Genomic DNA, 111,563 nt, shown 5'->3' on the forward strand with positions numbered 1-111,563 from the left:
TCCTGGCTCAGCGGCTGCCGCCGCCTGCACCGCCGCTACGAACGCAAACCCGAGCACTTCCTGGCCTTCGTCGGCATCGCCGCCACCCTCATTTGCCACCGCCAACTCACCAAATGAGATGCCCTCTTAGTACCTCGCCACCTCGCCACCTCGCCACCTCGCCACCTCGTCGACGCCACGTTCCACTTTTAAGAGCCTCCGCAGGGGTACACCGGCTCGCCTCCGCACGTTCACCGGTGAGGGCTCCGGCAAACGACAGCGTGAGGGCCGCGGCTTCCCCTTCGCGCCGGCCTGGTCGTGGCCGGTCGATGGCCCATAGGCCATCCAGAAGGGGCTGCCGGCGGGAGACGGATGTCCCCTATGGACATGGAGCGGCCTGATCGATGCTGTTTGACGTTTGGGCGGCGGTACCAGGACCTGGTAGTTCTCCCGTGCAACGTCGTATTTGAGGCATCGGATGCGCGAACCTGGTCCTGCCTGGGGGCGTCCAACCAAGGGCACCGTTACAAACACGCAGGAGGACGTTGATGCATCCCATGTCTCGCGAGCGCTTTTACAATGGCTCCGTGCGCCCTTCCAGTATTACGCTCGCGTTCGGAGTCATGCTGGTGGCCGCCGGTCTGGCTGCGTTTAGTTTCTTTCTGAAATTTGTTGATCTGTACATTAGCGCCCCCGTCCAAGGATTCGAGTTCGTCGGCATGGCCTTTCTTCTGTTTGAGATCGGCCTGTGGTGCCTCATTGCCGCTCATACACGTCAAGGTCGACCCTATGTCCGCATCGCCGCCAGAATCCTGTTCGGTCTGTTCACCGTATGGACGGTCTTGGTCGTCATCACGATCGTCTCCAAAGCGGTGTCCAAGTACGACTATGGGACGAAGTTTTACATCGACCACAGCATCACCGTTCTCATCTGGGTCTGCGGTCTGATCGCCCTTATCTTGATGTGGAAGCGGGATTCGAGGGCATTTCTCACCGCCTCCATCGCACCGGACGAACCCAGAACCTCTTGACGCAGGACCCACTTATCCGAGGGCAAGCGGAATCGGAGCGCAGGGCCGGCCACGGCCCGCGCACCGGAAGCCGCGCTGCGTGCACCACCACCACCGTCCCCGGCGGTTCTTTGTATTCGATCCATGGGAGCGGGCTATGCGTTACATCGCCCATTCTTTTGCCCCAGACGCTGACGTCGGTGCTGACGACACGCTCGGATGATCCTGGAAAAGGGGGCGCGGGCTGTGCGGTGCTGATCAGGGGATCTGCGAGGGGACGGTCCTGGACGTCGCCGATCTTGCCGGAGATCGCCGGAGGCGTCAGCGGTCTCCGGGCTTCTTCCAGAGAACAAAGTAGAAGCGGACGTTACGCACCACCTTCGTCTTGTCGTCGCCGTACTTGATGCTCTGAGTGCGGAGGTAGCCATAGCGCTCTTCGCTGGAGCGCAGGCAGAAGCTGGTGGGCCGTTCGAACCGGACGGGTTCGATTGCGGGTACCCAGCGGTCCTCCCCGAGGCTCCGGCAATCCGCGAGGGTCGGAGCCTTCGTCCCCGGGATCAGAGAGAAGGTGGCTGTGTTCATACCGCCGATCCCGTCCGTATTCCGCCATGCAAGGTCGCCCTTATCGCTACCGAGGGGGAAGTGTCCATTCTTGAGGGCGTCAAGGTCGTATTCACGCTCGAAGTCGGAACTGCTCATCTCCACGCTGCCCGTCTCATGGATGGCACCGACGGGCTCGCCCGGCCAAGAAGGCCCAGGTGTGGAGACGCCGGGTGTGTCGGAGGCCGGGGACGGACTCGGGGCCGCGGCCGCAGGCGTGGTCGCCTGGACGTTGCCGGCCGTGGTTCGCGGAGTCTCTTCACCGCCCCCGCGGAGCAGCGCGACGCCGCCGACGATGACGCTGAGCGCCACTGCACCGGCGGCGATCGGGAGAAGCAGGGATCCAGGTCCGCGAGGTGCCCGCAGCGGGGTCGTGGGAACGGTCTCGTAGGCGGCCAGGCCGCTGGTGATCGCGGCCGGGACCGGCCCGGGGTCCGGCGCCCGGAGCTCCGCGACGATCGCGTGGAGTTCGGGCCGGCTCCGCGGGTCCTTGGCCAGGCATCGGGACACGAGCGTGCGGAGTTCCGCCGGGCAGCCGGTCAGGTCCGGCTCTTCGCGCGAGATCCGGAACAGCACAGCGGCGTCGGGGCCCTCGCCGAACGCGGGACGTCCGGTGGCGGCGAAGAACGCCAGGGAACCCAGGGCGAAGACGTCGATCGCAGGCGTCGGCGGACGGTCGAGCGCCTGCTCAGGGGACATGAAGTGCGGCGACCCGATCCGTACGCCCGTCCTGGTGAGCGGGGTGGCGTCGGCGGCCCGGGCAATGCCGAAGTCGATGACGCAGGGGCCGTCGGCGGTCATCAGCACGTTCGAGGGCTTGAGGTCCCGGTGGACGACCGCCGCCGCGTGTATCACCTGCAGCGCCTCGGCGACCCCGGCCATCACCGCGCGGACCGCCGGGAGCGGAAGCGCCCCGTGCTCGGCGACGACCCGGCTCAGCGGAGGACCGGGCACGTACGCCGTGGCCAGCCAGGGCCGGGGACCGTTCGGATCGGCGTCGATGAGCGGCGCGATGCGCGGCCCGAGGACGCGCTGCGCGACCGCGACCTCGTGTACGAAGCGGCGCCGGAACTCGGGGTCGTCGGCGAACTCCGGCCGGATCACCTTGATCGCCAGCCGCCGTCCGCTCTGCGTGGTCGCCAGGTAGACGCGGCCCATCCCGCCCGCACCGAGCCGGGCGATGATCTGGTAGCCGCCCAGTTCGCGCGGGTCGTCCGCCTCGAGGCGCTGGAACACCGGCTCGGACGGCGGGAAGTCATTCATCTTCGACCTCGGAAAGTTCGGCGATTCGCGTGCCATGGCTCGGCCTAGGCGTAGGACATGGCACCCGCCCAACAATAGGATGCCCCAAACACAAATGTACGGGACGTCACTGGGATCCCCGTGCACGGTGAGGCATGTGCAGGTGGTCTGTCTTAACGTCGGCTCCTGATTAGGCCCGTCCCGATCTGACCGCACAGCGCGTCGCCTTCCTCCAGAACGAGGGGAGTTGACAGCGGCGATGACGGCAATGGAGGTTTACGATCACTGGCACGGACGATCGAGCGCACACGGGTTCACCTGCGGTGCGATCACGGGACGCCGACCGTGTGCAATCAGCTGGCAACTCGTCCTCGGCGGCGTTCTAGGCCCGGTCTCGGTACGGAGGTCGGCTCGTGGATCATGATGGACCAGGTGGAGAGACGGTTTCGGGCAGGTGCCCGCCGGCTGTCATCACATGTTCCATGCCGGGTGCCGCTGGTCGCGGAATATGCGCGGAATGGAATCCGGAGCGTTTCCGCAGGTCCATCCGGGAACGGCGAAGCGATACCGGAATGCACCAGGGACCCCGCGAGATAGCCGAGCCCACCGGTGCTCGCGACGCCGTACCGGTCGCCTGGCTCCACCGGTCGGCGGTCTCGGGGGTACGTGCCGCCGTCGTCATGCCGTCCAGGTGAGCACGAAGTCGCCATCGTCGAAGCCCACCGCTACACCCCGCAGCCGCGTCGGCCAGGACCGCTCAGGCGCCAGGGCGCGAACCAGGTCGGCCGCGTACTCCAGCATCGCAGGGGCGCCGTTCCCAGATCGCGCGTCAAGACCAGGCATGTGGAGATAGCGGTTTCCGGCCACCACTCGGGGCCGCACGCCCAGCCAGGCGGCGGGCTACTCAGCTTGCCGGGCGCGGCGTCTCCGATGAACGGCCGCTCCGGCCCTAGGACCAGGATCCGGGATATATGCGGGATGGTCCGGAGCCGCCGACCCGGTCAGTGGCGTTCCTGCACAGGTCAGCGAGGGTGACGCGGGAATCGGCGGTGAGTTGCGTTCCGTCGGCTTCAGTACCTCGCCACCTCGTCGACGCCACGTTCCACCTCAGTGTCCGCGTCGGTGATCCCCAGGTCAGCACGCATTACCGCGCGCAGCTCCGCATTGCGGCTCCAGAATCGCTCGCTGTGGTCGAAGGCGGTGTTGAGGGCATCGCCGTCCGGTGCAGCGCTGCTCTCCAGCCGCTTGACCATCGAGAACCAGCTGCCAAGGTGCCCTCGTACGGCTCCGGCAGCCTCGAGCACATGGCCGGGGACAGTCATCTGCGCTTCGGCATGGCGCTCGGTGTACAGACGACGGGACTCTTCCAGTTCGCCCCGCACGCCATCGCTGACCTCTCCATCCCGGAGGGCGAACAGGAGATCGTTGATTGCTGCCCGGTACCGGCGGATGGCGATGTTCAACGCGACATAGCAAGCACGCCGCTGTTCGAGCTCAGCCTTGAGTCGAGCGAGTTCGTACTCCTCTTGCCGCTGGACCCTGGCCAACTCGAACTCTTGTTGTCTCGTTCGAAGCGCAGCTCGCTGGGAGTAAATCGACGCGACCACAGTCCCTATCACGGCGATGGCTGCGGCAAGCAGGGTCGTGACGTAGGCCATGGGCCGAGCTTAACCGTCCGGATGATATTGGACCGAGCCAATGAGGAGAGGATGGGGATCGAACTCGGTCCGTCAGCTTGAGAGTCAAACCGATCATGCCCGTTGGGGCCACTGGGCAGGCCTCTCGAGCAGTTGCGTCGCCTTGTCGCGCGGACTATCGCCCGATCATGCCGTCTGCCGAAGCCGGAAGAGATGCGACGGCACGAACAGCGATGCCCGTTCCCTGAAATCCAGCTCCTCCAAGCCCGTGGGGTCTACGCCGGCCTGTGCTCAGGTATCTGACGGCACACTCACGTTCACCGAGAAGAGAGCCTGGACGATGCACCGCACCAAGCCGCTCTTATGGGGACCGGTCGCGATAACGGTCATGATTGACTTCTTCGCAATGATCTCCGCGGGGATCTTCTCCAACACCGTTACCTCGAACGGCACCCTCGTGCCGCTCGTCTGGTGGGCTTGGTCGTTTCCATTCACGCTGTCGCTGGTGCTTGTCGGATGCCGGGTGGCCTACTGGCGCCGTCTCCCACACCTGGAAGACCATGAAGTGGCAGACCTGCGCAAACGTGTCACCAGGGGACGGCACCCTCGTCGTCGAAGAAGCCGCCGCGCGGCCCGTCAGCCGGCAGGGTGGCGAGCCGGATCGCGATCGCGGCACCCTGCTCTGGTGTCCGCGGCGCGTTGAAGCCGGTGAAGTCGGTGGCGACGTAGCCGGGGCAGGCGGCGTTCACGATGACGTTCGTGTCGGCGAGTCGGCGGGCGTACTGTGCCGTGACGCTGTTGAGCATCGACTTGGACGGTGCGTACGCGGCCATGATCGGGCCGGTCTGCAGCGTCAGCGAACCCATGTTGCTCGACATGTTGACGATGCGCGGTGAGCCTGAACGGCTGAGCAGCGGAAGCATCGCGTTCGTCACCCGGACCACCCCGAACACGTTCGTTTCGAGGACGGTACGGACGACGTCGAGGTCGAGCGTCGTCGGGTCTTGCGCGCCGCCGTCGGTCCGACCGGAGATGCCGGCGTTGTTGACGAGCACGTCGAGCCGTCCTGCCGTCCGCTGGATGGTCGCCGCTGCCGCGGTGACGCTGTCGTCGGAGGTGACGTCGAGGGCGACCCCGAACGCGTTGATATCCGCGGCACGCAGGCGCTCGACGGCCTCCTCGCGTCTGGCCTTGTCACGCGCGCCCACTGCGACGGTGAAGCCGATCGCTCCGAGACCTTGTGCGATGGCGAAGCCGATTCCCTTGTTGGCGCCGGTGACCAGCGCGATTCCTGTGTCTTTCACTCGCTCATGTTCGGCGCGTCGCGCACTCGTTGTCCAAGACAGATCGAGCACCTCGTGATACTCCCCGGGTATCAGGCGGTAGGGTCCGCCCGTGGACGATCTCGAGACCCGTGAGCTCCGCTACTTCGTCGCCGTCGCCGAGGAGTTGCACTTCGGACGTGCCGCCGTTCGGCTCGGGATCGCACAACCGCCGCTGTCACGCGCGATCCGCCTGCTGGAGCGGCGGCTCGGCGTTCGACTCCTCGACCGGGATCGCCGTGGAGCGGCACTCACCGATGCCGGCAGGGTCCTGCTCCACGAGGCCAGAGCGGTCCTCGACGCGGCCGCGGCCGCTGCGCGCCGGACGCGGCGTGCCGGAGATCCGAAGCGGCCGCTGGTGCTCGTGACGAAAGCCGGGGCATCCCACGAACTGCTGCAACGACTCCTCGACGCGCTTGCGCACGAACCCGATGCGGCACCGATCGACGTTCTCCTGTGCGAGGTCGGCGAGCAGGCGCGGCTGCTGCGCGACGGGAGCGCCGACGTGGCGCTCATGCACCGGCCGTTCGACGACCTCGCCGGGTTCGACACCGAGGACCTCTGTGTCGAAGGCCAGATCGCGCTCCTTCCTGCGGGACATCCGCTCGCGTCACGCGATCGGCTCACGCTGGCGGACGTCCGCGACGTGCCGGACCTTCCGATCGCTCGATGGCCCCGGCTCGACGGCTCGTACCCGGACGGGCCCGGACCGGAGGTACACACCCAGTCGCAGCTCGCTCAGCTCGTGGCGCTCGGCAAGACGCTGCTCGTCATCCCCGCTTCCAGCCGTGCCTGGCAGTGGCCCGATCACGTGGCGGTGCCCGTCGTCGACGCACCGGACGTCACCACGGTGATCGCATGGCCGCCGAGCAGTCATTCGCCGGCGATCGCATCACTCGTACGCTCGGTGGCCGGGCTCCGCGGCACCGCACTGCCCACACCCGCAGGCTGAGGCTCCTCGCTGTAAGCGGGCCTGGTGACGACCGTCAAACGCGGCCGCGCGCGAGCGTCCTTGGTTGTCGGTGGGCCCTCCTAGGGTGCCGGTCATGACGACACGGCCAATTCATGATCCACGTTCGCTCTTCGCCCTGGCGGTGGGGCAGGCCGAGCAGCAGATCGCGGCGGTACGTCCCGACGAGTTGAGCAGGAGGACTCCGTGCGCCGACTATGACGTTCGGGCGCTGGCCGGGCACATGGTCTCGGTGCTGCACAAGGTCGCTGGTGTGGGGGCGGGACGCGACGTCTCCGATGTTCCCGACGTGATCGACGATGTCGACGACACCGGCTGGGCCGACGCATTCGGCAAAGCTCGCGGCGAGGTCGAGCAGGTATGGAGCGACGATGCGATGCTCGACCGCATGGTCACCTTGCCGTGGGCCACGCTGCCAGGCCGCGTAGCCCTGGACGCCTACACACATGAGTTCACGGTGCACTCCTGGGACCTCGCCTACGCCACGGGACGGCTCGGCGACCTGGACCCGGACCTTGCGGTGCGGGCGCTCGACGCGTTTCCGAGGTTCGCCCCGCCTGAGGCCCGCGGCGAGGAGAGCCAGTTCGGGCCGGTTGTGGCGGTGCCCGACGATGCCGACGTTTACACCAGACTGGCCGCGTACCTGGGGCGTGACCCCTGGGCCTAGGGGCGCCATAGCTGGTGCGGGAAGCTGTCCGTCACACCGTCACACCGTCTCGCCGTTCGCGCGGGCGCACCCGCCGGGACGGGTGCGGGCAGGTGGGAAGCTGCGGGGCTGGTCACGGGGCACGTCTGATTTTGTTATGGACCAGGAGGCCGCCGCCCGCCGGATGCGAGGGGCTTTAGCATCTCAGGATGACGGAGGCTCTCAAGGATCTGGCCCTGCCCATCGCTCTGGCCCAAGTGGTCGACGTGGGCTTTGAGTGGGAGTGGGACGAAGAGACCGACGAGGCTCACGGTTGTGATTTCGAGCCGTACGAACGGTTCGAGGCGCCGGAGGAGACCGCGTGGTGGTTTCGCCTGTGGACCGGCAACGAAGAGGTCGATGGCAGCGAGTTCCGCTTCTTCGGTGCCACTGGGGCAGGCGACTATGCCGGTTTCTGGCTGGCCCGGCCAGGTGCGCCCATCGTCGAGCAGCCGGTCGTCTATCTCGCTTCCGAGGGGGAGTGCGGCGTGATAGCCCGTGATCTCGGTGACCTGCTCTGGTCGTTCGCGGCCGGCTCGGGCCCGTACGAGGCGTTCACGGACCCGGGTCGCAGGACGCAGCCGAACGAGGCGTTCCAGGCGATCGCGGAGCGGTACGCGCCCGGTAGGCGCCGTTCCACGGCGGAGATCGTGGCGGCGGCGCGGGCGGAGTTCCCGGGCTTCTCGGACCTGATCGACGCGATGTGCCGGTGAGCGGAGGGCGCATGCGGATGGGCTGTGCCCTGCACCGGAGGTGAGGCAGAGCGAGCCCCTGGCGTGGCGAAGGTCGTACGGCCTGTCATGGGGTACGCGCCGCCGCCCTACGGCGAGCGATGTCGCTCCGCTTGGCGGCGCACCTTCGCGGCCCATGCCGCTGGGTCGTCGTCGTACTCGCGGCACATCGCACGCCAGCGGGCCAGTTCCTTCACGATGTGGGCGTCTGGATGGACGTAACGTCCCGCGCCTCCATGCGTGATCCTGTTCGGCGTTTCAGGTAGTGCCGTCATGTCGAAGCCATGGAGTCGAACCAGGGCACTCCAGACCATTGGGTCTTCAATGGTGGCGTTCGTGTGCTCAACCCACCAGGCGGTCCATGTGTGCACTGCTTCCCGAGTGGTGCTTCCCTCCGCCAGCGCGACCCAATGAGTCTCCACCTCGGCCCGGGAAGGGACATGAGTGTCGTCTACTTCCACCACGTCAGCATCCCAGGCCCGGCTCACAGGCCTAGCCCGCACGTCCAGCAGATCGTCACGCCAGGGCGCGAACAGGGCCACTCCGGCTTCGGGAGGCGCGGCCAACGGTGACGGTAGCCGGGAGGAAGCTCTCGGTAGCGGTAGACAGGTCATTCGAGCTTCTCGGCTGCGGTAGATCATGCACAATGTTCTCGAGCCAGCTTCCGGACGCGTGTTCGGAACGTCGGCGGTGACACCCGCCCGAGGAGCTTTCCGTGACAGGTCCCGCTGGTCCGCCCCCGCCGCCCTGGCAGCAAGGCCCGCCTCCGCAGTACCCGCCTCCGCCTTATCCGCCCCGGCCGTACCCGCCGCGATACCCGCCTCCGCGGTACGCGCCGCCCCAGTATCGGCCGCCGCCGCAATGGCGGCCGGGGCCCCAGCCGCCCCCGCGTCCGCCGACGCGGGCGGGGCGGATCCTGCGGATGCTGAACCCGTTCCTGGCCGCGCGGGCGGTGTTCCGGCCTTCGCGGCCTGACCTGATCGTCGATTCGCGGGTACGAAGCCTCCAGGTCGCCCGTGCCTGGGCGGGCATCGTGGTGACGCTCGCCGTGGCCGTGCTCTACAAGGCCGCCGCTCCCCAGGAACTGGCGATGGATCGGTTCAACGACGCCTGGATCAACGTCCTGATCCTCACCTGCGCTCTGCCCCTGGTGGTGGGCGCCTTTGTCGTGGCCGCCCGGCCGCCGAACCGGGGTGTGTTCGCCCGCCGGATCCGCCACCCGCTGATCGCGGTCGGGGCGATGTTCGCCTCCATGTTCATGTTCGTGCTCGCGGCCGTGCCCGAGCTCAGCGGTCTGCGCGAAGCACTTGGGCCGGTGGTCCTGATCCCGGGTGGGATGGTCCTGTTTCTCTGGGTGCTCCCTTTCGCGGTGTACGGCATCGTCCTGTCGCTGACCCATGTGTTCAGGACGGCGGACATCCACGAGGTGGTGCCACCCCTGGTGAGCGTGTCGGCGTCCTGGGTGATGGCGCTGGTCAACGTGTTCACGGACGCCTACAAGGGAGTGCCGGGCGTCGTGGCGATGGCGCTGCTACTGGGGGCGCCCCTGACGGTGTCCGTGCTCGCCTACTACGAGCTGCGCAGGATGCGCCGGCTGCACGGCATCACGGTGCGCAACACACTGCTGCGCTGACTCCATGGCGCCGGGCGGCCCACCTGGAAGGGGCAAGCAGCGGGATGGGCTGCTGAAACGACTTCTCATCCGGTAAGCCGGCCGTGGCAGGTCGTCTCGCGCCGTATTCGGTCTGGACGGGGCGTGGCTGGGTACGGGGCGGGGCATGGCGGATGACGGCACCGTACGGGCGGTGGGTGAGCTCAGTAAGGCGCTGGAGACGATCGAGCGGGCCCGGGGGCACCTGTACTCGTTCCACCAGCTGGTGGGGACGGCGGACTTCGCGCTGGAAGACGCGATCGATCTGCTCGTACTGGCCGGGCATGCGGGCTGGGCCGAGGAGTTGAGGACGGAGCTGCTCGGACGGAACGTGTTGCGGGGCCGGTGGACCTTCCAGGTCGTGGAGGAATTCGAGGACATGTACTACGACTTGTTCCGCCAGATGGAGCGCCGCGTACGGGAGGACCTGGTCGGTGGGGAGCGGCACCCGTACGAGGCGTGGCTGAAGGAGCGGCGGCGTACCAAGGGGCGGCCCGGGCATGAGGCCTCGCCGGACGAATGAGCCGTTCGGGCCGCCTCCGACGCGAAGGCCCCCCGCCGCAGAACGAACCGCAGAACGGTCCACGGGACGAGGGGCCCCTGACGGTCAGGAGTGGTCGCGCATCCAGAGGTTGATGAGCTCGTCGCTCTCGGCGGTACGGGCGGCGACGCTCTTGTCCTCGTGGTTGACCTCGATGCCCACGGGGACCAGGCCCGGGACGAGGCCGCTGGAGAGCGCCTGCTGTTCGGGGAGCTGCTCGTACGCGCCGGCACGCCACCAGTAGACCTGCGAGGTGAGGGCCTTCTCGCCCTGCTCGACGTGCCTGCGGCTGATCCCCTGCATGGCCTCCATCGCCGCGAACAGGTGGGTGGAGCCGATCTCGTGGAAGATCAGGTACTCGGGGATGGGGAAGGAGACCAGGGCGCCGTACGGGGCGGGGCCGAGGTGGCGCCTGAGGGCGTGGACGTGGGAGCCGACGTAGCGGTGGGTCTCCCCGATGTGCGTGATCGGGACGTCCCAGATCTCGTCGGTCTTGATGTAGTGGGGCTCCTTCTCGATCGAGGCGCGCAGGGCGGCACCGAAGATCTCGTTCTCCGGCGTGCCGCCGATCGAGGAGCGGTTCAGCGGCATGATCGCGTCGGGGTAGTCGACGACGACCGACTGGAGCAGGCCGGGGGCCAGTGGGCGGGTCACGAGCGCCTCGCGCATGCCCGGTACGGCGCTGAGCTCCTCTTCGGTGTAGATCCTGACGCGGAGGACCTCCTCGGCCAGCATGCGGCCGATCTCGGAGTGCTCCTCGACGCGCTGGACGGCCTGGGCGCGCTGGGCGTCTTGGGCGCGCCTGGCCTCGTCGGCCTTGGCGAGGCCGTTGAGGAAGCCTTGGACGAAGTCCGCGGAGTGCCCGGGGAGCGCGGCGCGGGAGTCGCGGCCCGCGGACGAGCGCCAGGCGCTGATGTCCACGGGACCGCTGCCGCCGTCCGGGCGGGTCACGATCAGGGTCGCGGGACTCTCCAGGACGGCGCGGTATCCCCGTTCTGCGAAGGCCTGGATCAGCGCGTCTCCGATGATGTCGGGGGTCATCGTTCTCCTGTCTTGAACGGAATATCGGCCTTGATCGGGATATCGGTTTTGGACTCGGAGGGCCGCCGGAAGGTTCCGTTCGGGTAGACCCTGATGCGTGCTGGTGAGCTATGCGACAGAGGCGACGCCCGGTCTGGAGAACGAGGACCTGGTAGTGGCGGGAACGAACTGGGCGGTCGTCCTGGACGGGGCCACGGCGCGTCCCGGGGTCGACTGCGGGTGTACGCACGGGCCCAGGTGGCTCGTACAGCGACTCGGAGGGGAACTGGCGGGACGGCTGGCGTCCGAGAGCGGGGCATTGGCGGACCTCCTTGCCGAGTCCATCAAGGCGGTACGGGAGATGCACCCTGAGTGCGACCTGGGCAACCGGGACAGTCCCTCTACGACGGTGGCGATGCTGCGTTGGGAACGGGACGTGGAGTGGCTCGTACTTGCCGATTCACCCGTTCTCCTGGATACCGGTAGCGAAGTGCGCGTCATCCGGGACGACCGTGTGGATCGGTTGCCCAGCTACACGACGGAGGCCGTACGGGCCGCACGGAACAGTTCCGATGGGTTCTGGGTGGCGAGCACTAGGCCCGAGGCCGCGTACGAGGCGTTGACCGGCGAGGCGACCGGAATCACGCGTGCGGCACTGCTCAGTGATGGCGCCGCCAGGCTGGTGGAACGGTTCGGGCTCATGGAGTGGAACGCGTTGCTCGACCTCCTTGACCGGGAGGGTGCGGAAGCGGTGATTCGCCGTACAAGGGCGGCCGAGGCAGAGGCCCCGGAACTGCCCAGGGGGAAACGGTACGACGACGCTACGGCGGTCCTGGTGCACTTCTAGCTGCGGACCGGTGAGATGTGGGGCCACCAGCCGTTCAGGTCCTCGGGCAGGTGCATCCCGTTCAGATCCAGGGAGCCAGTCAGCAGCGGGTAGCGGCGTCCGGCCGGGAAGCTGCGCTCGTACGGGGGCGGGTCGAGGACGACGACGCGGGTGCCGTTGACGGCGGGGATGTCGGCCGGGACGCCCTCGTTGTAGATCCACTCGCCGTGCGCGTCCACCAGATTCCAGGGGCTGGTGATGATCGGCCGTCCGGGCGGCGTCTCGGCGTCCAGGAAGCAGGCGATGATCTCGGCCTCGGGTGGAGTACCGGGCAGCCCGCCCGGCCGCCCGAGCAGTGCGCCCGCGAGCAGGGTGTGCAGCTGGAAGTTGTCGCCGATGCCGCCGATCGTCACCGTCCAGCCGTGCCCGCTCTCCCGATCCAGGACCAGCAGCCGCTCGCCGTCCAGGACGCGCAGCAGGCCGGCCACCCACCCCATCTGCTCGCAGTGCTCGGCCAGCCCGCCGGTCAGTGCGGCCTTGCCCTCGCGGTCGCTGATGCCCGCGCGCAGGTCGGCCGACTTGGCGAGCATGGTGCCGGCGCTGAGCGCGAACCGTTCCATCGCGAACCATGCCAGCATCGCGGCCACCGGGTCGGGCAGGTGCGGGCCGAGGGTGTCGACGATCTCCTGGGACGGCCGGCCCTCGCTCGGACTCGGCGGGTCGCCCCCGGTCGCCTTCCGCCAGGCCTCGGCGAACGCGGCGGCCGTGCCGGCGACGTCGAGCGCCTTGTTCAGAACGGGCTCGTCCACCCCGAACGTGGTGGCGCCGTTCTCCACCCAGGCGCCCACCATGATCGCGAGCCAGCAGCCGAGATTGGGCGGCGCGGCGGTGATGCCCTCGCCCATCTTCAGCATCGCCGTGTTCAGCACGACCGGCGGCAGTCCCTGTGATTCCTTCATGACCTGGGGCATGAGGTCACTGAACGCCTGGTCCTCGGCCGTGGCGGCACGGACCATCGCGTGCACGCGCTGGAGGAAGTTCTCGTCCATGGATGATCACCTTGGCACAGCGCGGGGCGGCCGGGCACGTCCTCGAATTTGATTCTAGAATTGCCGGATGGACACACAGGACTTCGCCGATGTGCTGGCCGCCGTGCGCGACTTCGTCCGGGACCGCGTGATCCCGTGCGAGGACGAGATCGAGGAGACCGACGAGATCCCCGAGGAGATCCGCCAGGTCGCCCGCGAGATGGGACTGTTCGGATACGCCCTGCCCGAGGAGTACGGCGGACTCGGCCTCTCGCTCAGCGAGGAGGTGCGGCTGTGCTTCGAGATCGGCTACGCCAGCCCCGCGTTCCGCTCGATGTTCGGGACCAGCAACGGCATCGCCGGGCAGGTGCTGGTGAACGCGGGCACCAAGGAGCAGCGCGACGGCTGGCTGCCCCGGCTGGCCGCCGGCGAGATCATCGGGGCGTTCGCGCTGACCGAGGCCGAGGCCGGCTCCGACCCGAGCACGCTGACCACCACGGCGGTACGGGACGGCGGCGACTACGTCATCGACGGCGCCAAGCGGTTCATCACCAACGCCCCTGAGGCCGACGTGTTCATGGTCTTCGCCCGTACGGGCGGCACCGGATCGCGCGGCATCTCCACCTTCCTGGTCGAGCAGGGCACGCCCGGCCTCAAGATCGGCCCGGCCGACGAGAAGATGGGCCAGCGCGGCGCGCACACCGCCGAGGTCTTCTTCGACGGTGTCCGGGTCCCCGCGAGCGCGATGGTGGGGGACGAGGGCACCGGGTTCCGTACCGCCATGGCCTCCCTCGCGCACGGCCGGCTGAGTATCGCGGCCGTCTGCGTGGGCCTCGCGCAGCGCATCCTGGACGAGACCGTCGGGTACGCCCGCGAACGCTCCCAGGGCGGCAGCAAGATCGGCGAGTACCAGCTCGTCCAGGGCCTCATCGCCGACTCCCAGACCGAACTGTTCGCCGGCCGCTCGATGGTGCTGGAGGCCGCCCGCGCGTACGACTCGGGCGAGGACACCAAGCTCGGCCCGTCCTGCGCCAAGTACTTCTGCTCGGAGATGGTCGGCCGCGTCGCCGACCGGGCCGTCCAGGTGTACGGAGGCATGGGCTACATGCGCGGTGTCGCCGTGGAGCGCTTCTACCGCGACGTCCGGCTCTTCCGCATCTACGAGGGGACCAGCCAGATCCAGCAGCTCGTCATCGCCCGCCGCCTGCTGCGCTGACCAGGCCCGCAAGCCCCGTCCCGGTCCCCTCGCGAGCCCCGCGAGGGGACCGGGCCAATTGATTTCGCATGTGGTTACCGGAGCATGTATGGTTCAGATGCGCGAACGGCGCAGGCCCCTTTAGCTCAGTCGGCAGAGCGTCTCCATGGTAAGGAGAAGGTCTACGGTTCGATTCCGTAAAGGGGCTCCGCAGCGCGAAGGCCGTCCAGGGTGATCATCCCGGACGGCCTTCGATCGTTTCCGGCCCGGTGTCCGGGGCGCCCGGCCCGTACGGTCTTCGTACCGGTCCGATGGCCTCGCACGGTCGCGGCGGTGTCCGGATTCGCTCGGTCCTGGGGCTTGTGGTAACGTCCCAGCGGTTCCAGCGGACGATTCCCAGGTCATCGGCACAGCCGGTAACCTGGGCGGTGGTGCGTGCGGACCGGCCTCCGGCGCCCAGATCCCGATCGACCCGGATCTTCGCGTTCCCAGGCTCCGGTGAAGTTCCGGTATCCTTGCAATCCGGTCGTCACCGACCATCACGGCGGGGTAGCTCAGTCAGGCAGAGCAAGCGGCTCATAATCGCTGTGTCGCCGGTTCAAGTCCGGCCCTCGCTACTATCCGATCCTCTCCCCCTAGCGGGGCGAGAGGGCTGGGTAAGAAACGCCGGCCGCCCTTCACGGGCGGCGGAGCATGTCCAAGTCCCTAGCCAGAAAGGCACTCCATCGTGGCTGCCACCGACGTACGGCCGAAGATCACGCTGGCCTGCCAGGAGTGCAAGCACCGCAACTACATCACGCGGAAGAACCGGCGCAACGACCCGGACCGCCTGGAGATCAAGAAGTACTGCCCCAACTGCCGCACCCACCGCGCGCACCGCGAAACCCGCTAACTCCGGGTTCCGTACGGGGAAGTACTGCCCGCTGCGCTTCCACACGGGGCCGGCACCCACCGCGCGCACCGCGAAACCCGCTAACTCCGGGTTCCGTACGGGAAGTACTGCCCGCTGCGCTCTCGCACGGGGCCGGCACCCATTGCGTGCCGGCGTCGCGCGCACAGGGCGGCTCCCTTGGTCCCATGGTGGACGTGACTTCGTCCGCCTGTGGGTTCCGTAGTTGGTGATGTCGCCGCGCGGCGTTCCGCGCCGTCGGCCGCTCCTTCGCTTGCCACTCGACTCAGCCCGTTCTCGCACCGACCCGCGAGGACGGGCTGAACGTCGTTCTGTTACCGTCCGTCCAGAACTGGAACGACGAGCTCGGGCGCGGGCGGAGCGGCCCCATGCCACGGGCCCACGCCACGTTCGACCGTGGAGGGACGACTGCATGCCACTCAACCGTGATTTCATCGGGCGGAGCTTCCCGCCCAGCGACCCGTACGAGGTCAGCCGGGTGAAGATCCGGGAGTTCGCGGACGCGATCGGGGACCGCAACCCCATCTACCGCGACCCCGAGGCCGCCAAGGCCGCCGGGCACCCCGACGTGATCGCCCCGCCGACCTTCCCCATCGTGGTGTCGCTCGGCAACGCCGGCCTGGCCGACCCCGACCTCGGGCTCAACTACGCGATGGTGGTGCACGGCGAGCAGCGCTTCCAGTACACCCGCCCGCTGCGCGCCGGCGACGTGGTGACCTGCACCGCCACGATCACCGAGATCAAGTCGATCGGCAAGCACGAGAAGATGGTCGTCGAGACCGACGTCAAGACCGTCGAGGGCGAGCTCATCTGCAAGTCCATCAACGCGATCGTGGAACGGGGGGCCTGATGACCGCCAAGGTCAAGTACGCCGATGTCGAGGTCGGCACCGAGATCCCGGTGCGGTCCTTCCCGATCGACCGCGCCGACCTGGTGAAGTACGCGGGCGCCTCCGGCGACTTCAACCCGATCCACTGGCGGGAGCGGTTCGCCAAGTCGGTCGGGCTGCCGGACGTCATCGCGCACGGCATGTTCACGATGGCGGAGGGCGGCCGGTTCGTCACCGACTGGGTGGGCGACCCGGGCGCGGTCGTGGACTACGGGGTACGGTTCTCCTCGCCGGTCGTGGTGCCCGACGAGGGCGGCGCGACCCTGGAGATCAGCGGCAAGGTGGACGAGAAGCTCGACGACAACAAGGTCGTCGTCGCGCTGACCGCCCGGTCGGGCGAGCAGAAGGTCCTCGCGCAGGCCAAGGCCGTCGTCCGGCTCGCCTGAGGACCCACAGGACGGCAGGACCCGATCGCGTGGGCCGCGGGGGCGCGGAGCGAGCAGCGAGCGCGCCCCCGGCTCGCGCGGTCACGCGCGCACGGGAGGGGAAGACCAGGTGGCGGTGTTCGCTGAAGAGGTGAACCTGGCCGGGTACACCACGCTGCGGCTGGGCGGCCCCGCCCGGCGGTTCGTCGAGGCGACGACCGAGGCGGAGCTGGTCGCCGCGGTCCGCAAGGCGGACGGCGACGGCGAGCCCGTGCTGGTGCTCGGCGGCGGCAGCAACCTGGTGGTCTCCGACGACGGCTTCGCCGGCACGGTGGTACGCGTGGCCACCCGCGGTGTCGAGCGGACCGCCGGTGAGGGCGGCCGGATGTACGTCGGCGTCCAGGCCGGCGAGGAATGGGAGTCGTTCGTCGCGCGCTGCGTGGAGGACGGGCTGGCCGGGGTGGAGTGCCTGTCGGGCATTCCGGGCCGGGTCGGCGCGACCCCCATCCAGAACGTCGGCGCGTACGGGCAGGACGTCAGCGAGACGATCGTGAAGGTCCGCGCGTACGACCGCCAGGCCCGCAAGGTCGTCTCGCTCGACCGCGCGGCGTGCTCCTTCACGTACCGCAACAGCGCCTTCAAGGGCAGCGACCGGTACGTGGTGCTGGAGGTGACCTACGCGCTGCACGAGGCGGAGGACTCCCAGCCGATCGCGTACGCGGAGCTGGCCCGCAAGCTGGGCGTGCAGCCGGGCGCGCGGGTCGCGCTGAAGGAGGCCCGCGAGGCCGTCCTGGAGCTGCGCCGCGGCAAGGGGATGGTGCTCGACCCCGCCGATCCCGACTCGCGCAGCGCCGGATCGTTCTTCACCAACCCGATCCTGGACGCGGCGCGCCTCGCCGACCTGGAACGCCGGGTCGCCGAACGGCTCGGCCCCGACGTGTCGTTCCCCCGGTACGCCGAGAGCCCGGGTCCCGGCGGCGAGCCGCGGACCAAGACGTCGGCGGCCTGGCTGATCGACAAGGCCGGCTTCGCCAAGGGGCACGCGCGCGGGCCCGTCCGGATCTCCGGCAAGCACACGCTCGCGCTCACCAATCCGGATCGCGCGCGTACGGCCGATCTGCTCGCGCTGGCCCGGGAGGTACGGGACGGCGTCCGTGAGGCGTTCGGTGTCGAGCTGGTGAACGAGCCCGTGCTCGTCGGCGTGGAGCTGTAAGAGCCCTCCGGCCTGCGGTCGTTCCGCTGTATGAACTCATGCCGCATGAACTTATGCCGCCGGGCCGCCCGCGACGTCGGATGTTTTCGCCGGGACGGGACGCGTCCACTGCGTTCCCCCAAGGCGTTCCTGCGCGCATCATTGGGGCGAGGGGCCCTTTGCGCACGCGGCTCCTGCCGTGGGAGGGCCCTGGTGGAGCCGACCATGACCATGGCCGTACCGCGGCATCAGCGGGGTCTGGGACTGCGGCCGCAGCTGACCGACGAGGTCGCGTCGCGGATCAGGGAAATGATTCTGGAGGGCCGGGTGCGGCCGGGGGAGTACCTCCGGCTGGAGCGGCTGGCGATGGAGTTCGGGATCAGCGTCACGCCGGTCCGCGAGGCGCTGCAGTCGCTGCGCAGCGAGGGCTTCGTCCATCTCGAACCGCGCCGCGGGTTCGTGGTCTCGCCGCTGTCGAGGCAGGACGTCGAGGACCTCTTCTGGGTCCAGGCGGCGATCGGCGGCGAGCTGACCTCCCGCGCGGCCGGCCGGATGACGGCCGACCGGCTGGCCACGCTCGCCGGCGTCCAGTCCGATCTGGAGAGGGCGGCCGCCGCCGGCCGGGCCGATCTGGCCGAGGAGCGCAACCACGCGTTCCACCGCGCGATCAACCTGGCCGCCGGATCGGCCAAGCTCGCCTGGTCGCTGGCCTCGGTCGCCCGGTACGTCCCGCGCGGGCTGTACGGGCGCGTCCCCGACTGGCCCGCCGAGGCGGCCCGCGACCACCGGCTGATCCTGGACGCGCTGCGGACCGGTGACGCCGGAGCGGCCGGGAGCGAGATGCGCGGCCACATCGTCCGCTCGGGCGGGCTGCTGATCGCGTACCTGGAACGCCGCGGAATGTGGCCCCCCGACGATCAGCCCCCACAAGGTTGACTCGTGGCGTGTTCGCCCTTCGCCGCGCTGAATAAGGCGAACACGCCACGAGTCAACGAGGGGCGTGAGCCGGTGCGGCGTGCTCCCAGTCGTCGACGGCTGACAGCAGGCGCCGCCGGACGTCGTCCGGGGCGGCCGAGCCGCGGATCGACTGCCGGGCGAGCTCGGCCAGCTCCGCGTCGCTGAAGCCGTGCTCGGTACGGGCCAGCTCGTACTGCCGGACCAGCCGCGACCCGAACAGCAGCGGATCGTCGGCGCCGAGCGCCATCAGCGCCCCCGCCTCGTACAGGTCCCGGAGCGGGACGTCGGCCGCCGTGGCCGCGACGCCCAGGCTCACGTTCGAGGCCGGGCAGACCTCCAGCGTCACCTCCCGCTCGACGATCGCCGCCAGCAGCCGCGGATCCTCGATCGCCCGCACGCCGTGCCCGAGCCGGTCGGCCGACAGCGTCTCCAGGCACTCCCGTACGCTCGCCGCCCCGAGCAGCTCGCCGCCGTGCGGGACCGACAGCAGCCCGCCGCGCTGCGCGATCCGGAACGCGCCCTCGAAGTCGTAGGCCCGCCCCCGCCGCTCGTCGTTGGACAGCCCGAACCCGACCACCCCGTCATCGGCGTACCGGACGGCCAGCCGGGCCAGCGTCTTGGCGTCCAGCGGATGCCGGGTCCGGTTGGCCGCGATCACCACGCCGATCCCGACCCCGGTGGCCTCGGCGGCCTCCCCGGCCGCGTCCAGGACCAGCTCGACCGTCGGGGTCAGCCCGCCGAAGCGCGCCGCGTACCCGCTCGGGTCCACCTGGATCTCCAGCCACCCCGACCCCTCGGCGGCCTCGTCCTCGGCGGTCTCGTGGACGAGCCGGCGCAGATCGTCGGGGACGCGCAGCACCGAGCGCGCGATGTCGTACAGCCGCTGGAACCGGAACCAGCCGCGCTCGTCGGTCGCCCGCAGCTTCGGCGGCCAGTCCTCGACGAGCGCGTCGGGCAGGTGCACCCCGTGCCCGGCGGCCAGCTCCACCAGCGTGGAGTGGCGCATCGAACCGGTGAAGTGCAGATGCAGGTGCGCCTTGGGCAGTGCGGCCAGATCGCGCGACACGGCGAGGCCCTCGTGGTCCAGCCCGGGTGAGTGGTCCGGGCCGGGCGTGTGGTCCGGCCGGGGGGAGTGGTGCGGGCGGGCGGATTCGTGACGGGGTGACGCGAGACGGGCCTCCATGACCCAATGTTGCCGGATCGCGACGCAGCGCGGATGACCGGCGCACCAGGATGATCAGTCCGGACTAGGAACGATGGCACGCGGTGGCCATGCCGGTCCCGGGAGCCCGTCCTGAATGTCCCGTTCCACCTGGGCGTACGGGAAATCCGCAGAAACTTTGGAATCCCGTGCAACCACTCTGCGGGGTCACGCGTATACGAGGGGCGCAAGAGAGTTCAGTGGGCAGAAGGGAACACCAGAGATGATTTCGCTCAAGGCCGCTCTGATCACCGCCACCGCGGCCGGCGCCGTCGCCGCCGGTGGCGTCACGTGGGCGTCGGTCGCCCAGCCCGAGGCCGCCCCGGTCTCGGCCAACGACCGGCTGCCCGCCGCCGTCAAGAAGGCCGAGGGGGCCGCCCCCGTCGCCCCCGCGCCGACCTGCGTGCCCGCCTCCGAGCTGACCAAGAAGGGCAAGGAGGCCGTGGCCAAGGGCACCGGCTCCGTGCCGGACGTGCGGCAGCAGGCCCCCGGAGTCAAGGACAAGCTCCCCGCCAAGACCGACCCCCAGCTCCCCGCGAAGCCGGAGGCCCAGCTCCCCGCGAAGCCCGACGCCCAGCTGCCGGCCAAGCCGGACGTCAAGGTCCCCAACACCGAGCTCCCCGCCTGCCCGCCCGACGGTGACAACGTGCGCAAGCCGGACGCCAAGCTGCCGTCCGCGCCGAAGCCGGGAGTTCCCGCGGTCCCCGGCGTTCCCGCCGCGGACTGTGACAAGCTGGCCCCGGCCGTCGAGGTCGGCGGTCCGGTCGAGCGGGCGATCATGCTGCCCAAGGGCCTGAAGTACGCCTCCGCCGCCAAGACCCCCGCGGACCTGAAGGCGAAGCGGATCTGCTCGGTGACCCAGAAGTGGGTCTCCACGGCCGGTACCGCCGGCTGGGTCACCGTGGAGCGGCTCACCACCCCGGCCGGGATGAGCGAGCAGCGGCTGCGGCAGGCGATGAAGCTGCCCGAGGGCGGCCGTACCTCGACCGTCAACGGCACCGTCGTGTGGCAGGCGCCCGCCGGCCAGACCGGCGTGCTGATGTTCGACCCGAACGGCACGTCGATGTTCGTGAACGGCAGCCCGGTCTACTCCGGCGGCCTGCAGGACCTGGCGACCAGGCTCGCCAAGGCCACCGGCTGACACGACCGTGGCGGGGTGGCCTCCGCGCGGGAGGCCACCCGCCGCCGACCCCGGTCCAGCCGTAACCCCTCTCAGCCGGACGGAGCACAGTGGGGCGTCGAGACGAGAAGTCGTTCTCCGAGTTCGTTGCGGCACGCGGCACCGCCTTGTTGCGGACCGCGGCGCTGATGTGCGGTGCCCATCAGGACGCCGAGGACATCGTGCAGACGGCCCTGGAGAAGGCGTACCGGCATTGGGGGCGGCTGGATCCGGACTGCGATCCGGAGCCGTACGTCCGCCGGATCCTGGTCAATCTGGTGATCAGCAGATCCCGGCGGTGGAAGGTGCTGAGAGAGATCCACATGGCGAAGCCGCCGGAGCTGCCCGCCGCGTCGGCGACGCACGCGGTGGAGCTGCGCGGCACGCTCATGGACGAGCTGCGCAGGCTGGGGCCGCGGCAGCGGGCGGTGCTGGTGCTGCGCTTCTGGGAGGACCTCTCGGAGGCGGAGACCGCGCGGGTGCTCGGCTGCTCGGTCGGCACCGTCAAGAGCCAGGCGTCCCGGGGGCTCGCCAGACTCCGGGAGCGTCTCGACAGCAATCTGGCACCACTGGGGAGATGAGCGATGGATCTGGAGAGTGAACTGCGCTCGGCCATGGCCGAGCAGGTGGCCGAGTCGGCGGCTCCGCCCACGCTCGTCGAGGACGTGCGCCGACGGCACCGCCGCCGGGTCACCCGCATCCGGGTGACGGTGGGCGTCGCGGCCGCGGCCGTCGCGGTGGCGGTGGTGGCCCCGGGTTACCAGTCGTTTCGCGCGGAAACTGTGGGATCGAACGGGGAACCGGACGGTACGGGCGGCTCGCCCGCGCCGTCCGTACCCGCCCGGCCCTCCGTCTCGACCCTGCCGAAGTCGGCCTCGCCGGCGGACCCGGGCACGGGCGGCGGCGCGAAGCCGACGGAACGGGACGCTCCCGCGCCCGGCGACAAGCCGTCCGGAGGCGGGATCGGCGGGATCAAGGTCCCCGGCTGGGTGACCTTCCTGCCGTCCGGCCTGAAGGCGGAGGCGCCCTGCGCCACGGGCAGCGAGGGAGGCAACACGACCACGACCTGCCGCTGGCGCGGCCCGGACGGCTGGGTCGAGATCCGGCTGGTCCGCGGCTCGGGGCTCGGCGGGCCCGAGGACCTGATGCGCGCCCCCGCCGTACCGAGGCCGGCGTCGGTACGCGGCGCGCGCGCGATCAGCGCCGACCGGCCGGACTCCGGCCGCCAGATCGCCTGGATGGTCCGGCCGGGCGTGGGCGCCATCGTGGCGACCGGCGGCGGGATGCGCGACCAGCTGATGCGCGTCGCGGAGGGCGTCCGTCCCTGAGGCCCGGCCCGTCCGCTCGACCCGTTCATTCGATTGCCGCACTACCGGCTCCCGGGCCCGGCCGGCTCCCGCACCCGGCCTCGGCACCCGGCTCCCGCGCTGCCGGTGCGAAGCCGCCAGCGCGGGATCAGAACGGGGTCAGCGCGCCTCGGACAGGAGCTTGGCGACGCGGGAGACGCCCTCGACGAGGTCGTCGTCGCCCAGCGCGTACGACAGCCGGAAGTAGCCCGGGGTACCGAACGCCTCGCCCGGGACCAGCGCCACCTCGGCCTCTTCCAGGATCAGTGAGGCCAGCTCGACCGAGGTCTGCGGGCGCTTGCCGCGGATCTCCTTGCCGAGCAGCTCCTTGACCGAGGGGTAGACGTAGAACGCGCCCTCGGGCTCGGGGCACATCACGCCGGGGATCTCGTTGAGCATCCTGACCATCGTCTGCCGGCGCCGGTCGAACGCCTCGCGCATCTCGGCCACCGCCGCCAGGTCACCGGACACCGCGGCGAGCGCGGCGGCCTGCGACACGTTCGCCACGTTGGACGTGGCGTGCGACTGCATGTTGGCCGCCGCCTTGACCACGTCCTTCGGGCCGATCAGCCAGCCCACCCGCCAGCCAGTCATCGCGTAGGTCTTGGCGACGCCGTTCAGCACCAGCGTGCGGTCGGCCAGCTCCGGTACGACGACGGGCATCGAGTGGAACTCGGCGTCCCCGTAGACGAGGTGCTCGTAGATCTCGTCGGTGATCACCCAGAGGCCGTGCTCGTCCGCCCAGCGGCCGATCGCCTCGACCTGGTCGCGGGGGTAGACCGCCCCGGTCGGGTTGGAGGGGGAGACGAACAGCAGCACCTTCGTACGCTCGGTACGGGCCGCCTCCAGTTGCTCCACGCTCACCCGGTAGCCGGTGGTCTCGTCGGCCACCACGTCCACCGGGACCCCGCCGGCCAGCTTGATCGACTCGGGGTAGGTGGTCCAGTACGGCGTCGGCACCAGGACCTCGTCGCCCGGGTCCAGCAGCGCGGCGAACGCCTCGTACACCGCCTGCTTGCCGCCGTTGGTGACCAGCACCTGCGCGGCCTCGACCTGGTAGCCGGAGTCGCGGGCGGTCTTGTCGGCGATGGCCTGGCGCAGCTCGGGCAGCCCGCCGGCCGGGGTGTACTTGTGGAAGCGCGGCACGCCGCACGCCTCGACGGCGGCCTGCACGATGTAGCCGGGCGTCGGGAAGTCGGGCTCGCCCGCGCCGAAGCCGATGACCGGGCGGCCCGCAGCCTTCAGCGCCTTGGCCTTGGCGTCGACGGCCAGCGTGGCGGATTCGGAGATCGCGGCGATGCGCTTGGAGATGCGAGGACGGTCGATGCTCATGTCCCTATCGTTACAGACGCCGCGCGGTGACTTCAGCCGGATTCCCCCATGCCGGGCCGCGGCCGCGCGTCCGCTAAGCGCGCAGGTCGTACGGGTACGCGGGGATCGGCTCGCGGGCCGTTCGAGCCCCGCCGCGGGGGGCTCGCGACGCACCGGAGAGGTCTTCGTGGCTTCTGGTTCGACGTGGGGGCGTCCGGCAACGTAGACTCACCCACCTAGTGACGCGACACCGGCATACGGTCATGTCCACGAAAGGTCGTAAGCTGGGTCACGTCACGATCGAAGGGCAGTGGCTCAATTGGCAGAGCTCCGGTCTCCAAAACCGGCGGTTGGGGGTTCGAGTCCCTCCTGCCCTGCGAGGTGCGGTGCGTGCACCCGTACCGGTCACGCGTGTCAACGGCGTGGAGCACCAGGTACGCCGTCATGACGGGCGTCGGCGCGGGTTCGCGCGACAACCACAAGGTGGTTGAACACGACCTATGAGGTGAACGGCGGCACAATGGCGACTGAGACGCGCGGCGAGCCCGCGGCCAAGGACGAAGGCAAGGGGAAGCCCGCGCGCAAGCGGACCTCTCCGGTTCTCTTCGTGCGCCAGGTGGTCGCTGAGCTTCGCAAGGTCATCTGGCCATCCCGGCGAGAGCTGATCACCTACACCCTGGTCTCCCTGGTGTTCGTGCTGATCATGATCGCGATCGTCTCGGGGCTGGACTTCGGCCTGCAGAAGATCGTCTTCCTGGTCTTCGGCTGAGGCGACACCGCCCGGCCGCTTCGCACACCAGACGGCAACACCAGGGCGGCGTACGCCCTTCGTAGTCCTTCATCGCAGTCCGTACGAGAGAAAGAGTCACCGTGTCCGAGCCCTCACAGCCCAACGACGAGGCCGTCGACGAGGCCCAGTCCGCTGCGGCTGCTGCGGCCGAGCCCGCGGGCGACGCCGGTCCGGCCGAACAGGCCGGGACGGAGACCGTCGACACGGAGATCGTCGACACGGAGACGCTGGCCGCGGCCGAGGCCGACGGCGGCGAGATCGACGGCGCCGGCGACGGTGACGACACCGTGCCCGACGAGGAGACGGTCGAGAAGGCCGAAGAGGCCGAGGCGGACGGCGAGATCCTGACCGACGGCGAGACGGCCGAGGCCGGCGCGTCGGACGAGGGTTCCGAGGACGAGGGCTCCGAGAGCGACGAGGGTTCCGAGGACGAGGACGAGGAGGCGCCGGCCGCGCCCCCGGTCGACCCGTACGCGGAGTTCAAGATGCAGCTCCGGCTGCAGCCGGGCGACTGGTACGTCGTGCACTCCTACGCGGGGTACGAGAACCGGGTCAAGACCAACATCGAGACCCGGACCACGACCCTCAACATGGAGGACTACATCTTCCAGATCGAGGTCCCTCAGCACGAGGTGACCGAGATCAAGGGCGGCAAGCGGCAGAAGGTCAACGAGAAGGTCCTGCCGGGCTACATCCTGGTCCGGATGGAGCTCACCGACGAGTCGTGGGCCGCCGTCCGCAACACCCCCGGCGTCACCGGCTTCGTCGGCCTGCTCAACAAGCCGTCCCCGCTGAGCCTGGACGAGGTCGCCAACCTGCTGGCCCCCGAGCCGGAGGAGCAGGCCAAGACCAAGGAGCAGGCCAAGAGCTCGATCCCGGCGGTCGACTTCGAGGTCGGCGAGTCGGTCACCGTCATGGACGGCCCGTTCGCGACCCTCCCGGCCACCGTCAACGAGATCAACGCCGAGCAGCAGAAGCTGAAGGTGCTGGTCTCGATCTTCGGTCGCGAGACGCCGGTGGAGCTGTCCTTCAACCAGGTCTCCAAGATCTGACGCTCGCCACTCTGAGCAGCGCGTAGTCTCGAACCTGTTCCCCGCACGGCGGGGGTGGCCCGATCGCCGCCGTCGTGAGGGGCCGGCTTCACACTTCCCCACTCTGTGGGGGTCAAAGATCCCAACACCCGGCGTTCACGTTCCGACCCGTGGTGTGGCCCGCGAGGCGGGAGTCGGGATCACGAGCAACGGAACGGAAGGAAGGCGATCATGCCTCCGAAGAAGAAGAAGATCGCCGCGGTCGTCAAGGTGCAGTTGCAGGCCGGCCAGGCCACGCCCGCGCCGCCCGTCGGTACCGCGCTCGGTCCGCACGGCGTCAACATCATGGACTTCTGCAAGCAGTACAACGCTGCCACCGAAGCCCAGCGCGGCAACGTCATCCCCGTAGAGATCACCATCTTCGAGGACCGCTCGTTCAGCTTCGTCACCAAGACGCCGCCGGCCGCGCAGCTGATCCTCAAGGCCGCCGGGGTCGAGAAGGGCAGCGGCGAGCCGCACAAGACCAAGGTCGGCTCGGTCTCCCGCGACCAGATCCGGGAGATCGCCACCACCAAGATGCCCGACCTCAACGCCAAGGACCTGGACGCCGCCGAGAAGATCGTCGCCGGCACCGCGCGTTCGATGGGCATCGAGGTCAAGTAGCCCCGATCGGGTACATCCCGGTCAGAGGGTGACGCAAGGCCCCGCGCGGATCGTCCGCGCGGGGACGTGGCAGGGCCGGCGCGGCCCGTACCACAAGTTCCGTAGGAGGAACCGATATGAAGCGCAGCAAGGGCTACCGTGGCGCGGCCGAGCAGATCGACCGCGACAAGCTCTACAGCCCGGCCGAGGCCCTGAAGCTGGCCAAGGACACCACGGTCACCAAGTTCGACGCGACCGTCGAGGTCGCCCTGCGGCTGGGCGTCGACCCCCGCAAGGCCGACCAGATGGTCCGCGGCACCGTCCTGCTGCCCAACGGCACCGGTAAGACCGCCCGCGTGCTGGTCTTCGCCGGCGGCGCCAAGGCGGAGGAGGCCCGCGAGGCCGGTGCCGACCTGGTGGGCTCGGACGACATGATCGAGAAGATCCAGGGCGGCTTCCTGGACTTCGACGCGGTCGTGGCGACCCCCGACCAGATGGGCAAGGTCGGCCGGCTGGGCCGGGTGCTCGGCCCGCGCGGCTTGATGCCCAACCCCAAGACCGGCACCGTGACCATGGACGTGGCCAAGGCCGTCACCGACATCAAGGGCGGCAAGATCGAGTTCCGGGTCGACCGGCACGCGAACCTGCACTTCATCGTCGGCAAGGTGTCGTTCACCGAGCGCCAGCTGGTGGAGAACTACGCCGCCGCCGTCGAGGAGATCCAGCGCCTCAAGCCGTCGGCCGCCAAGGGCCGGTACGTCAAGAAGGCCGTCGTGACCACCTCGATGGGGCCGAGCATCCCGGTCGACCCCAATGCGGTCCGCAACCTCGTCGCGGAGCTCGACGAAGCCTGATCGAAGGCTGATCCAGGCCTGGTCGAGGCCGTGCGCGTAGTCGTACACGAAGGGGCGTCCCATCGCGGGGCGCCCCTTCGCGCGTTCCATGGCAGGCGGGCAGGCGGGCAGGCGGGCAGGACGGCCGGATCAGGCCATCGGGCTTGGCCGAGCCGGTGCGGTGTAGATGGGGCGAATGGTGTTAAATCTGCCAATACTCCCCCTCTCCCCGCCAGGAGGACCCGTTGGATCGTCGAACCGACCGGGCCGTCGCGATCGCGGCCGCCGTCACGGTCGTCCCCCTGGCGATCCTGGTCGTGATCAAGACGGGCGCCGATGGCCCCTCCGAGAAGGACCCGGGGACGATGCCGCCGAACGCGGCCGCCGCCCAGCACGACCCGTCCACGCAGCAGGGCAGGACACCGGGTGCCGGTGCTTCGCCCGCGGGTACGGCCTCGCCGGTCGGTGGTGCCGCCGGTACGGCCAAGGACGGCACGCGTGCCGGCGCCGCTCGTACCGGCAAGACGAGCGGTGGCGGCACCGCCAAGCTTCCGACGCTGCCGCCGGGGACGCCGAAGCTCGCCTCGTTCGTCCGCGTGACGGACGTGAGGCTGACCGGCGCCGCCAACGGCGACTACCAGCACCAGACGGAGACGGCGACGTTCACGCTGTCGCCGCGGTTCAGCCTGAACGCGACCGGCGTCCGCAAGATGATGAAGGACGGCGTGCTCAGCACGATCACCCAGAAGGTGGTCGTCAAGGACGGGAAGCTGTCCGGGTACGACGGGAAGGCCTGGACGCACTCGACGCTCACCCCGGCGCAGCTCGACACGATGCGCGCCGAGTCCGACCCTCGGCTGCTGACCGCTCTGCTGCGCGGCCTGCCCGGCGCGACGGAGGCGGGGCCGGACAAGCTCGGCTCGACCCACCACACGGCCAGGACCATGCTCGGGAACCTGTACGCGCTGATGCCCAAGGACGTGGTGGCACAGGTGAGCCCGGTGCTGCCCGGCTCCACCACCGTGGCCCTCGACCTGTGGGCCGACCGGAACACGCGGCCGTCGTGGATCGGCCTGAACGCCGCCGCTCCGGGGACGGCCCTCGCCGGATCGATGACCTTCCGCTCGTATCGCTGACCACGAGTCGCTGATCACAGGCCGCTGACGACGCGCAGCCGAGGACTGGTCGTTCAGTACGGAGTTGTCCGGGTACCCCTGGAGTCGTACTGGACACCGCCCTATTCGTACCACCGGGGGATGTGGCCGGGGCGAGGGCGCACGAGACTGGGGATCACCAGCAGGCGACAAGAGAGGCATCTACCTCATGAAGAGTCGATTCGTCGTGGCCGCCGGCGGCACCGCGATGGGCAGCGTCCTGCTCCTGTCCGCATGCTCGGGCTCCGGTACGGAGACCGCGACCGGCAACATGAAGCTCACCGCCGCCCAGGCACTGGTCAAGTCGTCGGAGAAGACCGGGCAGGCCGACACGTTCAAGGCCGATCTCACCGTGACCGGTACCGGCGAGGGCGAGGGCAGGATCAAGGCGAGCGGGCAGTTCCGGCTGAATCCGGCGCTCACGTTCAGCGCCCGGCTGGACGAGGTCGCCCGCGGCGGGCAGGTCGTGCCCGGCGCCAAGGGCCAGGCCATCTACACCGGTGATGTGCTGTACGCGAAGGTCCCGATGCTGGCGCAGTTCGTCAGCAACGGGAAGCCGTGGCTGAAGGTGGACGTCAACCAGGCCGGGCAGCAGTTCGGCTTCGACGTCAAGGACCTGATCGCGCAGGTCCAGAAGGTCAACCCGGCCGAGCAGACGAAGATGTTCACCGGCTCCAAGGACGTCCGCAAGGTCGGTACCGAGACCATCGACGGCGTCGAGACCACGCACTACACCGGGACCGTGACCGTTCAGGACGCGCTGAACCGGCTGGACGGGCAGGCGCGCGAGAAGGTCCGGCGCTGGTTCCCGCAGGGTGCCGCGAACGAGAAGATCGCCTTCGATCTGTGGACCGGCAAGGACCAGTTGCCGCGCAAGCTGGTGTCCAAGGGCGACGCGGCCGGCGGCCAGGACGGCACCGTCACGGTCGTCTACAGCGACTACGGAAAGGCGTTCAGCGTGAACCCGCCGCCCGCCGACCAGGTGGGCGAGCTGTCCCTGAGCGGCCTGCTCGGCGGCAACGTCCCCTCGCAGACCCCCGGCAACTAGGCAGTGTTTCAAAGCCCCGGCCCAGGCACTCGCCTGGCGGCTCGTACCTGACCGGTTCTTGGGCGAGCGCGACATCGCTCCGCGATCTGCCGGTGAGGCTCGCTCCGGCATCGCCTCACCGGCCAGGTGACGCGCTCGCGCCGTGGCTGAGGCCACTGTGAGACAGCCCCTAGGCGATTCCGGCCGAAGCAGGCAAACCAAAACGGTCGCTCATGCGTCAGACAACCGTCCGGCGAAGTGGTCCGGACGTTTGTCATGACGACAGGAGAGAACCCCTATGTTGCGTCGCTTCGTCACGGGGACGGCGATCGCCACCAGCCTCGCCCTCGCCCTCACCGGCTGCCTCGGAGACACCAAGGAGAAGGCGGGTGAGGCCCGTGACGCGATCAAGCTGACGGCGGCCCAGGTTCTCGGCAAGACCGCGCAGAAGACCGGCCAGATCGACACGTTCACGACCGACATCACCGTCGACAGCCAGTTGCAGGGCGCGGCGATGAAGATGCACATGGTCGCGCGGACCCGGTTGCGCCCCGAGGTCGCGATGAGCATGGAGACCGATGCCATGACCGTGGCGGGACAGACGATCCCCGCCTCTGAGATCCGTCTCATCGGTTCCGACATGTACATGAAGAACCCCGCCCTGGAGGCGTCCAACGGCGGCAAGCCCTGGGGCCGGATCTCGCTGTCGGGGCTGGGCGGCGCGGGCGGGTTGAACGTGGAGCAGATGCTCGAGCAGGCCAAGCAGCAGAGTCCGGCCGAGCAGACCAAGATGTTCACCGCCTCCAAGAACGTCCGTGAGGTCGGTATCGAGACCGTCGAGGGCGTGCGGACGCGCCACTTCACCGGAACGGTGCCCGTCCAGGAGGCCCTGGGCCAGTTGGACGCGGAGCAGCGGAAGGCGCTGGAGGAGACCTACCGGCAGATGGGCACCAGCGAGATCGGGTTCGATCTCTGGGTGGGCGACGACGACCTGCCGCGCAAGGTGCTCGCCAAGGTGCAGACCGGCCCCGGCACGGTCATCACGACCGCGATCTACCGCGACTACGGCAAGCCCGTCGATGTCGTGGCGCCGCCGGCCGCCGAGACCGGCGACCTCAAGATGCCCGGGATGAACTGACCCCCTCCGTCGGCGAACGGCCCGTGCGCGCCCCTGGCGCGGCGGGCCGTTGGCTTGTCGGGCATCGCCTGACCGGGGTACAGGCCTCCGATTTGGCCTAACCGGCGGCCACCACGTACTCTGTTGTCTGCCGAAGACCGCCGGTCGTCACCCGCGAGGGTGACCGAAGGACCCGAAGAGATGATTTCGGGCGGCCCGTGTAGGTGAGACGAGAGCTTCCGTACGACTCCGTTGTCGAGTGTCGTGCCACGCCCCGTGCGCCTGCGCCGGGGCGTTCGCTGTTTTTCTGGGCATTTTCGCCCCGGCGTCTTCCACCCCAGGGATTGGCGCTCGCCCGCGACGGGCGAGCGAGGATCGCAACCACCCAGGTAATCGGAAGGAGGCCCATGGCAAAGGCCGAAAAGGCTGCGGCGGTCGCCGAACTCAAGAACGAGTTCGAGAGCTCGAGCGGCGCCGTGCTGACCGAGTACCGCGGGCTCACGGTGGCCCAGCTCAAGGAGCTGCGCACCAACCTCGGCGAGAACGCCAGGTTCGCCGTGGTGAAGAACACGCTGACCAAGCGCGCCGCCGGTGAGGCCGGCGTCGACGAGCAGTTCCGCGAGCTGCTCGAGGGTCCGTCCGCGATCGCCTTCGTCAAGGGCGATGTGGTCGAGGCCGCCAAGGGACTGCGCGACTTCGCCAAGGCCAACCCGCACCTGGTGATCAAGGGCGGTTTCGTCGACGGTCAGTCGATGGACGCCGCCGAGATCGGCAAGCTCGCGGATCTCGAGTCCCGCGAGGTGCTCCTGGCCAAGCTGGCGGGCGCGATGAAGGGGTCGCTGTCCAACGCGGCCGCGCTGTTCATCGCGCTCCCGACGCAGGCCGCCCAGCTCGCCGAGGCGCTGCGCGCCAAGCGCGAGGCCGCGGGCGAGACGGCCGAGGCTCCGGCCCCGGCCGCCGACGAGGCACCTGCCGACGAGGCACCTGCTGACCAGGCACCGGCCGACGAGGCGCCCGCCACCGAGGCGACCGCCGCCGAGTAGTGAGCGGTCCGGGTCCGTCCGTGGACCGGGACCCCGCGGTTTCACCACACTTAAGACACACAGCCACGGAGGAACACAACATGGCGAAGCTCAGCACCGACGACCTGCTCGACGCCTTCAAGGAAATGACCCTTCTCGAGCTCTCCGAGTTCGTGAAGCAGTTCGAGGACGTCTTCGACGTCAAGGCCGCGGCCCCCGTCGCAGCCGCCGCGCCCGCGGGCCCGGCCACCGCCGCCGAGGCCCCCGAGGTCCAGGACGAGTTCGACGTCATCCTCGAGGGTGCCGGCGACAAGAAGATCCAGGTCATCAAGGAGGTGCGCTCCCTGACGAGCCTCGGCCTCAAGGAGGCCAAGGACCTCGTCGACGGCGCCCCCAAGGCCCTGCTGGAGAAGGTCAACAAGGAGACCGCCGACAAGGCCAAGGAGGCCCTGGAGAAGGCCGGCGCTTCGGTGACCGTCAAGTAGGACCCCTCAGCACGTCCCGCAGGACGTCTCGGAGCCGGTGCCCCGGTTCCGGCGCTCTGTGCGCAGGCGGCCACCTCACCACGGTGAGGTGGCCGCCTTCGTGTTTTGTCCGGTGGTGATAAACCGCGGTGGCAAACCGGGCGCGGGAGCCAGTTGTGCGGGTGCGCGGCGCCCGCGTACCGTCCTTCTCGGCAGCGCTCCCCATGCGTCCGCTCCGTACCGTCGGTGCACCTCAGCCCCATGGCGCGAGGTACGGGTTCACCCGCGGTGGTGGCTCTGGCAGCGTAAGTAACGATTGCCTTACAGCGGCACGGTTTTACTACTGATCCGGACCCCTCCCTCTTCCATTTTCGGAGGGGGCCGCTACGGTAGTGGCACCCGCCACAGCTACCGGACGGTAGCAACGGGTTGGACACAGGGCGTGATCGTGAAAAGCCGCCTGAGTGTGCTACTCGCTCATTGGTTCCGGAACCCCCCGGCCTGGACGAAAGGTGACGAGTGGGCGTCGAGATCAGGGTCGAAGGCCTGACCAAGTCCTTCGGCCGCCAGACCATCTGGCAGGACGTATCGCTAACGCTTCCCGCAGGAGAGATCAGCGTTCTCCTGGGGCCCTCCGGCACGGGCAAGTCGGTCTTCCTCAAGACCCTGGTCGGCCTGCTCAAGCCCGACAGCGGGCACATCTGGATCGGCGACCGCGACCTGCCGTACCTGCCCGAGTCGCAGCTGTACGACACCCGCAAGCTGTTCGGCGTCCTGTTCCAGGACGGCGCGCTCTTCGGGTCGATGAACATCTACGACAACATCGCCTTCCCGCTGCGCGAGCACACCAAGAAGGGCGAGTCCGAGGTCCGTCGCATCGTCATGGAGAAGATGGAGATGGTCGGGCTCGTCGGCGCGGAGAAGAAGCTGCCCGGCGAGATCTCCGGTGGGATGAAGAAGCGCGCCGGCCTGGCCCGCGCCCTCGTCCTGGACCCCGAGATCCTGCTGGTGGACGAGCCGGACTCCGGCCTGGACCCGGTCCGCACCGCCTACCTCAACCAGACGATCGTGGACCTGAACGCGCAGTACGGCGCGACGTTCCTGATCGTCACCCACGACATCAACACCGCCCGGACCGTCCCGGACAACATCGGCCTGCTGTTCCGCCGCGAGCTGGTGATGTTCGGCCCGCGCGAGATGCTGCTGTCCAGCGAGGAGCCGGTCGTCCGGCAGTTCCTCAACGCCCGCAAGGTCGGCCCGATCGGCATGTCGGAGGAGAAGGACGTCTCCGAGCTCGAGGCCGAGGCCAAGATGGGCAACGACCCCGGCAAGCTTCCCCCCATCCCGCCGCAGCAGCTGCCCAGTGACGGCCGGGTCCGGATGACCCAGCACGCTCCCGGCGCCTGGTGCGCCGCGCACGGCGTCGTCCCGCCGCCCGGCTCGTTCATCGACGACCTGGGCCGCAACTGGCTGGACGAGTGGCCGCGGTACGTGGCGGCGATGGGCCCGGTGGCGGGTGCCGCGGGTGGTGGTTACCAGGCCGGGGGCCATCCCGGGGCGGGTGCTACGACCTGATGTCCAAACCTGGTATCGGCGCGGACCAGGGAGAAGGCAAGGGCGGAAACGCCTCGGTCACGTTCCGCAAGTTCTCCGACGGTGCGGCCAATGTCGTCGTCAAGGAGCCGGGCCGGTTCTTCGCCATGTGCCTGGACACGTTCCGGGCGATGCTCGTCTGGCCGTTCCAGTGGCGCGAGTTCGTCCAGCAGGCCTGGTTCATCGTCAGCGTGACCGTGGTGCCCACCATGCTGGTCGCCATCCCGTTCGGCGGCATCCTGTCGCTGCAGGTCGGCGGGCTGATCCGGCAGCTGGGCGCGCAGTCCTACACCGGTGCGACCGCGGTGGTCGCGATCGTCCGCGAGGCCAGCCCGCTGGTCACCTCGCTGCTGGTCGCGGGCGCCGCGGGCTCGGCGATGTGCGCCGACATCGGCTCCCGCAAGATCCGTGAGGAGATCGACGCCATGGAGGTGCTGGGGATCAATCCCCTGCACCGCCTGGTGGTCCCGCGCATGCTGGCGTGCGCGTTCGTCGCGCTGTTCCTCAACGGACTGGTGTCGGTGGTCGGCCTGGCCGGCGGCTACGTGTTCAACGTGATGCTGCAGGACGGCACTCCGGGTGCCTATCTGGCCTCGTTCAACGCCATCGCGCAGCTGCCCGACCTGCTGCAGGCCGAGTTCAAGGCGTTCGTCTTCGGTATCACGGCGGGGCTGGTGGCGGCCTACAAGGGCCTGAACGCCAAGGGCGGCCCCAAGGGTGTGGGCGACGCGGTCAACCAGACCGTGGTCATCACGTTCATGCTGCTGTTCCTGGAGAACTTCGTGATCTCCGCGCTGTACTTCCAGTTCATTCCGCAGAAGGGCATGTGATGAGCACGTCCTTCAAAGGAACGCGAGGGTCGTTCTTCAGGTGGCTGGGCCTGCCGCTGAAGCGGCTGGAGGACTTCGGTCACCAGCTCTCCTTCTACGCGCGGGCCTTCGCCTGGGTGCTCCGGGTGCTGCGCCGCTACCGGACCGAGGTGCTGCGGCTGCTGGCCGAGGTCAGCCTCGGCACCGGCGGGCTGGCGGTGATCGGCGGCAGCGTCGTGATCGTCGGCTTCATGACCTTCTTCACCGGCAGCCAGGTCGGGCTGCAGGGCTACAACTCGCTGAACCAGATCGGCACCGCCGCGTTCACCGGGTTCGTCGCCTCGTACTTCAACACCCGCGAGATCGCCCCGCTGGTGTCGGCGCTGGCGCTGTCGGCCACGGTCGGCTGCGGCTTCACCGCCCAGCTGGGCGCGATGCGGATCTCCGACGAGATCGACGCGCTGGAGGTCATGGCGGTCCCGTCGATGCCGTTCCTGGTCACCACCCGGCTGATCGCCGGGATGATCGCGGTGATCCCGCTCTACATCGTGGGGCTGCTGGCCTCGTACGGTGCCACCCGGCTGATCGTGACGACGTTCTACGGGCAGTCGACCGGTACCTACGACCACTACTTCAATCTCTTCCTGCCGCCGTACGACATCTTGTGGTCGTTCGGCAAGGTGATCGTCTTCGCCATGCTGGTGATGCTGATCCACTGCTACTACGGCTACCACGCCAGCGGCGGCCCGGCCGGCGTCGGCGTCGCGGTCGGCCGCGCGGTGCGGACCAGCATCGTGGTCATCAACGTCGTGGACCTGCTGATGGGCATGGCGATCTGGGGGGCCACCACGACCGTACGGATTGCGGGGTGACGGCGCGATGACCCATGTCGCGAATCCGGGCGGGATGCCGCAGCGCTGGCGCTACCGGCTGCTGGGCATGTCGATGATCGTCGTGCTGGTGCTGCTGCTGGCACTGACCGTCGCTCTGTTCAACAAGGCCCTCACGCCGGTGACCAAGGTGACGGTCGACGCCGAGCGGGCCGGGCTGCAGCTGCTGCCGCGCTCGGACGTGAAGGTGCGCGGCCTGATCGTCGGCGAGGTACGGGACACCCGCGTCACCGCCGACGGCGCCGAGATCGACCTGGCGCTCGACCCCGACAAGGCCAAGCTGATCCCCGGCAACGTCCAGGCGCGGATGCTGCCCAAGACGCTGTTCGGCGAGAAGTACGTCGACCTGGAGATCCCGGCGCAGGCCGGCCCGCTCGGGCTGCGCGCCGGCCAGGTGATCCAGCAGGACCGGTCGCAGACCGCGGTCGAGATCGACCGGGTGCTCGGCAACCTGCTGCCGCTGCTGCAGGCGGTGCGGCCGGAGAAGCTGAACACCACGCTGAACGCCGTCGCCACCGCGCTGCAGGGTCGCGGCGACCAGATCGGCCGCAACCTGGAGCAGGCGGACGCGCTGCTCAAGAAGATCAACCCCGAGCTGCGGACGCTGGTGTACGACCTGCGCGCGCTGTCGGACGTGTCCGACATCTACAACGCCGCCGCCCCCGAACTGCTGAACACCCTGAAGAACATCAACGTGACCAGCAAGACGATCACCGACAAGCGCAAGAACATCGAGCAGATCATCCCGATGGTCACCGGCTTCGCCGACAAGGGCGACGTGTTCATGCGGAACAACGCCCCGAAGATCATCGGAATGAACGTGGCGAACCGCGACGGGCTCGCGCTGGTCGCCCGCTACTCGCCGACGCTGCCCTGCGTGCTGGACGGGATGATGAAGATCAAGCCGCGGGCCGAGGAGGCCGGCGGCGGCAAGGGCTCGACGTTCAACCTGACCATCGAGATCGTCAAGCCGCGGCCGCCGTACAAGTACCCCCTGGACGTGCCCGAGGCCAAGGACCAGCGCAACCCGCGCTGCTACAACCTGCCCAACCCGGAGATTCCGTTCCCGGACTGGATGGCCCTGGACGGCACCCAGGACGACCTGTGGTGGAAGAACCCGCACGACCCCAACGAGCAGAACCCGCACGGCGCCGCCGGCGGCCGCGGCCGGGCGACGTCGGGCGTGTTCGTGGACCCGGGGCAGGGGATGAGCGAGCGCGACAAGATCAAGAGCATCGTCGGCCCGATGACCCGTACCCCCGCCGATGAGGTGTCGGACGTCGCCCAGTTGCTGTTCGGGCCGCTGATGCAGGGATCGGTGGTGAACGTCCAGTGAAGACCACCGGCGCGGCCGTCAAGCTGCTCATCTTCGTCGTCGCCACCTCGCTGGCCACCGGCGTGCTGGCGATGACCATCGCGAACATCCGGTTCGTCGACACCCGCAGCTACAGCGCGATCTTCACCGATGTGGCCGGGCTGCTGGAGAACGACGACGTCCGGGTGGCCGGGGTCAGGGTCGGGCAGGTCGAGAAGATCGAACTGCACGGCGGCAAGCAGGCCGAGGTGCACTTCCGGGTCAACAAGGAAGGCGTCTTCCAGGCCGGGATCCCCACGTCCACGCAGGTCAACGTGCGCTATCGCAACCTCATGGGCCAGCGCTACCTGGCGCTGGTCGAGGGCGCGGGCGCGGCCAACGACTACCTGCGTCCCGGCGGCACCATCCCGGTCAGCCAGACCAAGCCGGCGCTCGACCTCACCGCGCTGTTCAACGGGTTCCGCCCGCTGTTCCACGCGCTGGAGCCCGACGACGTCAACAAGCTCGCGTTCCAGATCGTGCAGACGCTGCAGGGCGAGGCCGGGACGGTCAACAGCCTGCTGTCGCACGTCGCCTCGCTGACCAACACGCTGGCCAACCGCGACGAGGTCATCGGCCGGGTGATCGAGAACCTGAACAAGGTGCTGGGCACCATCGACGAGCGGCACGACGAGGTCAACCGGCTGATCGGCGACCTGCGCGGGTTCGTCGGCGGGGTCGCCGACGACCGGCAGGCGATCTTCGACTCGATCGCGGCGATCAACCAGCTGGAGGGCACCACCGCCGGGCTCCTCAAGGACGCCCGTCCCGCGCTGAAGAACGACATCGCGGGGCTGCGCAAGCTGGCCGGCACGCTGAACGAGAACGGCGCCGACGTCGACAAGGCGCTGCGCCGGACGCCGGACCGGCTGGAGGGGCTGGTCAACATCTCCTCGTACGGCTCGTGGTTCAACATGTACATCTGCGGCATGGACGCGCGGGTGCGGTTGCCCGGAGGTCCCGTCTACCAGACACCGGCGATCGTGAACGAGAACGCGAGGTGCAAGTAGATGAGGATCCCGTTCAGGGAACGCAATCCGGTCCCCATCGGCCTCGCCGGGTTCGCCGTCATCGTCGTCTCGCTGCTGCTGGCGATGAACCTGCAGAGCATCCCGTTCGTGGCCGGCGGCAAGGAGCACACCGCCGCGTTCGCCGAGGCCGCCGGGCTGAAGGCGGACGAGGAGGTGCGCATCGCCGGCGTCAAGGTCGGCCAGGTCACCGGGATGGAACTGGCCGGTGACCACGTCAAGGTCACCTTCCGGGTGGACGACGACGTCAAGCTGGGCGACCTGACCCGCGCCGAGATCAAGATCAAGACGGTGCTCGGCGCGCACTACGTGGCGCTGGACCCGCGCGGTACGGGACGGCTCAGCAAGCAGATCCCGGTCGAGCGGACCGCCGTCCCGTTCGAGGTCGTCCCGGCGATCAGCGAGCTCACCCAGCGGGTCGGCAAGATCGACCACAAGCAGGTGGCGCAGTCGTTCGACGTGCTGGCCGACACCTTCCGCAACTCCCCGGACGAGATCAGGGCGTCGCTGCAGGGGCTGCGCCGGCTCTCGAACACCGTCGCCTCCCGCGACAAGGAGCTGCACGAGCTCACCGGGCGCGCCAAGGACGTGTCGCAGCTGCTGGCCGACCGCAACCAGGACTTCGCCGCGCTGATCAAGGACGGCGACGAGATCCTGCGGGCGGTGCAGGCCAGGCGGCAGGTGATCCACCAGGTGCTGGTCAACACCGTGCTGCTGTCGCAGCAGGTCAACGCGCTGATCAAGGAGAACGAGGGACAGCTGCGCCCGATGCTGGACAACCTGGAGAAGGTCAACGGGATCCTGCTGAAGAACCAGAAGAACCTGGACCGGATCCTGGAGCTGTTCGCGCCGTTCACCCGGCAGTTCGCCGACGTCACCGGGACCGGGCGGTGGTTCGACAGCTACATCCAGAACCTGATCCCCATCCCCGCCTCGATCAAGGACGCGCCGACCCAGGGCAACGGGTCGGCCACCGGGACGCGGCAGGGCGGCCAGGGACAGCAGGGCGGACAGCCGGGCCAGCCGGGCACCCGGCCCACCAACCCGCAGCCCAACAACCCGCTCCCCTTCCTCCCGTGAGCGAGCAGGCAGGTCATCGTGCGTAACTCAGCAATGGTCCTCCGCCTCGGCGGCGCGATCCTCGCGGTCGCGCTGCTCGTGGCCGCGCTCATGCTGCTCCTGCGGGAGCCCGAGCACAACCGCATGACGGCGTACTTCAGCAAGACCGTCGGCCTCTACGCCGGCGCGGACGTCCGCATCCTCGGGATCCCGGTCGGCCAGGTCACCAAGGTGACGCCGGTCGGCGGCGCGGTCCGGGTCGAGCTGGAGTACGAGGCCAAGTACAAGGTGCCGGCGAACGCCCAGGCGGTGATCATCAACCAGACCCTGGTCGCCGACCGCTACATCCAGCTCACCCCCGTCTACAAGGGCGGCGCGGCGATGCGCGACGGCCAGACCCTGGCGCTCAACCGCACCGCGGTGCCGGTCGAGGTGGACGAGGTCGGCGCCGGCCTGAACGACCTGAGCAAGGCCCTCGGGCCCGAGGGCGCCAACGCCGAGGGCTCGCTGTCGCGGCTGCTCCAGGTCGGCGCGGACACCCTGCAGGGCCAGGGCACCGACATCCGGCACACGATCGCCGACACGTCCAAGATGCTCAGCACGCTGAGCGCCGACCGCGGCGACGTGGCCAAGACGATCGAGAACCTGCGCGTCATCACCGACACGATGAAGGCCAACGACCAGCAGATCCGGCAGTTCACCGGCCATCTCAACGGGGTGTCCGGGCAGCTGGCGGGGGAGAAGGAGGAGCTGAGCGCCGCGCTCAACACGCTCGCTCCCACGCTGCGCAACGTGCAGAAGTTCATCAAGGACAACCGGGGGCAGCTGTCGGACAACGTCCGCCAGTTGGCGCAGATCACCGGGATCCTGGTGAAGGAGAAGGACGCCTTCGCCGAGGCGCTGTCGACGGCGCCGCTGGGCGTCAACAACCTGGCGCGCGCGTACGACCCGATCAGCGGCACCATCCACAACCGGGCCGACCTGCGCCAGTTCCACGACCTGGCCGACTGGATCTGCTCGCTGGCCTACTCGGTGGGGACCCCGGCCAAGCAGTGCCTGGACTTCGTCACCCCGTACAACGGGATCGGCAAGGCGCTGACCGGGTTGAGCCTGGACCTGTCCTGGATCACCGCGCTGACCACGCACTACGACCCGAGGCCGATCCCGCCCGACGCTTACGGGCCCGGCGGCAAGAACGGCGACGGGGCCGGCAAGACGCAGACCGGGCAGGCCGGGACGCGGTCCAAGCCCGGCGACATCCGTGCGCTACTGCCCGGAGGTGGCGAATGAGGCTCCCCGTGAACCGGCCCGTGGTGAACAAGCCCGTGCTGGACAAGCCCGTGAACAAGCCCGTCGCCAAGCGGCAGGGGGTGGGGCGGCTCGGGCTGTTCGGGATCGCCGCGCTGGCCGGTGTGACGGCGCTGTCGGGCTGCTCGTTCCACGGGATCGACTCGCTCCCGCTGCCGGGCGGCGCCGACCTCGGCGACGACGCCAAGACCGTCCAGGTCGAGTTCTCCAACGTGCTCGACCTGGTGCCGCAGTCGATGGTCAAGGTCAACGACGTCTCGGTCGGCAAGGTGGACAAGATCGAGCTGGCCGGCAGCAGGCCCGGCCCGAACGGCTCCAAGAGCGGCTGGCACGCCCTGGTCACCCTCAAGGTCCGCGGCGACACCAAGCTGCCCGACAACGCCGTCGCCACCATCGGGCAGACCAGCCTGCTGGGCGAGAAGTTCGTGGCGCTGTCCAACCCGCCCACCGAGCGTCCCCAGGGCGAGCTGGCCAGCGGCGATCTGATCCCGCTGGCCCGGACGACCCGCAGCACCGAGATCGAAGAGGTGCTGTCGGCGATGTCGATGCTGCTCAACGGCGGCGGCATCGAGCAGATCTCCACCATCACCCGCGAGCTCAACACGGCGATGAACGGCCGTACCTCGACGATCAAGTCGGTGCTGCACCGGGTCGACACGTTCGTCGGCACGCTGGACCGCAACCGCGGTGAGATCACCCGCGCGCTCGACAGCATCGACCGGCTGACCGGCAAACTGTCGGCCGAGCGCGAGACGATCGCCGACACCATCGACAAGACCGGCCCGGCGCTGGCGGTCCTGAACCGCAACCGGGCCGACCTGACCAAGATGCTCAAGGCGCTGGACCGGCTGAGCCGCACCACCACCGGCGTGATCGACAAGTCCCAGGCCGACCTGGTGGCCAACCTCAAGGACCTGGACGTCATCCTGCGCAACCTCAACAAGGCCGGCACCGATCTGCCCAAGGCCCTGGAGGGGCTGCTGACCTGGCCGTTCCCGGCGACGTTCGACAACGTCATCAAGGGCGACTACGGCAACGTGCACCTCACCCTCGACCTGGACTTCGAGAGCATCGCGCAGAACCTGTTCGGCGGCACCGAGCTCGAAGGCCTCCTGGGCAGCGGCCAGAAGATGCGCAGCATGCTCACCGTCCCGAACGTGACGCTGCCGCAGACGCCACTGGGCGTGCTGCCGGAGATGCCCGGCGGAGGCAACGGCGGGCTGCCGGGCCTGCCCGGCGCGGGCGGCGCACCGGGCGTCGGCACCCAGAACGGCACGGGAACCCCGACCGGGACGCCGTCGCCGAGCGGGAGCCCCAAGCCCCGTTCGCTCGGCCCCGGCCAGAACGATCTCCAGACGCTGATGACGGGGGGCCTGTCGTGATCCTCAAGCGCGGCGTCAAGTTCCAGCTGGTCGCGTTCCTGATCATCACGATCCTGGGCGTGACGATCATTTCGGTCAACTACATCGGCCTGGGCCGCAACCTGCTGGGCCGCGAGTACGTGGCCTACGTGGACCTGAGCGACTCCGGCGGCGTGTTCACCAACGCCGAGGTCACCTACCGCGGCGTCGCGGTGGGCCGGGTCGGCCCGATCCAGCTCACCAAGGACGGGATCAAGGTCGAACTGCAGCTCGACCGGGGCAAGCGGATCCCGCGCGAGGGCACCTCGGCCGTGGTCGCCAACCGTTCCGCGGTCGGCGAGCAGTACATCGACCTGCAGCCCAGCAAGGCCGACGGCCCGTTCCTGGACGAGGGCGACCCGTACACGATCCCGCGCCGGCTCACCAAGCTGCCGGTGTCCACCGCCGAGCTGCTGCGCAACGTCGACAAGCTGGTCTCGTCGGTGAACCCGCAGCACCTGGGCACCATCGTGGACGAGCTGGACAAGGCGTTCTCGGGCTCGGCCTCGGACCTGCAGGCCATCCTGGACGACACCGACCGGCTGATCCAGACGTTCGACGAGGCCTACCCCGACACCAAGCGGCTGCTGGACAACAGCGCGACCGTACTGAACACCCAGCGGCAGCAGGGCGCCCACATCCGGGGCTTCGCGCGCAACCTGAACGAGCTGACCACCCAGCTGCGCCGCGACGACCCGGCGCTGCGCGGCGTCATCGACGCGACGCCCGGCGCGGTCGACCAGGCCGACAAGACCATCGACGCGCTGGAGCCCACGCTCCCGGTGCTGCTGGCCAACCTGACCACCACGGGGCAGATCATCGCCTCCCGCAAGGCCGGGCTGCGCTCGCTGTTCATCCTGTACCCGCTCACCGTGGGCGGCGCGTTCACCGTGACCCCCGGCGACGGCACCCAGCACCTGGGCCTGGCGCTCAACATCGACTCGCCCGCGCCCTGCACCAAGGGGTACGAGAAGGTCGAGAAGCGCTGGCCGCAGTTCACCGGGGACAAGAAGCCGCGCCTGGACGCCGGGTGCACCGACCCCAAGGACTCGGGCAAGGCCGTACGCGGCTCCCGGAACTTCCCCAAGGACGCGATCGTGCCGCCGCCGGCGGTGCCGCCGGGCGCGACCGACGGCGCCGGATTCCCCGAGGGCGGCGCGTACGGCGACACCAAGGGCAAGGACGCCAAGGGCGAGGACAAGGACCGTACGGGCGCCCAGGGCACCGGCGACCCGGGCAAGACCACGGCGCTGTCAGGGCAGCCGGCAACGCTGCAGGCCGGCAGCAGTTTGTACATCCCCTTCCCGTCCAAATCGGTGGAACTCGCCGGGTACGATCCGTCGACCGGAGTGGTCTACGGCCCGGACGGCAAGCGCTACCAGATGGGCGCCACCGGAAGCCAGCAGCGTCTGCTGGGAGACGCTTCCTGGAAGATGCTCCTACTCGACCCGCTGATGCGGTGAAGGGAACGGCGCGAAAGTGAACTCTGAGGCGAAGACCCGCGGCCGTTACGGCGTGTGGGCGCTGGGCGCCGTGATCGTCGCCCTGGCCATCGCCGCGGGGCTGCTGGGTTACCAGATCCTCAAGGCCCAGCGGGACGAGGACCGGCGGGCCGCCGCGCTGCAGTCGGCCAAGCAGACGGCGATCAACATGCAGACGCTCGACCACAAGAACCTGCAGAAGGACATCGACCGGGTCACCGGCGGGCTGACCGGCAGCGCCAAGGACCAGTGGGCCACCACGGCCAAGACGCTCAGCGAGACGGTCGGCAAGACCAAGACCGCCTCGTCCGTCCAGACGGCGCGCGCGGGCGTGGTGTCGATGGACCGCGACTCCGCCGAGGTCATCGTGTGGGTCTCGGCGATCTCGACCAATGCGAAGGTGCCGCAGGGCATGCCGTTGTCGGGTCGCTGGCTGTTCGAGCTGACCAAGGACGGCGACCGCTGGCTCGTTTCCAACATTGGGATGGTTCCGTGACGTTTCTCGGACGAGGAAAGGGTTCCGCGAAGGAACGTTCCGCCGTGGCCAAGGCCGAGGGCAAGGCCGGCAAGGACGCCGTGACCGAGGCCCCGCCGGCCGAGCCGAACGGCACGGCCGCCGGGCGGCGGGCCGCCGAGGCCAAGGAGAAGGCCCGCAGGGCCGCCGAGCTGGCGGAGCTCGCCGAGCAGGCCGCCAAGGAGGCCGCCGAGGCCGCCGCCGCCGTGGACGCGGACGAGCCCGAGGTGGACGATCCCGCGGCCGACGAACCTGAGGCCGACGAGCCCGACACGGCTGAGGCCGACACCGACACGGCCGAGATCGACTCGGACGACACGGACGCGGCCGACACAGACGACGCGGACACGGACGACACGGACACGGACGAGCCGGACGCGGATGCGACGGACGTAGCGAAGCTGGACGCCGAGAAGGCGGACGCCACCGGATCCGACGTGACGGACACCGTCGAGGACGAGCTCAAGACCGCGGACCCTGACGCCGGTGAAGAGGCGGCCGACGAAAAGGCGGAGGGCGAGGCGGAGGACGACGAGACGGCGGTCGTCTCCTCGTCCGCCAAGCCTTCCTTGGTCAAGACCAAGGAGAGCGACTCCGGCGAGGACGAGGCTTCGGACGAGGCCGACTCCGCCGAGGACACGAAGAAGGCGTCCGGCGGGCGCGGAAAGGCCCGCCGGCGGATCCGGATCCCGGCTTCCGGTGACGGGTCCCGCAAGATCGTTGTGCTGAGCCTGGTGGCCGTCCTGGGGGCGGTCGGTGTCGGCTGGCTGTTCATGAAGAGCCAGGAGATGGGCGCGACGCGGACCGCCTCGAAGCAGGCGGCCTACGCGGCGACGCAGGCGGCCCAGAGCATCTCGTCGTACGACTACCGGACCGTCGACTCCGACATGCGCAAGGCCACCGAGTACGCCACGGGCGGCTTCCGCAAGGACTTCGAGGCGCAGGCCGAGCGGGTCCGCACGCTGGCGCCGCAGCAGCAGGCGATGGTCACGAGCACGGCCGTGAAGACGGCGGTCGAGGACATCTCGCCCGACTCCGGAACGGTCCTGGTCTTCCTCAACCAGCAGACCGTCAAGGCCTCGCAGACCGACAAGGCGGGGCAGCCCCAGCGGCTGCCGAGCCAGTTCACGCTGCGGATGTCGATGACCAAGGTGGGCGACCGCTGGCTGGCGTCCAAGGTCGAGGTGCTCTGAGCCGTACCGGCGGCGCCGAAGGCGTACCGGAGGCACCGAACGACGTGGTCGGGGCGGCCACCCCGAGTTAGCGGGGGTGGCCGCCCCGGTGTTTTGGGCTCAGGAGGCTCCAGGAGGGTCTCAGGCGGCCTGGGAGGGCTCCCGGGCGCCTGGTCCGCCAGGCGCGCGGAGAGGCGCTCTCAGCGAGAATCCGCGCTTCTACCGGCGGGTAGCCGGGGGGATCCTAAACTATGGCCTTCCTCACTGCAGGTCAGAGCCCGAAAAGTCCAAGTCCGCTCTTGACTCGACGGCGTTGAGGGGCGATGCTCCATGGCAACTGTGATGCATACTGCGGCGGTAGAGTTGCGAGCGGTGTGGTTCTTGGCTACACTGCCCCTTTGCGCTGCCCTCTGACTATCCACGTGTGAGTGCACCCCTGTCCTGCCCCTTTGCGGGCCCATCCGGGACGGGATCTCGCACCTGGATCGTCTGGCGTGCGTGTCGTCAGTTACGCCGCGAGCCCTCGGAAGGACCACTCTTGGCAGCCTCGCGCAACGCCTCGAATACCGCAACCGGTCCGGACCGCGTCTCCTTCGCGCGCATCAAGGAGCCGCTCGAAGTTCCGGACCTCCTTGCGCTGCAGACCGACTCTTTTGACTGGCTGCTCGGCAACCAGAGGTGGAAGGCCCGGGTCGAGGCGGCCCAGAAGGCCGGAAGCAAGAGCGTCCCGACCCAGTCGGGCCTCGAAGAGATCTTTGAAGAGATCAGTCCCATCGAGGACTTCTCCGGGACCATGTCCCTGTCGTTCCGGGATCACCGGTTCGAGCCGCCCAAGTACTCCGTCGAGGAGTGCAAAGACAAGGACATGACCTTCTCCGCCCCGATGTTCGTCACGGCGGAGTTCATCAACAACACCACCGGTGAGATCAAGAGCCAGACGGTGTTCATGGGCGATTTCCCGCTCATGACCCCGAAGGGCACCTTCATCATCAACGGCACCGAGCGGGTCGTCGTCTCCCAGCTCGTCCGGTCGCCTGGTGTCTACTTCGACCGCGCCCTCGACAAGGCGTCGGACAAGGACATCTACGGCTGCAAGGTCATCCCGAGCCGCGGCGCCTGGCTCGAGTTCGAGATCGACAAGCGTGACAACGTCGGTGTCCGCATCGACCGCAAGCGCAAGCAGCCGGTCACCGTGCTGCTCAAGGCCCTCGGCTGGACCGAGGACCGGATCCGCGAGCGGTTCGGCAGCTACGAGTCGATCAACGTCACCCTGGAGAAGGACCACACCACCGGCCAGGACGACGCGCTGCTCGACATCTACCGCAAGCTGCGCCCGGGCGAGCCGCCGACCAAGGAGTCGGCGCAGACCCTGCTGGAGAACCTCTACTTCAACCCCAAGCGGTACGACCTCGCCAAGGTCGGGCGCTACAAGGTGAACAAGAAGCTCGGTCTCGACCTGGACATGAACCAGGGCACGATGACCGAGGACGACGTGGTCGCCACCATCGAGTACCTGGTGCGCCTGCACGCCGGCGAGGACGAGGCCACGCTGGGCGCCGTCTCGGTGCCGATCGAGGTCGATGACATCGACCACTTCGGCAACCGGCGGCTGCGCACGGTCGGCGAGCTGATCCAGAACCAGGTCCGGCTGGGCCTGGCCCGGATGGAGCGCGTGGTCCGCGAGCGGATGACCACCCAGGACGTCGAGGCGATCACGCCGCAGACCCTGATCAACATCCGCCCGGTCGTCGCCTCCATAAAGGAGTTCTTCGGCACCAGCCAGCTCTCGCAGTTCATGCAGCAGAGCAACCCGCTGGACGGCCTGACGCACAAGCGGCGGCTGTCGGCGCTGGGCCCGGGCGGCCTGTCGCGTGAGCGGGCGGGCATGGAGGTCCGTGACGTCCACCCCTCGCACTACGGCCGGATGTGCCCGATCGAGACCCCGGAAGGCCCGAACATCGGCCTGATCGGCTCGCTCGCGGCGTTCGGGCGGGTCAACCCGTTCGGGTTCGTCGAGACCCCGTACCGCAAGGTCATCGACGGCGTGGTCAGCGACCAGATCGACTACCTCACCGCCGACGAGGAGGACCGCTTCATCATCGCCCAGGCCAACTCCGGCCTGGCCGAGGACGGATCGTTCTCCGAGACGCGGGTGCTGATCCGCAAGAAGGGCGGCGAGGTCGAGCTGGTGCCGCCGGGCGAGGTCCAGTACATGGACGTCTCCGCGCGCCAGATGACCTCGGTCGCGACCGCGATGATCCCGTTCCTGGAGCACGACGACGCCAACCGGGCGCTGATGGGCTCCAACATGCAGCGCCAGTCGGTCCCGCTGCTGCGCAGCGAGGCTCCGCTGGTGGGCACCGGCATGGAGTACCGTGCCGCGGTCGACGCCGGCGACGTGATCATCGCCGACAAGGCCGGCGTGGTGGAGGAGGTCTCGGCCGACTACATCACCGTCATGAACGACGACGGCACCCGCACCACCTACCGGGTCGTCAAGTTCAAGCGGTCCAACCAGGGCACCTCCTACAACCAGAAGCCCATCGTGGACGAGGGGCAGCGGGTCGAGGCGGGCCAGGTCATGGCCGACGGGCCGTGCACCGACCAGGGCGAGATGGCGCTCGGCAAGAACCTGCTCGTGGCGTTCATGCCATGGGAAGGGCACAACTACGAGGACGCCATCATCCTCAGCCAGCGCCTGGTGCAGGACGACGTCCTCTCCTCGATCCACATCGAGGAGCACGAGGTCGACGCCCGCGACACCAAGCTGGGCCCCGAGGAGATCACCCGGGACATCCCGAACGTCTCCGAGGAGGTGCTGGCCGACCTCGACGAGCGCGGCATCATCCGGATCGGCGCCGACGTCGTTCCGGGCGACATCCTGGTCGGCAAGGTCACGCCCAAGGGCGAGACCGAGCTGACCCCCGAGGAGCGGCTGCTGCGCGCGATCTTCGGTGAGAAGGCGCGCGAGGTCCGCGACACCTCGCTGAAGGTGCCGCACGGCGAGCAGGGCAAGATCATCGGCGTCCGGGTGTTCTCCCGCGACGACGGTGACGAGCTGCCGCCCGGCGTGAACGAGCTCGTCCGGGTGTACGTCGCCCAGAAGCGCAAGATCACCGACGGCGACAAGCTGGCCGGCCGGCACGGCAACAAGGGCGTCATCTCCAAGGTGCTGCCGGTCGAGGACATGCCGTTCCTCGAGGACGGCACCGCGGTCGACATCGTGCTCAACCCGCTGGGCGTGCCCGGCCGGATGAACGTCGGCCAGGTCCTGGAGACCCACCTCGGGTGGGTGGCCAGCCGCGGCTGGAAGATCGAGGGCGACGACGCCGAGTGGAAGAAGGACCTGCGGGCGATCGGGGCCGAAGAGGCCGGACCGTGGACCAAGACCGCGACTCCGGTGTTCGACGGCGCGCGTGAGAACGACGTCATCGGCCTGGTCTCCAGCACCCTGCCCAACCGCGATGGGGAGCGCCTGGTCGACCCCACCGGTAAGGCCCGGCTGTTCGACGGCCGTACCGGGGAGCCGTACAGCGACCCGATCTCGGTCGGCTACATCTACATCCTGAAGCTGCTCCACCTGGTCGACGACAAGATCCACGCTCGTTCGACCGGCCCGTACTCCATGATCACGCAGCAGCCCCTGGGCGGTAAGGCCCAGTTCGGCGGCCAGCGGTTCGGCGAGATGGAGGTCTGGGCCCTTGAGGCGTACGGCGCGGCCTACGCGCTGCAGGAGCTGCTGACCATCAAGTCCGACGACGTTCTCGGCCGGGTGAAGGTCTACGAGGCCATCGTCAAGGGCGAGAACATCCCCGAGCCCGGCATTCCCGAGTCCTTCAAGGTGCTCATCAAGGAAATGCAGTCGCTCTGCCTCAATGTCGAGGTCCTGTCGAGCGATGGCATGTCCATCGAGATGCGCGACACCGACGAGGACGTCTTCCGGGCGGCGGAGGAGCTCGGCATCGACCTGTCCCGGCGTGAGCCGAGCAGTGTCGAAGAGGTCTGATCAACTCAAGGGGAAAACAGTTGCTTGACGTCAACTTCTTCGACGAGCTTCGCATCGGTCTGGCGACCGCCGACGATATCCGCCAGTGGTCGCACGGCGAGGTGAAGAAGCCGGAGACGATCAACTACCGGACCCTCAAGCCGGAGAAGGACGGGCTCTTCTGCGAGAAGATCTTCGGTCCGACCCGGGACTGGGAGTGCTACTGCGGTAAGTACAAGCGGGTCCGCTTCAAGGGCATCATCTGCGAGCGCTGCGGCGTCGAGGTGACCCGTGCCAAGGTGCGGCGTGAGCGGATGGGCCACATCGAGCTGGCCGCTCCGGTCACCCACATCTGGTACTTCAAGGGCGTGCCCAGCCGGCTGGGCTACCTCCTGGACCTGGCCCCGAAGGATCTCGAGAAGATCATCTACTTCGCGGCGTACATGATCACCAACGTGGACCTGGAGCGGCGCGACCGCGACCTGCCCACGCTGGAGGCGCACATCTCGGTGGAGCGCCAGCAGATCGAGCAGGCCCGCGACGCACAGGTCGAGGCCCGCCAGCAGAAGCTGGAGGGCGACCTGTCGGAGCTGGAGGAGGCCGGGGCCAAGGCCGACCAGAAGCGCAAGGTGCGCGACGGCGCCGAGCGGGAGATGAAGCAGCTGCGCGACCGCGCGCAGCGCGAGATCGACCGCCTCGACGAGGTCTGGAGCCGCTTCAAGGGTCTCAAGGTCCAGGACCTCGAGGGCGACGAGCTGCTCTACCGCGAGATGCGCGACCGGTTCGGCAAGTACTTCGAGGGCGGCATGGGCGCCGCGGCCATCCAGGCCCGGCTGCAGAACTTCGACCTCGAGGCCGAGGCCGAGAAGCTGCGCGACATCATCCGTACCGGCAAGGGCCAGAAGAAGGCCCGCGCCCTCAAGCGGCTGAAGGTCGTCTCGGCGTTCCTGAACACCCGCAACAGCCCGCTGGGCATGGTGCTCGACTGCATCCCGGTGATCCCGCCGGACCTGCGTCCGATGGTGCAGCTGGACGGTGGCCGGTTCGCCACCTCCGACCTGAACGACCTGTACCGCCGCGTGATCAACCGGAACAACCGGCTCAAGCGCCTGCTCGACCTGGGCGCGCCCGAGATCATCGTCAACAACGAGAAGCGGATGCTGCAGGAGGCCGTCGACGCGCTGTTCGACAACGGCCGCCGCGGCCGCCCGGTCACCGGGCCGGGCAACCGTCCGCTCAAGTCGCTGTCGGACATGCTCAAGGGCAAGCAGGGCCGGTTCCGGCAGAACCTGCTCGGCAAGCGCGTCGACTACTCGGGCCGTTCGGTCATCGTGGTCGGCCCGCAGCTGAAGCTGCACCAGTGCGGTCTGCCCAAGCAGATGGCGCTGGAGCTGTTCAAGCCGTTCGTGATGAAGCGGCTGGTCGACCTCAACCACGCGCAGAACATCAAGAGCGCCAAGCGCATGGTCGAGCGTGCCCGCCCTGTGGTGTGGGACGTGCTCGAAGAGGTCATCACCGAGCACCCGGTGCTGCTCAACCGCGCACCGACCCTGCACCGCCTGGGCATCCAGGCCTTCGAGCCGCAGCTGGTCGAGGGCAAGGCCATCCAGATCCACCCGCTGGTCTGCACCGCCTTCAACGCCGACTTCGACGGCGACCAGATGGCGGTCCACCTTCCGCTGTCCGCGGAGGCGCAGGCCGAGGCCCGGATCCTGATGCTGTCCACGAACAACATCCTGAAGCCGTCGGACGGCAAGCCCGTCACCATGCCCACCCAGGACATGGTGATCGGCCTCTACTGGCTGACGACCGAGAAGGAGAAGGGGCCGGGCGAGGGCCGCGCGTTCGGCTCGGTCGCCGAGGCGATCATGGCCTACGACCGGGACGAGCTGGACCTGCAGGCCATGGTCCAGATCCGGTTCAAGGACGTCCCGCCGCCGCGCGGCTGGCAGGCGCCCGAGGGCTACGAGCCCGGCCAGCCGTACCGGCTGGAGACCACGCTGGGCAGGGCGCTGTTCAACGAGACGCTGCCCGCCGACTTCCCGTTCGTGAACTACGAGGTCGGCAAGAAGCAGCTCTCGGTGATCGTCAACGAGCTGGCCGAGACCTACCCCAAGGTCGAGGTGGCCAACGCGCTGGACGCCCTCAAGAGCACCGGTTTCCACTGGGCCACCCGGTCCGGGGTCACCATCTCGATCGAGGACGTCATCGTGCCGCCCAACAAGGCGGCGATCCTCAGCGAGTACGAGAAGCAGGCCGACAAGGTCCAGCGCGAGTTCAACCGCGGTCTGATCACCGATGACGAGCGCAAGCAGGAGCTCATCGAGATCTGGAACAAGGCCACGGCCGAGGTCGCGGTGGACATGGAGAAGGCCTTCCCCCGGACCAACCCGGTCTGGATGATGGTCAACTCCGGTGCCCGCGGCAACCCGCTGCAGATCCGGCAGATCGCCGGCATGCGCGGGCTGGTCTCCAACCCCAAGGGCGAGACCATCCCGCGGCCGATCAAGTCCTCGTTCCGCGAGGGCCTGTCGGTGGTCGAGTACTTCATCTCGACCCACGGCGCCCGCAAGGGCCTGGCCGACACCGCGCTGCGTACCGCCGACTCGGGTTACCTGACCCGGCGCCTGGTGGACGTCGCGCAGGACGTCATCGTCCGCGAGGAGGACTGCGGCACCGACCGCACCATCCCCTTCCGGGTGGCCGACAAGCTGGCCGACGGCACGCTGGTCAAGCCGACCACGTCCGAGACCAGCCTGGTCGGGCGCACCATCGCGGAGGAGGTCGTGGTCGACGGGACGGTCATCTTCCCGGGCGACACCGACCTGTCCGACGTCGTGGTGTCCCGCCTGGTCGAGGCCGGGGTCGAGGAGGTCCGGACCCGCAGCGCGCTGGTCTGCGAGGCCAAGATCGGTGTCTGCGCCGCCTGCTACGGCCGCTCGCTGGCCACCGGCAAGCGGGTGGACGTCGGTGAGGCCGTCGGCATCATCGCCGCGCAGTCCATCGGCGAGCCCGGCACCCAGCTGACCATGCGGACGTTCCACACCGGTGGTGTTTCTCACGGTGGTGACATCACGCACGGTCTGCCGCGTGTCCAGGAGCTGTTCGAGGCCCGCGTCCCCAAGGGCGTGGCACCGATCAGCGAGGTCGCCGGCCGGGTCAAGATCGACGAGACGGAGAAGACCCGCAAGGTCGTCGTCGTCCCGGACGACGGCTCGGACGAGATCCCCTACCAGGTCCCGATGCGGTCCCGGCTGCTGGTCAAGGAGGGCGAGCGCGTCGCGGTGGGCCAGCAGCTCATCGCGGGTGCGATCAACCCGCACGAGGTGCTGCGCATCCTCGGCCCGCGCGCCGTCCAGCTGCACCTGGTCCACGAGGTCCAGGAGGTCTACCGGTCGCAGGGCGTGTCGATCCACGACAAGCACATCGAGATCATCGTCCGCCAGATGCTCAAGCGGGTGAACATCCTCGAGTCGGGTGACACCGATCTGCTGCCGGGCGACCTGGTCGAGCGGCCGCACTTCGAGTCGCGCAACCGCAACGTGGTCGCCGACGGAGGGGTGCCGGCCGCGGGCCGTCCCGTCCTGATGGGGATCACCAAGGCCTCGCTGGCGACCGAGTCGTGGCTGTCGGCGGCGTCCTTCCAGGAGACCACCCGGGTGCTCACCGAGGCTGCGATGCACGCCAAGAGCGACCCGCTGCTGGGCCTCAAGGAGAACGTCATCATCGGCAAGCTCATCCCGGCCGGTACCGGCATGCCGCAGTACCGCAACGTCCGGGTCGAGCCCACCGAGGAGGCCAAGGCGGCGGTCTACTCCGTCGGGTCCTACGACGACGGCGCCGAGTACGCCTTCGGGCAGGGCTCCGGCGAGGCCGTCCCGCTGGAGGAGTACGACTTCGGTCAGTACAACCGCTGATCCCGTCGCCGCCGCCTGATCGGGCGGCGGCACAGGGCAAGGCACACGCATGACCGAAAGGCCCCCGCCGGTACGCCGGCGGGGGCCTTTCGGCTGCCTGCGGCCCGTTCCGGTGGTCACACCGGCCGCTCACCGCCCCCGGTCACTCCTGGGTCACGGTGATGTGGACGGGTCGCGCGATGACTCGTGTGGGCAGATGATTTGCGATACCCCCGGCGATCGGGGCAGGCTTGGGGACGAAAGTCCCCAGCGTGGCGACCTCGCCACCCGGGGAAAGGGCATGAGCCCTGGAGACCGCGTTATGCGCCGCGGGTCTCCGGGCGTACGGGCACTGGCCTGGGAGTAAGAACACCCAGGACAACGGCGCTGAAGGAGCCCGACGATGACCGAGCAAGACGGCACGCAGGGCCCACAGTGGCCGTTGCCTGACGACAAGGAGACCCCTGCCGCGGAGCAGGGGTCGCAGCCGGACCAGAACGAGCCGCCCGCGCGGCCGCTGGGTGACCGCACGGTGGTCTTCGGGGCGCCCCAGCTGGGCGGCCAGGCCGGCGGCGGGCAGCCACCGTCCCCGCAGCAGCCCCCGCCGCCCTCCCAGCAGCAGGGGCCGCCTCAGCAGCCGCAGCAGGGATACGAGCAGCAGGGGTACGAGCAGCAGGGCCAGCCCGGGTACGGGCAGGGGTACGAGCAGCAAGGCCAGCCCGGGTACGGGCAGGACGAGCGTCCCTCACCGCCGGCCCCGCCGCCGACGATGATCGAGCCGATCCCGGTGCAGCAGCCCGGGCAGCAGCCCGAGGCACCGCAGCAGCCGTACGGGGCTCCGCAGGAGCCGCAGCAGCAGTACGGCCAGCAGCCTCCGGCGCCCGGCATCTACGACCCGCCCGCCTCCGGCGGATACGGGCAGCAGCAGCCGCAGCAGGGATACGGCCAGCCGCAGGACTTCAGCCAGGACTACGGCCAGCAGGGCCAGCAGGGCCAGCAGGGCCAGCAGGGCCAGCAGCAGGAGTTCGGCCAGCAGGGCCCGCCGCAGGCGCAGTACGGCCAGCAGCCGTTCGAGCAGCAGGCACCGTACGGCCAGCCCCCGCAGCACGCTCAGCAGCCGCAGGAGCCGCAGCAGGGCTTCGGCCCGCCGCCCGCCGCTCCGGGCTTCGAGCAGCCCCAGCAGCCGCCGGCCGAGACCGAGTCGGCCGCCGACCGGACGCTGATCGTTCCGGGGCCGGGCAGCGGCGTCCCCAGCGCGGAGCCGCCCAGGCCCGTCGTGGACGACCAGGCCACGCTGCACTGGTCGCCGGGCACCGACATCCCCGTCGCGACCGGTCCCGAGCGCAAGCACGGCGAGTCCCCGGCCGAGCCGTGGCAGGCGGGCGGTCCTGACCAGGGGCAGTCCGACAACGAGCGCACGATGATGGTGCCCCCGCCCGACTCCGGGTTCGGCGCACCCGCGCCGGCACCGGAGTCGTACGGTCAGGAGCCGCAGCGGTACGGCGCTCCGGCACCGGCCCCGCAGCAGGGGGAGGACGCCCAGTCGACGCAGGCGTTCGACGCCTCGTCGCACCAGGGCCAGGTGGGCGGTGACGCTCCGGCCAACCCCGACCAGACCCGGATGGACATGGGGCGGCAGCAGTGGGGCGCGCCGGAGGGCCAGCAGCCGCAGCAGGGGTACGGCCAGCAGCAGGACTTCGGCCAGCAGGGCCAGCAGTTCGGCCAGCAGGGCCAGCAGGGCCAGCAGGACTACGGCCAGCAGGGGCAGCAGCAGGCGTACGGCCAGCAGCAGGGTTACGGCCAGCAGCAGTTCGGCCAGCCGGGTGAGCAGCAGCCGCAGCAGTACGGTCAGCAGCCCCAGCAGTTCGGCCAGCAGGGTCAGCAGGGCCAGCAGGACTACGGCCAGCAGGGCCAGCAGGGGCAGCAGCAGTACGGGCAGCAGCAGTACGGCGGGCAGGCCGCCGGCCAGCCCGGCAGCCACCGGGGCAAGCCGGCCAAGGGCGGCAGCAAGAACCTGATGCTGATCATCGCCGGGGTGGTCGCCCTGATAGTGATCATCGCGGTGATCCTCTTCGGCTTCGTCCTCTAGCGACGGAGCCGGCCCGGCGGCCGGGGCGGGGAAGATCTAAGATTCGGTCAGATCTTCCCCATCCGGTGGCCGCCGGGTCACAATGCCGGTGTGCCGTCCGGCCGCGCGGCGGGAACTCCCGCTCGCGGCGGGCCGTTACGCCGGAGGGAGAACGGATCCGGACGGCGTATCGATCTTGCGCCGGAGGGCCCCGGCACGATAGTGCGCCGCTCACTTTGCACTTTGGCGCGCGGCTGGGTAATCTCTTTCTTCGTGCCCGCTCTATGCGGGCCACTCTGCGTGCGCGCGAGCCTGGAGCCATCTTTGATGGCGGCTTCGCGTCGCGGCAAAAACTCCCCGGCTTGATTCGGCCCTTCTGGGCCGGGCGGTGGTGTGCGGCTCTTCATGAGAGTGCGACACGCCCGACCGCGTGGGTCGGAGAGGTCGGGAAACCGGCAGGTCACAGCCGCGCAAGCGGTGGTGATGACGGGTCTCGTGCACTACGGGATTCATCCAGAGAAGACTTACCGGCTCGGTACGAGGGAAGACGGAGACGCGGTGCCCACGATCCAGCAGCTGGTCCGCAAGGGCCGCCAGGACAAGGTGACCAAGAACAAGACGCCTGCGCTCAAGGGCAGCCCCCAGCGCCGGGGTGTCTGCACGCGCGTCTACACGACGACGCCTAAGAAGCCGAACTCCGCGCTTCGCAAGGTCGCGCGTGTCCGGCTGTCGAGCGGGATCGAGGTCACGGCCTACATCCCCGGCGTCGGGCACAACCTGCAGGAGCACTCGATCGTGCTCGTGCGGGGCGGCCGGGTGAAGGACCTCCCGGGTGTCCGGTACAAGATCATTCGCGGCACGCTGGACACCCAGGGCGTTCGGAACCGCAAGCAGGGGCGCAGCCACTACGGCGCTAAGAAGGAGAAGAGCTAATGCCGCGTAAGGGCCCCGCTGGCAAGCGCCAGCTGATCGCTGACCCGGTGTACAACTCGCCGCTGGTCACCGCGCTTGTCAACAAGATTCTTCTGGACGGCAAGCGGTCCATCGCGCAGAACATCGTGTACGACGCTCTCGAGGGTGCCCGCGAGAAGACCGGCAACGACCCGGTCGTCACGCTCAAGCGCGCGCTCGACAACGTCAAGCCGACCCTGGAGGTCCGCAGCCGCCGTGTCGGTGGCGCGACCTACCAGGTCCCGGTGGAGGTGCGGCCCTCCCGCAGCACCACTCTCGCGCTCCGCTGGCTGGTGGTGTTCGCCCGCCAGCGCCGCGAGAAGACCATGACCGAGCGCCTCATGAACGAGCTGCTCGACGCCAGCAACGGGCTGGGCGCCGCGGTGAAGAAGCGTGAGGACACGCACAAGATGGCGGAGTCCAACAAGGCCTTCGCCCACTACCGCTGGTAGCCCCGGCGGGTAACGACGACGACGAGACGACGCGAGGACACAGTGGCTACCAAAACCGGTGTAGACCTGGCCAAGGTCCGCAACATCGGGATCATGGCCCATATCGACGCAGGCAAGACCACGACGACTGAGCGGATCCTGTACTACACGGGGATCAGCTACAAGATCGGCGAGGTTCACGACGGCGCCGCGACCATGGACTGGATGGAGCAGGAGCAGGAGCGGGGCATCACCATCACCTCCGCTGCCACCACCTGCGAGTGGCCCGTGGCCGACGTCAAGCACACGATCAACATCATCGACACCCCCGGGCACGTCGACTTCACCGTCGAGGTGGAGCGCAACCTGCGGGTGCTCGATGGCGCGGTCGCGGTGTTCGATGGTGTCGCCGGTGTGGAGCCCCAGTCGGAGACCGTGTGGCGCCAGGCCGACCGGTACGGCGTGCCGCGGATGTGCTTCGTCAACAAGCTCGACCGGGTCGGCGCGGAGTTCCACCGCTGCGTCGACATGATCGAGAACCGGCTCAGCGCGACCCCGCTGGTCCTGCAGCTGCCGATCGGTGCCGAGTCCGACTTCAAGGGCGTCATCGACCTGGTGACGATGCAGGCGCTCATCTGGAACGAAGAGGCCAAGCTCGGCGAGATGTACGACACCGTCGACATCCCCGAGTCGCACGCCGACGCGGCCCGCGAGTGGCACGACAAGCTGGTCGAGACGCTCGCCGAGAACGACGACGAGACCATGGAGCTGTACCTCGAGGGCACCGAGCCCACCGTGGAGCAGCTCTACGCCGGCATCCGCCGCGCCACCATCGCGGCCGCGCTGACTCCGGTCACCTGCGGTACCGCGTTCAAGAACAAGGGCGTGCAGCCGCTGCTGGACGCGATCGTCCGCTACCTGCCCTCCCCGATGGACGTCGAGGCCATCGAGGGCCACGCCGTCCGCGACGAGGACAAGGCGCTGACCCGCAGGCCGAGCGAGGACGAGCCGTTCTCCGCCCTGGCCTTCAAGATCGCCAGCGACCCGCACCTGGGCAAGCTGACCTTCCTGCGGATCTACTCCGGCGTGCTGGAGTCCGGCACGCAGGTCCTGAACTCCGTCAAGGAGCGCAAGGAGCGGATCGGCAAGATCTACCGGATGCACGCCAACAAGCGCACCGAGATCGAGCGCGCGGGCGCCGGCGACATCATCGCGGTGATGGGGCTCAAGCAGACCACCACCGGTGAGACGCTGGCCGACGACAAGGACCCGATCGTCCTGGAGTCGATGAACTTCCCGGCGCCGGTGATCCACGTCGCGATCGAGCCGAAGACCAAGGCCGACCAGCAGAAGCTGGGCACCGCGATCCAGCGGCTGGCCGAGGAGGACCCGTCCTTCACGGTTCGGACCGAGGAGGACACGGGCCAGACCGTGATCTCCGGGATGGGCGAGCTCCACCTGGAGATCCTGGTCGACCGGATGAAGCGCGAGTTCAAGGTCGAGGCGAACGTCGGCAAGCCGCAGGTGGCGTACCGCGAGACGATCACCAAGAAGGTCGAGAAGGTCGAGTACACCCACAAGAAGCAGACGGGTGGCTCGGGCCAGTTCGGCCGCGTGATCATCGACCTGGAGCCGATCGGCGGCGGGTCCGACGGTTACGAGTTCGTCAACAAGGTCACCGGTGGCCGCATCCCGCGGGAGTACATCCCGTCGGTGGACACCGGATGCCAGGAGGCCGCCGAGTTCGGCGTGCTGGCCAGCTACCCGATGGTGGGCGTCAAGGTCACCCTGCGGGACGGCGCCTACCACGAGGTTGACTCCTCGGAGATGGCGTTCAAGGTCGCCGGTTCCATGGCGTTCAAGGAGGCCGCCCGCAGGGCGGGCGCCACGCTGCTGGAGCCGATGATGGCGGTCGAGGTCACCACGCCCGAAGAGAACATGGGCGATGTCATCGGTGACCTCAACAGCCGGCGCGGTCAGGTCCAGTCGATGGACGAGCGTTCGGGGATGCGGGTCGTCAAGGCCCTCGTGCCCCTTTCGGAGATGTTCGGCTACGTGGGTGATCTGCGCAGCAAGACCCAGGGCCGGGCTGTTTTCACCATGCAGTTCGACTCCTACGCCGAGGTTCCCGGGAACGTCGCACAGGAGATCATCGCCAAGGCCCGGGGCGAGTAGGCGAACAGCCAGTCCCGGGGCCAGCCCCAGATCACCATGCCAGCACACGAAGCGGCCGGGTAGCCGGCCGAGGATCGCAACAAGGAGCAACCCAGTGGCGAAGGCCAAGTTCGAGCGGACCAAGCCGCACGTGAACATCGGCACCATCGGTCACATCGACCACGGTAAGACCACCCTTACCGCGGCGATCACCAAGGTGCTGCACGACAAGTACCCGGACCTCAACCCCTTCACGCCCTTCGAGGACATCGACAAGGCACCGGAGGAGCGCGAGCGCGGTATCACCATCTCGATCGCGCACGTCGAGTACCAGACCGCCGCGCGGCACTACGCGCACGTGGACTGCCCGGGTCACGCGGACTACATCAAGAACATGATCACCGGTGCCGCGCAGATGGACGGCGCGATCCTGGTCGTGGCCGCCACCGACGGCCCGATGCCGCAGACCAAGGAGCACGTGCTCCTGGCCCGCCAGGTCGGCGTTCCCTACATCGTCGTCGCGCTGAACAAGTGCGACATGGTGGACGACGAGGAGATCCTGGAGCTCGTCGAGCTCGAGGTCCGCGAGCTGCTGTCGGAGTACGAGTTCCCGGGCGACGACCTGCCGGTCGTGCGCGTGTCCGCGTTCCAGGCGCTGCAGGGCGACGAGAAGTGGGCCGCGTCGATCGTCGAGCTCATGGACGCCGTCGACGGCAACGTGCCGCAGCCCGAGCGCGACATCGAGAAGCCCTTCCTGATGCCGGTCGAGGACGTCTTCTCGATCACCGGCCGCGGCACCGTGGTGACCGGCCGGATCGAGCGTGGCGTGATCAACGTCAACGAGGAAGTCGACATCATCGGCATCCAGGAGAAGTCGACCAAGACCACGGTCACCGGCGTCGAGATGTTCCGCAAGCTGCTCGACCGCGGCGAGGCGGGCGACAACGTCGGCCTGCTGCTGCGCGGCATCAAGCGCGAGGACGTCGAGCGCGGGCAGTGCATCATCAAGCCGGGGACCAACACCCCGCACACCGCGTTCGAGGGCCAGGTCTACATCCTGTCCAAGGACGAGGGCGGGCGGCACACGCCGTTCTTCAACAACTACCGCCCGCAGTTCTACTTCCGTACCACCGACGTGACCGGTGTGGTGACCCTCCCCGAGGGCACCGAGATGGTCATGCCGGGCGACAACACCGAAATGAGCGTTGAGCTGATCCAGCCCATCGCCATGGAGGAGGGCCTGAAGTTCGCCATCCGCGAGGGTGGCCGGACCGTGGGCGCCGGTCGCGTCACCAAGATCACCAAGTAGCACCCCTCGTCGATAGGGCGGCCCGACCCCCCTCGGGCGGGCGGGCCGCCGTATCGCGAACGACGAAGTAACCAGCGGCACTACAGCAAAGGACACCGAGGCCACCATGGCGGGACAGAAGATCCGCATCCGGCTCAAGGCCTACGACCACGAGGTCATCGACACCTCCGCGAAGAAGATCGTTGAGACGGTGACGCGGACGGGCGCCAAGGTCGCGGGCCCGGTGCCGCTGCCGACCGAGAAGAACGTGTACTGCGTCATCCGCTCGCCGCACAAGTACAAGGACTCGCGCGAGCACTTCGAGATGCGCACGCACAAGCGGCTGATCGACATCATCGACCCCACGCCCAAGACGGTCGACTCGCTGATGCGGCTCGACCTACCGGCCGGCGTGGACATCGAGATCAAGCTCTAGCTCTAAGGGACGCACCGAGAGATGAGTAAGCAGAGGAAGGGCGTCCTGGGCGAGAAGCTCGGCATGACCCAGGTCTTCGACGATGAGGGCCGGATCGTTCCGGTGACCGTCGTCCAGGCCGGGCCGTGTGTCGTGACCCAGCTCCGCACCCAGGAGAACGACGGCTACACCGCCGTCCAGCTTGGGTTCGGGCAGATCGACCCGCGCAAGGTGAACAAGCCGCGCACGGGTCACTTCGAGAAGGCCGGCGTCACGCCGCGCCGTTATCTCGTCGAACTGCGGGCTGACGACACCACCGAGTACGAACTCGGCCAGGAGATCACCGTCGAGGTCTTCGAGGCCGGCCAGAAGATCGATGTCACCGGAACGAGCAAGGGCAAGGGATTCGCGGGCGTCATGAAGCGCCACGGGTTCCACGGGCTGAGCGCCTCACACGGCACTCAGCGCAAGCACCGCTCCCCGGGCTCGATCGGCGGCTGTGCGACTCCTGGTCGCGTCTTCAAGGGCCTTCGTATGGCCGGTCGTCACGGCAACGCCCGCACCACCGTACAGAACCTGACCGTCCACGCCATCGACACCGACAAGAACCTGCTGCTCATCAAGGGCGCGGTTCCCGGTCCGAACGGCGGCGTGCTCCTGGTCCGCAGCGCTGTGAAGGGAGCGGGCAAGTGACCTCAAAGATCGACATCGAGTTGCCTGCGGCGATCTTCGACGCGAAGACCAGCGTGCCGCTGATCCACCAGGTCGTGATCGCTCAGCTGGCGGCGGCCCGGCAGGGCTCGCATTCGACAAAGACCCGGGGCGAAGTCTCCGGCGGCGGTAAGAAGCCGTACCGGCAGAAGGGCACCGGCCGGGCCCGTCAGGGCTCGATCCGGGCGCCGCAGTTCGCCGGTGGCGGCATCGTGCACGGCCCGCAGCCGCGGGACTACTCGCAGAAGACGCCCAAGAAGATGAAGGCCGCCGCGCTGCGCGGCGCCCTGTCGGACCGTGCGCGGTTCGACCGGGTGCACGTGGTCGACAAGATCATCGAGGGCGACACCCCGAAGACGAAGACGGCACTGAGCGCACTGCGCTCGGTCACCGACGCCAAGCGCGTCCTCCTGGTCCTGTCCCGTGAGGACGAGCTGACCTGGAAGAGCCTGCGCAACGAGCCGAGCGTGCACGTTCTCGTCTCCGACCAGCTCAACACCTACGACGTGCTGGTGAACGACGAAGTCGTCTTCACTCAGGCCGCTTACGACGAGTTCGTCGCGCGCGCCGGCAAGAAGGAGCGGGCGAAGTGACGAAGATCGCTGACCCCCGGGACGTCATCATCGCGCCGGTGGTCTCCGAGAAGAGCTACGGGCTCCTGGACGAGAACAAGTACACGTTCCTCGTCCAGCCCGACGCGAACAAGACTCAGATCAAGCAGGCCGTCGAGTCGGTGTTCGGCGTCAAGGTGACGAGTGTGAACACCCTCAACCGGTCGGGCAAGCGCAAGCGCACCCGGTTCGGCTACGGCAAGCGCAAGGACACCAAGCGCGCCATCGTCAGCCTGGCAGAGGGCGAGCGGATCGACATCTTCGGCGGTCCGGCCTAACCGGGGCCTCGAGGCAGACAAGGGATGAACGAATAAGATGGGCATCCGTAAGTACAAGCCGACGACGCCGGGTCGTCGCGGGTCGAGCGTGGCCGACTTCGTGGAGGTCACGCGCCGCGAGCCCGAGAAGTCGCTGCTGCGTCCGCTCCCCAAGAAGGGCGGCCGCAACAACCACGGCCGCATCACCACGCGTCACCAGGGCGGCGGGCACAAGCGCGCCTACCGGGTGATCGACTTCCGGCGGCACGACAAGGACGGCGTGCCGGCCAAGGTCGCGCACATCGAGTACGACCCGAACCGCACGGCTCGGATCGCGCTGCTGCACTACGCCGACGGCGAGAAGCGCTACATCCTCGCGCCGACCGGCCTCAAGCAGGGCGACCGCGTCGAGAACGGCCCGGGCTCGGACATCAAGCCGGGCAACTGCCTTCCGCTGCGCAACATCCCGACCGGTACGGTCGTGCACTCCATCGAGCTCAAGCCCGGTGGCGGCGGCAAGCTGGCCCGTTCCGCGGGCGCCGGCGTCCAGCTGCTCGCCAAGGAGGGGAAGTACGCCACGCTGCGGATGCCCTCCGGCGAGATGCGGATGGTCGACGTGCGCTGCCGCGCGACGGTCGGAGCGGTCGGCAACGCCGAGCAGTCGAACATCAACTGGGGCAAGGCCGGCCGGATGCGATGGAAGGGCAAGCGCCCGACCGTCCGCGGTGTGGCCATGAACCCGATCGACCACCCGCACGGTGGTGGTGAGGGCAAGACCTCTGGTGGCCGGCACCCGGTGAACCCGAACGGTAAGAAGGAAGGCCGTACTCGCCAGGCCAACAAGTCGAGCGACCGGCTGATCGTCCGTCGTCGCAGCAAGAAGAAGCGGTAGGAGTCGCTCGTTATGCCACGTAGCCTTAAGAAGGGCCCCTTCGTGGATGACCACCTGATGAAGAAGGTGGACGTCCAGAACGAGAAGGGCACCAAGAACGTCATCAAGACGTGGTCGCGGCGCTCCATGATCGTGCCGGAGATGATCGGTCACACGATCGCCGTGCACGACGGCCGCAAGCACGTCCCGGTGTTCATTACCGACGCCATGGTGGGACACAAGCTCGGCGAGTTCTCGCCGACGCGGACGTTCCGCAGCCACGTCAAGGAAGACCGCCGCAGCCGCCGAGGCTGACCAGGCAGTGCAGTAGCTCGTACGGAGAGAGGGAAAGCGATGGAAGCCAGGGCCCAGGCGCGGTTCATCCGCGTCACGCCCAGGAAGGCCCGCCGCGTGGTGGACCTCATCCGCGGCCTGCCTGCCGCGGAGGCTCAGGCGGTCCTGAGGTTCGCCCCCCAGGCTGCTAGTGAGCCGGTGGGCAAGGTGCTGGCGAGTGCCATCGCCAACGCCGAGCACAACTTCAAGCTCGACTCCGACGACCTCGTCGTGAGCCGGGCATGGGTCGACGAGGGGCCGACGCTCAAGCGTTTCCGTCCCCGTGCCCAGGGCCGTGCCTACCGCATCAACAAGCGCACGAGCCACATCACCGTGGTCGTGCAGTCGCGGGAAGAGGCCAAGGCCAGCAGCGGCAAGACGAAGAGGAGGGCCCGGTAGTGGGTCAGAAGATCAACCCGCACGGGTTCCGGCTCGGAATCACCACCGACCACAAAAGCGTGTGGTTCGCGGACAAGCTCTACAGGGACTACGTCAAGGAAGACGTCCAGATCCGGCGCATGCTGCAAAAGGGCATGGACCGGGCGGGCATCTCCAAGGTCGAGATCGAGCGCACCCGTGACCGTGTCGAGGTCAACATCCACACCGCCCGGCCGGGCATCGTCATCGGCCGCCGTGGCGCGGAGGCCGAGCGACTCCGGGGCGACCTGGAGAAGCTGACCGGCAAGCAGGTGCGGCTGAACATCCTCGAGGTCAAGAACCCCGAGATCGATGCTCAGCTGGTCGCGCAGGGCGTGGCCGAGCAGCTGTCCAGCCGGGTGGCGTTCCGCCGGGCCATGCGCAAGGCGATCCAGTCGGCGATGAAGTCCGGTGCCAAGGGCATCAAGGTCCAGTGCGGCGGACGCCTGGGCGGGGCCGAGATGTCCCGTTCGGAGTTCTACCGCGAGGGCCAGGTCCCGCTGCACACGCTGCGCGCCGAGATCGACTACGGCTTCTACGAGGCCCGTACGACGTTCGGCCGCATCGGCGTGAAGGTGTGGATCTACAAGGGCGAGGCCGGGGCGACCCGCGCCGAGCGCGAGCAGAAGGCCGCGCAGCAGCGCGCCGCCGGTGGCGGCGGTGGCGGTGGCGGTGGCCGTGAGCGCCGCGGCGACCGTCGCGGTGGCGGCGGTGGCGGTGGCGGCGGCGGCCGTGGTGGCGCCGGCGGCGGCGGCGGTGGCCGTGGCGGCCAGCGCGGTGGCGGTGGCGGCGGCGGCGAGCGTGCCCCGAAGCAGCAGGGTTCAGAGCAGCAGGCCCCCCAGGCGCCGGAGGCTGCTGCGAGTGGTGAGGGGAGCTGAAGTAGCCGATGCTGATCCCTCGTAAGGTCAAGCACCGTAAGCAGCACCACCCGAAGCGCCGTGGCATGGCCAAGGGTGGCACGAAGGTGACGTTCGGTGAGTTCGGCATCCAGGCCGTCGAGCACGCGTATGTGACGAACCGGCAGATCGAGGCCGCTCGTATCGCGATGACCCGCCACATCAAGCGTGGCGGCAAGGTCTGGATCAACATCTTCCCGGACCGTCCGCTGACCAAGAAGCCGGCCGAGACCCGGATGGGTTCCGGTAAGGGTTCGGTCGAGTGGTGGGTGGCCAACGTGAAGCCGGGCCGCGTGATGTTCGAGATCTCCTACCCGAACGAGCAGGTCGCTCGGGAAGCTCTGACGCGCGCGATCCACAAGCTTCCGATGAAGTGCAAAATCGTTAAGCGAGAGGTGGGTGAGTCCTGATGGCCAAGGGTCTTACCGCCGACGATCTGCGGACCGAGCCCCAGGACGTCCTGGTCACCAAGCTCAAGGAGGCGAAGGAGGAACTGTTCAACCTTCGCTTCCAGGCCGCGACCGGCCAGCTGGAGAGCCACGGGCGACTGCGCACCGTGAAGCGGGAGATGGCCCGCATCTACACCGTGATGCGGGAGCGGGAGCTCGGCATCGTCACGGTCGCCGAGGAGTCCGCGGAGGGCAAGGATGACTGAAGAGAAGACCGAGGAGCGGAACGCCCGCAAGGTGCTCGAAGGCCTCGTGGTGAGCGACAAGATGGACAAGACCGTGGTCGTGTCCGTCGAAGACCGCATCACGCACCGCCGGTACCACAAGGTGATCCGCCGCACGACCAAGTACAAGGCGCACGACGAGGCCAACGCGTGTGGCGTCGGCGATCGCGTCCGTCTCATGGAGACCCGCCCGATGTCGGCCACCAAGCGCTGGCGCGTGGTGGAAGTCCTCGAGAAGGCCAAGTAATCACTGGTTCCGCCAGGCTCCCCGGACGCGCAACGCGGTCCGGGGAGAACCGGTGTGACGAACAGGAGTCAACGTGATCCAGCAGGAGTCGCGACTCAAGGTCGCCGACAACACGGGTGCCAAGGAGATCCTTTGCATCCGGGTGCTCGGCGGCTCGGGTCGGCGCTACGCGGGAGTCGGCGACGTCATCGTCGCGACGGTGAAGGACGCCCTTCCCGGCGCCGGCGTGAAGAAGGGCGACGTCGTCAAGGCGGTCATCGTGCGTACCCGCAAGGAGCGCCGGCGGCCGGACGGCTCCTACATCCGTTTCGACGAGAACGCGGCCGTCCTGATCAGGGACGGCGGCGACCCCCGTGGCACCCGGATCTTCGGCCCGGTGGGCCGTGAGTTGCGCGACAAGAAGTTCATGAAGATCATCTCGCTCGCGCCGGAGGTGCTGTGATGAAGATCAAGAAGGGTGACGAGGTCATCGTCATCGCCGGCAAGGACAAGGGCGCGACGGGCAAGGTCCTGCGTGTCGACCGCAGCCGTGAGCGGGTCGTCGTCGAGGGCCTGAACCTCATGACCAAGAACATCAAGGCCGACCAGCAGCGCGCCGGCAAGGAAAGCGGCCGTGTCACGGTCGAGGCGCCGCTGCACGTCAGCAACGTCGCGCTCGTCGAGGACGGCAAGCCCGTCCGGATCGGCTACGAGATCGGCGAGGACGGCAGCAAGGTCCGGGTCACCCGCCCGCACAAGAGCCGGGCCGAGTCGGCCAGCGCTAAGGGCGGTAAGGAGCCTGCTTCCGATGACTGAGACCGTGACCGAGCAGACCGTTCCGGCGCCGAGGCTCAAGCTGCGCTACCGCGAGGAGATCGTGGGCGCGATGCGCGAGCAGTTCGGCTACGCCAACGTGATGCAGATCCCCGGCCTGACCAAGATCGTGGTCAACATGGGCGTGGGCGATGCCGCCAAGGACGCCAAGCTGATCGAAGGCGCGATCAAGGACCTGACCGCGATCACCGGCCAGAAGCCGGCCGTGAACCGGGCGAAGAAGTCCATCGCCCAGTTCAAGCTGCGTGAGGGCATGCCGATCGGCGCGCACGTCACGCTGCGCGGCGACCGCATGTGGGAGTTCCTGGACCGGCTGCTGGCCACCGCGCTGCCCCGGATCCGCGACTTCCGCGGCCTGTCGCCCAAGCAGTTCGACGGGAACGGGAACTACACCTTCGGGCTGACCGAGCAGGTCATGTTCCACGAGGTGGACCCGGACAAGATCGACCGCAACCGCGGCATGGACATCACGGTGGTCACCACCGCGAAGACCGATGACGAGGGCCGGGCGCTCCTGAAGCTCCTGGGCTTCCCCTTCAAGGAGAACTGATGGCGAAGAAGGCACTGATCGCCAAGGCGGCTCGGAAGCCCAAGTTCGGCGTGCGCAGCTACACTCGTTGCTCGCGCTGCGGGCGCCCGCGCGCGGTCTACCGGAAGTTCGGCCTGTGCCGGATCTGCTTCCGGGAGATGGCCCACCGCGGCGAACTGCCGGGTATCACGAAGTCCAGCTGGTGAGCGCCCGCCCCCGCGGGGGCGGCGCCCAGCCTGTAATAACCACCGGGCACCTGAAGAAGGTGTCCACGACCGCGCCAAAGGTCCACGGGTTTCATCCGCCCGAGGAAACCGTGGCGAGGGAGGGCCTGTAGCCCATGACGATGACCGATCCGATCGCAGACATGTTGACGCGTCTGCGGAACGCGAACTCGGCGTACCACGACTCGGTGTCGATGCCGTACTCGAAGATCAAGGCGCACATCTCGGAGATCCTCCAGCAGGAGGGCTACATCACCGGCTGGACGGTGGAGGACGCCGAGGTCGGCAAGAAGCTCACGATCGAGCTGAAGTTCGGCCCGACCCGCGAGCGCTCCATCGCCGGCATCAAGCGCGTCTCGAAGCCGGGTCTGCGGGTGTACGCAAAGAAGGACAACCTGCCCAGGGTTCTGGGTGGGCTGGGCGTCGCGATCATCTCGACGTCCTCCGGCCTGATGACCGACAGGCAGGCCGGCAAGCGTGGCGTGGGCGGGGAAGTCCTCGCCTACGTCTGGTGAGGGGAGGGCACTAGTAATGTCGCGTATCGGACGTCTCCCCATCACCGTGCCCGGCGGTGTCGACCTGAGTGTCGACGGCCGCCAGGTCACCGTCAAGGGGCCCAAGGGCGAACTGAGCCACACCGTCGCCGAGCCCATCGAGGTGGCGCTCGAGGACGGCACGGTCACCGTGACCCGGCCGGACGACATCAATGTCAACCGGGCGCTGCACGGTCTCACCCGCACGCTGATCAACAACATGGTCGTCGGCGTGACGGAGGGTTACAAGAAGACCCTGGTCATCCAGGGAGTCGGCTACCGCGTGGCGGCCAAGGGCAAGAACCTGGAGTTCTCCCTCGGCTACAGCCACACGATCACCGTGGAACCGCCGGAGGGCATCACCTTCACGGTCGAGCGGCCGACCCAGCTGATCGTCGAGGGCATCGACAAGCAGAAGGTCGGCGAGGTCGCCGCGAACATCCGCAAGCTGCGCAAGCCCGACCCGTACAAGGGCAAGGGTGTGCGGTACGAGGGTGAGCAGATCCGCCGCAAGGTCGGAAAGGCTGGTAAGTAGATCATGGCAGGCACCAAGACCCTGGCCGGTAAGGCCACGTCGGCCCGGGCGAAGTCCCGCAAGCGCCGGCACCTCCGGGTCCGCAAGAAGGTCGTCGGCACCGCCGCGCGGCCGCGCCTGGTCGTGACCCGCTCCAGCCGGCACATGTTCGTCCAGGTGATCGACGACACCGCGGGCCACACGCTGGCCTACGCGTCGACCATGGAGGCCGACCTGCGCGCCGACGACGGCGACAAGTCGGCCAAGTCCCGCCGGGTCGGCGAGCTCGTGGCCGCCCGCGCCAAGGAGGCCGGCGTCAGCGCCGTCGTCTTCGACCGGGGCGGCAACAAGTACCACGGCCGCGTGGCCGCCGTCGCCGACGGCGCGCGCGAGGGGGGCCTCGAGCTGTGACGGCCCTTGCTTTCGTCAATGATGAGAAGAGGAACCACTGATGGCAGCGCAGAGGCGTGGTGGCGGTCAGGGTGGCGACCGTCGCGACGGCCGCCGCGACGGTCGCGGTGGCGACCGTCGCGACGGCCGCCGCGACGGTCGCGGTGGCGCCGACAAGGGCCAGTCGTACATCGAGAAGGTCGTGGCGATCAACCGTGTCGCCAAGGTCGTCAAGGGCGGGCGTCGCTTCAGCTTCACCGCCCTGGTGATCGTCGGTGACGGCAACGGCACCGTCGGGGTCGGCTACGGCAAGGCCAAGGAGGTGCCCGCGGCGATCGCCAAGGGCGTCGAAGAGGCCAAGAAGCACTTCTTCAAGGTGCCGCGGATCCAGGGCACCATTCCGCACCTGGTGCAGGAGCGGGCCGCGGCGGGCGAGGTCCTGCTGCGTCCGGCCAGCCCCGGTACCGGCGTGATCGCCGGTGGCCCGGTGCGCGCCGTGCTGGAGTGCGCGGGGATCCACGACGTGCTGAGCAAGTCGCTGGGCAGCGACAACGCGATCAACATCGTGCACGCCACGATCGCGGGCCTCAAGGCGCTCAAGCGCCCCGAGGAGATCGCGGCCAAGCGCGGCCTGCCGATCGAGGACGTCGCCCCGGCCGCCATGCTGCGGGCGCGTGCCGCCGGCAGCGAGCCGCGTGCGGAGGTGGGATCGTGACGCAGCTCAAGATCACGCAGATCAAGTCCGTGATCAGCGAGAAGCAGAACCAGCGGGCCACGCTGCGCACGCTCGGCCTGAAGAAGATCGGGCAGAGTGTCGTCCGCGAGGACCGGCCCGAAGTGCTCGGCATGATCCGCACGGTGAATCATCTCGTCACCGTCGAGGAGGTCGACTGACATGGCGGACCTCACGAAGGACGCCGCGGGTGCCGAGGGCACTCCGCTGAAGCTGCACGACCTGCGTCCCGCCCCGGGATCCAACCGCGCCAAGGTCCGCAAGGGCCGCGGCGAGGCGTCCAAGGGCAAGACGTCGGGCCGCGGCACCAAGGGCACCAAGGCCCGCAACACGGTGCCGGTCGGGTTCGAGGGCGGCCAGATGCCCCTGATCCGGCGGCTTCCGAAGCTCAAGGGCTTCAAGAACCCCAACCGGGTCGAGTTCCAGGTCGTGAACCTGGACAAGCTCGGTGAGCTCTACCCCGAAGGGGGCGAGGTCACCGCCGACGACCTGGCGGCCAGGGGCGCAGTGCGCCGCAACCGCCCGGTCAAGATTCTCGGCAGTGGCGAGATCTCCGTGGCGGTCCAGGTGAAGGTGCACGCCTTCTCCGGTTCCGCCAAGGAGAAGATCGCGGCTGCCGGCGGCTCCGCCGAAGAGCTGTAAGGAAGACGGGCGATGGCGCCGGTGACGTCCGGTAGGACGGGACCGGTGCCATCGGCTGTTAGAGTCTCACCGGCGGTGGTGTCCCAGTGTGGGGCCCCCGTCGTCCATGGACCCGAACCCGGCCCCTCGGCGGCCAAGGATTCGCCAGTCGCGCAGGAGGAATGGTGCTGACCGCGTTCGCTCGGGCTTTCCGTACGCCGGACCTGCGTAAGAAACTTCTGTTCACGCTCTTCATCATCTTGATCTTCCGGATCGGCTCGATGTTGCCGTCCCCGGGCGTGAACACCGGGGTGCTGCGCGACACGGCCGAAGCCGCCAAAGAAAGCAACCAGCTCTACGGGCTGGTCGACCTGTTCAGCGGCGGCGCGCTGCTGAAGCTGTCGGTGTTCGCGCTGGGCATCATGCCCTACATCACCGCGAGCATCATCCTGCAGCTGCTGACGGTCGTGATCCCGCGCCTGGAGGCCCTCAAGAAGGAGGGCCAGTCCGGCACCACGAAGATCACCCAGTACACCCGCTACCTGACCGTGGGCCTGGCGATCCTGCAGGCCACCGGCATCGTGGCGATGGCCAGTACGGGGCAGCTCTTCCAGGGTGTGGCCGGCGGCCAGGACGTGCTCTACAACAACGACGTCTCCACGATCGTCACGATCGTGCTGGTGATGACGGCCGGTACGGCGGTCATCATGTGGCTGGGCGAGCTGATCACCGACCGCGGCGTCGGCAACGGCATGTCCATCCTGATCTTCACCCAGGTGGTCGCGGTCTTCCCCGGCCAGTTCTGGAGCATCTACAAGTCCAAGGGCGGCTTCGTCTTCGCGATCGTGCTGCTGGTCGGAATGGCGATTCTGGCCGGTGTGGTCTTCGTGGAGCAGGCGCAGCGCCGGGTACCGGTGCAGTACGCCAAGCGGATGGTCGGGCGCCGGATGTACGGCGGTACCTCGACCTACATCCCGCTGAAGGTCAACCAGGCCGGCATCATCCCGCTGATCTTCGCCTCGTCGATGCTCTACCTGCCGGTGCTGGCGACCCAGCTGTGGCCCAACACCGGCTGGCTGCAGAAGGTCCAGCCGTACCTGGCCCAGGACAACCCCTGGCACATGGCGATCTTCTTCGCCTTCATCATCTTCTTCACGTACTTCTATGTGGCCATCACGTTCAACCCCACTGAAGTCGCCGACAACATGAAGAAGTATGGTGGGTTCATCCCAGGTATTCGTCCGGGCCGGCCGACCGCCGAGTACCTCGACTACGTGCTCACCCGGATCACCACTCCGGGCGCGATCTACCTGGGGCTCGTCTCCCTGATCCCGATGGTGGCCTTCGCGCTCGTCGGCGCCAGCCAGGACTTCGCGTTCGGGGGTGCGAGCATCCTCATCGTCGTCGGCGTCGGACTGGATACCGTGAAGCAGATCGAGAGTCAGCTCCAGCAGCGCAATTACGAGGGCTTCCTCCGGTAGTGCGCATCGTTCTGGTGGGCCCCCCGGGAGCGGGCAAGGGGACGCAGGCCCAGTTCATCGCATCGCATCTGTCCATCCCGAAGATCTCGACAGGTGACATCTTCCGCGCGAACGTCAGCGGGGGTACCGAGCTCGGCAAGCAGGCCAAGAAGTTCATGGACCGCGGCGACCTGGTGCCCGACGAGGTCACCATCGCCATGGTGCGCGACCGGCTGGCCGAGGACGACGCCGGGCACGGGTTCCTACTGGACGGGTTCCCCCGCAACGTTCCGCAGGCGGAGACCCTGAAGAAGATCCTCGCCGAGTGGGACTCGCGGCTGGACATCGTCCTGGAGCTGGTGGTCGACGAGGACGAGGTCGTCCGGCGGCTGTCGGGCCGGCGCACCTGCGAGCAGTGCGGGCGCATCTGGCACGTCGACTTCGACGACAAGAAGGACGACATCTGCGACGAGTGCGGCGGGCATCTGTTCCAGCGGGACGACGACAAGGAAGAGGTCGTCCGGCACCGGCTTGAGGTCTACCAGGAACAAACCTCGCCACTCGTGAAGTTCTATGCTGATGAGCGCATTCTGGTCGGTATCGACGCGACCGGACCGGTCGAGGAAGTCACCAACCGGGCGCTCGCGGCGCTGCGGCCGCTGGAGACGTGATTCGAGAAGACCGCGGGTTCCCGCAGGGCACCTGCCCGCACGGGAGCCCGCGGTCTTCTCGTTGAACTCCCTGCCGCGGCCCGAATGACGGCCAGGTCAAGGGGAGAGATGTTCAAACGGCGTAGGCCCGCGATCCAGATGAAGACCGCCGAGCAGGTGGAGCTGATGCGGGGGGCCGGCCTGCTGGTCGGCCAGACCCTCGAGCTGCTGCGCGAGTCGGTCAAGCCCGGGATCACCACCAAGGATCTGGACGAGATCGCCGAGCGCAACATCCGCGACAACGGCGGCGTCCCCTCGTTCAAGGGCTACCACGGCTTTCCCGGGACGATCTGCGCCTCGGTGAACGAGGAGATCGTGCACGGCATCCCGAGTTCCGGCAAGGAGCTGCGGGACGGTGACGTGATCTCCATCGACTGCGGCGCGATCGTGCAGGGCTGGCACGGCGACGCGGCCATCACGGTTCCGGTGGGCGAGGTCTCCGCCGAGCTGACCCGGCTCCTGGAGGTCACCGAGGCGTCCCTGTGGCGCGGTCTGGCGGCCGGAGTGGCCGGAGCCAGGCTCACGGACATGTCGCACGCGATCGAGTCGTACATCCGCTCTCAGGGCTCCTACGGCATCGTCGAGGGGTACGGCGGGCACGGCATCGGGACCGAGATGCACATGGACCCGCTGATCCCCAACCACGGAGCGCCCGGGCACGGCCCCGTGCTGGAGCCGGGGATGTGCTTCGCGGTCGAGCCGATGGTCAATCTCGGCACCAAGGACACCCTGGAACTCGAGGACGGCTGGACCGTTGTCACCACTGACGGGCGCCGTTCGGCGCACTTCGAGCACACGTTCACCGTGACCCCCGACGGCCCTCGCGTGCTCACGGCACTTGACGAGGGCCGGGAGTGGTTCTCCAAACTGGGGAGTAGCAGCTCCTCCTGAACCCATGAGGGAATGGCCATGCCGCCGAATCCCGAGATGAGAGCCTCGGACGCCGACCGCGACCGGGTGGCCTCGACGCTGCGCGAGCACTGCGCGCAGGGCCGCATCACCATGGACGAGCTGCAGGAGCGGCTGGACGCGACGTACGAGGCCAGGACGCTCGGGCAGCTCCAGGACGTGACGTCCGATCTGCCGGAGGAGGACCTGCACGAGCTGCCCGTACCCGCGGCCCAGCGGACGACGTACGTCCCGGCGACGAAGGACCGGCGGGGCGGCGAGGTGTCCCCCGTCGGTCCGCGCGCCATGTGGGTCACCTGGGGCGCGGTCAGCGGGATCAGCCTGACGATCTGGTTGATCCTGGCCGTGACCGGCACCCTGGCCTACCCGTGGTGGCTCTGGGTGGCCGGCCCGTGGGGCATCGCCCTGCTGATCAAGACCTTCGCAGGCCCCAAGCGCCCCTGAACCAGGCCCCGGCCCCTCGCCTGCCTACTCGACTTCCATCAGCGGGCGGAAGTTGCCGGTCGGCAGGAAGTGCGTGGTCGCGCCGCCGTCGGCCCCGATCAGGTGCACGGCGAATCCCGCCGGCTCGCCGGTGACCGCGGCCCGGCCCGCCGAGGTCAGGTCGAGGAACAGCTGGCGGTACGTGCTGGGGCAGGTCGTGCTGACCCGGCCGGCCAGCATCCCCACCGAGCCGCGGTGCACGTACCCGCTGATCACCCGGACCACCTGCCGGTGCCGCCCGATGACGTCGGCGAACCCGGCCGGCTCGATGAACCGCAGGTCGTCCAGGAACGGGATCCCGATCGGGTACGGCGGGTGGTGCGTGGCGACCACCGTGGGCGTGCCCGGATCGGCCGCGAGCGTGGTCTCCAGCCAGGCCAGCCGCTCGGCGTCCATGTTGCCGTACGGGGAGCCCGGGAGCGTCGTGTCGCAGCACACGAGCCGCGTGCCCGCCACGTTCACCGCGTACTGCAGCGGGGCCTGGGGGAGCACACCGCTCTCGGCCACGGCCGGATGGTCGTGGAACGCCGCGCGCAGGGCGTCGCGGTCGTCGTGGTTGCCGGGCATCGGATAGACCGCCATCGGCAGCGGCGACAGCAGCGCGTGCAGCCGCGCGTACTCGGCGGGTCGGCCGCCGTCGGCGAGGTCGCCGGTGAGCACCACGGCGTCCGGGCGCGCGGGGAGCGACAGCAGACTCGACACCGCCGCCCGCAGCGCCCGGACGGGGCCGGAGTCGTCGGCCACGACACCACCGCGACCGGCGGCGATATGGATGTCGCTGAGCTGAGCGATGATCGCCATTGATCCCCTCCCCCTACTTCCACAGCACATCACGGTTCCGGGCGGAGGGCACGCCCGCGGGTCCCTCGCCCCGGGCGTACCGTACGCCCGGGGCCGTCCCGATCTTCGCGGTCACCGGCCGCGCTGTCGATCCGGCCGGCGGAGAGCAAGATCACCCCTGGTCCCGGACCTCCCGGGCGTGGCGCGCCGCCGCGCGGGACCGGTCCAACGGACCGCCCCGGAAGGCGTCAGGCCACGTACGGAATGACCGCCGACAGCGCCGAGGTGACGTCCTCGGCGGCCGGTGCCACGTCCGGGACGACGTCCCGCAGCGCCAGCCACCCGTTGATCGCCTGGGTGGTCGGACGCGCCTCGCGCAGCTGCGGATCGTCGAGGTCGTACCAGGCGGCCACCTTGGACCAGCGCCACAGCCGGAGGCCCCCGGTCGACATCTCCGAGGCGGGGAAGCCGCCGGCCCCCCGCGCGCCGGTGATGGCGAGCCGTACCGAGTCGATCGAACGGCGGACCCGCTCGGAGATGTCGCGGATCGTCAGCAGCGGGTCGGCCTCGACCCGCTGCACCCGCAGCCCGGGCGCGCTGGCCTCCATGTGCTCGACCATCTCCATGATCGCGGCGGCCAGCGTCCGGCCCTGCCAGGCGCACGAGGCGTTGCCGGGACGGTCGGCGTGCTGCGGCTCGGTGATGATCGAGACGGTGACGTTGCCGTGCGTGCGGTCGAACAGGGCGTCCAGCTCTTCCTCGTAGAGCGGACGGCTGAGGATCAGCGCGAAGTCGTAACTCGGCATGCCGATCCTCCCTGGACGTCCTTCCTCCCGGAAAGGTACAACGTCACGGGCGTTGTATGCTTGGGTCGGGAGCAGTCTCCGGACCCGGATCGTGCGACAATTTCACATTCGGTCGCCCGGTGACGTAAACTCTCTTGTCGGCTCGCTTTCGGCCGCCTCAGAACCCTGCCCGGACCTTCCGTCCCGGCACGGTCGTGGCCGGGTTCCCCTTGGAGATCCGCTGGATCCCTGCTGGAGGACGCTGCGGGCCAGGTCCCATGAGCCGATCAGCGAAGCGCGGAGGACATGCCCAAAAAGGAAGGCGCCATCGAGATCGAGGGCACCGTGATCGAGTCCCTCCCCAATGCCATGTTCCGAGTGGAGCTGGACAACGGGCACAAGGTGCTCGCCCACATCAGCGGCAAGATGCGGATGCACTACATCCGGATCCTGCCGGACGACCGCGTCGTCGTGGAGTTGAGCCCCTACGACCTCTCGCGCGGTCGGATCGTCTACCGGTACAAGTAAACTCACGCACACACCACTGGGGTTGCCTTCCTCACGCGTGGCTGCGTGAGGGTGACCCTGATTCCAAGGAGACCCAGTGAAGGTCAAGCCGAGCGTCAAGAAGATCTGCCAGAAGTGCCGCGTCATCCGCCGGCACGGCCGGGTCATGGTGATCTGCTCCGACCCGCGCCACAAGCAGCGTCAGGGCTGACGTCCTGACCGGGCCGACGTCCCGACGGGACCGGCGCCCGACAACTCCAGACGCGCATCGCAATTCCTTCACACGTCGCCGTACGGCACCCGATCCCGAAGCGAAGGCTTCGTGATCAGGTCGTACGGCACCGGCGTGTGAGGGGCGACCCTCGGACGGAGGCCGAGGCCGCCACCCGGGCAGGGTGTTCGCGGACAGCGATGCGCACATACCTCCGCAACTGAAGGGAACTGCCCAACATGGCACGCCTGCTCGGCGTCGACCTCCCGCGCGAAAAGCGCATGGAGGTCGCTCTCACCTACGTCTTCGGCATCGGCCGTACCCGGGCGAAGGAGACCCTCGAAGGCACCGGGGTCAGCCCCGACCTCCGGGTGCACCAGCTCGGCGACGACGATCTGATCAAGCTTCGCGACTGGATCGAGACCAACTACAAGATCGAGGGCGATCTTCGCCGCGAGATCCAGGCCGACATCCGTCGCAAGATCGAGATCGGTTGCTACCAGGGCATCCGGCACCGCCGCGGGCTTCCGGTCCACGGCCAGCGCACCCAGACCAACGCGCGTACCCGCAAGGGCAAGAAGAAGACCGTGGCCGGCAAGAAGAAGACCGGCAAGAAGTAGTCCGGCCGTACGGACCGCGGTCCGTGATCCGGATCGATGACCTCAGGAGTAGAGAGAGCAGATGCCTCCAAAGAGCCGTGTCGGCGCGAAGAAGGTGCGCCGCAAGGAAAAGAAGAACGTCGCTCATGGGCACGCCCACATCAAGAGCACGTTCAACAACACCATCGTCTCGATCACCGATCCCAACGGGAACGTGATCGCGTGGGCCTCCTCCGGCCACGTGGGCTTCAAGGGCTCGCGTAAGTCGACGCCCTACGCCGCCCAGCAGGCGGCCGAGTCGGCCGCCCGCCGCGCCATGGAGCACGGCATGCGCAAGGTCGACGTGTTCGTCAAGGGCCCGGGTTCCGGGCGCGAGACCGCCATCCGGTCGCTGCAGGCGACCGGACTCGAGGTGGGCTCCATCCAGGACGTCACGCCGGTTCCGCATAACGGCTGCAGGCCGCCCAAGCGGCGTCGAGTCTGAGGCAGGGGGAGAACTAGAAAATGGCTCGTTACACCGGCGCCGACTGCAAGCTTTGCCGTCGCGAGAAGATGAAGCTGTTCCTCAAGGGCAGCAAGTGCGAGGGGCCCAAGTGCCCCATCGAGATCCGGCCCTACCCGCCGGGTGAGCACGGCCGCGGTCGTCCCAAGGAGACCGAGTACCTGCTCCAGCTTCGTGAGAAGCAGAAGGCCAAGCGCATCTACGGCGTTCTGGAGCGGCAGTTCAGCAACTACTACGTCGAGGCCAACCGCCGCGCGGGCAAGACGGGTGAGAACCTGCTGACCCTGCTCGAGCGCCGCCTCGACAACGTGGTCTACCGCGCGGGCTACGCCAAGTCGCGCGACATGGCCCGCCAGCTGATCCGGCACGGCCACATCCGGGTCAACGGCAAGAAGGTCAACATCCCGTCGTTCCTGGTGCACGAGGCCGACATCGTCGATGTCAAGGCCAAGTCCCAGGAGATGACCCCGTTCCAGGTCGCCAAGGCCGAGTCCGGCGACCGTCCGGTCCCGGCGTGGCTGGGCGTGGACGCGGACAAGATGCGGATCTTCGTGCACTCGCTGCCCGTCCGGCAGCAGATCGACGCTCCCGTCCAGGAGCAGCTGATCGTCGAGCTCTACTCCAAGTAAGAGCTCACAACCGTCCCCTGAAGGCCTCTGACGTGCGGAAACGCCCGTCCGGGGCCTTCGGGGGCCGGGCACGTACCATGGAGAACGCGGTCGTCAAATAGCGGGCGCCGCGGAAAGAAGGATCATCATGCTCATCGCACAGCGTCCCACTCTCACCGAAGAGCAGGTCGACGAGTACCGGTCCCGGTTCACCATCGAGCCGCTGGAGCCGGGCTTCGGCTACACGATCGGCAACTCGCTCCGCCGTACCCTGCTCTCCTCGATCCCCGGTGCCGCCGTCACCAGCATCCGGATCGAGGGCGTCCTGCACGAGTTCTCCACCGTTCCCGGGGTCAAGGAGGATGTCACCGACATCATCCTGAACCTCAAGGAGCTGGTGGTCTCCTCCGAGCACGACGAGCCCGTGGTGATGTACCTGCGCAAGCAGGGTCCCGGCGAGGTGACCGCGGCCGACATCGCGCCGCCGGCCGGGGTCGAGGTCCACAACCCCGACCTGCACCTGGCCACCCTGAACAACAAGGCCAAGCTCGAGATGGAGCTGACGGTCGAGCGCGGCCGCGGCTACGTCTCGGCCGCGCAGAACAAGCAGCCCGGCCAGGAGATCGGCCGGGTGCCGATCGACTCGATCTACTCGCCGGTCCTCAAGGTCACCTACAAGGTCGAGGCGACCCGAGTCGAGCAGCGCACCGACTTCGACCGTCTCATCGTCGACGTCGAGACCAAGCAGTCGATGCTGCCGCGCGACGCGGTGGCCTCGGCCGGCAAGACCCTGGTCGAGCTGTTCGGGCTGGCCCGCGAGCTCAACGTCGAGGCCGAGGGCATCGACATGGGCCCGTCCCCGACGGACGCCGCGCTGGCGGCGGACCTGGCGCTGCCCATCGAGGAGCTCAACCTCACGGTGCGCTCGTACAACTGCCTCAAGCGCGAGGGCATCCACTCGGTGGGCGAGCTCGTGGCCCGCAGCGAGCAGGACCTGCTGGACATCCGCAACTTCGGCGCCAAGTCGATCGAAGAGGTCAAGCAGAAGCTCAACGACATGGGCCTGTCGCTGAAGGACTCCCCGCCCGGGTTCGACCCGAGCGCGGCGGCCGACAACTACGGCGACGACGACGCAGGCTACGCCGAGACCGAGCAGTACTGACACCAGCTGTACGCACATTGTCCGTGACTGACGCGCCAAGCGTCACCACTGACGAGGCTCAACTGTCACGCGATCGGGCGCCCCGGAGTCTGGACTGAGGAGCGGTGAAAAGGGCGAGGAACGAGCCCTTTTCACCGCGACGAGGGAAGACTCCGGGTAAAAAGCGCCCGATCGCACAAAAACACTCCGTCGGTACCTGATACGGCCGGCGCAGGAAGGAACGACCATGCCTCAGCCCACCAAGGGCGCCCGGATGGGTGGCAGTGCCGCGCATCAGAAGCTCATGCTGGCCAACCTGGCCACGGCGCTGTTCGAGCACGGCCGCGTCACCACCACCGAGGCCAGGGCCCGGCGGATGCGTCCGCTGGCGGAGAAGCTGATCACCAAGGCCAAGAAGGGCGACCTGCACAACCGTCGCCAGGTGGCCCGGGTGATCCGTGACAAGGGCGTCATCCACGAGCTCTTCACCGAGATCGCGCCGTCCTTCGAGAACCGTCCCGGTGGTTACACCCGTATCACCAAGCTCGGCCCGCGCAAGGGCGACAACGCCCCGATGGCCGTGATCGAGCTGGTGCGCGAGCCGCTGACCGCCGCCGGTGGTACCGCTCCGGTCGCGGCTCCGGCCGCCGAGCCGGAGGCTCCGGCCGAGGACGACGTCACGCTGACCAAGGGCGAGGACGCCGCCGAGGCCCCGGAGGCCACGGACACCGAGGCCGCGGACACCGAGTCCAAGGACGCGGAGTCCAAGGACGAGGCCAAGTAGGACCGAAGGAAGCGTCCGCGAGGACGTTCGCGCTCGACATGCGCATGGGCCCGCCGTTCCGCTACGGGACGGCGGGCCCGATCTTTGCCAGACTGCTTTCATGGTCACGCCACGGGGTCGACGGTTGTCAGAATGCGCGCCGGGGCGCTGGGCCCCCCAAGGGAGAGACGCTCGGAAATGACCGCTTTGCTGCGACTCAGGCTCGACATCGGCTACGACGGTGCGGGCTTCGCCGGCTGGGCGCGGCAGCCCGACCAGCGCACCGTGCAGGGGATCATCGAGGACGCCCTGGCGCGGTTGTTGCGGCTCGATCCGCCGCCGGTGCTGACCGTGGCCGGCCGTACGGACGCGGGCGTGCACGCGCGGGGCCAGGTGGCGCATGTGGTCGTGCCGGTCGCCTCGTACTCCATGGTGAACGGCACCATGCCCCGGCGGCTGGCGGGCCTGCTGCCGCCGGATGTGCGGGTGTGGCGGGTGACGGTGGCGCCGGAGGGGTTCGACGCGCGCTTCTCGGCGCTGTCGCGGCGGTACGCCTACAGCGTGTGTGACGATCCGGTGGGCGTCGACCCGCTGCGGCGCCACGATGTGCTGTGGCATCCCCGCCCCCTGGATCTGGACCGGATGAACGCCGCCGCGGCCTTGATGGTGGGCGAGCATGACTTCGCCGCGTACTGCCGCAAGCGGGAGGGCGCGACGACCATCCGGGAACTGCTGCGCTTCGACTGGCACCGGGAGGACCCGTACGGCGTGAAGGACCGCACGGAGGGTCGCGTGCTGCGTTCCGCGGCTCCTCAGCGGGGGGTGGCGGTCGCCACGGTCGAGGCGGACGCGTTCTGCCACTCCATGGTGCGCGCCCTGGTCGGGGCCATGCTGGTCGTGGGCGACGGGCGGCGCGATGTCGACTGGCCCTCGAAGGTCCTGGCGGCGCGTACGCGGGATTCGGCCGTGAACGTGGCGCCCGCGCACGGGCTGTCGCTGGAGGAGATCCGGTACCCGCTGGCGGAGAACCTGGCCCGGCGTGCCCAGGAGACCCGGCGCGTCCGTACCCTCAGCCCCGGCGCCACCACCCAAGGTTGACTCGTGGCGTGTTCGCCCTTTCCGCAGGGCTGGAATGGCGAACACGCCACGAGTCAACGGGACGCGGGGTGCCGGCTCAGCTTCGGGCGCGGGCGTCGATCGGGCGTAGCGCGTAGCCCACGAACTGCTCGGCGACCGACTTCAGCATCGGGTCATCCGGCTTGGGCTGATCGCCGTTGGCGTACGTGGCGTAGGCGTAGGCGATGTAGCGGCCCCGTACCGTGCCGGCCGCGTAGCCGCCCGCCCGGTCGATGTTCTTCGTCCGCCCGCCGCCCATGCCGCGGAACCATTCGTACTTGCTCGGATCTCCGGCCCTGCTCGCCTTGAGTGCTCCGGCCTTGGTGGGGAGCACGGCGATGCCGGAGGTGACGGCGAGCGCCCTTTCCTTGTCCAGGAAGGTGACGCGGACCACGCTGCTGCAGCGGCCGTCGGTCAGCGCCTTGGCCATGGCGCCGCGCGCGGTCAGCGCGCACTGGTGGTTGACCGAAGCGCGGTCGCGAACGTACGTCCTGCCACCCAGGGTCACCTGGTTGGACGGGAACGCCTCGGTGAGCGCCAGCGCCTTGCCGTCGGTACGCGCGCTGTCGATGGTGGACGGCGGCGCCCCGTCGTCCGGTGCCGAAGTCCCGGTGGGCGCCGGAGCCTGGGGCTGGGACGGCTGCGGTTCGGTCTTGGTGCCCGACGACTCGGCCGCCTTGGCCGTACGGCTCTTGCTGTCGGAGTCGCCACCCACGATGGCGAACGCGGCGATGGCGATGATGGCGGCGGCCACCACGCCCCCGCCGATCAGCAGCGGCTTGCGCCCGCCGCCCTTCTTGCCCGCCGGCGCGCCGCTCGGCCCGGAGCTCAGCGGGCCCGCGCTGAACGTCCGCGGGCCGCCGTCGATCGGCATCCCGCCCTCGGCGTGGTAGACCGGCGCGATCACCAGGGGCGCGGTCGGCGTGTCCGTCGCGTCGTCCGCCGGCCCGGACTCGCGCGGCAGGACCGCGTCCGGGGTCAGCGCCGGTTCGGGTGCCGCTTCCCGCACCTCGGGCTTCGCCTCGTCCGCCGGTTCGTTCCCGGGTTCGGCGGGGGGCTTCGGTGCTCCGGCGGCGGCCTCGTCCGGTCGCATGACCGGGATGCCGTCGGGGTCGGTGTCGGGGTACGAGGGTCCCGGCCGCTGGACGATCGGCTCGGCGGGTACGGCGCCACGGGTGTCGACGTTCGGGACACCGCGACCGGCGACCAGCGTGCCGGGAAGGGGAGGCACGGACGGCTTCGGCGCCTTTTTCTCGGCTTCCGGCTCAGGCGCGGGCTCAGACTCCGCCTCCGGCACGGGAGCGGACTTCGGCTCCGGCTTGGCCTTCACCTCGGGCCCAGGCTTCGGCTCCGGCACGGGAGCGGACTCGGGCTCCGGCTTGGCCTCCGCCTCGGGCTTGGCCTCCACCTCCGCCTCGGGCTCGGGCGTCGACTTGGGCTTGGGCTTGGGCTTGGCGGCGGCGGGTGGTGGGGCGGACGCGTCGTCGCCCGAGGCCCACCAGGGCCGCTGCAGGCCGATGGGGAGCCGGAACTCCTCGGAGCCGCCGGTGTCTTCGGTCATGGGATCCGCCTTGCCGAAACTGGGCGGCGCCGGGGGCGAGGGGGCGGAGTCCGTGCCCTCGTCCTCGGCCGGATCCCAGCCCTCGTTAGGTCCAGACATAGCGAGAAAAGGTACTCATCCAGGTCAGTTCGCGAACGGTTTGCCTTCGGTTTCCCGGTAGTGCAGGGCGAAGCTCAGATTGCTGCCCTTGAGGAGCTGCTCCCCGAACGCGGACACGGTCTTGTGGTACTTGCTGGCGATCTTCTTGCCGTCCGGCCGCTGCACCCAGGTCATCACCAGGTAGTGGCCCTGGGCGCGGGCGGTGCCGAGCGCCTCGCCCTTGCCGATCGTCTTGCTGACGCCCTTGCCGGGCAGCGGCTGCAGGAACGCGTCCTTGGCGACCGCGGCCTTCTGTGCGGCCTTGGCGGCGTCCTCGGTCTTGAGGTTGAGGACGCCGACCGTACCGACCAGCACCTTGTCGCCGCGGGCGTAGGTGGCGCGCAGTGCCTGCGAGCAGCCGCCCTTCTTGATCGCGGCGGTGAGCTTGGTGCCGTTGATCGTCTTGGTGCAGTCGCGCCGGGCGTGCCAGCCGGTCCGCACGTACTTCTCGCCGTCCGCCTTGAAGCCGGTCTTGCCGAAGGCCTCCTTGAGCGTCAGCGGGCTGGGGTCGGTCGTACGGCTCTTCAGCTTGACCGGCTCCAGTACGGGCGGGGTCGGCGTCGGCGCGGCCTTCGTGGTCGGCTTGGCGGAGCTCTGTCCGCCGGCGTTGGCGGCCTTGGGGTCGTCGTCCTTGAGGACCGAGGACAGGCCGATGCCGCCGCCGATGAGGACGAGACCGGCCACGGCCGCCGCGCCGATGATCAGCGGCAGGCCGCGCTTCCTGGCCGGCGGGGTGGGGCCGCCGCGCGGCCCGGGGCCCTGGGGGCCGCCGCCGTACGCGTCGCCGTAAGGGTCGCTGTACGGGTCGGCTTCGTGATCGCCGGGGCCAGGGGCGAAGTGGTCGCCGGGACCGTGAGCGAACCGGTCACCGGAACCTGGGGCGAAGTGGTCGCCCGGGCCGGGGGCGAAGTGGTCGCCCGGTGGCGGTGCGTAGGGGTCGTCGCCCGGCGGCGGGCCGTACGCCTCGTCGCCGCGCGGAGCGAAGGGGTCGTTGCCTCCTGGCGGCTGCTCCGGTGGCCAGCCGCCGGGTTTGCCTTGTTCGCCCGGATAACCCATGGCTTGGACCTTACCGTTCCTTCGTCATGGCTCTGGACCCATGCTGGTGGACCTGCTTGCGGACCTTTCGACCACCCACCATGACATGGGGTCGAACCGGACGCCGCCGGTTTCGCAAGGTCTCCCGCCGTACGGGACGGTCCTATTTCCAGCCGAAATTCTGCGTCCAGTACGGGCAGCCGGAGCCGTCGGCCATCCCGACGCCGATGGCGCGCAGGTCGCAGTTGAGGATGTTGGCCCGGTGTCCCGGGCTCTTCATCCAGCCCTCCACGACGGCCGCGGGCGTGGGGTAGCCCTTGGCGATGTTCTCCGCGCCGGGGCTCGTGTAGCCGGCCTCCTCCATCCGCTTCCAGGGGCTGTCGCCGTTCCGGGACGTATGGGAGAAGTAGTCGTTGGCGGCCATGTCCTTGGAGTGGCCTCGGGCGGAGGCCACCAGGCGCGCGTCGATGCGCAGGGCCGAGCATCCCTTCGCCGCGCGCTCCTTGTTGGTGAGGAGCGCCACGGCGGTCTCGGCCACGGACGATCCGGCGATCGCGCCGCCGCCGCCGCTGCCGCCGGTCGGCTTCTTCTTGTCCGGGGCGTCCGACTTCGACGTGTCGGGTGTGGGGGTGGCGCGTCCGGTGGCGGGGAGGGGCTTGAGCGGCGGGGCGCTCTCGCTCGGCGTGGGCGCCGGGGCGGAGCCGCCGGCGGCCTCCCGCTGGTCGAGGTTCGTCCCGGGGGTGGGGTCGGCGGCCAGCGGAGCCGGCTTGGAGGCGGCAGCGGGTTCCGAGCGCATCTCCGGCAGGACGAGCCGGTCGATCGCCACGCCCGTGCCGATGGCCAGAACGGAGGCCGTGATCGCCGCCACCAGGGTCACCCTGGACTTGCCACCGGAGCGCCGCGGGCCCTGCCCGCGATGCCCGCGGCCGCCCTGGCCCGCTGGGGGACCGGGACGCCTGCGGGGTGCGGGCGGTCCCGCGAACTCGACCCTGACCCGGCCGTCGTCGTGACCGTCGTTCCACTCGGGGACGCCGCTCGGCTCGACCGGCGGCCTGCCGGAGCCACCAGAGCCGGCGGAACCGACGAAACCACCGGGACGGCCGACGGCCCGTACAGGCTCCTCGGGCCGCGGGCGGCTGGGCCGGGCGAACCAGTTGCCTTCCTGGCCTTGCGGACCTTCGCCTTGCCGGCCTTCCTGGCCGGGGGCCTCGGCGGGAGTTCCCGGTGCGAGCCCGCGGCCGGCGACCAGGCGTGCCTCGCCGGGCTCCGGACGGCGCTGCCGCCGCGGCAGCTCCGGCAGTTCCTGCTGTCCGGGCGGCGGGCCCGCTGGACGGCCAGGCGGTACGGAGGGGCCGGAGGCACCGCTACGGTCCGAACGTCCAGGACGGTGGGGGTCGGCGGGTCGGCCGGAACTACGGGGCATCGGCGGGGCTCCCGGGGGCTGGGCGGCGACGGTCGTACAGGCCGGTCGGGCCGCACCTTATCCTTATTGGGGGCCTAAGTCCCTGCAATTCTCCCAAAACCATGGGCGGTCGGGTCCGTGGCGGTGCGCCGTCACAACGACCGCCCGCCGGTCCGGGGCTGATCTTCGCTTTGACCCGCACCCCTGCGGCTGGGTATCCTGCCTATTCGTTGTATGCGGTGACGCCTGTCCTTCGGGAACGGTAAAGACCGCGACCGCCGGTGCGCCCGCAGCTCTGTCTGTGCGATCGGGCCCCCGGCCTCCCGGAGCGCCAGTTCGGATCAGCCTCTGATCGGCGCGAGCAGGAATCCGCTGAGAAGTCGACAAGAAACGAAGGCCTACGACCGTGCGCACGTACACCCCAAAGCCCGCTGACGTTCAGCGTCAGTGGCATGTCATCGACGCGACCGACGTGGTTCTGGGCCGGCTCGCCAGCCAGGTCGCGCAGCTGCTTCGGGGTAAGCACAAGCCGATCTACGCGCCGCATCTCGACACCGGTGACTTCGTCGTCATCATCAACGCCGAGAAGGTGGCCCTGTCCGGCAAGAAGCTCGAGCAGAAGCGGGCCTACCGCCACTCCGGCTACCCGGGCGGTCTCCGCTCGATGGCCTACGGCGACCTGCTGGCCAAGCACCCCGAGCGTGCCGTCGAGAAGGCGATCAAGGGCATGCTGCCCAAGAACTCCCTCGGCCGCAAGATGTTCGGCAAGGTGAAGGTCTACGCCGGTCCGGATCACCCGCACCTGGCGCAGAAGCCCGTTCCGTTCGAGATCACGCAGATCACCCAGATCAAGCAGTAGCGCGCCGCACGAGCTTCACCCCAGCACGACCCGGCACGATCCGAGAATCCGTGGCCGCCGGGGCACCCGCAGCGCAGGTACGCGGGCCCGCCGCCCTGGCCAGAAGACCCCAAGGAGAACCGTGGACGAGTCCACCGAAAGCACCGAGACGCCCGCCGAGGCCGTCGAACTCGACTCGTACGAAGACGCACCGTCGGAGTACAGCACCGAGTCCCCCGAGGTCGAGGGCGAAGCCCCCCTCGTGGCGCCGATCGCGACCGGCCCGTCCGCCGGCACCGGCCGCCGCAAGCAGGCCATCGCGCGGGTACGGATCGTCCCCGGTACGGGCAACTGGACCATCAACGGCCGGACGCTCGACCAGTACTTCCCCAACAAGGTCCACCAGCAGATCGTGAACGAGCCGTTCGTGCTGCTGGGTCTTGAGGGCTCGTTCGACGTGCTCGCCCGCGTCGGCGGCGGCGGCACCACCGGCCAGGCCGGTGCGCTGCGCCTCGGGATCTCCCGGGCGCTGCAGTTCGCCAACCTCGACCACCGCCCCGCGCTGAAGAAGGCGGGCTTCCTGACCCGTGACTCGCGGGCGATCGAGCGCAAGAAGGCCGGTCTCAAGAAGGCCCGTAAGGCGCCGCAGTACAGCAAGCGCTGATCAGATCTTGATCGCAGGCACGAGCCGCCGCACCCCCGGAACGATCTCGCGGCCGACCCTCATGGTCGGCGGCACGGGTGCGGCGGCTCGTCCGCGTTCAGGGTCCGGTACGGCCCCGGGGCCGGTCGCGGGCGGCGCCATCCGGCCGCCCCCGATGGGCGCTTACCCGGGACGATCCGGCCCTTCGGCTGCTTTGATGGGTTTCATGGCTAACGTGCCGGAAACCGGACGCATCATGAGGCGGTACCGGGGGCGCGTCGGGCATGCGCACTAGATTCGACCGCGTGGAGCGGACGGGACATCGAGCCCGGCCGTGCCCCGCGGTCTTTTGTCTTTACGGGAGTTGAACTGTGGGTCGTCTCTTCGGGACCGATGGCGTACGCGGGCTCGCCAACCGCGATCTGACCGCTCCGCTGGCGATGGACCTGTCCGTGGCCGCGGCCCGGGTGCTGGGTGAGGCGGGAGCGTTCCAGGGCCATCGGCCGCTGGCCGTGGTGGGCCGCGATCCGCGCGCCTCGGGCGAGTTCCTGGAGGCCGCCGTGGTGGCCGGGCTGGCCAGTGCGGGCGTGGAGGTGCTGCGCCTGGGGGTCCTGCCGACCCCGGCCGTCGCGTACCTGACCCACACGCTGGACGCCGACATCGGCGTGATGCTGTCGGCCTCGCACAATCCCGCGCCCGACAACGGGATCAAGTTCTTCGACCGCGGTGGCCACAAGCTGCCCGACGAGATCGAGGACCGGATCGAGGCCGCGCTCGGGCAGGAGTGGAGCCCGCCGACCGGTTCCGGTGTGGGCCGCGTACGGGACGCCTACGGCGCGGTCGAGCAGTACGTGGCGCATCTGGTGTCCACGGTGCCGGTGTCGCTGGCCGGTCTGCGCGTCGTCGTCGACTGCGCGAACGGCGCGTCCTCCGACGTGGCCCCCGAGGCGATGCGCCGGGCCGGCGCGGACGTGATCACGATCGGCGCGGCACCGGACGGCCTCAACATCAACTCCGGCTGCGGCTCCACCCATCTGGAGGCCCTGCAGAAGGCCGTCCGCGAGCACGGCGCCGACGCGGGCATCGCCAACGACGGTGACGCCGACCGCTGCCTGGCCGTCACCGCGAGCGGCGAGCCGGTCGACGGCGACCAGATCATGGCGATCCTGGCGCTGGACCTGCGCGAGTCGGGCAAGCTGGCGGCCGACACCGTGGTCGCGACCGTGATGTCCAACCTGGGCTTCAAGACCGCCATGCGGGAGGCCGGGATCGCCGTCGTGGAGACGGCGGTGGGCGACCGCTACGTGCTGGAGGCGATGAAGGCGGGCGGCTTCGGCTTCGGCGGCGAGCAGTCCGGCCACGTGATCATGCTGGACCACGCCACCACGGGCGACGGCGTGCTGACCGGCCTGCACCTGCTGGCGGCGATGGCCCGCCGGGGCCGTCCGCTGGACGAGCTGGCCAAGGCGATGATCCGGCTGCCGCAGGTGCTGGTGAACGTCAGGGGCGTCGACAAGTCCCGGACGCACAGCTCGCCGGAGCTGGCCGCGGCCGTCGCCGAGGCCGAGGCCGAGCTGGGCGAGACGGGCCGGGTCCTGCTGCGCCCGAGCGGGACCGAGCCGATGGTCCGCGTCATGGTCGAAGCGGCCTCGGAGGAGCAGGCCAGAGCGGTCGCCGACCGCCTCGCAGGCGTCGTCCAGTCCAGCCTGTGTTCTTAAGTCCCGGCCCAGGCGCTCGCCTGGCGGCTCGCACCTGACCGGGCCTTGCGCGAGCGCGGCATCGCTTCGCGATCTGCCGGTGAGGCTCGCCTTCGGCGTCGCCGCACCGGCAGGTAACGCGCTCGCGTGGTGGCTGAGGCACTCTTGAGGGGCTCCGGCCCGCCGGCCGGTCGGGTCGGGTCAGCCGGCGTCGGTGATGTCGAGGCGGCCCACCTTGAGGTGCTTGATCTCGACCGTTCCGGCCTCCAGGTGGTGCACGACCGCGCGCTTGACCACCAGCTTGCCGATCCCGATCGCGCCGATGGCCAGCGCGCCGAGGGCCATCGACCCCAGGGCCAGCGAGCCGAAGGCGTTGCCGGCGCGGATCGTGAGACCGGTGGCCGAGGCGCCGGTCACCTCGGCGCCGGTGGCGCGGGCTCCGACGCCCCGTTCGGTACGGACCCGGGGCCGCTCGCCGGCCTCGGGGGCCGTGTCGTCCTGCCGGTCTTGCCTGTCTTGGCCGTTCGGCTCGCTGCTCATGCCGGTCAGCCTATGCCGACGGCGATCAGCAGCGTCCGAGGAAGCCCTTCAGGGCGGTACGGTCGTCGCCGCTGACGGGCAGCCCGTACTCCTTGGCGACCGCGATGTACTTGCCCGCGTAGTCGCACTGGAAGGCCTTCTGCGGCTTCCATTCGCCGGGCCCCGAGTCGCTCTTCTGCTGGTTGGGCACGCCCCAGACGGCGAGCAGGTTGTCGTGGTCGTTGGCGAAGCGTTCGCGCTTCGTCTCGTCCCACTTGGAGGCGCCCATGCGCCAGGCGAGGGCGAGCGGGTAGACGTGGTCGATCTGGACCTCGGAGGCGTCGGCCTTGGCGAAGGTGATGTCCTTCCCGCTGTACGGGTCGTGCAGGAGCCCGGAGACCACGACGCAGCGGCCTCGCTTGCTTTCCTGGTCCAGGTCGCGGGCCAGGACGTCGTTGCGCTGGTCGCAGCCGTTGCGGTCGATGTCCTTCCAACGGGTGCCGAAGTGGTCGCGCTCGTACCCGCCGCCCGAGCCCTCGGAGGCGACGCGCAGGCGGCCGAGGTCGCGGCCCGCCTTGCCCGCGTCGGTGTCGCTCGTTCCGCCGCCGTTGGAGCTCGGGGTGGGGGAGGGGTCCGACAGGCCCGCGTCGACACTGCATCCGGCCGCCAGCAGTGCGGTGGCGAGGCCGATGCTCAGCGCCGTTCGACGCTGCCGCGCCATACCGTTACCATCCAATCACTTTGCGTCCATGTCGCACTTCTTATGCCCGCTTTGCCGGGACTCTACTGCGAGGATCACGCAGGGTCACCCACACCTGTCTCCTTGGGCAGCTCCCTGGGCAGCTCCCTGGACAGCTCCCCGGCCACCCCGTGATCGCGCGCGGCCGTACCGGTCCGTACGGCACGATATGGAGGGTGCTGCACCTGAGAGCGATCGTGCCCGCGGACCGTACGGACGCGGCCTGCGCCGCCCTGGAGGACTGCTCGGGCGTGACGAGCGTGGTGGTCATCCCGGGCGCCGCGCGGGTGCCGCCGGGCGATCTGGTGACCGCCGACGTCGCCCGCGAGTCGGCGAACGAGGCCATCGGCGCCCTGCAGGACCTCGGCATCGACCGGGACGGGTCGATCGCGGTCGATCAGATCGACCTGTCGCTGTCGAGCGCCGCCGAACGGGCCGAGAAGCGCGCGCCCGGCTACGGCGACGACGCCGTGGTGTGGGAGGAGCTCGACCGCCGTACCGCCACCGAGAGCACGCTGTCCTGGACGTTCGTGGTGTTCCTGGCGCTGGCCACGCAGCTGGCCGGGATCGCGGCGCTGATCGACTCGCCGATCCTGGTGGTCGGCGCGATGGTGCTCGGCCCGGAGTTCTGGGCGGTCGCCGCGATCTGCTACGGCATCCTGCACGCCGACGCCCGCCGGATCGGTGTCGCGCTGCGCACGCTGCTCGTCGGGTTCACCATCGCGATCGCGGTCACCTACGTCTGCGCGCTGGTCAGCCGGTGGATCGGCGTGCTGGAGCTGCATCGGCTGCCGGACAACAGGCCGATGACCGAGTTCATCTACACCCCCGACCGGTGGTCGTTCATCGTCGCCCTGCTCGCGGGCGCCGGCGGCGTGCTGTCGCTGACATCGGGCAAGTCGTCCGCGCTGGTCGGGGTGTTCATCTCGGTCACCACCGTCCCGGCCGCCGGCAACCTCGCGGTGGCGCTCGCGCTGCGGCACCGCAGCGAGATCGACGGCTCGCTGCTGCAACTCGGCCTCAACCTGTCCGGCATGATCATCGCCGGTACGCTGACGCTGCTCGTCCAGCGCGTCCTGTGGGCCCACGTACTCCGCAAGAGGGGGCGGCCACCCGAGGGGCCTCGCCCCATAGGGGGACGCCTCGGACCCGACAAGGGACTAGGTTCTTGAACATGCCGATCATCGCCACCGAAGGCCTGACGATGCGGTTCCCCCGAGTGACCGCGCTGGACGCCCTCACCGTGGCCGTGGAACCGGGCATCGTCGGCCTGGTCGGCGCCAACGGCGCCGGCAAGTCCACCCTCATCAAGATCCTGCTCGGGCTGCTGCCGCCGACCTCCGGCCACGCCGCCGTGCTCGGCCTGGACATCGCGCGCGAGGGCGAGCGGATCCGCGAGCGGGTGGGGTTCATGCCCGAGTACGACTGCCTGCCGCCCGACGTCTCGGCCACCGAGTTCGTCGTCCACATGGCGCGGATGTGCGGGCTTCCCCCCACCGCCGCCCGCGAGCGCGCCGCCGACACGCTCCGCCACGTCGGCCTGTACGAGGAGCGCTACCGTCCGATCGGCGGCTACTCGACCGGCATGCGGCAGCGCGTCAAGCTCGCCCAGGCGCTCGTCCACGACCCGCAGCTGGTCTTCCTGGACGAGCCCACCAACGGCCTCGACCCGGCCGGACGCGACGAGATGCTGGACCTGATCCGGCGGATCGGCAGCGAGTTCGGGATCAGCGTCCTCGTCACCTCCCACCTGCTCGGCGAGCTGGAACGGGTCTGCGACCACGTCGTCATCATCGACGGCGGCGCCCTGCTGCGCTCGCAGGCGGTCGAGGCGTACACGACCGCGAGCGGCGCCCTCACGGTCGAGGTCGAGGAGGGCCGCGACGAGCTCGGCCGGCGGCTGCACGACGCGGGCGTGACCGTCCAACCTGAGGGCCGCTTCCTCGTGGTCCAGATCGCGGGCGAGGAGACCTACGACCTCGTCCGCGACGCCGTCGCCGAGCTCGACCTGCGGCTGATCCGGATGGAGCAGCGCCGGCACCGCATCGAAGAGGTCTTCGCCGACGCCCCGCAGGGAGCCGTCCGATGAGCACCAGCACGATCCACGACATCGGCTACCGGAACTACGAGGGCCGCCGGGCGGGCCGCGCGTACGTGCTGCGGTCGCTGTACGTCCACAACCTGCGCGCCGCGTGGGGCCTCGGCCGGCCCGCCCGGGCCAAGGTGATGCCGGTCCTGCTGGGCGCGATCATGCTGCTGCCGGCCGCGGGCTCGGTGGCGGTGTTCGCGATCTCCAAGGAACCGGACACGCTGATCCGCTACTCGGCCTACGCGCCGATCCTGCAGGGCATCATCTCGATCTTCGTGGCCACCCAGGCGCCGGTGCTGGCCTCCCGCGAGATCCGCTTCCATGTCGTCCCGCTGTACTTCTCCCGCCCGGTCGGCCACCTCGACTTCGTGCTGGCCAAGCTGGCGGCGATGGCCACAGCGCTGCTCGCGCTGACCGCGGTGCCGATCACGGTGCTGTACCTGGGCGGCCTGGTCACCAAGATCCCCGAATCCCGCACGCACCTGGCGCACTACCTCGCCGCTCTCGCCGGCTGCGTGGTGTTCGCCCTCGTCCTGGCCGCGATCGGGTTGGTGGTGTCGGCGTTCACCCCCCGCCGCGGCTTCGGCGTGGCCGCGGTCATCGCGGTCTTCATGCTGAGCGGCACGGTCGTCTCGATCAGCCAGGGCATCGCCGAGATGCGCACGGACTTCTCCATCGCGGGCTGGCTGGGCCTGTTCACCCCGTTCAACCTGGTCGACATCGTCCAGGTGCGGCTGCTCGGCGCGCAGAGTTCCTCGATCGCCATCGCGCCCGGCGTCGCCGGTGGCCTGGTGGCCCTCGCCCTGTGCGCCGCCCTCGTCGCCGGCGCGACCATGGTCCTGTACGGCAGGTTCAGGAAGGCGGGCCTCTCATGAGCGAGCCGCAGCGGCGCGGCGTCGCCTGGACCGAGGACCGGAGTGACGAGGGAAGGCGGCGCCTTGAGGCGCCCCGTAGGCGAGCGGGGGACCTGTGACGGAACTGAAGTTGGAGATGGTGTCCCGCTGGTACGGGAACGTCGTCGCCGTCAACGGGGTCTCGATGACGATCGGCCCCGGCGTGACCGGGCTGCTGGGACCCAACGGCGCGGGCAAGTCGACGATCATCCACATGATGGGCGGCTTCCTGGCCCCGTCCTCCGGGACGGTCACGCTGGACGGGGCGCCGATCTGGCAGAACCCCGACGTCTACCGCAGCCTCGGCCTCGTTCCCGAGCGCGAGAGCGCGTACGACTTCCTCACCGGCCACCAGTTCATCCTCGCGATGGCCAAACTGCACAAGCTGCCCGACCCGGGCGCCGCCGCCAAGCGCGCCATCGCGCTGGTCGAGATGCAGCCGGCCGCCGACCGTACGATCGGCACCTACTCCAAGGGCATGAAGCAGCGCATCAAGATGGCCTCGGCTCTGGTGCACGACCCGCCCGTACTGCTCCTGGACGAGCCGTTCAACGGCATGGACCCGCGCCAGCGGATCCAGCTGATGGAGCTGATCCGGGGGATGGCCGCCGAGGGGCGCACGATCCTGTTCAGCTCGCACATCCTCGAAGAGGTCGAACGGCTCGCCGGGCACATCGAGGTGATCGTCGCGGGCCGGCACGCCGCGTCCGGCGACTTCCGCCGGATCCGCCGGCTGATGACCGACCGGCCGCACGTGTTCCTGGTCCGTTCGGGCGACGACCGGCGGCTGGCCGCCGAGATCATCGCGGACGGCTCGGCGCGCGGCGTCGAGCTCACCGACAAGGGCCTGCGGGTGGAGGCGGTCGACTTCCAGCGCTTCACCTGGCTGCTTCCCCGCATCGCCCGCGACGCCGGCGTCCGGCTCTGGGAGGTCTCGCCCTCCGACGAGTCCCTGGAAAGCGTCTTCTCCTACCTCGTGGCCCGGTGAGATCATGAATTCGACGATCGCGATGATCACGTTCCGGTCGATGCTGGGCCGCCGCCGGGCACTGCTGCTCCTGCTGCTGCCGGCCGTCCTGCTGCTGCTGGCCGTGGCGCTGCGCGCCCTGGGCGAGAACGATCTGGAGATATCGGCCGGGCTCCTGCAGCGGTTCGGGCTCGCCACCCTACTGCCGCTGCTCGCGCTGATCGCGGGCACCGGCGTGATCGGCCCGGAGATCGACGACGGCCAGATCATGTACGTCCTGACCAAGCCGATCCCGCGCCGCGTCGTGGTCCTGACCAAGCTCGCCGTGGCGATCGTCCTGGTCACGGTCTTCGCCGCCGTTCCGACCCTGCTGGCCGGGCTCCTGATGAACGGGATGACCGAGCGGATGGCCCCTGCCTTCGCGGTGGGCATGCTGGTCGGCGGCGTCGCGTACAGCGCCGTCTTCGTCGCCTTGGCCGTCGTCAGCCGCAACGCGGTGACCATCGGCCTGCTGTACGCGCTGATCTGGGAGACCCTGCTGGGCAGCTTCGCCCCGGGAGCCAAGTCCGCCTCCGTACAGCAGTGGGCCCTGTCCGTCACCGACTCGCTGACCGGCGCCTCCACGGTGACCTCGACGGTGGGCCTGCCCATCGCCGTGTCCCTGCTGATCCTGCTCCCCGTCGCCGCCACGCTCCTGGCCGTCGTCCGCCTCCGCTCCCTGTCGGTAGCCAGCGCCGAGTAACCCGGACGTACGGGCCAGGCCATCGGTTGGCGCGATGACCTTGATCGGCCGATCACGGTTTCGTGATCACGAATCATCTTCCGGATGCCCGGGGACTCGGCCATGATCAGCGCCTCACCTCCCAGGGCAGGGCGCGAGCGTTCCCGCGTACGCCAGATGCCGGAGCCACCGTGAAACCCCTCAACGGGCCCGCGCTCGTCGCCATGATCGCTCTTGGGCTCCAGGGGCTGTCCCTGCTCGTCGCCGGCCTCGCCTCGGTGGCCACCCTCGCCCTGATGAGTTCGGGCGGCGTCGACGACCGGCTGCTCTCCCTGCATGACGGGCTGCTGACCGTACTGCTCGTCCAGGGGACCATCGGCTACCTCATGACGGCCGTCGCCGTGATCGTCTGGCTGTGGCGAGCGCACGCCAATGCCGAGATCATCGACGGCGCCGCACCGGAGTGGAACCGGAAATGGGTGATCCTCGGCTGGATCGTCCCCGTCCTCAACCTCTGGGTCCCGCGCCAGATCGTCGCCGACATCTGGCGGACGAGCGCGCCCAGCACCGGAACGGGCCTGATCAACGCCTGGTGGGCGCTGTGGCTCGTCTTCTACATCGCCAGCCAGGTCGTCAGCCGGATGGGCGCCGTGAGCATGGAAGCGCTCCGTACCCAGACCTGGGCGTACGTCCTGATCACGCCCCTCGGCATCGCGGCGGCGGCCGTCGCCATCCTCGTCATCCGCCGAATCACCCAAGCCCAAGCAGAGCAGTCCGAACGCCTCGCCCGAGCCCTCGCGCCATAAGAGAACTCCCGGTGTTCCCTGCGCGCTCAGGAGGCAGGACTCGCCCGCCTGCTGGCGTAACGCCTGGCCCAGGTTCTCTGCAACCAGCAGACGCACGCGGCGCGCACCGGCTACCGTCGCACCTCATTCCGCTACGGAGAGAGGTGGGGCGGTGGCCGAGTGGGTCGACCCCGAGGTGTGGTGGGCCAAGGCACCCCACGTGTTCATGTCCGCGGCCTGCCTGGTCAGCAACGGCAACCCCGATGACGGTGCAGTGCTGCTGGTCAAGCCGTCCTATCGGGCCTACTGGCAGCTCCCGGGCGGCATCGTCGAGCACGCAGAGCGTCCCCAGTCGGCCGCCGCCCGGGAGTTGAGCGAGGAGGCCGGGGTGGTCACCGCCGTCCCCGATCGGCTGCTGGTCATGCACTGGATGCCGCCGCGCGGCGACCGGCCCGTGCCGATGCTGAACTGGATCTTCCACGCGCCCGCCGTGCAAGGCTTTCCCAAAGTAGTGAGCCCCGGCGAGATCAGCGATGTGCAGTTCGTGCAGTGGGACCAGGCCGAAAAACTCCTGTCGGTCGAGGACGCACCTCGCCTCCCCGCCGCCCGACAAGCCCTACGCCAGGACCACACCGTCTACATCAGCGATTCCCTCTGAGGGCTGGCTTGCTCACGAGCCTCACCGCCTCTTCACGCTGCTGACACGGCCGTTCCAAGATCGCGTTCCAGGCTGTCAGAGCTTGAGCGCGCGCGTGGTCGGGCGCGCGCGTTTGGCCGGGGCGTGAGGCCCGCATGCCGGGTGAACGCGTATCCGGTGCGGTGATCTCCGGGTGGCTCAGATGGTCATGCCGCTGAGGTGTGGGGACCGGCGCGGTTTCGGTGGAAGATCGCGTTTGTGGCCCGGTCTTCGCCCTGTGACCAGGGGTGGGGGGCTTGGCGTTTCCGGCCGTGTCCGGGGGGTGGCAGGAGGTGGTAGACGAAGCGTCCGTTCGGGTCTTTGTGGATGTGGATCTGGTGGGGGTTGGTGTGGCGCCAGCGATTGTGCCAACCGCAGGCGAGGGTGAGGCGGTCGATGTCGGTGCTGCCGTTGCCCAGGGCCCAGCCGTCGACGTGGTCGACTTCGCACAGAGCGCCGGGGACCTCGCAGCCTTGTACGGCGCAGGTGGGGTAGAGGGCTTCCAGCACACGGCGCTGGGCGGGGCTGGCGAACCGTGCGCGGCGGCCGAGGTAGAGCGGGATGCTGCCGGGCCCCAGCAGCAGGGGCGAGACCCCGGCCGATAGGGCGATGCGGCGGGCGTGTTCGGCGGGAATCGGGGTGCCGTCGGGCAGCCGCGCAGGGATATCGCCGCCGGTGAGGGTGTCCAGGTCGCAGATGAGGGTGACCTTGGTGGCCCGGTGGCCGCCAGATAGGACGCTGGTCAGCGCGGCGGCCGTGCGTTCGGCCAGGTCACGTGGGTCGTCGGGTCCGGCGGGCTTGGCCAGAGAGCTGAGGGTGCCGTCGAGGACGGCGGCGTCTTCGGGGTTGAGCCAGCCCTTGACGTATCGTCCGCCGTCCAGGGAACGCGTGGTGGTGATCCAGGAACGCCGGTATCCGCGTGCGGCGTCGTCGGGGGCTTGCTCGGTGCCGTCGCGTTCGGCGATGACATCGCGGATCCGGGTACCGAACGCGGCGACCTTCCCGGCGGAGAAGCCGTCATCGACCATATCCAGCAGCAGCGTCTGGGCCTTGGCGCAGTCGTCATCGTCCAGCCGCGCCACTGCCTGGACGATCGCGGCCGCGTGGCCTAGCGACAGGGAACCGCCGGTGAGCCGCTCGGCCACCTCGGGGAGGCGGGGCAGGTGGCGGGCGAGTAGAACGCGTTCTTTGGCGCGGGCGTCGCGCATGCCCAGCCCCGACCGCAGCCACGCTTGGGCGGAGGGGTAACCCCACCGGCGCACCTCGCCCGCAGCGTCCACCACAGCGATGAGGCGGGCCAGAGTGCCTTCCAGTACATCGGATGCGCGTGCCAGGGTCTCGGCCTGCTCGATGCAGACGGCGGCCGATCGAGGAGTCTCGCGGCGGGCCAGCTCGGCCGCGATCGACGCCGCCATCTCCACCAGTTCCCCGGTGGACAGCGACCCCACAGCGACCTCACTCGAACACATGACCCAATACTGCCGAACGTAGTTTTATGATCACAATCAGTTTCTCTTGGGGATGTCGTTCTTCACCCCGGCGTCGAAGGCCCTGGCATCGGTGTCGGTGACCACCCGGTGTCGGTGACCACCCGCCAGATCGTGGACTTGTCAGAATGTGAGACTTGCTCGGCGGACCGGTCGGCGAGCCCCCTGCCCGCATGTACAACTCGGCCACTACACCCTCGGGTACGTCGCCGACCCACCCCGGCAATCGCGGCGTAGCCCTTCATTCCGCCAACGACCGCAGCCGACGCCGACACTACGGCGACCGAATGACCCCACCGCTGATCCCGGCGAAGGGGCAGTAGTGGCACACAGGGCCCATGACGAAACTCCGCCGGCAAGTTGATCTGCAGGACGACATGCCGCACCGGGGGCTTCGTCCCATTTCCGGCTCGACATGCCACAGCGATCAGATCGCGACACCCGCACCCTCATCCAACCTGCGATCTTGAAAACAGCCGTAACGCTGCTGATGAGGCTGATCCAGTCGCTCCTCGTCAGCGTGAGGACCGGCCCGCTGGGGTCCTTGGAGTCGCGGATTCCTGCGATGCCGTCAACGTTGGCGGCCTCTATGCGGGCACCACCGTTGCCGCTGTAGGTGCTCTGCCGCTGTAGGTGCTCTTGCGCCACATGGCTTGTGTGATGGTCGGCTTGCTCACGAGCCTCACCGCCTCCTCAGGACGCTGATGAGATCGATCCATGCCTGCTGACCAAGCACGAGGACCGGGCCGGCAGGGTCTTTGGAGTCGCGGACGACGACGCTGCCGTCCACGGCCGCGGTCTCGATGCACTGACCATTGCCACTGTAGGAACTCTTGCGCCAGATGCTCCGGGGAGAGCCGACACTGATCATTGTGCATCCCTCTCTTGTCTAGGCACAGAATCGATCATTGTGCGGATCAGTGAGACCGAATCTTTGGCATTCAGGGCAGACGCACGTAGGTGGTCGAAAATCACCTTACCGCGCCTGGTCTGATCGGGCTTCTCCATGTAGACGCAGCCAGCGACGTGTTCGGCATAGAGGACATCCGGATATCCATCGAACGTGAGAAGCGTGAACGGACCATCGATTGCTGGGTGAACACCTGCTATGAACGGGAGGATCTGTAGTGACACGTTCGGCAGCTCCGCTAGCTCTTGGAGGTGTCGAAGTTGTGCGTGCATGGTGGTGGGACCGTCGACTATCCGTCGTAGGGCGCCCTCTTCGACGATCTGCCAGACGTTGAGCGGCTGCTCCGAGTCGAAGAGCCGATCTTTGCGGGCCAGTCGTGCTTCGACGTTGCGTTCCACCTCGACCGTCGTGCGCGGGGCAGCGCCTCGAAAGACCGCGGTTGCGTAGTCAGCCGTTTGGAAGAGGCCGGGAACGAGTTGGGTGTCGTAGCAGTGGTAGCCGAAGGCCTCCGCTTCCAGGCCCAAGTAGTCGTTGAAGCCGGACTTGATCACGTCCTCATAGGAGTGCCACCAGCCCTTCTGGCGGGCCTCGCGGGCGAGTCGCACCAGCTCGGTCCGCTGGTCGCCGCTGATTCCGTACACCTCCAGCAGCTCCATCACCTCGCCGGAGGTGATCCGCATCTTCGCGTTCTCCATCCGGCTGAGCTTGGCGGTGTCCCAGCCGATCTCGGCGACGGCCTGCTCGCCGGTCAGGCCCGCGCTGAGGCGGAGTCGTTTCAGCTCGCGGGCCACGCGGCGGCCGCGGACGGTGGGGGTGTAGGGCACGGCTGCTCCAACAATTTGTTTCGAAACTACTTGTGATCAACGCGCTTGGCTGAGCACAGTGTCACCATACGACTACAGCGAGCGTGATGGGGTGGGAATCGGGTGAACGTGCCACAGAACGGTGAGCGCGTGGTGTGGCTGGCATGGCTGGAGAGCTGCTTGAACGCCCGGGGCCTCCCGGCGGTGATCGCTGAGGTCGGCGGTACGAAGCTGCTCCGCGTCTCCGGGCCCTGCGTGCGGTACGTCGTTTGTGTGCCGGTGCCGTAGTACGGGACGTGGGCGTACGTGTACTCGGGTGGCTGGGTCCTCATCGGCGATCCCCAGGCTGTGGACATGGTCACGGAGGCGATGTCCCGGTGAACGTCAACGAGAAGGCGGTCAGGCTGGCGGGCGAGCCCCTACAGATCCGGGGCGCGCGGCGGTTCGTCGCCGAGATGTTGGGGGACGGGCATCCCTGCCGGGCGGACGCGATGCTGCTCGCGTCCGAGACCGGTACCAACGCGATCACCCACTCGTTCAGCGGGCGGCCCGGCGGGTCGTTCCTGCTGACCGTTCGCTGGACGGAGACCTGGGCGCGCGTCGCTGTGGCCGACCAGGGCGCGAACGGCACGCCGTGCCTGCGGCAGGCGGCGGCCGGCGCGGTGTCAGGGCGAGGTGTCGCGCTGCTCGACGAACTCGCCGCGCGCTGGGGATTCATCCGCCGTTCCACCCAGAGCACCGAAGTGTGGTTCATCGTCGAACGGCCCGCCCGCTCCCGTTGACTCGTGGCGTGTTCGCCTCTCAAGCAACGCAGAAGGACGAACACGCCACGAGTCAACCGGAGGGGCGGGCACCGGGGGCGGGGGCGGCGGTGCGCGGGTGGTCAGTGGTTGGTCAGGCGGTGCGGCGAGTCTTCGGGCATGACGAACACGAGCATTCTCATCTCAGGTGCCAGCATCGGTGGACCGGCCCTTGCGTACTGGCTCGAGCGGTACGGGTTCGACGTGACGGTCGTCGAGCGGTGGGGCGGGCTGCGGCCGGGCGGGCAGGCGATCGATGTGCGGGGGCCGGCGCTGGACGTGGCGGAACGGATGGGCGTCCTGGACGAGCTGCGCGCCCACACCACGGGCATGCGGGGCATGTCGGTCGTGGACGGGGAGGGCAACGAGCTCTACCGCAGTACCGAGCACACGGTGAGTGGCGGGGATCTGGCCAGTCCCGACGTCGAGATCCTGCGGGACGATCTCGCGCGGATCATCGTGGACGCGGCGGGCGGCGGAGTCGAGTACCTCTTCGGGGACTCGATCGCCGCGCTGGAGCAGGACGAGAACGAGGTCAGGGTCACCTTCGACAGCGGGCTCAAGCGTACTTTCGACCTCGTGGTCGGGGCGGACGGGCTGCACTCCAACACACGAGGCCTGGTCTTCGGTCCCACCGAGCGGTTCATCACGCGGCTCGGGACCAACATGGCGGTGTTCACCGTTCCCAACTTCCTGGAGCTGGACGGCTGGCAGGTCATGCACCAGATGCCCGATGGCGGTATGCGCGGGGCCATGGTGATGAGCGTGCGGGGTGGCAGCGAGGCCCGCGCGTACGCGATGTTCGACGGGCCGCTGGAGTACGACCACCGCGACCTGGAGGCCCAGCGGAAGATCGTGGCCGGGGCGCTGGCCGGGGACAGCTGGGAGATGCCCCGGCTGGTGTCGGAGATGTGGTCGGCCCCGGACTTCCACCTCGACGCGGCGGCGCAGATCCATCTGGACCGCTGGTCGAAGGGGCGGGTCGTGCTGCTGGGCGACGCCGGGTACTGCGGGTCCCCGCTGTCGGGTCAGGGGACGAGCATGGCGATGGTCGGCGGGTACGTCCTGGCCGGTGAGCTGAAGGCGGCCGGTGGTGACCATGTCGCGGCGTTCGATGCGTACGAGCGGGAACTGCGCGGGTACGTCCACGCCAACCAGGAGATGGCGATCGCCAACATGCGAGCGCGGCAGGCCGAGCTCGCCGGGGAGACGGACGGGGAGGCCGCAGCCGAGGCCCTCGCCGAAGCGGGCGCCGAGGAGTTCGCCGAGGTCGTCGGGTCCTACGCCATCAAGGAGTACTGACGGCGAGGGGCCGGCCGGGCGGCCGGCCCCCTGGCGTCACTTCCGGGTGGCGGCTTCGGTCAGGCGGGTGAGTTCGGCGAGGACCTCGGAGGCGGCCACGGGAGTGAGCGCGCCGAAGGTGAGGCCGTAGCCGTAGCGGCGCTCGCCCAGGACGACCCGGCGGATCTCCTGGTCGGGGAACTCGTCGGGGGCGATGACCCGGATCCCGGGCGAGATGTCGATCTCGAGGAACCGGTCCTCGGCGGCCTGGAGGACGGCCTGGCGGCGGAAGCCGCCGTCCTCCTTCTCGCCCAGCTCCCAGCCCCGGCTCGCCAGGCCCATGATCCGGCCGAAGTGGACGGTGACGTTCTCGAAGCGGGCGAGCCGCTCGGACCCACGCTCCTCCTCGGTCAGCGTGTGCACGGTACGGCCCAGCTGCGCGAACGGCTGCAGGATCTCGTAGTCGGCCAGCACGTCCGACCAGGCCTTCGTCTGCTCGCCCAGCTGCAGCGGGTGGGGCAGCGTGACGCGGGCGCCGGCCGGGAGGGTGAGCGCGTCGTCGTCGACGCCGGCGAGGGTACGGTCCTCCGCGACGCGGAACGTGGCCGTCTCGGTGGCCCAGATCAGGCGGCGCGCGATGTGCCACATGAGTGGGTGGCCGACGAAGAGCGTGGTGAACTCCTCGGCGGTCCAGCCGCGCCCGGTCACCATCGCCTTCTCCAGCCGCTTGATCTGGTCGGCGGCGACCGTCCTGACCTCCTTCTTGAGGTCGGCGAAGCGCTTGTACGCGGCGGGGGCGAGCTCGTCGTCGTCCTTGACGCCCGGCTTGGGCAGGGTCTTGCGGACCTTGCCGTCCTCGTCGGTCACGTACGGCTTGAGCTGCTCGTCGAAGCCGACACGGAAGGTCCGCCGGCCGTAGTCGAGGGTCATCCCGCCCTCGGCGTCCAGGCCGAAGTCGGGGACGAGCCGGTCGGCGAGCTGCTCGGTGGTCAGCCCGCGCTCCTTGGCGATGCGGTCGAGAGCCCCCTGGGCGCCCGGCCGGATCCGCTTCTGGTCCTCCGCCTTCTTGGCGAGCCGGTCCAGCCAGCGCAGCGCCGTGTCGGTTCCGAGCCGGGAGAACACGCTCAGGGCGGTCGTCCCGTTCTGGTCCCAGACGAACGACTTCCACCAGCGGGCGACCCTCGGGCCGAGCCGGTCGGCGGTCTCGTCGTCGCCGAAGTGGATCAGCGCGTACTGGACGCCCGGGCGCGCCCACTTGCCCCAGAAGTCGTCGGCCTCGTACAGGGCCCAGGTGAACTCGGCCAGCGAGCGCGGGTCGAAGAGCTCGACGAGCGGTTCGATGCCCGGATAGGGCTTGTAGGCCTCCGAGATCGACAGCATCGTGATGAAGTGCCGGGTCGCGGACTCGGGCAGCGCCTCTTCGCGCCCGCGCATGAGGAGCCGCGGCAGCCGGGACGGGTGGAAGGCGTCGGGAAGTTCCGGCAGCGGGTCGGGGTAGAGGTCGAGCGGATCGGTCCGCAACGCTCGGATGGCCTGCTCGGCCTCGTCGCCGTAGTGCCTGGCGGCCTCCACGATGGCGTCGCGACCGTGCTCGCGGGCGACCAGCGTGAGGGCGCCCTCGGCACGCTGCCGCTTGGGGCCGGGCTTGCGCAGGGCGTCCGGCACGGCCAGTAGCGCGGCGGCCTGCCCGTGCAGCTTGAACCAGGCATCGGCCCGGTCGCGGTTCGGATAGACGTCGAAATGCTTGATCATCAGCTGCGCGACGTCCGCGTCCAGGAACGGGTCCATCCAGTAGAACGCGCGCTTGGTCTTGGCCGCGTGCAGGGCGAGGGGGTAGGCAGCCAGTCCGTGGCGGGCCACGGTGGCCTGCATGATCTGGGCCGTTCCGTACTCGCCGAAGTCGTCCCGGTACCGCTCGTCGGACAGCAGCTTCTCGCCGAGTTCCAGGGGTGCCTGCAGGAGCAGCCCGGCGATCAAGGGCTGCCGTTCCTTCCGGCTGAGATCCGACAGCGCGCCTCCGCTGGAGAAGCGCTCGGCCAGCGCCTCCCAGTCGGTGCCCTCGGGGAGGCGCTCGATGCCGTACTTCCCGTACGGGGCCTCCAGCCATTCCTCGCGCTGGCCGGGTGTCCAGACCATGGTCGTCGGGTCCTTGGGGGCCTTCAGGCCCTTGACGACGGCGGGCTCCTGGCCTGGCGGGAGGCGGACCCAGGGCGGGGCGACGAGGATGTCGGGCAGGGAGCCCTCGGGCGCGTCCTTCACGGGGGTGTCCGGCATGTCTCCTGATTCCTGGTGAGATTAGTTCCTGGTGAGAGATCAGTTCGTGGTGAGATCGGTCAGTACGGCGAGGATCTCGGAGGCGATCACGGGATCGAGCCCGCCGAAGATCACGCTATTGGGCTTCGACGCGTGTGCGAAGGAATCGCTTCGAAGCAGGACGTTGCGGAGCGTCTGCTCGGGAAAGACCTCGGGGGCGCCGACCGCGATGCCCGGATCGAGAACGATCCTGATCCACTGCTCGTCCGTCAGCTCGAGCCAGATGTCGTGCGCGACGCCGTTGTCCTGGGGGTCGCCCCGTTCCCAGCCGTGGCGGGTGAGCCCGAGGACCTTGCCCGCCGGGACGGTGACGCCCTCGAAGCGGGCCAGCCGGTCCCCGGCCGCCTCCTGCTCGGTCAGCGCGTGGACGGGACGGCCGAGCTGGGCGAACGGCTGCGTGATCTCGTAGTCGGCGAACACCTCCGACCAGGCCTTCGCCTCGCCGCCCAGGTGCAGCGGATGCGCGATCCCGATCGTCGACGCCTCGGGCGGCTCGAACGCCGCGTCCTCGACGTCCGCGAGCGTCCGGTCCTCGGCGATCCGGAACGCGTGCCCGGAGGCCGACCACACCAGCCGCCGTGCGATGTGCCACATCAGCGGGTGGCCGGCGAAGAAGGTCCGGAACTCCTCGGGCGTCCAGCGGCGGCCGGTCACCATCGCCCGCTCCAGCCGCCTGACCTGGTCGGCCGCGATAGTGCGCACGTCCTTCCTCAGGGCGGTGAACCGCTTGTACGCGGCGGGCGCGAGCTCAGGGTCGTCCTTGACGCCCGGCTTGGGCAGCGCCTTGCGGATCTTGCCGGTGCCGTCCCGGACGTACGGCTTGAGCTGCTCGTCGAAGCCCACCCGGAACCGCCGCGGGCCGTAGTCGAGGGTCATCCCGCCCTCGGCGTCCAGGCCGAAGTCCGGGACGAGCCGGTCGGCGAGCTGCTCGGAGGTCAGCCCGCGGGCCCTGGCCGCGTCGGCGACGGCGATCCCCGCGGCCTCGCCGAGTGCGGCGAACGGGACGTTCTCCGCGATGCCGTTCAATTGCATCAGCGCGACATCGGTCCCGATCGCGGTCAGCACGCCGAGGCCCTGCACGGCCTTGGCATGCCCGTTCCTGCCCGGCCAGGCCCGGATGACGGGGGTGACGCGCCGTACGGTCGCGTCGTCGCCCAGCCACCCCAGCTGCACGATCACCCAGTGGTTGCGGGACGGCTCGCCCGCCGCCAGCCACTGCTCGAAGATCGCCAGCGAGAACGCGGCGAGCGAGTCCGGCGTGCAGGCGTCGAAGACCTCCTGAAGGCCCTCGTGCGGGCCGCCGGCCGACAGGGCCATCAGCGAGACGATGTGACCGGCCGAGTCGAGCGGCACCGCGAGCCCGCCGTCCCGCAGGACCGGCCGGGGGAGCGCCGAACGGTCCAGCCACGGCAGTTTCGGCGGTTTCGGAGGGGCGTCCGACGGCGGCTTGGTGACGGTGGTCACCGGGGCCTCGCCGCTGAGCGCCTCGGCCAGGGCGGCGGCGGCCTCGTCGCCGTGGACGGAGGCGGCGCCCGCGACCGCGCCCTTGCCGTGTTCTCCGGCGATCAGGAACAGCGCCGCCAGCGCCTTCTTCCGCGCCGGCCGGCTCTTGCCCAGCGCGTCCGGGACCAGGAACGGCACCACCGCAAGCCCGTGCCGTCCCAGCCAGGCGGTGGCGACGCCCTGCACGGACTTGAGGCGGAAGAGCCAGTCGGCCATCAGCACCGCGATCTCGGCGTCCAGGAAGGGCATGAGCGCGGCGCTCGCTTCGGCGGCGTTCAGCTTGGCCGAGTGCAGGACCGGGTCACGCGCATCCGACTCGAATCGGGCGACGACGGGCATGAGCCGGCGAAAGAAATAGGATCCGGCGTACTTCGGCCGCCATGCGGGCAGCAGCGGCCTGACCAGCTCCTCAGGGGCGAGGGCGAACATTCCCGCCGTCGACGGCGGGTACTGGTCGGCAGGCTTGTCCTGGTAGCTCTGAACGGTCTGCTCCCAGGCGTCCTCCGGGAACGAGCCGAACGGCCGGAACTTCGCCCACTTCTCGCGTTCTCCCGGCCCCCACGTGAAGGAACGCCCCTCCGGAGCCGTCAGCCCGGGAACGAGCCGCGGCTCGGGCTCCTTGGCCTTCGCCGGCTTCGGGCGCCGTGCCCACTCCAGCCAGGGCGGATCGACGATGATGTGCGGCAGCGTGTCAAGGGAGGCTTCCTCGAACTCCATGCGGCGAAACGCTAGGGGACGCCCCCGACATATGCGTCAGATACGGCTATGTCAGATACGGCTATGTCAGATACGACTGTTGTCAGATACGGCGCAGCCGGACGCGCTGGATGCCGTGGTCGCGGCCCTTGTGCAGGACGAGGGTGGCCCGGGCCCGGGTCGGCAGGATGTTGGAGACCAGGTTGATCTCGTTGACGTCGCGCCACACCCGCTGCGCGAACGCGGCCGTCTCGTCCTCGTCCAGCTCGTGCGCGTACTTGTGGAAGTACGAGCGGGGATCGGTGAACGCCGTGCGCCGCAGCGCGAACAGCCGGTCCACGTACCACTGCCGGATGTCCTCGACCCGGGCGTCCACGTAGATCGAGAAGTCGAAGAAGTCGGACACGCCGAGCTGGCCGGCGGGCGGCGGCTGCAGCACGTTCAGGCCCTCGACGATCAGGATGTCGGGCCGCCGTACGGTCTGCGACGCGCCCGGGACGATGTCGTACTCCAGATGGGAGTAGACCGGGATCGCGTGCTCGGCCGCGCCGGACTTGATCGCCGACACGAACCGGACCAGCGCGCGGCGGTCGTAGGACTCGGGAAAGCCCTTGCGGTCCATGATCCCGCGCTCGGTCAGCACCGCGTTCGGGTACAGGAAGCTGTCGGTGGTGACCAGTTCCACACTGGGGTGCTCGGGCCAGCGGGCCAGGAGGGTGCGCAGCAGCCGGGACGTGGTCGACTTGCCGACCGCGACGCTGCCCGCCACGCCGATGATGAAGGGGGTGGGCTGGACCCGTTCGCCCAGGAAGCCGCCGATGGTGTCGCGCAGCCCGCCGTCGGCGACGAAGAACAGGTTGAGCAGCCGCGACAGCGGGAGGTAGACCTCCTCGACCTCGGGGATGTCGATCGGGTCGCGCAGCCCGCGCAGCGCGTCCAGCTCCCCGGGGGTCAGGGGCAGCGGGGTGTTCTCGCGCAGCGCCCGCCAGGCGTCCCGGGAGAATTCGACGTAAGGGCTCGGCACGCTGTCCCATCCGCTCGTCATGGGCGACCACAGTAGTCACCGGCCCCATGTGGCCACCGGCGTTTCACCGGGCGACCACGTTATAGCCACGCCTCGGGTGCCACTGCTGGTGGGTCCCGGGGTGGGAGCGAATAGGCTTGCGCCCATGTGCGGAATCGTGGGGTACGTCGGTTCGAAGCCGGCGCTGGACGTCGTCGTCGAAGGCCTGGCGCGGCTGGAGTACCGCGGGTACGACTCGGCCGGGGTGGCGATCCTGGCCGACGGGGCGCTGGCGACGGCCAAGCGCGCGGGCAAGCTCGTCAACCTGCGCAACGCCCTGGAGGAGGAGCCCCCACCTGCGGGGACGCTGGGCATGGGACATACGCGTTGGGCGACGCACGGCGCGCCCAACGACCGCAACGCGCACCCGCACACCGACTGCTCGGGCTCGGTGGCGGTCATCCACAACGGCATCATCGAGAACTTCGCCGCGCTGCGCGCGGAGCTGGAGGAGGCCGGGCACAAGCTGGGCTCCGACACCGACACCGAGGCCGTCGCCCACCTGCTGGAGGACGAACTCAAGCAGGGCGGCGGGCTGGCCGCGGCCATGCGGCGGGTCTGCGCCCGGCTGGACGGCGCGTTCACGCTGGTCGCGGTGCACACCGGCGATCCCGACCTGGTGGTCGGCGCGCGGCGCAACTCGCCGCTGGTGGTCGGCGTGGGCGACGGCGAGAACTTCCTGGCCAGCGACGTGGCCGCGTTCATCGCGCACACCCGCGACGCGATCGAGCTGGGCCAGGACCAGATCGTCGAGCTGCGCGCGGACGGCGTGACCGTCACCGACTTCGAGGGCAACCCCGCCGAGGTCAAGGAGTACCACGTCGACTGGGACGTGTCGGCCGCCGAGAAGGGCGGCTACGACTACTTCATGCTCAAGGAGATCGCCGAGCAGCCGCAGGCGGTCGCCGACACGCTGCTCGGCCGGATCGGCGCCGACGGCCGGCTCCGGCTGGACGAGATGCGCATCTCCGACCAGGAGCTGCGCGAGGTCGACAAGATCATCATCGTGGCCTGCGGTACCTCGTACCATGCCGGCCTGATCGCCAAGTACGCCATCGAGCACTGGGCCGGGCTGCCCTGCGAGGTGGAGCTGGCCAGCGAGTTCCGCTACCGGGACCCGATCCTGAGCCGCAGCACGCTGGTCATCGCGATCTCCCAGTCGGGCGAGACGATGGACGCGCTGATGGCCGTCCGGCACGCCCGCGAGCAGCACGCCAAGCTGCTGGGCATCTGCAACGTCAACGGCTCCACGCTGCCGCGCGAGTGCGACGGCGTCCTCTACACCCATGCCGGGCCCGAGATCGCGGTCGCGTCCACCAAGGCGTTCCTGACGCAGCTGGTGGCCGTCTACCTGATCGCGCTCTACCTGGCCCAGGTGCGCGGCACCAAGTGGGGCGACGAGGTCTTCGCCATGGTCCAGCTGCTGGCGCAGATGCCCGACAAGGTGGAGAAGGTCCTGGAGACCATGGAACCGGTACGGGAGCTGGCCCGCTCGCTGTCGGGCGAGCACTGCGTGCTGTTCCTCGGCCGGCACGTCGGCTTCCCGGTGGCCCTGGAGGGCGCGCTGAAGCTCAAGGAGCTGGCGTACATGCATGCCGAGGGCTTCGCCGCCGGCGAGCTCAAGCACGGCCCGATCGCGCTGATCGAGCCGGGCCTGCCGGTCGTGGTGGTCGTCCCGCCGCGCGCCCGCGACGTGCTGCACGACAAGATCGTCTCCAATATCCAGGAGATCCGCGCCCGGGGCGCCCGGACGATCGTGATCGCCGAGGAGGGGGACGAGTCGGTCGAGCCGTACGCCGACACGCTGATCACCGTGCCCGCGGTGCCGACGCTGCTGCAGCCCCTGGTGACCACGATCCCGCTGCAGGTGTTCGCCTGCGAGCTGGCCAGCGCCAAGGGCCACGACGTCGACCAGCCCCGCAACCTCGCCAAGTCCGTCACCGTCGAGTAGCCACCGCACGCGTCAGGGTTCGCCGGATTTCAGCTTGGTGAGGAGAGATCGCCACGCGGCGGGTCCCAGGCGGAGGTACGGCTCGGCCTCCGGCAGAGTGCCGTCCCTGATCGCGGCCGAGGGTGTGCCCGGCCCCTCCACCCGGGCGACTTCGACGCAAGCGCCGTTGGGCTGGCAGTAACCGCTCCGCAGCCAGCGGACCGGGTCGGCCCCGTCGGCTCGCATCCGACCTCCTCGGTGTGGCCAACGTCTGATGTACTCACCCGCCATTAAAGGTCAGGAACCGGCTGACCGACACGCCACCGCATAGTGGCGCGCTACGGCGAGGTGCATGTCCGGTTAGCCACGATCAATGAGAATCTCAGTGAGATCGGCGCGAATCCCAAGGCCGGTCAGTGAGAATCTCGGCCGGTCAGTGAGAATCTCGGGCCGGTCAGTGAGAATCTCGGGCAAGGCAGTGAGAATCTCAGTGAGAATCTCGCTGCAATTCTCTGAAACGCCGCCCGACATGATGAGAGGCCCGGCCGTCGCGGCCGGGCCCCCATCGCGTGTCCTCAGAGGGACGTGTCGAGATCTCCGTTCTTGATCCTGGCGGCGAACGCACGCCATTCCCGATGCGAGAACATCAGGACCGGACCGGCATCGCCGTCGGTGGCGTCCCGGGCGGCGACCGCCCGTGTGGAGGCCATGGCGGCGATTTCGACGCAGGTGCCGTTGGCGGCGCAACGGCTTCCCTTGCGCCAGGAGATCGAGTCGTTTTCAGCGGAGGCCACGCGATATCCTTTAGCTCATAGATGGCGGTTCGGAATTTGTTCTTGCCATGCTGTGAGAATCTCCGCGATGAAGCTCCGCGAGTCCGCCGGACCCAGCGCCGCCTCCGCCAATGTGTCATGGGCGAGACGGTAGAGATGCGTGGTCACCTCGTCCTCGAAATGGCTCACCGTCAGACTCTCGGTGTGCACGATATCGGGAAAGGTGACGTCGTGGGAAGCGGCGAACTCAAGCAGCGTGAAAGAGCCAGCCATGAGTGGGTGTGCTGCATTCATTGGGTAAATCTGGAGCCGCACATTGGGTAGCTGCATAATGGTCAATAGATGGCCCATCTGATGCAGCATGACCGATTTATCCCCGACCATCCGCCAGAGCGCCGATTCGTCGATGACGACCCATAGCTGGGCGGGCTCGGGCTGCCGCCGCAGGATCTGCTGGCGGCGCACCCGGACCTCGACCCGGCGGTCGATCTCGCGCGGCGGGGTGGCGGCGATGGTGTTCCAGCCGGAGACGACCTCGCGGGCGTACGCCTCGGTCTGCAGCAGCCCGGGAATGGTGTGCGTCTCCCACTGCCGGATCAGGTTCGCCTCGGCCTCCATCGCGATGTAGTCGGGGTAGCCGCCGATCAGATCGCGGTACTCCTCCCACCAGCCGCGCTCGGCGGCGTCGCCGGCCAGCGCGATGATCTCGTCGCGGCGCGCGCCGTCCACCTCGTACAGGTCCAGCAGCAGCCGGACATCGGCGATCTTGGCTCCGGTACGGGCGTTCTCCAGCCGGCTGACCTTGGCGGTCGACCAGTTGAGCCGGTCGGCGACATCGTCGCCGGTGAGGTCCATCTGCTCGCGCATCCGGCGCAGTTCGGCGGCGAGCCTGCGCTGCCGTACGGAAGGACGTGGGGATGCGCTCATCGCGGCGGCCTCTCCTGCCCGGGGCGAAGCGAACTGGCGTGCGGGAAAACCGCGTCGGTGAAACTGTAACTTGCACGGCAACCTGCGCGCCTCACCATTCGATCACCGCCACTGTATTCGTTCCACCAGGTCAGAAACACGTGCTGGGCGGGGTCGTGGCACCCTTGGACGGATGATCGTGGGTGTGGGCATCGACGTGGTTGACATCGCCCGGTTCGAGCGTTCCCTGGAACGGACTCCGAAGCTGCGGACGCGGCTGTTCACCGAAGCGGAGCGCGGCATGGCCGTACGGTCGCTGGCCGCCCGGTTCGCGGCCAAGGAGGCGCTGGCCAAGGCGCTGGGCGCGCCGCGCGGGCTGCTGTGGACCGACGCCGAGGTCCGGCGGGCCGAGGACGGGCGCCCGACGCTGCACGTCGCCGGCACCGTAGCGGCGGCCGCCGCCGAGCGCGGTGTGGTGAGCTGGCACATCTCGCTCAGCCATGACGGCGGCATCGCCACCGCGGTCGTGATCGCCGAGTCCGGCTGACGCCGTTCGCCGCCTGGCCCAACCTGGGTACGAGGCGGTTGGATGGCGGTGTCGGGCCTGGGGAGGGGATGCGGATGAGGTACGCGCACGAGGTCGGCAAGGTTCGCGCCGCGGAGCAGGCCCTGATGGCCCGGCTTCCGGACGGCGCCCTGATGCAGCGGGCCGCCGCCGGGCTCGCGTCCGTCTGCGCCCGCCTCCTCCCGGCCGTGTACGGGGCGGACGTGGTCCTGCTGGTCGGCAGCGGCGACAACGGCGGCGACGCGCTGTACGCCGGGGCCCGGCTGGCGCGCAGGGGAGCGCGGGTCCGCGCCGTACCGGCCGGTTCCAAGATCCACCAGGCGGGGCTGGCCGCGCTGCGATCCGCGGGCGGGCAGGTACTGCCGGTCGAAGGGGCGGACGCCGCCGTCCTCGGCGCCGACCTGATCATCGACGGGCTGACCGGGATCGGCGGTACGGGCGCGCTGCGCGAGCCGCACGCCTCCCTGGCCAGGCTCGCGGGCCGGTCCACCGGGACGGTCGTCGCCTGCGACGTGCCGAGCGGGGTCGACGCCGGAACGGGACGGGTCGACGGGCCCGCCGTGCAGGCGGACGTGACCGTCACGTTCGGTACGCACAAGCCCGGCCTGCTGATCGACCCGGGCGCGCTCCACTGCGGTGTCGTGGAGCTGGTCGACATCGGGCTCGGCCCCGAGCTGCCCGACCCGGACGTGGTCGCGGCCTGGCCCGAGGACGTCCAGCCCCCGGAGCCGCGTCCCGAGTCCGACAAGTACCGGCGCGGCGTCGTGGGCATCATCGCGGGCGGCGACGAGTTCACCGGGGCCGCCGTGCTCAGCGCGGGCGGCGCGGTGCACGGGGGCGCGGGCATGGTGCGGTTCGCCTCCGTACGGCACCCGGTGGAGCTCGTACGGCAGCGCTTCCCCGAGGTGGTCACCACGGTCATCGAGCCCAAGCCGGACGCCCTCGAACGCGTCGGCCGCGTCCAGGCCTGGGTGGTCGGCCCGGGCCTCGGCACCGGCAAGGACGCCGAGATCCTCATCGAGGCGGTGCTGGGCACGGATCTGCCGGTCCTGGTGGACGCCGACGGGCTGACGGTCGTGGCGCGCCGCCGCGAGCTGCTGCGCCGTACGGCGCCGACCCTGCTGACCCCGCACGCGGGCGAGCTGTCCCGGCTGATCGACGCGGGCCGGGAGCAGATCGAGGCGCGCAGGCTGGAGCATGTCCGGCGGGCGGCGGCCGAGTTGCCGGTGACCGTCCTGCTGAAGGGCTCGACGACGCTGGTCGCCGAGCTGGATCGTCCGGTACGGGTTAACCCGACCGGTACGTCCCGCCTGGCCACGGCCGGGACGGGCGACGTCCTGTCGGGCTTGATCGGAGCGCTGCTGGCCGGCGGGATGTCCGCGCTCGACGCCGCCGCGTCCGGCGCGTACCTGCACGGTCTGGCGGGACGGATCGCCGCCGCCGGGCCGGAGGAGACCGGCGGCGAGTCGCCGATCAGCGCCTACGACGTGATCACCGCGCTGCCCGCAGCCTTCCGTGCCGTCTGGTGATGGCACCGGTGCACCCCGGCCGTCACTGAACCCGAGCCGCTGAACCCGAGCCACTGAACCTCAAGGCGGGCATTTACGTCCTAATGGGGTAGAGAACACCGCGGGTGTTCACCGGGCCGACGGGGAAGTGGCCGCAAGGTGCGTGAGCAGGCACGTTCATGCGTCCGGGGGCGGCACACTGGGTGACCATGAGGAGTCCAGCAGAGGCACGCGTCGATCTCGACGCGATAGCCGGCAACACCGCGCTGCTGCGGGAGCGCGCCGGGGGCGCCGCGGTGATGTCCATGGTGAAGGCCGAGGCGTACGGCCACGGGCTGGTGCCCGCGGCGCGCGCCGCCGTGGCGGGCGGCGCGACCTGGCTCGGCGTGGCCAAGCTGGCCGAGGCGCTGCGGCTGCGGCAGGCCGGGCTGACCGGCATGCCCATCCTGGTCTGCATCGGTGTCCCGGGCGAGCCGTACGACCAGGCCATCCGGGCCGATGTGGACCTGACCGCGGGCGCGTCCTGGCTGATCGACGAGATCGCCGCGGCGGCCGAACGGGCCGGACGGCCCGCGCGGGTCCACCTCAAGGCCGACACCGGGATGTCCCGGGGCGGCGCGTGGGGCGACGAGTGGCCGCCGCTGGTGAAGTCGGCGCTGGCCGCCGAGGCCGCCGGGCACGTCCAGGTCGTGGGGCTCATGTCGCATTTCGCCTGCGCCGACGAGCCGGGCC

General features: G+C 69.2%; 118 protein-coding genes, 3 tRNA genes and 1 pseudogene (1 of these 122 running past the window's edge). 96 read left to right on the forward strand and 26 right to left on the reverse strand.

The window, feature by feature from the left end; all coding sequences use genetic code 11:
• Positions 1-117 (forward strand): annotated as a pseudogene (locus ACH34Q_RS37540) (IS5/IS1182 family transposase); the annotation flags it as partial.
• A gap of 449 nt (positions 118-566) precedes the next feature.
• Positions 567-1,010, forward strand: coding sequence for a hypothetical protein (locus ACH34Q_RS37545; protein WP_395987937.1), 444 nt, complete (start codon positions 567-569; stop codon positions 1,008-1,010).
• 300 nt (positions 1,011-1,310) lie between these two features.
• Here ACH34Q_RS37545 and ACH34Q_RS37550 read toward each other — a convergent pair whose 3' ends face one another.
• The 4 genes from ACH34Q_RS37550 to ACH34Q_RS37565 all read right to left on the reverse strand — a co-directional run bounded on the left by ACH34Q_RS37550 (position 1,311) and on the right by ACH34Q_RS37565 (position 5,772).
• Positions 1,311-2,852 (reverse strand): serine/threonine-protein kinase, encoded by a 1,542-nt coding sequence (locus ACH34Q_RS37550; RefSeq protein ID WP_395987938.1) that lies wholly within the window; start codon positions 2,850-2,852, stop codon positions 1,311-1,313.
• Between the two features lie 657 nt (positions 2,853-3,509).
• Complete coding sequence (locus ACH34Q_RS37555; protein WP_395987939.1) at positions 3,510-3,674, reverse strand: hypothetical protein; 165 nt, start codon at positions 3,672-3,674, stop codon at positions 3,510-3,512.
• Positions 3,675-3,901: 227 nt separating this feature from the next.
• A complete protein-coding gene (locus tag ACH34Q_RS37560) occupies positions 3,902-4,489 on the reverse strand; it encodes a hypothetical protein (RefSeq protein ID WP_395987940.1) in 588 nt (195 codons plus the stop codon).
• A gap of 566 nt (positions 4,490-5,055) precedes the next feature.
• Complete coding sequence (locus ACH34Q_RS37565; RefSeq protein WP_395987941.1) at positions 5,056-5,772, reverse strand: SDR family oxidoreductase; 717 nt, start codon at positions 5,770-5,772, stop codon at positions 5,056-5,058.
• Positions 5,773-5,863: 91 nt separating this feature from the next.
• On the opposite strand from ACH34Q_RS37565, the gene ACH34Q_RS37570 reads away from it, so the two are divergent.
• The 3 genes from ACH34Q_RS37570 to ACH34Q_RS37580 all read left to right on the forward strand — a co-directional run bounded on the left by ACH34Q_RS37570 (position 5,864) and on the right by ACH34Q_RS37580 (position 8,158).
• On the forward strand, positions 5,864-6,742 hold the full coding sequence (locus ACH34Q_RS37570; RefSeq protein WP_395987942.1) for a LysR family transcriptional regulator: 879 nt from the start codon (positions 5,864-5,866) through the stop codon (positions 6,740-6,742).
• A 94-nt stretch (positions 6,743-6,836) separates the two neighbouring features.
• Positions 6,837-7,427, forward strand: a complete 591-nt coding sequence (locus ACH34Q_RS37575; protein ID WP_395987943.1) for a TIGR03086 family metal-binding protein — start codon at positions 6,837-6,839, stop codon at positions 7,425-7,427.
• Between the two features lie 188 nt (positions 7,428-7,615).
• On the forward strand, positions 7,616-8,158 hold the full coding sequence (locus tag ACH34Q_RS37580) for an SMI1/KNR4 family protein (protein WP_395987944.1): 543 nt from the start codon (positions 7,616-7,618) through the stop codon (positions 8,156-8,158).
• A gap of 107 nt (positions 8,159-8,265) precedes the next feature.
• On the opposite strand, the gene ACH34Q_RS37585 is transcribed toward ACH34Q_RS37580, so the two are convergent.
• Entirely contained in the window at positions 8,266-8,637 is a 372-nt protein-coding gene (locus ACH34Q_RS37585) for a hypothetical protein (RefSeq protein ID WP_395987945.1), read from the reverse strand.
• A gap of 461 nt (positions 8,638-9,098) precedes the next feature.
• Between ACH34Q_RS37585 and ACH34Q_RS37590 the strand changes: the two genes are divergently transcribed.
• Both ACH34Q_RS37590 and ACH34Q_RS37595 read left to right on the forward strand, forming a co-directional pair.
• The gene (locus tag ACH34Q_RS37590) at positions 9,099-9,809 is read left to right on the forward strand and encodes a hypothetical protein (protein ID WP_395987946.1); all 711 of its coding nucleotides are present in this window, start codon (positions 9,099-9,101) and stop codon (positions 9,807-9,809) included.
• A 145-nt stretch (positions 9,810-9,954) separates the two neighbouring features.
• Complete coding sequence (locus ACH34Q_RS37595) at positions 9,955-10,350, forward strand: hypothetical protein (protein WP_395987947.1); 396 nt, start codon at positions 9,955-9,957, stop codon at positions 10,348-10,350.
• A gap of 84 nt (positions 10,351-10,434) precedes the next feature.
• Here the strand turns inward: ACH34Q_RS37595 and ACH34Q_RS37600 are convergent, their stop codons facing one another.
• Positions 10,435-11,409: a hypothetical protein gene (locus ACH34Q_RS37600; RefSeq protein ID WP_395987948.1), complete on the reverse strand. Its 975-nt coding sequence runs from the start codon at positions 11,407-11,409 to the stop codon at positions 10,435-10,437.
• 97 nt (positions 11,410-11,506) lie between these two features.
• On the opposite strand from ACH34Q_RS37600, the gene ACH34Q_RS37605 reads away from it, so the two are divergent.
• Positions 11,507-12,235 (forward strand): protein phosphatase 2C domain-containing protein, encoded by a 729-nt coding sequence (locus tag ACH34Q_RS37605; protein WP_395987949.1) that lies wholly within the window; start codon positions 11,507-11,509, stop codon positions 12,233-12,235.
• Here the strand turns inward: ACH34Q_RS37605 and ACH34Q_RS37610 are convergent.
• Positions 12,232-13,263 carry a hypothetical protein gene (locus tag ACH34Q_RS37610; protein WP_395987950.1) on the reverse strand — a complete coding sequence of 344 codons (1,032 nt, stop codon included), beginning with the start codon at positions 13,261-13,263 and terminating at the stop codon, positions 12,232-12,234. The genes ACH34Q_RS37605 and ACH34Q_RS37610 overlap by 4 nt on opposite strands.
• Before the next feature lie 67 nt (positions 13,264-13,330).
• Between ACH34Q_RS37610 and ACH34Q_RS37615 the strand changes: the two genes are divergently transcribed.
• The 8 genes from ACH34Q_RS37615 to ACH34Q_RS37650 all read left to right on the forward strand — a co-directional run bounded on the left by ACH34Q_RS37615 (position 13,331) and on the right by ACH34Q_RS37650 (position 18,729).
• Positions 13,331-14,458 (forward strand): acyl-CoA dehydrogenase family protein, encoded by a 1,128-nt coding sequence (locus ACH34Q_RS37615; protein WP_395987951.1) that lies wholly within the window; start codon positions 13,331-13,333, stop codon positions 14,456-14,458.
• A gap of 114 nt (positions 14,459-14,572) precedes the next feature.
• Positions 14,573-14,645, forward strand: a tRNA-Thr gene (locus ACH34Q_RS37620).
• Positions 14,646-14,980: 335 nt separating this feature from the next.
• Positions 14,981-15,054: transfer RNA gene (locus ACH34Q_RS37625), tRNA-Met, on the forward strand.
• A gap of 110 nt (positions 15,055-15,164) precedes the next feature.
• Positions 15,165-15,329, forward strand: a complete 165-nt coding sequence (rpmG, locus tag ACH34Q_RS37630) for a 50S ribosomal protein L33 (protein WP_067812252.1) — start codon at positions 15,165-15,167, stop codon at positions 15,327-15,329.
• Positions 15,330-15,759: 430 nt separating this feature from the next.
• Positions 15,760-16,197 carry a MaoC family dehydratase N-terminal domain-containing protein gene (locus ACH34Q_RS37635; RefSeq protein ID WP_395987952.1) on the forward strand — a complete coding sequence of 146 codons (438 nt, stop codon included), beginning with the start codon at positions 15,760-15,762 and terminating at the stop codon, positions 16,195-16,197.
• Entirely contained in the window at positions 16,197-16,622 is a 426-nt protein-coding gene (locus ACH34Q_RS37640) for a MaoC family dehydratase (RefSeq protein ID WP_395987953.1), read from the forward strand. Before ACH34Q_RS37635 ends, ACH34Q_RS37640 begins: the two co-directional genes overlap by 1 nt.
• Before the next feature lie 109 nt (positions 16,623-16,731).
• The gene (locus ACH34Q_RS37645; protein WP_395987954.1) at positions 16,732-17,814 is read left to right on the forward strand and encodes a UDP-N-acetylmuramate dehydrogenase; all 1,083 of its coding nucleotides are present in this window, start codon (positions 16,732-16,734) and stop codon (positions 17,812-17,814) included.
• Positions 17,815-18,006: 192 nt separating this feature from the next.
• Positions 18,007-18,729, forward strand: a complete 723-nt coding sequence (locus ACH34Q_RS37650; protein ID WP_395987955.1) for a GntR family transcriptional regulator — start codon at positions 18,007-18,009, stop codon at positions 18,727-18,729.
• Between the two features lie 52 nt (positions 18,730-18,781).
• Here ACH34Q_RS37650 and ACH34Q_RS37655 read toward each other — a convergent pair whose 3' ends face one another.
• A complete protein-coding gene (locus tag ACH34Q_RS37655; protein ID WP_395988048.1) occupies positions 18,782-19,816 on the reverse strand; it encodes an adenosine deaminase in 1,035 nt (344 codons plus the stop codon).
• Between the two features lie 358 nt (positions 19,817-20,174).
• On the opposite strand from ACH34Q_RS37655, the gene ACH34Q_RS37660 reads away from it, so the two are divergent.
• The 3 genes from ACH34Q_RS37660 (at position 20,175) to ACH34Q_RS37670 (ending at position 22,438) form a co-directional block, all read left to right on the forward strand.
• A complete protein-coding gene (locus ACH34Q_RS37660; RefSeq protein ID WP_395987956.1) occupies positions 20,175-21,092 on the forward strand; it encodes a hypothetical protein in 918 nt (305 codons plus the stop codon).
• Positions 21,093-21,181: 89 nt separating this feature from the next.
• Complete coding sequence (locus ACH34Q_RS37665; protein WP_395987957.1) at positions 21,182-21,691, forward strand: SigE family RNA polymerase sigma factor; 510 nt, start codon at positions 21,182-21,184, stop codon at positions 21,689-21,691.
• A gap of 3 nt (positions 21,692-21,694) precedes the next feature.
• Complete coding sequence (locus ACH34Q_RS37670) at positions 21,695-22,438, forward strand: hypothetical protein (protein ID WP_395987958.1); 744 nt, start codon at positions 21,695-21,697, stop codon at positions 22,436-22,438.
• A gap of 138 nt (positions 22,439-22,576) precedes the next feature.
• Here the strand turns inward: ACH34Q_RS37670 and ACH34Q_RS37675 are convergent, their stop codons facing one another.
• Entirely contained in the window at positions 22,577-23,788 is a 1,212-nt protein-coding gene (locus tag ACH34Q_RS37675) for a pyridoxal phosphate-dependent aminotransferase (protein WP_395987959.1), read from the reverse strand.
• A gap of 283 nt (positions 23,789-24,071) precedes the next feature.
• On the opposite strand from ACH34Q_RS37675, the gene ACH34Q_RS37680 reads away from it, so the two are divergent.
• From ACH34Q_RS37680 to ACH34Q_RS37940, 53 genes are all read left to right on the forward strand, one after another.
• Positions 24,072-24,144: transfer RNA gene (locus ACH34Q_RS37680), tRNA-Trp, on the forward strand.
• Between the two features lie 143 nt (positions 24,145-24,287).
• Positions 24,288-24,536, forward strand: a complete 249-nt coding sequence (secE, locus tag ACH34Q_RS37685) for a preprotein translocase subunit SecE (RefSeq protein WP_395987960.1) — start codon at positions 24,288-24,290, stop codon at positions 24,534-24,536.
• 101 nt (positions 24,537-24,637) lie between these two features.
• Positions 24,638-25,609 carry a transcription termination/antitermination protein NusG gene (nusG, locus tag ACH34Q_RS37690; RefSeq protein ID WP_395987961.1) on the forward strand — a complete coding sequence of 324 codons (972 nt, stop codon included), beginning with the start codon at positions 24,638-24,640 and terminating at the stop codon, positions 25,607-25,609.
• 210 nt (positions 25,610-25,819) lie between these two features.
• Positions 25,820-26,251 carry a 50S ribosomal protein L11 gene (gene rplK / locus ACH34Q_RS37695; RefSeq protein WP_395987962.1) on the forward strand — a complete coding sequence of 144 codons (432 nt, stop codon included), beginning with the start codon at positions 25,820-25,822 and terminating at the stop codon, positions 26,249-26,251.
• Between the two features lie 116 nt (positions 26,252-26,367).
• Positions 26,368-27,084, forward strand: a complete 717-nt coding sequence (gene rplA, locus ACH34Q_RS37700) for a 50S ribosomal protein L1 (protein WP_395987963.1) — start codon at positions 26,368-26,370, stop codon at positions 27,082-27,084.
• 224 nt (positions 27,085-27,308) lie between these two features.
• Positions 27,309-28,199 (forward strand): hypothetical protein, encoded by an 891-nt coding sequence (locus ACH34Q_RS37705; protein ID WP_395987964.1) that lies wholly within the window; start codon positions 27,309-27,311, stop codon positions 28,197-28,199.
• Positions 28,200-28,386: 187 nt separating this feature from the next.
• Positions 28,387-29,265 carry a hypothetical protein gene (locus tag ACH34Q_RS37710; RefSeq protein WP_395987965.1) on the forward strand — a complete coding sequence of 293 codons (879 nt, stop codon included), beginning with the start codon at positions 28,387-28,389 and terminating at the stop codon, positions 29,263-29,265.
• Between the two features lie 277 nt (positions 29,266-29,542).
• Entirely contained in the window at positions 29,543-30,382 is an 840-nt protein-coding gene (locus tag ACH34Q_RS37715; RefSeq protein ID WP_395987966.1) for a hypothetical protein, read from the forward strand.
• A 386-nt stretch (positions 30,383-30,768) separates the two neighbouring features.
• A complete protein-coding gene (rplJ, locus tag ACH34Q_RS37720; protein WP_395987967.1) occupies positions 30,769-31,404 on the forward strand; it encodes a 50S ribosomal protein L10 in 636 nt (211 codons plus the stop codon).
• Positions 31,405-31,484: 80 nt separating this feature from the next.
• Positions 31,485-31,868, forward strand: coding sequence for a 50S ribosomal protein L7/L12 (gene rplL, locus ACH34Q_RS37725; protein WP_395987968.1), 384 nt, complete (start codon positions 31,485-31,487; stop codon positions 31,866-31,868).
• Positions 31,869-32,366: 498 nt separating this feature from the next.
• Complete coding sequence (locus ACH34Q_RS37730) at positions 32,367-33,422, forward strand: ABC transporter ATP-binding protein (RefSeq protein ID WP_395987969.1); 1,056 nt, start codon at positions 32,367-32,369, stop codon at positions 33,420-33,422.
• Positions 33,423-33,547: 125 nt separating this feature from the next.
• Positions 33,548-34,270 (forward strand): MlaE family ABC transporter permease, encoded by a 723-nt coding sequence (locus ACH34Q_RS37735; RefSeq protein WP_395988049.1) that lies wholly within the window; start codon positions 33,548-33,550, stop codon positions 34,268-34,270.
• Positions 34,270-35,121, forward strand: a complete 852-nt coding sequence (locus tag ACH34Q_RS37740) for an MlaE family ABC transporter permease (RefSeq protein ID WP_395987970.1) — start codon at positions 34,270-34,272, stop codon at positions 35,119-35,121. The genes ACH34Q_RS37735 and ACH34Q_RS37740 overlap by 1 nt, the downstream gene beginning before the upstream one ends.
• Before the next feature lie 7 nt (positions 35,122-35,128).
• The gene (locus ACH34Q_RS37745; RefSeq protein WP_395987971.1) at positions 35,129-36,475 is read left to right on the forward strand and encodes an MCE family protein; all 1,347 of its coding nucleotides are present in this window, start codon (positions 35,129-35,131) and stop codon (positions 36,473-36,475) included.
• The gene (locus ACH34Q_RS37750) at positions 36,472-37,503 is read left to right on the forward strand and encodes an MCE family protein (protein ID WP_395987972.1); all 1,032 of its coding nucleotides are present in this window, start codon (positions 36,472-36,474) and stop codon (positions 37,501-37,503) included. Before ACH34Q_RS37745 ends, ACH34Q_RS37750 begins: the two co-directional genes overlap by 4 nt.
• Positions 37,504-38,601, forward strand: coding sequence for an MCE family protein (locus tag ACH34Q_RS37755; RefSeq protein WP_395987973.1), 1,098 nt, complete (start codon positions 37,504-37,506; stop codon positions 38,599-38,601).
• Positions 38,602-38,619: 18 nt separating this feature from the next.
• A complete protein-coding gene (locus tag ACH34Q_RS37760) occupies positions 38,620-39,870 on the forward strand; it encodes an MCE family protein (protein WP_395987974.1) in 1,251 nt (416 codons plus the stop codon).
• A gap of 8 nt (positions 39,871-39,878) precedes the next feature.
• The gene (locus ACH34Q_RS37765) at positions 39,879-41,270 is read left to right on the forward strand and encodes an MCE family protein (RefSeq protein ID WP_395987975.1); all 1,392 of its coding nucleotides are present in this window, start codon (positions 39,879-39,881) and stop codon (positions 41,268-41,270) included.
• The gene (locus tag ACH34Q_RS37770; RefSeq protein ID WP_395987976.1) at positions 41,267-42,751 is read left to right on the forward strand and encodes an MCE family protein; all 1,485 of its coding nucleotides are present in this window, start codon (positions 41,267-41,269) and stop codon (positions 42,749-42,751) included. The genes ACH34Q_RS37765 and ACH34Q_RS37770 overlap by 4 nt, the downstream gene beginning before the upstream one ends.
• 16 nt (positions 42,752-42,767) lie before the next feature.
• Positions 42,768-43,265: a hypothetical protein gene (locus ACH34Q_RS37775; RefSeq protein WP_395987977.1), complete on the forward strand. Its 498-nt coding sequence runs from the start codon at positions 42,768-42,770 to the stop codon at positions 43,263-43,265.
• Positions 43,266-43,309: 44 nt separating this feature from the next.
• Positions 43,310-44,476 carry a hypothetical protein gene (locus ACH34Q_RS37780; protein ID WP_395987978.1) on the forward strand — a complete coding sequence of 389 codons (1,167 nt, stop codon included), beginning with the start codon at positions 43,310-43,312 and terminating at the stop codon, positions 44,474-44,476.
• A gap of 517 nt (positions 44,477-44,993) precedes the next feature.
• A complete protein-coding gene (gene rpoB / locus ACH34Q_RS37785) occupies positions 44,994-48,461 on the forward strand; it encodes a DNA-directed RNA polymerase subunit beta (protein WP_395987979.1) in 3,468 nt (1,155 codons plus the stop codon).
• Between the two features lie 20 nt (positions 48,462-48,481).
• Positions 48,482-52,357: a DNA-directed RNA polymerase subunit beta' gene (locus tag ACH34Q_RS37790; protein WP_395987980.1), complete on the forward strand. Its 3,876-nt coding sequence runs from the start codon at positions 48,482-48,484 to the stop codon at positions 52,355-52,357.
• 382 nt (positions 52,358-52,739) lie between these two features.
• A complete protein-coding gene (locus ACH34Q_RS37795) occupies positions 52,740-54,425 on the forward strand; it encodes a hypothetical protein (protein ID WP_395987981.1) in 1,686 nt (561 codons plus the stop codon).
• Between the two features lie 537 nt (positions 54,426-54,962).
• Entirely contained in the window at positions 54,963-55,337 is a 375-nt protein-coding gene (rpsL, locus tag ACH34Q_RS37800) for a 30S ribosomal protein S12 (protein ID WP_117398359.1), read from the forward strand.
• Positions 55,337-55,807 carry a 30S ribosomal protein S7 gene (gene rpsG / locus ACH34Q_RS37805; protein ID WP_395987982.1) on the forward strand — a complete coding sequence of 157 codons (471 nt, stop codon included), beginning with the start codon at positions 55,337-55,339 and terminating at the stop codon, positions 55,805-55,807. The genes rpsL and rpsG overlap by 1 nt, the downstream gene beginning before the upstream one ends.
• A gap of 42 nt (positions 55,808-55,849) precedes the next feature.
• Complete coding sequence (gene fusA, locus ACH34Q_RS37810) at positions 55,850-57,961, forward strand: elongation factor G (protein WP_395987983.1); 2,112 nt, start codon at positions 55,850-55,852, stop codon at positions 57,959-57,961.
• A gap of 94 nt (positions 57,962-58,055) precedes the next feature.
• Positions 58,056-59,249 (forward strand): elongation factor Tu, encoded by a 1,194-nt coding sequence (gene tuf, locus ACH34Q_RS37815; RefSeq protein ID WP_395987984.1) that lies wholly within the window; start codon positions 58,056-58,058, stop codon positions 59,247-59,249.
• Positions 59,250-59,355: 106 nt separating this feature from the next.
• Positions 59,356-59,664: a 30S ribosomal protein S10 gene (gene rpsJ / locus ACH34Q_RS37820; RefSeq protein ID WP_018657599.1), complete on the forward strand. Its 309-nt coding sequence runs from the start codon at positions 59,356-59,358 to the stop codon at positions 59,662-59,664.
• Between the two features lie 21 nt (positions 59,665-59,685).
• The gene (gene rplC / locus ACH34Q_RS37825) at positions 59,686-60,336 is read left to right on the forward strand and encodes a 50S ribosomal protein L3 (RefSeq protein WP_395987985.1); all 651 of its coding nucleotides are present in this window, start codon (positions 59,686-59,688) and stop codon (positions 60,334-60,336) included.
• A complete protein-coding gene (gene rplD, locus ACH34Q_RS37830; RefSeq protein WP_395987986.1) occupies positions 60,333-60,947 on the forward strand; it encodes a 50S ribosomal protein L4 in 615 nt (204 codons plus the stop codon). Before rplC ends, rplD begins: the two co-directional genes overlap by 4 nt.
• Positions 60,944-61,243, forward strand: a complete 300-nt coding sequence (rplW, locus tag ACH34Q_RS37835) for a 50S ribosomal protein L23 (RefSeq protein ID WP_395987987.1) — start codon at positions 60,944-60,946, stop codon at positions 61,241-61,243. Before rplD ends, rplW begins: the two co-directional genes overlap by 4 nt.
• A 37-nt stretch (positions 61,244-61,280) precedes the next feature.
• The gene (rplB, locus tag ACH34Q_RS37840) at positions 61,281-62,114 is read left to right on the forward strand and encodes a 50S ribosomal protein L2 (RefSeq protein ID WP_395987988.1); all 834 of its coding nucleotides are present in this window, start codon (positions 61,281-61,283) and stop codon (positions 62,112-62,114) included.
• Between the two features lie 12 nt (positions 62,115-62,126).
• Entirely contained in the window at positions 62,127-62,408 is a 282-nt protein-coding gene (gene rpsS, locus ACH34Q_RS37845; protein ID WP_395987989.1) for a 30S ribosomal protein S19, read from the forward strand.
• 39 nt (positions 62,409-62,447) lie between these two features.
• Positions 62,448-62,825: a 50S ribosomal protein L22 gene (rplV, locus tag ACH34Q_RS37850; protein ID WP_395987990.1), complete on the forward strand. Its 378-nt coding sequence runs from the start codon at positions 62,448-62,450 to the stop codon at positions 62,823-62,825.
• Positions 62,825-63,721 (forward strand): 30S ribosomal protein S3, encoded by an 897-nt coding sequence (gene rpsC, locus ACH34Q_RS37855; RefSeq protein ID WP_395987991.1) that lies wholly within the window; start codon positions 62,825-62,827, stop codon positions 63,719-63,721. The genes rplV and rpsC overlap by 1 nt, the downstream gene beginning before the upstream one ends.
• 8 nt (positions 63,722-63,729) lie before the next feature.
• Complete coding sequence (gene rplP / locus ACH34Q_RS37860) at positions 63,730-64,149, forward strand: 50S ribosomal protein L16 (RefSeq protein WP_395987992.1); 420 nt, start codon at positions 63,730-63,732, stop codon at positions 64,147-64,149.
• Entirely contained in the window at positions 64,149-64,394 is a 246-nt protein-coding gene (gene rpmC, locus ACH34Q_RS37865) for a 50S ribosomal protein L29 (RefSeq protein ID WP_395987993.1), read from the forward strand. The genes rplP and rpmC overlap by 1 nt, the downstream gene beginning before the upstream one ends.
• On the forward strand, positions 64,387-64,659 hold the full coding sequence (gene rpsQ, locus ACH34Q_RS37870) for a 30S ribosomal protein S17 (protein WP_395987994.1): 273 nt from the start codon (positions 64,387-64,389) through the stop codon (positions 64,657-64,659). Before rpmC ends, rpsQ begins: the two co-directional genes overlap by 8 nt.
• Before the next feature lie 73 nt (positions 64,660-64,732).
• Positions 64,733-65,101 (forward strand): 50S ribosomal protein L14, encoded by a 369-nt coding sequence (rplN, locus tag ACH34Q_RS37875; RefSeq protein WP_395987995.1) that lies wholly within the window; start codon positions 64,733-64,735, stop codon positions 65,099-65,101.
• Positions 65,101-65,454, forward strand: coding sequence for a 50S ribosomal protein L24 (gene rplX, locus ACH34Q_RS37880; protein ID WP_395987996.1), 354 nt, complete (start codon positions 65,101-65,103; stop codon positions 65,452-65,454). Before rplN ends, rplX begins: the two co-directional genes overlap by 1 nt.
• On the forward strand, positions 65,447-66,022 hold the full coding sequence (rplE, locus tag ACH34Q_RS37885; RefSeq protein WP_395987997.1) for a 50S ribosomal protein L5: 576 nt from the start codon (positions 65,447-65,449) through the stop codon (positions 66,020-66,022). The genes rplX and rplE overlap by 8 nt, the downstream gene beginning before the upstream one ends.
• Positions 66,022-66,207 carry a type Z 30S ribosomal protein S14 gene (locus ACH34Q_RS37890; protein WP_395987998.1) on the forward strand — a complete coding sequence of 62 codons (186 nt, stop codon included), beginning with the start codon at positions 66,022-66,024 and terminating at the stop codon, positions 66,205-66,207. The genes rplE and ACH34Q_RS37890 overlap by 1 nt, the downstream gene beginning before the upstream one ends.
• Positions 66,208-66,341: 134 nt before the next feature.
• Positions 66,342-66,740 carry a 30S ribosomal protein S8 gene (gene rpsH / locus ACH34Q_RS37895; protein WP_395987999.1) on the forward strand — a complete coding sequence of 133 codons (399 nt, stop codon included), beginning with the start codon at positions 66,342-66,344 and terminating at the stop codon, positions 66,738-66,740.
• A gap of 16 nt (positions 66,741-66,756) precedes the next feature.
• Positions 66,757-67,293: a 50S ribosomal protein L6 gene (gene rplF, locus ACH34Q_RS37900; RefSeq protein ID WP_395988000.1), complete on the forward strand. Its 537-nt coding sequence runs from the start codon at positions 66,757-66,759 to the stop codon at positions 67,291-67,293.
• Between the two features lie 3 nt (positions 67,294-67,296).
• A complete protein-coding gene (gene rplR, locus ACH34Q_RS37905) occupies positions 67,297-67,683 on the forward strand; it encodes a 50S ribosomal protein L18 (protein WP_395988001.1) in 387 nt (128 codons plus the stop codon).
• Positions 67,684-67,720: 37 nt separating this feature from the next.
• On the forward strand, positions 67,721-68,377 hold the full coding sequence (rpsE, locus tag ACH34Q_RS37910; RefSeq protein WP_395988050.1) for a 30S ribosomal protein S5: 657 nt from the start codon (positions 67,721-67,723) through the stop codon (positions 68,375-68,377).
• The gene (gene rpmD, locus ACH34Q_RS37915) at positions 68,374-68,556 is read left to right on the forward strand and encodes a 50S ribosomal protein L30 (RefSeq protein WP_395988003.1); all 183 of its coding nucleotides are present in this window, start codon (positions 68,374-68,376) and stop codon (positions 68,554-68,556) included. Before rpsE ends, rpmD begins: the two co-directional genes overlap by 4 nt.
• Before the next feature lies 1 nt (position 68,557).
• Complete coding sequence (rplO, locus tag ACH34Q_RS37920) at positions 68,558-69,037, forward strand: 50S ribosomal protein L15 (protein ID WP_395988004.1); 480 nt, start codon at positions 68,558-68,560, stop codon at positions 69,035-69,037.
• A gap of 164 nt (positions 69,038-69,201) precedes the next feature.
• Complete coding sequence (gene secY, locus ACH34Q_RS37925; RefSeq protein ID WP_395988051.1) at positions 69,202-70,497, forward strand: preprotein translocase subunit SecY; 1,296 nt, start codon at positions 69,202-69,204, stop codon at positions 70,495-70,497.
• Complete coding sequence (locus ACH34Q_RS37930; protein ID WP_395988005.1) at positions 70,497-71,147, forward strand: adenylate kinase; 651 nt, start codon at positions 70,497-70,499, stop codon at positions 71,145-71,147. Before secY ends, ACH34Q_RS37930 begins: the two co-directional genes overlap by 1 nt.
• A 108-nt stretch (positions 71,148-71,255) precedes the next feature.
• Entirely contained in the window at positions 71,256-72,077 is an 822-nt protein-coding gene (gene map / locus ACH34Q_RS37935) for a type I methionyl aminopeptidase (RefSeq protein ID WP_395988006.1), read from the forward strand.
• Between the two features lie 18 nt (positions 72,078-72,095).
• Positions 72,096-72,539, forward strand: coding sequence for a DUF1707 domain-containing protein (locus ACH34Q_RS37940; protein WP_395988007.1), 444 nt, complete (start codon positions 72,096-72,098; stop codon positions 72,537-72,539).
• 24 nt (positions 72,540-72,563) lie between these two features.
• Here ACH34Q_RS37940 and ACH34Q_RS37945 read toward each other — a convergent pair whose 3' ends face one another.
• The gene (locus ACH34Q_RS37945; RefSeq protein ID WP_395988008.1) at positions 72,564-73,379 is read right to left on the reverse strand and encodes a phosphodiesterase; all 816 of its coding nucleotides are present in this window, start codon (positions 73,377-73,379) and stop codon (positions 72,564-72,566) included.
• A 227-nt stretch (positions 73,380-73,606) separates the two neighbouring features.
• The gene (locus tag ACH34Q_RS37950; RefSeq protein WP_395988009.1) at positions 73,607-74,164 is read right to left on the reverse strand and encodes a hypothetical protein; all 558 of its coding nucleotides are present in this window, start codon (positions 74,162-74,164) and stop codon (positions 73,607-73,609) included.
• Positions 74,165-74,449: 285 nt separating this feature from the next.
• Here ACH34Q_RS37950 and infA point away from each other — a divergent pair, with 285 nt between their 5' ends.
• The 8 genes from infA (at position 74,450) to truA (ending at position 79,572) form a co-directional block, all read left to right on the forward strand.
• Entirely contained in the window at positions 74,450-74,671 is a 222-nt protein-coding gene (infA, locus tag ACH34Q_RS37955) for a translation initiation factor IF-1 (protein ID WP_197009446.1), read from the forward strand.
• A 76-nt stretch (positions 74,672-74,747) separates the two neighbouring features.
• The gene (rpmJ, locus tag ACH34Q_RS37960; protein ID WP_018657566.1) at positions 74,748-74,861 is read left to right on the forward strand and encodes a 50S ribosomal protein L36; all 114 of its coding nucleotides are present in this window, start codon (positions 74,748-74,750) and stop codon (positions 74,859-74,861) included.
• Between the two features lie 239 nt (positions 74,862-75,100).
• Positions 75,101-75,481 (forward strand): 30S ribosomal protein S13, encoded by a 381-nt coding sequence (rpsM, locus tag ACH34Q_RS37965; RefSeq protein WP_395988010.1) that lies wholly within the window; start codon positions 75,101-75,103, stop codon positions 75,479-75,481.
• A 61-nt stretch (positions 75,482-75,542) separates the two neighbouring features.
• Positions 75,543-75,944, forward strand: coding sequence for a 30S ribosomal protein S11 (rpsK, locus tag ACH34Q_RS37970; RefSeq protein ID WP_395988011.1), 402 nt, complete (start codon positions 75,543-75,545; stop codon positions 75,942-75,944).
• 20 nt (positions 75,945-75,964) lie between these two features.
• Complete coding sequence (gene rpsD / locus ACH34Q_RS37975) at positions 75,965-76,591, forward strand: 30S ribosomal protein S4 (protein WP_395988012.1); 627 nt, start codon at positions 75,965-75,967, stop codon at positions 76,589-76,591.
• 127 nt (positions 76,592-76,718) lie between these two features.
• On the forward strand, positions 76,719-77,732 hold the full coding sequence (locus ACH34Q_RS37980; protein WP_395988013.1) for a DNA-directed RNA polymerase subunit alpha: 1,014 nt from the start codon (positions 76,719-76,721) through the stop codon (positions 77,730-77,732).
• A gap of 226 nt (positions 77,733-77,958) precedes the next feature.
• Entirely contained in the window at positions 77,959-78,495 is a 537-nt protein-coding gene (rplQ, locus tag ACH34Q_RS37985) for a 50S ribosomal protein L17 (RefSeq protein WP_395988014.1), read from the forward strand.
• 177 nt (positions 78,496-78,672) lie between these two features.
• A complete protein-coding gene (gene truA, locus ACH34Q_RS37990) occupies positions 78,673-79,572 on the forward strand; it encodes a tRNA pseudouridine(38-40) synthase TruA (RefSeq protein WP_395988015.1) in 900 nt (299 codons plus the stop codon).
• Positions 79,573-79,648: 76 nt separating this feature from the next.
• Here the strand turns inward: truA and ACH34Q_RS37995 are convergent, their stop codons facing one another.
• The 3 genes from ACH34Q_RS37995 to ACH34Q_RS38005 all read right to left on the reverse strand — a co-directional run bounded on the left by ACH34Q_RS37995 (position 79,649) and on the right by ACH34Q_RS38005 (position 83,747).
• On the reverse strand, positions 79,649-81,151 hold the full coding sequence (locus ACH34Q_RS37995) for a hypothetical protein (protein ID WP_395988016.1): 1,503 nt from the start codon (positions 81,149-81,151) through the stop codon (positions 79,649-79,651).
• Positions 81,152-81,274: 123 nt separating this feature from the next.
• Positions 81,275-82,345, reverse strand: coding sequence for a hypothetical protein (locus ACH34Q_RS38000; RefSeq protein WP_395988017.1), 1,071 nt, complete (start codon positions 82,343-82,345; stop codon positions 81,275-81,277).
• A 142-nt stretch (positions 82,346-82,487) separates the two neighbouring features.
• Entirely contained in the window at positions 82,488-83,747 is a 1,260-nt protein-coding gene (locus ACH34Q_RS38005; protein WP_395988018.1) for a CAP domain-containing protein, read from the reverse strand.
• A 385-nt stretch (positions 83,748-84,132) separates the two neighbouring features.
• Here ACH34Q_RS38005 and rplM point away from each other — a divergent pair, with 385 nt between their 5' ends.
• The 3 genes from rplM to glmM all read left to right on the forward strand — a co-directional run bounded on the left by rplM (position 84,133) and on the right by glmM (position 86,925).
• Positions 84,133-84,585, forward strand: coding sequence for a 50S ribosomal protein L13 (rplM, locus tag ACH34Q_RS38010; RefSeq protein ID WP_395988019.1), 453 nt, complete (start codon positions 84,133-84,135; stop codon positions 84,583-84,585).
• Between the two features lie 121 nt (positions 84,586-84,706).
• Positions 84,707-85,228 (forward strand): 30S ribosomal protein S9, encoded by a 522-nt coding sequence (rpsI, locus tag ACH34Q_RS38015; RefSeq protein ID WP_395988020.1) that lies wholly within the window; start codon positions 84,707-84,709, stop codon positions 85,226-85,228.
• A 350-nt stretch (positions 85,229-85,578) separates the two neighbouring features.
• Positions 85,579-86,925: a phosphoglucosamine mutase gene (gene glmM / locus ACH34Q_RS38020; RefSeq protein WP_395988021.1), complete on the forward strand. Its 1,347-nt coding sequence runs from the start codon at positions 85,579-85,581 to the stop codon at positions 86,923-86,925.
• 180 nt (positions 86,926-87,105) lie between these two features.
• Here the strand turns inward: glmM and ACH34Q_RS38025 are convergent, their stop codons facing one another.
• Positions 87,106-87,444, reverse strand: coding sequence for a hypothetical protein (locus ACH34Q_RS38025; protein ID WP_395988022.1), 339 nt, complete (start codon positions 87,442-87,444; stop codon positions 87,106-87,108).
• Positions 87,445-87,469: 25 nt separating this feature from the next.
• Positions 87,470-88,144 (reverse strand): HNH endonuclease family protein, encoded by a 675-nt coding sequence (locus ACH34Q_RS38030; protein WP_395988023.1) that lies wholly within the window; start codon positions 88,142-88,144, stop codon positions 87,470-87,472.
• Between the two features lie 194 nt (positions 88,145-88,338).
• On the opposite strand from ACH34Q_RS38030, the gene ACH34Q_RS38035 reads away from it, so the two are divergent.
• The 7 genes from ACH34Q_RS38035 (at position 88,339) to ACH34Q_RS38065 (ending at position 94,275) form a co-directional block, all read left to right on the forward strand.
• Positions 88,339-89,334, forward strand: a complete 996-nt coding sequence (locus ACH34Q_RS38035) for a DUF389 domain-containing protein (RefSeq protein ID WP_395988024.1) — start codon at positions 88,339-88,341, stop codon at positions 89,332-89,334.
• Between the two features lie 2 nt (positions 89,335-89,336).
• On the forward strand, positions 89,337-90,251 hold the full coding sequence (locus ACH34Q_RS38040) for an ABC transporter ATP-binding protein (protein WP_395988025.1): 915 nt from the start codon (positions 89,337-89,339) through the stop codon (positions 90,249-90,251).
• On the forward strand, positions 90,248-91,126 hold the full coding sequence (locus tag ACH34Q_RS38045) for an ABC transporter permease (RefSeq protein ID WP_395988026.1): 879 nt from the start codon (positions 90,248-90,250) through the stop codon (positions 91,124-91,126). Before ACH34Q_RS38040 ends, ACH34Q_RS38045 begins: the two co-directional genes overlap by 4 nt.
• 94 nt (positions 91,127-91,220) lie before the next feature.
• Positions 91,221-92,132 (forward strand): ABC transporter ATP-binding protein, encoded by a 912-nt coding sequence (locus tag ACH34Q_RS38050; protein ID WP_395988027.1) that lies wholly within the window; start codon positions 91,221-91,223, stop codon positions 92,130-92,132.
• A gap of 4 nt (positions 92,133-92,136) precedes the next feature.
• Positions 92,137-92,853 carry an ABC transporter permease gene (locus ACH34Q_RS38055; RefSeq protein WP_395988028.1) on the forward strand — a complete coding sequence of 239 codons (717 nt, stop codon included), beginning with the start codon at positions 92,137-92,139 and terminating at the stop codon, positions 92,851-92,853.
• Positions 92,854-93,023: 170 nt separating this feature from the next.
• Positions 93,024-93,638 carry a DUF4328 domain-containing protein gene (locus tag ACH34Q_RS38060; protein WP_395988029.1) on the forward strand — a complete coding sequence of 205 codons (615 nt, stop codon included), beginning with the start codon at positions 93,024-93,026 and terminating at the stop codon, positions 93,636-93,638.
• Between the two features lie 151 nt (positions 93,639-93,789).
• Complete coding sequence (locus ACH34Q_RS38065; protein WP_395988030.1) at positions 93,790-94,275, forward strand: NUDIX domain-containing protein; 486 nt, start codon at positions 93,790-93,792, stop codon at positions 94,273-94,275.
• Between the two features lie 185 nt (positions 94,276-94,460).
• On the opposite strand, the gene ACH34Q_RS38070 is transcribed toward ACH34Q_RS38065, so the two are convergent.
• The 4 genes from ACH34Q_RS38070 to ACH34Q_RS38085 form a co-directional block, all read right to left on the reverse strand.
• The gene (locus ACH34Q_RS38070) at positions 94,461-95,762 is read right to left on the reverse strand and encodes a DUF222 domain-containing protein (RefSeq protein WP_395988031.1); all 1,302 of its coding nucleotides are present in this window, start codon (positions 95,760-95,762) and stop codon (positions 94,461-94,463) included.
• Between the two features lie 207 nt (positions 95,763-95,969).
• Positions 95,970-96,428 (reverse strand): DUF397 domain-containing protein, encoded by a 459-nt coding sequence (locus ACH34Q_RS38075; RefSeq protein WP_395988032.1) that lies wholly within the window; start codon positions 96,426-96,428, stop codon positions 95,970-95,972.
• Positions 96,429-96,462: 34 nt separating this feature from the next.
• On the reverse strand, positions 96,463-96,651 hold the full coding sequence (locus ACH34Q_RS38080) for a DUF397 domain-containing protein (RefSeq protein ID WP_395988033.1): 189 nt from the start codon (positions 96,649-96,651) through the stop codon (positions 96,463-96,465).
• Entirely contained in the window at positions 96,648-97,514 is an 867-nt protein-coding gene (locus tag ACH34Q_RS38085; protein WP_395988034.1) for a helix-turn-helix domain-containing protein, read from the reverse strand. The genes ACH34Q_RS38080 and ACH34Q_RS38085 overlap by 4 nt, the downstream gene beginning before the upstream one ends.
• Before the next feature lie 356 nt (positions 97,515-97,870).
• Here ACH34Q_RS38085 and ACH34Q_RS38090 point away from each other — a divergent pair, with 356 nt between their 5' ends.
• Complete coding sequence (locus tag ACH34Q_RS38090) at positions 97,871-98,275, forward strand: ATP-binding protein (protein ID WP_395988035.1); 405 nt, start codon at positions 97,871-97,873, stop codon at positions 98,273-98,275.
• A 138-nt stretch (positions 98,276-98,413) separates the two neighbouring features.
• Positions 98,414-99,595, forward strand: a complete 1,182-nt coding sequence (locus ACH34Q_RS38095; RefSeq protein WP_395988036.1) for an FAD-dependent monooxygenase — start codon at positions 98,414-98,416, stop codon at positions 99,593-99,595.
• A 36-nt stretch (positions 99,596-99,631) separates the two neighbouring features.
• Here the strand turns inward: ACH34Q_RS38095 and ACH34Q_RS38100 are convergent, their stop codons facing one another.
• The 3 genes from ACH34Q_RS38100 to coaA form a co-directional block, all read right to left on the reverse strand.
• A complete protein-coding gene (locus ACH34Q_RS38100; RefSeq protein ID WP_395988037.1) occupies positions 99,632-101,848 on the reverse strand; it encodes a DUF4132 domain-containing protein in 2,217 nt (738 codons plus the stop codon).
• A 39-nt stretch (positions 101,849-101,887) separates the two neighbouring features.
• The gene (locus tag ACH34Q_RS38105) at positions 101,888-104,107 is read right to left on the reverse strand and encodes a DUF4132 domain-containing protein (protein ID WP_395988038.1); all 2,220 of its coding nucleotides are present in this window, start codon (positions 104,105-104,107) and stop codon (positions 101,888-101,890) included.
• A gap of 82 nt (positions 104,108-104,189) precedes the next feature.
• Positions 104,190-105,131 (reverse strand): type I pantothenate kinase, encoded by a 942-nt coding sequence (gene coaA, locus ACH34Q_RS38110; protein ID WP_395988039.1) that lies wholly within the window; start codon positions 105,129-105,131, stop codon positions 104,190-104,192.
• Between the two features lie 124 nt (positions 105,132-105,255).
• Here coaA and glmS point away from each other — a divergent pair, with 124 nt between their 5' ends.
• Positions 105,256-107,100, forward strand: a complete 1,845-nt coding sequence (gene glmS, locus ACH34Q_RS38115) for a glutamine--fructose-6-phosphate transaminase (isomerizing) (protein ID WP_395988040.1) — start codon at positions 105,256-105,258, stop codon at positions 107,098-107,100.
• A gap of 12 nt (positions 107,101-107,112) precedes the next feature.
• Here the strand turns inward: glmS and ACH34Q_RS38120 are convergent, their stop codons facing one another.
• The 3 genes from ACH34Q_RS38120 to ACH34Q_RS38130 form a co-directional block, all read right to left on the reverse strand.
• Positions 107,113-107,325: a DUF397 domain-containing protein gene (locus ACH34Q_RS38120; protein ID WP_395988041.1), complete on the reverse strand. Its 213-nt coding sequence runs from the start codon at positions 107,323-107,325 to the stop codon at positions 107,113-107,115.
• 329 nt (positions 107,326-107,654) lie between these two features.
• On the reverse strand, positions 107,655-107,873 hold the full coding sequence (locus ACH34Q_RS38125) for a DUF397 domain-containing protein (protein ID WP_395988042.1): 219 nt from the start codon (positions 107,871-107,873) through the stop codon (positions 107,655-107,657).
• 15 nt (positions 107,874-107,888) lie between these two features.
• Positions 107,889-108,779: a helix-turn-helix domain-containing protein gene (locus ACH34Q_RS38130; protein ID WP_395988043.1), complete on the reverse strand. Its 891-nt coding sequence runs from the start codon at positions 108,777-108,779 to the stop codon at positions 107,889-107,891.
• Positions 108,780-108,951: 172 nt separating this feature from the next.
• Between ACH34Q_RS38130 and ACH34Q_RS38135 the strand changes: the two genes are divergently transcribed.
• The 3 genes from ACH34Q_RS38135 to alr all read left to right on the forward strand — a co-directional run.
• Positions 108,952-109,305: a holo-ACP synthase gene (locus tag ACH34Q_RS38135; RefSeq protein WP_395988044.1), complete on the forward strand. Its 354-nt coding sequence runs from the start codon at positions 108,952-108,954 to the stop codon at positions 109,303-109,305.
• Positions 109,306-109,379: 74 nt separating this feature from the next.
• Positions 109,380-110,852, forward strand: coding sequence for an NAD(P)H-hydrate dehydratase (locus tag ACH34Q_RS38140; protein WP_395988045.1), 1,473 nt, complete (start codon positions 109,380-109,382; stop codon positions 110,850-110,852).
• Positions 110,853-111,040: 188 nt separating this feature from the next.
• Positions 111,041-111,563 carry the 5' portion of an alanine racemase gene (alr, locus tag ACH34Q_RS38145; RefSeq protein WP_395988046.1) on the forward strand. The gene runs 623 nt beyond the window's last position, so only the first 523 of its 1,146 coding nucleotides appear in the window; it begins with the start codon at positions 111,041-111,043; the stop codon falls past the right edge of the window.

Source organism: Actinomadura sp. 9N407 (genome assembly GCF_044326315.1).
Classification (GTDB): Bacteria; Actinomycetota; Actinomycetes; order Streptosporangiales; family Streptosporangiaceae; genus Spirillospora.

Excerpts from the sequence above, each read along its gene's own strand:
- rpmC (WP_395987993.1), top strand. The coding sequence starts at position 64,149 with ATGGCCAAGGGTCTTACCGCCGACGATCTGCGGACCGAGCCCCAGGAC.
- ACH34Q_RS37635 (WP_395987952.1), top strand. The coding sequence starts at position 15,760 with ATGCCACTCAACCGTGATTTCATCGGGCGGAGCTTCCCGCCCAGCGAC.
- rplB (WP_395987988.1), top strand. The coding sequence starts at position 61,281 with ATGGGCATCCGTAAGTACAAGCCGACGACGCCGGGTCGTCGCGGGTCG.
- ACH34Q_RS37940 (WP_395988007.1), top strand. The coding sequence starts at position 72,096 with ATGCCGCCGAATCCCGAGATGAGAGCCTCGGACGCCGACCGCGACCGG.
- ACH34Q_RS38095 (WP_395988036.1), top strand. The coding sequence starts at position 98,414 with ATGACGAACACGAGCATTCTCATCTCAGGTGCCAGCATCGGTGGACCG.
- rpsS (WP_395987989.1), top strand. The coding sequence starts at position 62,127 with ATGCCACGTAGCCTTAAGAAGGGCCCCTTCGTGGATGACCACCTGATG.
- rplV (WP_395987990.1), top strand. The coding sequence starts at position 62,448 with ATGGAAGCCAGGGCCCAGGCGCGGTTCATCCGCGTCACGCCCAGGAAG.
- rpsG (WP_395987982.1), top strand. The coding sequence starts at position 55,337 with ATGCCGCGTAAGGGCCCCGCTGGCAAGCGCCAGCTGATCGCTGACCCG.
- rplJ (WP_395987967.1), top strand. The coding sequence starts at position 30,769 with ATGGCAAAGGCCGAAAAGGCTGCGGCGGTCGCCGAACTCAAGAACGAG.
- coaA (WP_395988039.1), bottom strand. The coding sequence starts at position 105,131 with ATGACGAGCGGATGGGACAGCGTGCCGAGCCCTTACGTCGAATTCTCC.
- ACH34Q_RS37755 (WP_395987973.1), top strand. The coding sequence starts at position 37,504 with ATGAGGATCCCGTTCAGGGAACGCAATCCGGTCCCCATCGGCCTCGCC.
- rpsM (WP_395988010.1), top strand. The coding sequence starts at position 75,101 with ATGGCACGCCTGCTCGGCGTCGACCTCCCGCGCGAAAAGCGCATGGAG.
- ACH34Q_RS37890 (WP_395987998.1), top strand. The coding sequence starts at position 66,022 with ATGGCGAAGAAGGCACTGATCGCCAAGGCGGCTCGGAAGCCCAAGTTC.
- rplA (WP_395987963.1), top strand. The coding sequence starts at position 26,368 with ATGAAGCGCAGCAAGGGCTACCGTGGCGCGGCCGAGCAGATCGACCGC.
- ACH34Q_RS37660 (WP_395987956.1), top strand. The coding sequence starts at position 20,175 with ATGATTTCGCTCAAGGCCGCTCTGATCACCGCCACCGCGGCCGGCGCC.
- ACH34Q_RS37595 (WP_395987947.1), top strand. The coding sequence starts at position 9,955 with ATGGCGGATGACGGCACCGTACGGGCGGTGGGTGAGCTCAGTAAGGCG.
- ACH34Q_RS37795 (WP_395987981.1), top strand. The coding sequence starts at position 52,740 with ATGACCGAGCAAGACGGCACGCAGGGCCCACAGTGGCCGTTGCCTGAC.
- ACH34Q_RS38030 (WP_395988023.1), bottom strand. The coding sequence starts at position 88,144 with ATGGCGCGGCAGCGTCGAACGGCGCTGAGCATCGGCCTCGCCACCGCA.
- ACH34Q_RS37580 (WP_395987944.1), top strand. The coding sequence starts at position 7,616 with ATGACGGAGGCTCTCAAGGATCTGGCCCTGCCCATCGCTCTGGCCCAA.
- rpsK (WP_395988011.1), top strand. The coding sequence starts at position 75,543 with ATGCCTCCAAAGAGCCGTGTCGGCGCGAAGAAGGTGCGCCGCAAGGAA.
- ACH34Q_RS37675 (WP_395987959.1), bottom strand. The coding sequence starts at position 23,788 with ATGAGCATCGACCGTCCTCGCATCTCCAAGCGCATCGCCGCGATCTCC.
- rpsJ (WP_018657599.1), top strand. The coding sequence starts at position 59,356 with ATGGCGGGACAGAAGATCCGCATCCGGCTCAAGGCCTACGACCACGAG.
- rplQ (WP_395988014.1), top strand. The coding sequence starts at position 77,959 with ATGCCTCAGCCCACCAAGGGCGCCCGGATGGGTGGCAGTGCCGCGCAT.
- ACH34Q_RS38025 (WP_395988022.1), bottom strand. The coding sequence starts at position 87,444 with ATGAGCAGCGAGCCGAACGGCCAAGACAGGCAAGACCGGCAGGACGAC.
- rplP (WP_395987992.1), top strand. The coding sequence starts at position 63,730 with ATGCTGATCCCTCGTAAGGTCAAGCACCGTAAGCAGCACCACCCGAAG.
- ACH34Q_RS38135 (WP_395988044.1), top strand. The coding sequence starts at position 108,952 with ATGATCGTGGGTGTGGGCATCGACGTGGTTGACATCGCCCGGTTCGAG.
- ACH34Q_RS38070 (WP_395988031.1), bottom strand. The coding sequence starts at position 95,762 with ATGTGTTCGAGTGAGGTCGCTGTGGGGTCGCTGTCCACCGGGGAACTG.
- ACH34Q_RS37950 (WP_395988009.1), bottom strand. The coding sequence starts at position 74,164 with ATGCCGAGTTACGACTTCGCGCTGATCCTCAGCCGTCCGCTCTACGAG.
- ACH34Q_RS37745 (WP_395987971.1), top strand. The coding sequence starts at position 35,129 with ATGACCCATGTCGCGAATCCGGGCGGGATGCCGCAGCGCTGGCGCTAC.
- rpsQ (WP_395987994.1), top strand. The coding sequence starts at position 64,387 with ATGACTGAAGAGAAGACCGAGGAGCGGAACGCCCGCAAGGTGCTCGAA.
- secE (WP_395987960.1), top strand. The coding sequence starts at position 24,288 with ATGGCGACTGAGACGCGCGGCGAGCCCGCGGCCAAGGACGAAGGCAAG.
- rplL (WP_395987968.1), top strand. The coding sequence starts at position 31,485 with ATGGCGAAGCTCAGCACCGACGACCTGCTCGACGCCTTCAAGGAAATG.
- ACH34Q_RS37555 (WP_395987939.1), bottom strand. The coding sequence starts at position 3,674 with ATGCCTGGTCTTGACGCGCGATCTGGGAACGGCGCCCCTGCGATGCTG.
- ACH34Q_RS37740 (WP_395987970.1), top strand. The coding sequence starts at position 34,270 with ATGAGCACGTCCTTCAAAGGAACGCGAGGGTCGTTCTTCAGGTGGCTG.
- ACH34Q_RS38100 (WP_395988037.1), bottom strand. The coding sequence starts at position 101,848 with ATGCCGGACACCCCCGTGAAGGACGCGCCCGAGGGCTCCCTGCCCGAC.
- rplC (WP_395987985.1), top strand. The coding sequence starts at position 59,686 with ATGAGTAAGCAGAGGAAGGGCGTCCTGGGCGAGAAGCTCGGCATGACC.
- ACH34Q_RS37995 (WP_395988016.1), bottom strand. The coding sequence starts at position 81,151 with ATGACCGAAGACACCGGCGGCTCCGAGGAGTTCCGGCTCCCCATCGGC.
- rplO (WP_395988004.1), top strand. The coding sequence starts at position 68,558 with ATGGCGGACCTCACGAAGGACGCCGCGGGTGCCGAGGGCACTCCGCTG.
- ACH34Q_RS37670 (WP_395987958.1), top strand. The coding sequence starts at position 21,695 with ATGGATCTGGAGAGTGAACTGCGCTCGGCCATGGCCGAGCAGGTGGCC.
- rplK (WP_395987962.1), top strand. The coding sequence starts at position 25,820 with ATGCCTCCGAAGAAGAAGAAGATCGCCGCGGTCGTCAAGGTGCAGTTG.
- rpsH (WP_395987999.1), top strand. The coding sequence starts at position 66,342 with ATGACGATGACCGATCCGATCGCAGACATGTTGACGCGTCTGCGGAAC.
- truA (WP_395988015.1), top strand. The coding sequence starts at position 78,673 with ATGACCGCTTTGCTGCGACTCAGGCTCGACATCGGCTACGACGGTGCG.
- ACH34Q_RS38045 (WP_395988026.1), top strand. The coding sequence starts at position 90,248 with ATGAGCACCAGCACGATCCACGACATCGGCTACCGGAACTACGAGGGC.
- rpsD (WP_395988012.1), top strand. The coding sequence starts at position 75,965 with ATGGCTCGTTACACCGGCGCCGACTGCAAGCTTTGCCGTCGCGAGAAG.
- ACH34Q_RS38000 (WP_395988017.1), bottom strand. The coding sequence starts at position 82,345 with ATGGGTTATCCGGGCGAACAAGGCAAACCCGGCGGCTGGCCACCGGAG.
- rplX (WP_395987996.1), top strand. The coding sequence starts at position 65,101 with ATGAAGATCAAGAAGGGTGACGAGGTCATCGTCATCGCCGGCAAGGAC.
- ACH34Q_RS37610 (WP_395987950.1), bottom strand. The coding sequence starts at position 13,263 with ATGGACGAGAACTTCCTCCAGCGCGTGCACGCGATGGTCCGTGCCGCC.
- ACH34Q_RS38105 (WP_395988038.1), bottom strand. The coding sequence starts at position 104,107 with ATGGAGTTCGAGGAAGCCTCCCTTGACACGCTGCCGCACATCATCGTC.
- ACH34Q_RS38080 (WP_395988033.1), bottom strand. The coding sequence starts at position 96,651 with ATGATCAGTGTCGGCTCTCCCCGGAGCATCTGGCGCAAGAGTTCCTAC.
- ACH34Q_RS38120 (WP_395988041.1), bottom strand. The coding sequence starts at position 107,325 with ATGCGAGCCGACGGGGCCGACCCGGTCCGCTGGCTGCGGAGCGGTTAC.
- map (WP_395988006.1), top strand. The coding sequence starts at position 71,256 with ATGTTCAAACGGCGTAGGCCCGCGATCCAGATGAAGACCGCCGAGCAG.
- ACH34Q_RS37590 (WP_395987946.1), top strand. The coding sequence starts at position 9,099 with ATGCTGAACCCGTTCCTGGCCGCGCGGGCGGTGTTCCGGCCTTCGCGG.
- glmS (WP_395988040.1), top strand. The coding sequence starts at position 105,256 with ATGTGCGGAATCGTGGGGTACGTCGGTTCGAAGCCGGCGCTGGACGTC.
- rplF (WP_395988000.1), top strand. The coding sequence starts at position 66,757 with ATGTCGCGTATCGGACGTCTCCCCATCACCGTGCCCGGCGGTGTCGAC.
- ACH34Q_RS37615 (WP_395987951.1), top strand. The coding sequence starts at position 13,331 with ATGGACACACAGGACTTCGCCGATGTGCTGGCCGCCGTGCGCGACTTC.
- ACH34Q_RS37600 (WP_395987948.1), bottom strand. The coding sequence starts at position 11,409 with ATGACCCCCGACATCATCGGAGACGCGCTGATCCAGGCCTTCGCAGAA.
- ACH34Q_RS38005 (WP_395988018.1), bottom strand. The coding sequence starts at position 83,747 with ATGCCCCGTAGTTCCGGCCGACCCGCCGACCCCCACCGTCCTGGACGT.
- ACH34Q_RS37550 (WP_395987938.1), bottom strand. The coding sequence starts at position 2,852 with ATGAATGACTTCCCGCCGTCCGAGCCGGTGTTCCAGCGCCTCGAGGCG.
- ACH34Q_RS38130 (WP_395988043.1), bottom strand. The coding sequence starts at position 108,779 with ATGAGCGCATCCCCACGTCCTTCCGTACGGCAGCGCAGGCTCGCCGCC.
- infA (WP_197009446.1), top strand. The coding sequence starts at position 74,450 with ATGCCCAAAAAGGAAGGCGCCATCGAGATCGAGGGCACCGTGATCGAG.
- ACH34Q_RS38055 (WP_395988028.1), top strand. The coding sequence starts at position 92,137 with ATGAATTCGACGATCGCGATGATCACGTTCCGGTCGATGCTGGGCCGC.
- rplE (WP_395987997.1), top strand. The coding sequence starts at position 65,447 with ATGACTGAGACCGTGACCGAGCAGACCGTTCCGGCGCCGAGGCTCAAG.
- ACH34Q_RS38040 (WP_395988025.1), top strand. The coding sequence starts at position 89,337 with ATGCCGATCATCGCCACCGAAGGCCTGACGATGCGGTTCCCCCGAGTG.
- ACH34Q_RS37735 (WP_395988049.1), top strand. The coding sequence starts at position 33,548 with ATGTGCCTGGACACGTTCCGGGCGATGCTCGTCTGGCCGTTCCAGTGG.
- ACH34Q_RS37560 (WP_395987940.1), bottom strand. The coding sequence starts at position 4,489 with ATGGCCTACGTCACGACCCTGCTTGCCGCAGCCATCGCCGTGATAGGG.
- rplR (WP_395988001.1), top strand. The coding sequence starts at position 67,297 with ATGGCAGGCACCAAGACCCTGGCCGGTAAGGCCACGTCGGCCCGGGCG.
- ACH34Q_RS37980 (WP_395988013.1), top strand. The coding sequence starts at position 76,719 with ATGCTCATCGCACAGCGTCCCACTCTCACCGAAGAGCAGGTCGACGAG.
- ACH34Q_RS37575 (WP_395987943.1), top strand. The coding sequence starts at position 6,837 with ATGACGACACGGCCAATTCATGATCCACGTTCGCTCTTCGCCCTGGCG.
- ACH34Q_RS38140 (WP_395988045.1), top strand. The coding sequence starts at position 109,380 with ATGAGGTACGCGCACGAGGTCGGCAAGGTTCGCGCCGCGGAGCAGGCC.
- ACH34Q_RS37945 (WP_395988008.1), bottom strand. The coding sequence starts at position 73,379 with ATGGCGATCATCGCTCAGCTCAGCGACATCCATATCGCCGCCGGTCGC.
- ACH34Q_RS37715 (WP_395987966.1), top strand. The coding sequence starts at position 29,543 with ATGTTGCGTCGCTTCGTCACGGGGACGGCGATCGCCACCAGCCTCGCC.
- ACH34Q_RS37710 (WP_395987965.1), top strand. The coding sequence starts at position 28,387 with ATGAAGAGTCGATTCGTCGTGGCCGCCGGCGGCACCGCGATGGGCAGC.
- ACH34Q_RS37640 (WP_395987953.1), top strand. The coding sequence starts at position 16,197 with ATGACCGCCAAGGTCAAGTACGCCGATGTCGAGGTCGGCACCGAGATC.